The sequence below is a fragment of the Sinorhizobium sp. FG01 genome, assembly GCF_002531875.1.
Taxonomy (GTDB): Bacteria; Pseudomonadota; Alphaproteobacteria; order Rhizobiales; family Rhizobiaceae; genus Sinorhizobium; species Sinorhizobium fredii_C.
The window spans coordinates 1-83801 of record NZ_NWTB01000019.1; the positions used below are offsets into that span (position 1 = coordinate 1).

The window sequence follows — 83801 nt, forward strand, 5'->3', positions numbered from 1 at the left end:
CGAAGGGCCGCGTCAACAAAGCTGTGGTGCTGGGCGATGACTATCCAGCGCTTCTGCGCGCACGCCGCCGCCGAGAACGCTGGTCAGACGAGGATCGAGCTTTGTACCAGCGTCACCGCTGGCGGTCAGAGGGATATCACGGTGAAGCGAAGACTTGGCACGGGCTATCGAGAGCGATCCGGCGCGGCCTCATAAATATGAAAATCCAAGCCTATCTCACTGCCGCCTCTGTGAACCTAAAGCGGCTAGCCGCCGCATTCTTCGCGTTCCTGCTGGCGTGCTGGGTAAGCGTTTCGGGAAGAATCCAAGATCTCCAAGGCGACAATAATTTCCTTTCCACACGAACGTCGCGATAATGTTGAAGACGCATTACCGCATTCTTCAACAGCCCCACCCGGCAGCGCTGCCAGGTTGCGTTGAGCACCTTAGTGACGGCGACCTTCAGGCCTTCGTGGGCGTCGGAGACAACCAGCTTGACGCCTCTGAGGCCACGGCGGGTCAGCTTGCGTAGGAACTCCGTCCAGATCGGCTCGGCTTCGGAGGTGCCGACCTCCATGCCCAGCACCTCGCGGCGACCGTCGCTGTTGACACCAACGGCGATGATCACGGCAACGGAGACGATGCGGCCGCCGCGGCGGACCTTCAGGTAGGTGGCATCGATCCACAGATATGGCCAGTCGCCCTCGATCGGCCGCTCGAGGAAGGCCTTGACCTTGCCGTCGATCTCCTCGCACAGCCGGCTGACCTGGCTCTTGGAGATGCCGCTCATACCCATGGCCTTGACCAGATCGTCGACCGAGCGGGTCGATATTCCCTGCACATAGGCCTCTTGAATGACCGCCGTCAGCGCCTTCTCGGCCATGCGCCGCGGCTCCAGGAAGCCCGGAAAGTAAGAGCCCTTCCTGAGCTTCGGAATGCGCAGCTCGACGGTTCCGGCGCGCGTCTCCCAATCCCGCTCGCGGTAGCCGTTGCGCTGGGCCGTCCGCAGCGGGTTCTTCTCGCCATAGCCGGCACCGGTGGCAGCGCCCACCTCCAGCTCCATCAGCCGCTGGGCGGCAAAGCCGATCATCTCGCGCAAAAGATCGGCGTCGGGGGACTTCTCCACGAGCGCACGCAGGTTCATCATGTCGTCGGTCATCGGTGGTTCCTTCGAATCAGGTTGGTGTCAGCAACCCGACCCTACCGAAGAACATCGATGACCACCGCTTCGCCGCCCGCTCACTACGGCGCTGTTGAGGGCGCGCTCGCGAGCGGCTTCGCTACCGCCGAGCTACACCACCTGTAGGGACACGACCCAGCAGAGCCTCGCGAACCGCGCGAGCGAGCCCTTCCGCACGCGGTGTCGGTATAAATTCGCGGCCAACCATCACAAACAGATCATCGCGAAAATAGGTGCGTAACCGAGCGACGGCCGCGCTCATCGCCGGCTGGCTCAGGTTGATACTGCGTGCTGCCGCCGTGAGGTTACGCTCGGTCATGAGAGCGTCCAGCACAACCAGGAGATTCAGATCAAGACCATTGAACCGCATATCTTTACCCATTTATAGCGTGTAGCCGCCCAAAAACAGCTATCCACTATATTAGAAAAATATAATTTGCTCCAAATCAAGTAGACGGCTGGCAAATCTGCGTGGGTTCAGCCACGCCGTCGGATGACCGTCGCATCGCGGCTGGACTCCAGCAGGCAGCACACGAGAATGAGTCTGTTGTGGGACACGTTCCTCTCACAGCTCCGGGCCGAGATACCGCTGCGAGGTCGTCTTGTGTCCAGCCGTTAACCGCTTTCGCGTTGGACACGTTCGACGACGGCGGTGGTTTCGAAGTCGTGCGCTACCATCGCGGTGCACGCTTCGGGGATGGGCCGCGCCAGCGGCAAGGACAGCACTGGTCATTGGGCCCGCACCAGAACGAGTTTCTTCATGATGATCTCCGAGACGTGGTGGTGGGTTAGCGGCCGTACACGGCTGTAAAGGATGCCTTGCCCAGTACTTTGTCGCCCAGCCCCTTGTTCAGCACAAAGCCATGCAGTGCTGCCGTGCCCGTCTTGGGAACGCCGGCCGCCGCGTCGATGTCTTCAACCGCCAGTGCGTAGAGTGAGAATTGGTAATGATGCGGCTTGTCGCCCACCGGCGGGCAAGGGCCGCCATAGTTGCCGTTAACGCCGGTCGCACCGGTGTCCTGGTAGTCGTTGCCGCCGCCATAGGCGCCACTCGGCAGATTTGCCGGGGCATTGCCGGCTCCTTCGGCCAGCTGCGTGACGGTGGCTGGGATGTTATAGACGGTCCAGTGCCAGAAACCGCTGCCGGTCGGTGCATCCGGGTCGTACAATTGCAGGACGAATGACTTCGTGCCTGCCGGCGCGTTATTCCATTGCAGGGCGGGCGAGATATTCTTGCCCTTGCAGCCAAAGCCGTTCAGGACGAACTTGTCGCCGATCTTGCTGCCGGGAGCGATGTCGGGACTGGAGAGTGTGAACTTTTCGGACGGACCCGCAGCTGCCGGCACCGACGCCAGGCTTGTGACGCCGACTAGGACCGCCGCAAGCACGGTTGGTACATTCAGGCTCATGACATTCACTCCTTCACGTTAGGGTCGAGGGGTATGACTTGCCCTCACACGATGGTCAGTTTTCGGTTGACTCGTTCTTCAGTCCCAACACTTGGATCTGCTCAATGGCCGGCGGCACAGAAAACAGATCCGGTGCTTTCGCTATCAAGGCTTGAGCAATTGGACCAGACAAGTGCTCTTGCCGTGCCCTATCGTCGTGGAACGCGTCGAATATGCCAAACGTCGTGTTCGACAGTCGCAGTGCGAACCAGATTGGGGTGGAGCGCTCTTCATGCGCCATTTCGAGTGCAGATCGCAGAAATTTCTCAACATCAGCCTCTTTGCCGGGCTTGGCTTCGAGGCGGGCAAACAGGGCATACTGGATCATGGGACAATGCTCCTTCGAGGGGCGCCGAACATCCGACGAAGGCCATTTCTAAATCCGGCTTATTTCATGAGGTATTGCCGCAAATGACATTTTCGGTATCATATACGCCATGAGGCTCGTCGTACTCGCCATCAACGATGTGTTCGACACCGGCTTGGCGGCCGTGCTCGACACGCTTGCCACCGCCAACGAACTCGCCGCCCTGGAATCCTTTCCCGTGCCGCGGTTCGAGTGCGTGGTGGTCGGTGTAAGGGAGGCGGTGCGCACCTCGCTTGGACTAAGCGTGCCGGTGCAGCCAGTCGGTACAATGAGGCAACCCGACTGGGTGATTGTTCCCGCACTAGGCACTAAAATGCCGGAACCATTATCTCAAGTGCTTAATGGGCGCGAGTCGCAGGACGCGGCAGGCCACTTGCGCGCTTGGCACGCCGATGGCGCACGGATCGCGGCGGCATGCATCGGCACTTTCCTGTTGGCCGAGTCGGGTCTGTTGCACGGTCGTGAGGCTACCACTGCGTGGTGGTTGGGACCGATGTTTCGGCAGCGCTATCCTGAAGTTCGGCTCGACGAAACGCGCATGCTGGTTCCATCAGGCGACGTAGTTACCGCCGGCGCAGCAATGGGCCATCTGGAACTGGGCCTATGGCTGGTGCGCCAAACCAGCCCTGCGTTGGCCGACATGGTGGCGCGCTACCTGCTCGTTGACCCCCGGCCTTCCCAGGCCCCCTACATGATCCCGACGCATCTGGCGAACGCCGATCCGCTGGTTCAGCGCTTCGAACGCTGGGCGCGCAACCGCTTACATCTCGGTTTTTCGCTGGATGATGCGGCGGATGCCTTGCACGTCAGCAAACGTACGCTTCAACGCCGCATGGAAGCGGTGTTAGGAAAGTCGCCGCTGTCGTATTTTCAGGACCTGCGTGTGGAACGCGCGGTGCACCTCTTGCGCACCAGCCGCACGGACATCGAGACCATTGCCGCAGAGGTTGGATACACCGACGGGGTAACCTTGCGCGTTCTGCTGCGGAAGCGGCTCGGTCGCGGCGTGCGCGAGTTGCGGGACCTTCCCGGCCGCTGAACGCGCAGGGCTGCCCGACGACGCCGCCCGAGACGCGCAAGCCGATCCATTTGCGAAGTCTTCGTGGCAAATCCAAACCTCCGCGTTGCACTTTCATTCGTCGCGCCATCGTCGTGCCTCGCGTACGCCAGCAGACAAACCCGTTTATCGTCGCTCGTGTACGCCGGGATCCTCCGCTGATTATCGAGGCGAAGGCGTTCTTTGATACCCCGAAGGACGCAACCTGGCGCAAAGGTCTTGTTCGGAATGTTCGGTTTACGACTGTCCGGTTCAAAACAAAGTAGGACGCGACGGATAGGCAGCGGCATACTCCCGCCGCTGAATCTGAAGGGCGTTTCCCTTGCAAAACGAGCCTGGTTCGTTTTGGCACACTTGTTGCGTGCGTGCCCGTAGATCGGCACGCGGGGCATCGGGGCAAATTAGGACGGCCCAAAGGAAGTACTTGGCCTGACGATCCTGTCCTAGGGAGAAGATGATGGGTACAGGAATGGATTCGCAGATCAGTACGTTTGCGCTGCAAGCTTTCAGGACCCCGGAAGTGACAACGGCCGCCGGGGACTGGCGAGGCGGCCCCGAGATCGCAAATTTTCTTCTAGATAACGGTATGGAGGTGGTCGTCACACCTGACCACCGGATGCCAACCGTCACGCAGATGGTCTGGTACAAAGCCGGCGGAGCCGATGCGCCTCCGGGGAAATCCGGCATCGCCCATTTTCTAGAGCATCTGATGTTCAAGGGCACGAGAAATCACCCGGCCGGCGAGTTTGACGCGAGGGTCGCGGAAATCGGTGGCAAGCAAAACGCCTTCACGGGGTTTGACTACACCGCGTACCATCAGACGGTCACGCCGGAAGCTCTCGGAACAATAATGGAATTCGAAGCCGACCGAATGAGGCATCTTGTTCTAACCGACGCGGTGATTGCACCGGAGCGCGATGTCGTTCTCGAAGAGCGGCGCATGCGCTATGAGAACAACCCAAGTGCTCGTCGCTATTGGGCGCTGCAAGCGACCCTCTATCAGAACCATCCGTACCGCATTCCGAGGATCGGCTGGATGCACGAGATTGAACAGCTCAATCGTGAGGACGCCGAAGCGTTCTACGATCGCTACTATGCTCCGAACAACGCAGTACTGGTGGTGGCGGGCGACGTGGATGCAACAACGGTGCGCAAGCTGGCGGAGAAGACCTATGGGGCCGCACCGCGTGGCCGGGACCTGCCGCCGCGGGTCAGGCCGCAGGAGCCGGAGCAGAACACCAAACGAACGGTCGTGCTCACCGACCCGCGCGTGACCGTGCCGAGCTTCCGAAAGTCCTGGGTAACCACCTCCTACGGGAGCTCCGAAGCCGGCGAGGCGGAAGCCCTCGATCTTCTGTCGGAAATTCTGGGCGGAGGAACGCGCAGCCGGATCTATCAGGAATTAATCGTGAAACAGGGGATAGTCTCCTCGGGTGGCGCCTATTTCAACGGAACATCGCTCGATCCATCGAGCTTCAGTGTTTATGGCGCACCGCGGGGCGATGCGACGATCGAGGACGTGGAAAACGCAATCGACGCTGAAGTCCAGAAAATCATCGACACCGGTGTTACCGATGTCGAACTGGAGAAGGCCAAGAACCGTTTAGTGCGCTCGATGATATTCGCAGGCGACCGCCAGCGAGGATTAGCCGAGATATACGGGAGGGCGCTTGCGATCGGCCGCACCGTAGACGATTTACACGCCTGGCCCTTGAGGATCCGCGCGGTGACGCCGGCCGAGGCACAGTCGGTTGCCTGGAAGTACCTTAATCCTGACCGTTCCGTGACGGGATACCTGCTGCCACATGAAACTGCCATCTCGGGAGCTAAATGCCAATGACAACGCTCAACCGCATGCTGATCGAAAGCTCCAAGCCACTGCTCGCCGCGCGCATCCTAGACGTTGCGGCGTCGGGCCGAGCCGCCCCGGCGATACAGAAAATCGAGACAACGGGGGGGATCAAGGCTTGGCTGGTGGAAGATTATTCGCTGCCGATCATCACCATTGGGTTCGCGTTCGAGGGCGGCACCACGCAGGATTCTTCCGGTAAGGAAGGCGAGGTCAGGCTTATGACCTGGCTATTGGGCGAAGGGGCCGGCGACCTTGACAGCGAAGCCTTCCAGGAGCGGCTCGACGATGCTGGCGCTGAGATGCGGTTCCGGGCTCGGCGCGATGCGGTCTACGGCTCCATGCGAGTGCTCGCCGATCAGAAGGATGATGCGTTCGATCTACTCCGGCTGCCCGTCGAGCAGCCGCGCTTCGACCAAGCGCCGTTGGACCGCGTCCGCGCTCAGATCGTCACCTCCATCATCGCGGGCGCCAAGAATCCAAACGTTGCCGCAGAGCTCGCTTGGAAGAAGACGCTCTACGGCGATCATCCCTATTCGAGGCGGGCCGACGGCACCGAACAAACTCTCGCGGCAATCACGGCCACCGACCTAAAGGCACTGCATAAGCGGCTTTTCGCACGGGGCAAGCTCACCATCGCCGTGGCGGGAGCGATCGACGCCAGCGCCCTGAAGCGTGATCTAGATCGGATATTCGGCGGGTTGCCTACCGAACCCCGCTTGCTGCCGGTGGCGGAAACCGCCCCTAAGCTCGGTCAGGAAATACACATTCCGTATGACCTCCCTAAGACTGGGCTGCACCTGGCCTATCCGGGAGTTAGCTGCAAAGACCCGCAGTTCTTTGCAGCGCATCTGATGAATCATATTCTCGGCGGAGGAGCGTTCACCTCGAGGCTCCGGAAAGAGGTGCGCGAGAAGCGAGGGCTTACTTACAACATCAGATCTCAGCTCGTGAACAGCGGCCACAGCTCTATGCTCTTGATCGATACGGGGACCCGCCCGGATCGGGCTGCTGAGACGCTTTCAATCATTCGTGCGGAAGTCCGGCAGATGGCAGAGCAAGGCGTAAGTCAGGAGGAGCTTGAAGCGGCGAAGAAAAAGCTCATCGGTGGTTACGCGATTGACAATCTAAACTCCTCCAGCGCGATCGTGAAAACCCTCGTCGAAATTCAGGAGCGAGATGATGACACCGACCATATCGAGCGCCGAAAGCAGTTGATCGACGCCGTAACCGTTGAGGACGTCGGAAGGGTCGCAAAACGGCTTCTCTGTGCCGACCCTACCGTGATGATCGTGGGAGCGCCGCTCTAAAGAAGGAACTGATCGCGTCCAAAAGGGATGAACGAGTGATTTCCAAGATCGGCTTCGGCGTCGGGAGGAGCGGCGGACTTCCGCACATTGTTGCGGTTGCTCTCGGTATGCACGACATGCGTGTTCCGGCGTGCAAAAATTGATGCCGATATCGAGTGCGCCCCTGGGGTGGACAGATCGGGAATGAGGAATTGACCGGCTTACCGGGTTTTCGGAAAGAAGACCCGTACATAGCGCCGTACTCCTGCTCGCAGGCGCGTCCGCGCTATGTGGCGAAAGTCTGTGAAACGATGGCGGCTTACGCGCACCAGGTCTTCCAGCTTTTGAACGATAAGTGAGCCATTTCAGCTGGAATACTTCGACGAGTGCTTAGAATCGAGAGGAGAGCAGGGGGTGAGCTTTCTTGAAATGAGTTTGGAGCTGTTTCATCAACGATATTCGCCAGACCGGCTTCAAGGCACCTTCTCGAGCACGTGAATGTCTGAGCCGGCATTATCCGAGATCACATCGATCGACGCGAGCCCTGCCAAGTGCGCACATTGTTCAAAAAATGCCTTAGAAAAAGAAAACGAGTTCTTTAGGTGCAATCGATCACCGCGTAATAACCTGATATGGCTGCCCTTGAGGCAAAATGATGAATTTCTTTTTACGACGGCGGTGTGCGAAGTTGCCGTCGACAGGCAACTCTGCTTTCATTCTGTAGAAAACATTTAGCTGAAACTCTGGATGCGCTTCATAGTATGACTTTCTAGCATCCCTCCTCAGATCTGAGCCAATCGAGATTGCAACCCAGCAACGCTTAGCGCAGTTCGATATTTTCTTCAGCGCCTGCACGACCACTTCCGCCGGGGGTGCATCGCATATGTACGCAGCAAGATTCCCGAATGTCCGGCCAAAACATGACAACAAAAGCCGTTTCATCATCGAAAAAATAGCGTCGTCCAGAGAATATATCATCGCGTATAAAGTCGATTTTTAACCCAAAGCTGCCGCTGATTCAGCGATGTCCCCAAGGAACTCGTTCGACCGATCGACCAGCACGCAACGTGAGGCCTCGCCGCGCAAGTCTGTCACAAGGGGAAGCGTCTTTTGCTGGAATGCTCGCACTGTTCCGGGGCCATATTCCAGAACCGACACGCCTTTACGGGAGCGCTTGTCTCGATGATACCATTGTACATAATCTCGCACTCTCTGCTTTAGTTCTTGCGCCAACTTGATCTCAGCTTCCACCATATTGGTGGTCCCGGTGTCGAGCGCATTCCTGATCCTCTGAGATTTAGCCTTAGCCCATAGCAACGCGCCACTCATCGAATTACCGTTTCGATCAACTCCGGTGTGTTTAGCGACATGTCCGATTCCCGACAATGTCAGGTATGCGACATATGGGTTTTGACCAACCGCGTTGTATTTATAAGACGTTCTTCTTTGGCACGAATAATGCTTGGGGTATGCAGAAACCCCGCAAACCCGTTAATGACGCCGAGTCAAAGTGATAGCTCAATCTTCCCCACTGATCATCGTGATGCCGATTCAGGGGGTCGGTCTATGACAATGCTCGGTCAGGCTGCGGCTGGGGCGGGAAGTCCATGCCAACTTTGCAATCGACTCGTCAGGTTCTGGAGTGTCCGGAGACTTGTCTAGGCAGCAGGTCCGGATGCGGCGGTTGCGCAACAAAGCGGCCGCAGGCTCCCCGGGGCCCGAACGCTGCTGCAAACCCGCTTTTGAGAGGCGTCGATCAAAGCAAGCGGTAAACGACAAAACTGAAGGAAGTGAAGGGAGGCAAATGGCCATGTTGAAGATCTGGGCTTTAACGCTCGTGCTGATCGTTGAGACCGGAGCAGCCGGCGCGCAGGCACTGCCGAACGGTCCGGCTCCTGGGGATCCGCCGCTGGCGGTGACCGACTTCGAGCGGGCGCTCACGATCAACGACCGCTATCGCCGACTCACCGTCGATCTCCCCGAGGTGCCTTTCTGGGCGAGCGAGGACAGCTTCGTCTACCGCCGCAGCGGCCATGGCGAGCACCAGTTCATATTGGTCAACGCCGCCACCGGCGAGAAGCGGCCGGCCTTCGATCAGGTCCGCCTCGCGGCGGCGCTGACCGAGGCGACCCAGCAGAGCTTTAAGCCCGAAAACCTTCCGTTTGACCGCTTCGAACTGACCGACAATGGTGGCAGGCTCAACTTCGCCAGCGGGAATGAACTGTGGAGCTGTGACCTTGCGAATGATGCTTGCACGCGCACCGCATTGCATCCGAGCGACACGGACTATCAGGGAGTAAGTTACGACTACACGCCGCCAGCAACGAATGATCCCGAGAAGTGGAGCGTGTCGCCGGACGGCAAATGGAGCGCCTATATCAAAAACTACAATGTCTTCCTGCGCAGCAAGGACGGCGCCCAGGATGTCGCGCTGAGCTGGGACGGATCAGAAGGCAATTACTACGCCTTCTCGACGCTGAGCTGGTCCCCGGACTCGCGCCACCTCGCGGCCTACCGCATCCGCCCCGGCTACGAGCGCAAGGTGCACTATCTCAAATCGTCGCCGAAGGAGCAGCTTCAACCCGAATTTTCTTCCATCGATTATCTCAAGGCGGGCGACGTGCTTCCGCTTCCCCAGCCCGTGCTGTTCGACGTTGCCGGCCGGCGCGCGATAGCAATCGACAACACCCTGTTTTCGAACCCATTCCAGTTATCGCCCATCCAATGGTGGAAGGACGCGCGCGGCTTCACCTTCGAATACAACCAACGCGGCCATCAGCTCTATCGTCTGGTGGAGGTGGATGCCGCCACCGGCCGCACGCGCGCGCTGATCGATGAGGCCAGTAGGACCTTCGTCGATTACCTACCGCTGGCGAGGGACCAGAGCTGGACAGGGAAAACCTACCGTTACGATGTCGATGACGGCAAGGAGATTATCTGGGCATCGGAACGCGACGGGCACGAGCATCTGTATCTGTTCGACGGGCGGACCGGCGCGCTCAAGAACCAGATCACTCGCGGCGATTGGGTGGTGCGGGCGGTCGACTATGTCGATCCGATCCAGCGTCAGATCTGGTTCGAGGCAAGCGGTATGAACCCGGAGGAGGATCCCTACTTTGTCCACGCCTACCGCATTGGCTTCGACGGCAAGGGGCTGACCGCGCTCACGCCCAAGCCGGCCAACCACCACATCGAGTTTTCGCCCGACGGCCGCTACTATGTCGATCTGTGGTCGCGCGTCGATCTGCCGCCCCGCATGGTGCTCTACCGCACCTAGACAATGCCAAACTGAGGGATGTCGAGACCGCGGATATCTCCCAGCTCACCGCCGCCGGCTGGCGACCGCCGCAAAGCTTTCGTGCCAAGGGGCGGGACGGCAGGACCGATATCTGGGGCGTCATTCATCTGCCCGCCAATTTTGATCCGAAGAAGAGATACCCCGTGGTGGAGGACATCTATGCCGGGCCGCAAGGCTCGTTCGTCCCGAAATCGTTCTCGACCGTCACTGAGCCGCTTACGCAATTAGGTTTCATCGTCGTGCAGATCGATGGCATGGGCACTAACAACCGCTCGCGCGCCTTTCATGACGTTATCTGGAAAAACTTGAAGGACGCGGGCTTTGCCGATCGCATCCTTTGGCACAAGGCGGCTGCCGCGGAGTTTCCCTGGTACGACATCTCCAATGTCGGGATTTTCGGCGGGTCCGCCGGCGGCCAAAATGCGGTAGGCGCGTTGCTCTTTCATCCCGAATTCTACAAGGTCGCGGCCGCCAACAGCGGTTGCTACGACAACCGCATGGACAAGATCTGGTGGAACGAACAGTGGATGGGGTGGCCGGTCGGCGTCGAATATTCGCAGTCCTCCGACATCGACAATGCCTATCGGCTGCAGGGCAAGCTGATGCTCATCGTCGGCGAAATGGACAGCAATGTCGATCCGTCCTCCACTTTTCAACTTGCCGATCGGCTCATCAAGGCGGGAAAAGATTTCGAAATGGTCTATGTGCCCGGTGCGGATCATGGTGCACCCGGTACGTTCACCGACCGCAAAGTCCTGGACTTCTTCGTTCGCAACATTCTCGGGCAGAACCCGCCGAACTGGAACGCCATTCCGTTAGCGTTGCCGAAGGACAAAGCGAGGTGACGGGGCCGAGGAGAGCGTTTGTCACGGCGGAGATGCAATAATTGCGGTGCTTTCCACCCGGGGCAGGAGGAACACGCGCCGTCGGCGCATGCCTGAAACAGCTTTGTAAAATGTCCACCGCACTAACTGTTTGCTCTTTCGCTAAGGACGGCAGCAATTTTCGGCTGCCTCCTCCAATCCCACACACTATTAGACGTCCGTCCATTCACGCAGATGGCATGAGGCCGGTGAGCTTCAGGACATCCCTGGAATTTTGCAAAGCGCTTCCCCTTCAAATCGGGCGTGATACTCATTCCCTGGATGCGGTGTCGACGGCGAAACGCAGCCGGTGCAATTGCTCACTCGTCCGCGTCACCACCGTTGCCTGACGCCGAGGCCAATGGAACCTGTTGTGACCTGATCGTTGCAACCGTCAAAAAAACAGTAGACTAATCCGATCGCGCGACGATTGTAGAAGAAAAGACCGCCTGGCTGCCGATTCCGAAGTTTCTAAGGTAACCACATTCATGCATGATGCTGTCGTTATCCGTTCCGGTTCTGCACAGGCAGTTATCAACCGCAAAGGAGCAGAGCTAATTAGGTGGCAGGTCGGTGCAAACGACCTCCTTTGGCCGCGAGGCTCCCCAGGTTGGAACCGAACTTGTCCGCTGATGTTCCCTTCATGCGGATGGAGTGAGTCTTCGCTTGTCGAAATTGAAGGGCAATATTATCCGATGCCTGTTCACGGCTTTATCGGGATGCAGGAATTTGACGTGGTTTCCAACTCAGAAAGTGAGGTGATATTAGAAGCATCTGACGATGAATTTACGAAAACAATGTTTCCATTTCGATTCCGGTGCACGATTAAGTTCAAAATTGTGGACAGCCAACTGAGCATTGATATCTCCGTAAAAAACAAGTCATATAGCGCGTTCCTGCCTTATTCCATCGGAATACATCCCGGGTTTAGATGGCCACTACTGTCGTCGCGCAAAGATGGCTGGCGGCTGCAGTTCGAGAAATCAGAATCTCCACTTGTTCCTTGCATCTCTTCTCAAGGGCTAATTCGAGGTAACCAACGGAGAATTTCATTCCACGGAAGGTCTCTCCAGCTAAATGAGACCCTTTTCGAAAATGATGCCCTTTGTTTTTTGAATGCGAACAGCAAAAGGCTGTCGCTTGTTGGACAGAAGGCCACAATCAGAGTTGACGCGCCAGATGCACGTCATTGGGTTGTATGGTCTCTTCCACAGCAGGACTTTCTGGCGTTGGAACCATGTACGGGGCACGGTGACATGGAGGGCAGACGCATTCCATTTGACGAGCGAGAACACAATGTCAATCTCGCCCCAGGAGAAGAGCAACAATTCCGAGTACGATTTGAGTTCTTGCAGCATGAACATTAGTCCTGCACCACCGGGCATGTCAGAGGTCCAGCTGACGGGCCTTGTGATTGTGCAATCGTTATGTACGGCAGACAAATTCCTGCCCGGCAAGACCGTTTTCGCCAAAAACGCCGATATTCCCATTGTTGAGGGCCCCGCCACAGCGAACGATGGCGCCGACAATACCGAAGTGACAACGGCCTTGAAGATGGCGCGCCTTGCAGGCTCACTGGCTTTTTCATTCAGCGGAACAGTGGAGACTTAATCCGCCTCTGACGATGGCTGCCGGTCGGCTGGCTCGCGCCTGCCACGGGCGCTGACATCGGACGCTTTTAAGGATGCGGGTGCACCCGCGGGCTCGCCCGCAGATCCGACAGTCCGAGATGCGACAATCTTGAACATGTTGAATGCCGGTTCGCTCGATCGTGTTGTGTTGGAAGAGTTTCTTCTTTGGCATGCATATTGCTCTCAGGCATTTGCAGAAGTCTGGCCCGGTTCGTCTCGATGTTTGGCACGCTGATGCGTCCGCAAAACACTGCCCCGCGCAAACGTGCGCGGCTCGTCGATCTCCCGAGGTTGTTATGGCCGAGCCACGTCATCTCTGACCATGTCTCTGAGTGACAGCTTGAAGGAGTTCGGCTCGCAACTGTTGAACGCATCCGTTTCCTGCTCATATGTTTCGTTGCATAGCCCGGTACGGCGTGCGAGCCGCTTCAGTGTCTCAAGTAGGTCATCGAAATACGTGAAGATGATGGGGACAACGATAAGGCACAGTAGCGTTGACGTTATCACACCGCCGATCACCACAATGGCCATGGGCCGCCGGAAACTTGAATCGCCTCCCGTCAGGCTAAGAGCAACCGGAAGCATGCCCGATGCCATGGCGATGGTCGTCATGACAATGGGACGCCCGCGCTTATGGCAGGCATCCACGAGAGCATCGAACCGCTCCATTCCCTGGCGGCGCGACACGATCGCGTATTCAACGAGGAGGATCGAGTTCTTCGTAACGACTCCCATGAGCATCAGCAGACCGATGACGACTGGCGCCGAGAAGCTGGTCCCGGTCGCTACCAGTGGCAGCAGCGCGCCTCCGAGCGATAGAGGCAAGGCCATCAGAATAGTGAACGGTTGCAGGAAGTCGTGAAAAAGCAGAACGAGCACGGCATATATGCAGACTACCCCGATTGCCATCGCAATAGCGAAGCTTTGGAACAGTTCCGCGCTGCGCTGAAGTTCGCCTTGCTTCACGAGCGTGACGCCCGCCGGCAGGTGCTCAAGAGCTGGCAGCGCCTTTGCCTCCCGATAGACGTCGCCCAGAATGCGGCCGTTGAGCTCGACGGAAAGAGTTGTATTGCGCATCCGATCGAACCGATTGATCTCGGACGGACTTCCGCCAATACGAATGTCGGCGATTGATCCGAGATCGACACTGCCATGGGCCCCTGCCACCCTTATGTTGCGGATGTCGTCGAGATTTGTGCGCGCCTCGGGTTTGAACCGGACGACGATGGGGATTTGGCGCTGAGGCAGATCGAGCTTTGGCAGGGCGGAAGTGTAATCGCCATGTGTGGCAACCCGCACCGCTTCGGCGATGGCGCTCGAGGTTACGCCCAGTGCGGCTGCGCGTGAAAAGTCCGGCGTGATCTGAACCTCAGGCGCCTGCCTCGAGGCGGTCGAAGTCACCGCTCCAATACCGTTGAGCGTACGGAGTTGCTCCTCAAGCGCTTCGCTTGCCTTGTCGAGAACATCGGAGTCATCGCTGGCAAGGGTGAGGACGAGCTGCGTACCGTTGCCACCATTCCCGACCGCAACCCGCACTCCGGGGAGCACGGAGAGGGCCGAGCGGATATTGTTTTCGATCTCCGACTGCCTACGGTCTCGCTCGTTCAGCGGCGTCAGCAGGACGTCAAGCGTAGCCGTCTCGATATCACCCGACGATGCCGAACCGACGGACGAGAAGACATGCGTCACATCGCGAAGCTTGCTCACGATGTCTGCCGCCTTCCTGGTCGTGTTGTCCATTTGGTCGATGGTCGCGCCGGGCTGCTGGACCAGCGTCACCTGGGTCCGCGCATCGTCGGCAGCCGGCAGAAAGCCCGCTTTCAGGAAGGGGACGGTGGAAAGCGAGAGCGCGACAAAGATTGCGGTCACGAAGAGCGTTTTGTTTCTGTGGTACAAGGACGTCTTCACAATCGCCATGTAGGCGCCCATGATTCGTCCATCCTTTACCTCGGTGGAATGCGGCTTCATGAAGTAGGCAGCCATCATGGGTGTCAGCAGGCGGGCAACGACCAGGGAGGCGAGTACGGCGACTGCGGCGGTGATACCGAACTGGCGGAAGAGCAGCCCTGGTATGCCGCCCATGAATGCCGTCGGCAGGAAGACCGCTACGAGCGCGAGCGTAGTCGCAATAACTGCTAACCAGATCTCATTGGCCGCTTCGAGGGCGGCATCAATCGGCCGTTTGCCCATTTGGAGATGGCGAGCAATGTTCTCGATCTCGACGATGGCATCGTCTACAAGAATGCCGACCACCAGCGACAGCGCAAGCAGAGTAATGATGTTGAGACTGAAGTCGGCGAGGTACATCGCGAGGAAAGTCGGTATGACGGACAATGGCAGTGCCACGGCCGACAAGACAGTCGCGCGCCAATCCCGGAGGAAGAACCAGACGACCACGACGGCCAGGATCCCCCCCTCAAACAACATGTGCATCGAACCCTGGTAGCTCTCGAGGATCGCTACGTCTCTACTGTAGATTTCATCGATCTGTACGCCGGGGTGCTCGGCGGCAAACTGTGCAACCGCCTTGTCCACGTCGGAGGCGACACCGGTGTCCGAGAACCCGTTTGAGCGCTTGACCGCGACAGCGATCACGGGCTGTCCGTCGAGATAGGCCAGCGAGGATCGGTCCGCGAAGCTGTCAGTGACGGATGCGACGTCGTCGAGCCGGACCCGTTGGCCGTTGGCTAGTGGAATTTGCAATCCCCTGAGGCTTTCGACGGACGCGACGGCGCCGAGCGTGCGCAAGGTCTGGCGTGTGCCGCCAATTTCGCCAACCCCACCCGACGTATCGGCCTGGACCGACTTCAACTGTTCTGAAACAGCCGCTGCTGTGACTCCCAGGGGGGCCATCGTTCCTGGATCGAGGTCGACATGAACCTCGCGGTCGACACCGCCGAATCGGCTCACCTGTCCCACCCCCGGTACCGACAGAAGTGCCTTCGTCATATTGTTGTCGACGAACCAGGAAAGCTCAGTTTCGTTAAGGCTGGACGAACGGACCGCGTAGGTGGCAAGCGCGGCGCTCTGCATGGTGATTTTGGTAACGCTCGGTGTCTGCATCTGCGCCGGCAGATCTGGCTTTACACTGTCGACGGCATTGCGGACTTCGTTCAAAACCTCGTCGCTGTTCCTCTCCAGCTCGAAAGTGACGTCGATCGATACGGTACCGTCGGCGATCGTGGTTGCGATGTGGTCCAGATTGCTCAGCGACGCGAGTCGGTCCTCGATAACGCGGGCAACCTCCGTCTCGAGCTGCGTCGGCGCCGCGCCCTCGAGTGTTGCGCTGATGCTGATCCTTGGAAGATCCATGTCAGGGAAGTATTGGACCGGCAACCGCTCGAAGGCTAACAGCCCACCGACAGTGAGCATTGCGAAGAGCAGTATCGCCGGTATCGGATTGAGAATCGACAAAGCAGAGAAATTCATTACCTTACTCGGCGACATTCACGAGGTCGTTGTCCGACAGAAATGCGCCGCCCGATGCAACGATCCTCGAGGTCTGATCTATGCCGGAGACAATCTCGACCTCGCCATCCTTGCGCCGGCCAGTCTCCGCTCGGACCCGTTGCACCCGTTGGTCGTTGCCGACCGTGAAGACGTAGCTTATCCCGTCGCGGAATACGATCGCCGTCTCCGGAACCGTAAGCGCCGAAGTCGTCTTCAGTTCAATGCTGCCGGTGACATAAAGGCCGACACGCGGATGAACATCGCTAGGAAGCGTGACATAGACTATCGCTCGGCCGGTGTCGGTGCTGACAGACGGTCCGACAAGCCTAACCTTGCCCTGGATGGGGCGCTCATCCGGGTTGTTGACCTCAACGCTCAGTCCCTCCGAAATGCGCGGAAGGTAGCGCGCCGAAACTTCTGCCTGCCACTCGACGCGCTGCTGACGGATCAGGCGGAATAGCTCGGTACCAGTCGAAACGACTGCACCTAGATCGGCCGTGCGTGACGTTATCAGCCCGTCGTCAACGGCGGTGACGGTCGTCTGAGCAAACTTTATCTTTTGGCTGTCTAGCGCGGCCTTTTGCGATTCAAGGCTTGCTACAGCCATCTGCTCGTCGGTTAAGCGCTCGGCGATCTTCTCGTCTGAAATTGCTCCCGAGGGGCGAAGCTGCCGGGCTCGGTCCGCGTTCGCTTCGGCCTTTGTTAAATTTGCCTTGGCAGTCTCGACGGCCGCCGCTTGCTTTCGGAGGTCGGCCAGCACGCTCTCCTGGGAAAGCCGTGCCAGTGTCTGCCCCTTGGTAACAACCGATCCGACATCGACCAGAACGTCGGTTACGCGCAGGCCGCTCGTCTCGGAGGCGATAACAGCTTCCTGCCATGGTTTGAGCCATCCGCTTGCAGGAACTGTTTCCGGCCAGTCCCGTTGCGCCGGCGCGACCACTGAAACCGTGAGGGCGGGTGCTGCGGGCTGATCCGCCATGGAACTCCCGAAGGGAAGGAGTGCTGTGCAAAAGGCGATGATGGTGAGTGGGATAGACGGCTTTCTCAACTATAAATCCTCGTAGGTCACGGCATCAGCACATTCCCAAATCCGCCTCAGCGCAATGGAGTTGTTCTTTCGCTCGGTCGCGGTCACGTGTCGGCAGGGCCTCCAGGCGATGAATGTCGCCGTGTTCAGGAGCTGCCGGCCAAACACATCAAAGCGCTGCAGGACGTTCCCGGGCAGGCTGGTCAGCTGGATGTATCTGACTTCCGCGGAAGAGCGGGCGTTGGGCAGTCCGGACTGGCGGCGGGATCTGCGGTAGAGCGTCTGCAGCTCTACCGGGAGACTGGCTGGCAGGTTAGATAACGAGTCATTGGCAGCGTCGTCGTGCCACTGAAGCCTGGCCGGGTCAGTCTCGGACAGGTGCGTCTGTCGGTCCAGGGCGGCATCGAGCCACCGAAGCGAAATGTTACCTTCACCCGACCAGGCCTGACCTGTATTCACCGTTGCCGTCTCTTCGGTTGCGAAATCAAGAGAGTGCATGCTAGTGCCCGTTTGCCCGCTCCCCCCATGCATGCCGCTCCGCCTGCGGATCACATCAATCTTCATGCAAGACGCCGCAGCATAATTACAATCGATTGTTTGGATGGCAGGCATCGATGGCACGGATAGAAGGGTGAGATGAAGTCGCGTTAGCCTGCCAAGGAGGAGGCACCCCTGCTGCGTTCGCGGCTCGCGGCGCCTATGTCGAACCGTTGCCACTCCGCACCACCCGTCCCTGGTGGAACGAGTACATACCGAATATTCAGCTACTGCTCTATCGTCTTGGGGATACCGAAAATGCAGATCGATCCACCCTCTTCCTAGTGTCAGATGGCTTCTCCCCGTAAGTCGCTTTGTACGAGGCTGAGAACCTTCCAAAATGAAAGAAACCCCATTTCAGGCAAATTTCCCTCACAGCCTGATTATTGGCGGGATTGAGCAGGTCCTGCCGCGCTGCCCGCATACGAAGCATCATCAGGTAAGCAGCAGGTGTTGTTTCCCTGAAGGCGCGAAAGCCCAGTTGTAGCGCTCGACTGGTCACACCAGCTGCTTCTGCTACCATCGGCATTGTGATCGGCTGATTGATATTGGCCTGCATGTATTCGATCGCGCGACGGACATGCCGAGGGGCGATCGAGCAAGGCTTCTTGTCGAGCAAGTGCGATAATCTGTGAGGAATTTGGCGCACCACCAGATCGGCCAGTGCCTGCGTCAGATGTGTCATTGCTATTGGAGAGCGCAGCAGTGCGCCGTTGTCCCGTAGGCCGTTAATCATCGTTGATGCGAGATTGCCGATCGTCTGGCCAGTCGGTGTGGCCAACTCCAACTCCGGTAATAGATCCAGAGAGTCGTTGAGCGGCACCTCAAATGTTTGGCCGACAGCATGCAGAATAACGGACCAATCAAGCAACAGCTCGTCTATTATATTTGATTGGCCATGCATAATAACTCCGTCGGGTTCAAAATTATTATAGAGCAGCAGCTTCCCCCTTCCGGCCCCGGCCGAGCGGCCCCCATACGTCACCTCCATGCCGCCACTTCGTGGAATGACAACCGACAAATACTCTGCTGTTTCGGAGGTCGGGGCGATACTGAACTGGAACTCGTTCTGGTGATAACCGCTGATCAAAACTGCATTGTCGCACGCAACAAGATTTATTCCCCAACGAAAGTCGCCAATTTTCCCAATAGGCTCGGCCTTAAATGTACCGAAAGCTCCACCGAGAGCTTCGATCATGCCGTCGAAGGAGGAACCACGAAATGAAAACTTTGGAGAGCCATTGTCTGGCATTGTCAATTCCCCAATTCTGAAGTACTTTTTGCGTTCACCTGGATCGGGAGGCCGTGTTCATTTTTTTCTGTGGTTTGCTTACGACGAACCATCGGATGGCCACCCCACTCGGGTCGGATCCAGTGCAGGGGGCTAAGGCTGCCTCTCGTTTCGCCCCTTAGCTTTGTGCGCCTATGACCAGCAGCTCCTTGATCGGCGGTACGCCGTGCCTGAAGTGTGCCGAGCCCTCGACGAGCAGCGGATCTTCACCTCCGCCCGTCGCAAACGGCACGCTGGCCCGCCGGGGAGCTGGAAGCATACCTCGCTGAGTGGCGGGCAAACCTCCGCCGCCTGGCTCAGCTAACGGTTGGCTTAAAGGGTTCCCGGCCTTGAGTCTGGTCGAAGCTGGATAGAGCCGATTGAATGGAGCCATACCATTTTGGTATTTGCGAAATTTGCGTACTGGAGCGCTGGGAGTTTTCCCGCGCGGTTCTCGCCATATCCCTGAAATTATCGTAATCAGCCACAAGGCGATGCATCATTTCTGCAGCTTTGATCTCGATGTCCGGGGTATCGACGACAACTCCATTCGACCCATTTATGACCTGCCTTTTCAGGCCAAAGGCGGAAGACACTATGACGGGTTTGCCACGGAATAGAGCCTCAGTTACTGTCAGGCCGAAGCCCTCTTCGCGAGAGAGCTGAAATATCGCATGTGCGTTCTGTTGCAGGCGCCCGACAATTTCGGCATTTGCGTCACTGTCCTTCATCGAGATACAGGTGAGATATACGCGCCTCCGCACTTCCTTGGGCAATTGAGAGCATAGTACTACGCATTTCTCGAAATACTCGCGTCCTTCAGGGTCGTCTGCCACACCCAAAGGATCCGGTCCCGCGATCACCAGGCGTGTTTCGGAAATCTCGTCGCGGGCCGTTCCTACAAAGCGATCGAACGCAGCGATGATGCGGTCAATGCCCTTCAGTCCATCCCACCTGGATACATGCAGGAAATACTGGGAGCCGAGAATGTCCTGAAGGGTCGCTTTGGACTCTAATTCATGACCGTTGAACGAAACCAAATTCTCCAGTGCCTGGCTCGGCGGCCCTTCATGGTTGCGGTTCTTGGTCGAGAAGGGGCTGATCGATGGCTGGATGAAATCGATGGGGTGACCGGCATCAAAGGCATATGCCTCGTCACTCAGAACAACGCGCTGGAAGGGACGGAGGTATTCCTTCAGGAGGCCCCAGGTTTTCTCGACTGTCGGAGTGCGCTTCGGATAGCCAATATGGCATCGCCAGATCGCCGGGTGTGGGTGAGAATCCAGGAACTGTGCGGCTGCACAGAGTGGCTGCGGATCATGAATAACAAGGAAGTCATCCAGTCCGATAATCCTTTCCAGCTCCGAGGCGCCCTGCTGCGATGTCTGAAGATAATACGGCAGCAGCTCATTCACACCTGCTGCGATGGTGTCGTGAAGAGAATTGTGGAGCCCTTTGGTGAACTGAAAAAAATGCTCGTCCTTCGGCTTGAAAATAAGCCAGCGAACATCAAAACCAAGTTCCCGAAGGAGGCAAATGTGGTGGGGAAGCATTTCAGCCACCCCACCGCCGAACGCGGTGGAATTTATATGCCAAATACAACGGGCGCCAATCTTGTCACGAGTTGCGTTGGACGAACGAAAGAGTTCATCGAGAAGTTCCCCGTAGTCCGCCCGTTCCTCGGCGTAGCGCTCAAGGACCGACCCTTTTACCAGCACCTCGTCAAATAGAGATGTGCACTGTTTTGTTGTTACCTTCAAATTCTAGTCCTCCTTTTGGTCTGGGAAGCAGGTTCAGCCCGGCCGGTAAGCAAGGAGCTCGCGAAAATTCTCAATCCAGCCCTTGGTGTCAGCGTGACCTTTGGCATCAGGGCCGACACCCACGCAGTCGCAGCCTGCAGCGGTTGCCGCTTCAATTCCGGTTTGGGTATCTTCAAACACCAAGCATCTTTCGGGGGCCATGCGCAGCATCCGCAACAGCCTTTGATAGGGTTGCGGATGCGGTTTTCCCTGACTGACGTCCTCAGCTGCAATCATGATCCTCGGGCAGGAGATTCCGGCCGCCTCGAGTCTGGCGAGGGCCGAAGCCCTTGTCGAAGAGGTGACGATGGATTTCCTTTCATCAGGGATAGAGCTATAGAACTCCGCGGCCCCCTGGATTGGCCGCAACAGGCTCATTGCTTGGATCTCGTAATCCGCGATGCGAGCTGCTTCGTGTTCCGGCGAGAGGCCCGGCGCAATCGCCTTCACCAGCTCGATATCCCTGCGAGCGGCCGACATCCGCATTGCGTGATCCGGACAAATCCGTTCCTCCAGCGCCCACCGGCGGAGTGCGCTTTCGACGACAGCCTGGGAATCTACAAGGGTTCCGTCCAGATCGAAGGCTACGTGATCATAACCTGCAAGCTGAACTTCGATCGTCACTCCGTCTAGAGGATTCGAGCCATTGTGCGAATGGATTGTAGCTCTCGTTTGATCGTTCACGGGTTCCCTCCGTGCATCAGGCCCAATGATGCTTGTTGGAAAGACATGCTTTCTCGGTGGCGTGAAAGGCCTCGGCGCAGTAGTTGACCATCGATGCGTCGGTAACCTGAGCATTCATGTCCTCGTCCTTGCGATAGTCTGCGAGAGCGAGCTCCAATGCTGTTTGCAGAGCTTTGAAAAATGCGCCATTCATGGACGCATTGCTCATGTATGTTCCCGGATAGCCTGTGTAGATGCCGTGTTGCAGACACCTCTGAGCGAAGGCCCTTCCATGCTTTTGCGAGGGCAGAAGGATATCGAACATCGTATCGCTTCCGAGAACGCGCGCAGGTATTTCGCTGCGCTTGAAGGAGGTTTGGAATTGCCTCTTGAGCGCTGAGCCCCTTTCGACGAGGCGATCAACAATTTTTGCTTCCTCAAATATTTCCTGTGTCAGGTTGCCGGCCACGAAGGCCCGGTTCTCGCGCAGATACGTGTTGCCGAGATAAGCCCTATCGGCTCCCGCCATGGCATCCGCGGTGCCGGCGACCGCGGAAAGGCCGACGCCTTGCGCGATCCCCTTGGCCAATGTGATGATGTCGGGTTTCACACCGTGCTTTCGGCAATAGCCACCCTTTGCATAACGAAGTCCGCACAGGACCTCATCCACAATCAGTAGGGCTCCATGCAGTCCTGCCAACGTGGAGATTTCTTGGAGCAATCCCGAAGGAAAGACTGAGGGCTCAGGCGTGAAGAAAATGCCTGCGACTCTGCCCTGGTTCCGGGCCAGTTGCTGTTCCAGAATACTGAGATCGTATTGATAATCCTGGATGTGTTGATCCTTAGCCGGCGGATTGTCCGACCAAGGATGCTGTTGAAAGATGTCGTGCCAGCCGTGGAAGCCAGCCGTCAGGATAACCGGCCGACCAGTTCGGTAGCGAGCGATACGAACGGCCGCTTCCGTTGCACAAGATCCGGTTCTCAGAAAGAACACTCTAGGAGTGTCTGGGAACATATCCGATATTTTTCCGGCAAGTAGCTGGCGTTGCTCGCTCACTGGCGATGGCAGAACGTCAGTTTCTTGCTCCATCGCCTGCGCAAGCCGGGTCGTGAATACCGTGTTATTGCTGCCCAACGGGGAAGCCCCGCTGCATGATGTCATATCCAGGTAGGTCTTGCCATGGATGTCCTCCGCTATTGCGCCATTGGCGGAGCGGAAGACGATGGGCGCCGGAGTGTCAGCCTCCCATTCAGCTAAATGTCCAGTAACTCCAGGATTGAGCATCCAAATTACCCCTCTACTTCAGTGACAGGGCCATTCTCCTCGCGTTGGCCATGATTGTGTGTGTCGGATTGCTGTTCCCCGCGAAATTCATAACGGAGCCGTCCATGACATAGATGTTGGTGAACCCATGGACCTTGCCGCAACTGTCTACGACGGAGCTCCTGGGATCACATCCGGCGCGCATGGTTCCGTGCAGGTGGGAACTGCCTCTTGCATGCGAGGAAGGTTCTCGTTCGATGCGGAATGCGCCCAAGTGGAGCAGAATGTCATCTGCGCGGTCGGCGAGAAAGCCTATTCGGGCTTTGTCATTTTCCGAGTTCCTGTATTCGAAACGGATATAGGGGATACCATACCGGTCAGCGGCGTCATCAAGCACTAGGCGATTGTGCGACCATGGCTCGTCCCCGGCTATATAGTGCAGGCGCACGCGGCCAATGTTCTCACTCGGCAAGAGGAAATTCGCTTCATAAATGAGGCCACCGAATCTGCATGGTACGTCAGTATGTTCGTAGAACTCGTCTGTATAAACGGTTGCATGCGGTCCCCAGTGCGAAGCCATTGCCTCGGAGCCGCAATTAGCCGCATCCACGTAGCCGACGGAGTAGCCGCTGATCTTGAAGGAGAGGCCTCGCCCAACAAGGTCAGATTCATTTCCTATTCCGTGCGGGGCATGCCCGCTCTTCGACCGAAGCATTAATGCCGCCGACTGTATCGCGTTTGCGCAGACAACGATCCTTTCAACTGGGATCCGGATCAGTTCCGATGAGAGCGCCACATAGCACTCCAGGGCTTCGGCCCGGCCGCCGCGGCCAATCTCGACGCGGTTGACGAAACAGCCGTAGAAAACCGAAATTGCTCCTGGCAGTTCGGAGTCATCCAATATGTTTCTTGCAAGCACTGATGCTCTCGCATTCGTAGGGCATACCAGCTCATCGCAAGCTGAACACTTGATACATCCTCTGCTGTCGCCAGGCGCCCGGATTGCCAGGGGGATCTGCTTCGGCCTTATGCCGAGTTCCTGCATCGCATCGGATAACATCACTCCACGGGGGCTGGCTGGGTACGATGCGTGCCCGTTCGTGCCACCGATCTCCAGGAGATGCTCGATCTGAGAATAGCAGGGTTCGAGATCCTGAAGGGTAATGGGCCAATCGACCTCCATGTCGGTCCCAAGATATTGGGAAGCTGACAGATCCGATTGGCGATATCTGAACGTGATTGCGTTGTAGAATTGCATTCCGCCGCCGACGCAACACGCCGTCCACGGGTTACCGTCAGTGGCGCCAGTGGACGTGAATGCCTTGCTGTATGCCGCTTGATGGGGCTCGTGCATGGCACCAGGAGAAACCAGGCCTCCATATTCCAGGACGGCCACGCGGCAGCCTTTTTCCGCAAGCGTTCGCGCTACTATCGATCCAGAGGGCCCGGAGCCCACGATAACCGCGTCGAAGGTTGTGTAATCACAAGAGGTCGCTGCAATGTGTCTGATGTCCGTCATTGGCAACGGTCTCCTGTCCGATGTGAAGTGGCGGGCCAGCAAGCGGTGCTCGCGACGGAGGCCAGGATGTGCTTTGTGCGGGCCACATAGTCGGGAACCGCGATGCCTGCGGGGCCGGTGGCCGGGTGGCGGTAGTTGGCGACGAGGCCGTCGAAGGTCCGCACGAACCAGAGGCATACCTCGTACGGATCGGTGCTGCGGCTACGCAGGGTGACAGCGTGCCAACTGTTCCAGTCCCGGGCGCCGGGGGTACGGCGAAGGTCCATGTACGAGACCATGAAGGGATCGCGGAGCGGCTGGCCGAGGAGATCCGCCACTCGGGGAATAGGTATCCTGGCCAGGTTCTTCGACCACGCCAGGTTGGTGGCCGCCCGACGCACCGCGTCGCAAAAGGAGTCGGTTGCGCCGAGCGGGAAAACAAACGGGCCCATTCCTACGTACCAGCCAATGGAGGACCGGAAGGGAGCTGTCCGGGTATGAAAGGGGACCATGGTTCGAAATTCACCCGAACCGGTGATTTCATGGCCGACTTTGGCGAGGCAGGCGAGCAGACCGGAGAACGAGTCTCCCCCGGCCTTACGGCAGACGGTGTCGAAGGCGCGCGCCGTGGATGTGTCGAGAAGCTCGGTGTATCCGCTTGGCTGGGCCGCGGAGCTGCTTCTCACGTCACTAACTGGTACAGGGAACTCCGGTAGTCGGCCGCCTGCCTCCGCGAGGAACTGCCGCCAATGGGCGATGGATTCGTCGTCCGGGGTCAGCGTGTCGGCCTCGGTTCGTTCGCCCTCCGCGAAATCGAGATAGCTGGATGTGGGGGGAAGAGGAGTCGGGACGGTCTTGCCGTCACGAACGGCAAGTGCTGCGGCGTACAGAGTGCGAATCTCATGCGCCGTTGCGAGAATGGAGTAACCGTCCATCAGGATGTGGTCGGCGACGAGACAGACCGTTATGGCCTCGGGGCGACTGATGGTGGCACAAATATATGCGGGCCACTCGAGTGGGCCGACTTCGGCGTCGAAGAGTTCCTCCAGGTACCGCGCCAGCTGCTGCCCCTCGGTGAAGTCCCCCGCCGCACTGTGGTGGATACTCACGGCTCCGGCCGGTAGCGTCCTGCGTTGGAGACGACCGCCTGGCGTGGAGCGAGGGGGTAGGCTGAGATGGCTCCGCAGGGTTTCGTGGCGGTCTGTCCACCCGCAAAGCGCCGTAGCGAAGGCATTCGTATCAAGTTCGGCGGGCAGATCGAAGACGCAGCCCAGCCAGGACGGTGGCAGGGAGGCCTCATCGGCCGCCTCGAGTGCATATGCGATGTGTGCTTCCTGAACGTGAGACGCCCGACGCTTATCTTCCGCCCAAATGGCCTCGGACATGCAGGGGGCGCAAGCCCGCCAGACGGTGAGGCGGCCCGGGGACAGATCGAGGGATGACATGTCAGTGAGCATGAAATGGGGTACCTGTCTGCGAGGAATGGTAGAAGCTTCGGGGCAGGCGGCGGCGGGGCGCTTCGGGTTCCTCCCGCGTCACCCTGCGCTCCCCGGATCCGGCATCGACAAGTCATAGCCCAGGTGTTGCAGCTCCTTCCCGGCGATCCGCTCGAACTCCTCGATTTCCGCGGGCGTGAGGTCCTGTCGGTACCGTCCCCGACGCCCGGTATCCAGCGGTTTACCCGCGGCTTCCGCTGCGGGATGCCCCCAGGGTTTGTCGAACAGCGCGTGCTTGTGCTCCGCGTGGTGCAGGACTGCCTCGTCCCATGGCAAGCCGAGGTGTTCCAGCATCCGACCGACGGTCTGGCGGGGGTGGGTCACCAGATCTTCATACCTCACTTCCAGATAACGACCGTCAGGAGCAGTCTGGCGGGGCCGGGTGACGATCTCCAGCCAGCCGGTCGCGGCCTGCGCAATAGTCCGGTAGCCCCAACCTGGGACGGTCTTAAGGTGTGAGGCAGCCAGGTCGCGGCCGTCGCGGATTATGTGAATGAAATGAGCTTTAGGCCATATCGCCGCGTACATGCCGATGTCCTGGATTCTCCGCTGAAGCTTCAGGCCCCATCGTCCGGCTCCCGTCTGTTCACGTCGGAATTCGCCAATGGCGTCGATGAGCCGGCAGCGATCGTCGAGGGACGACAGATCGGTACCACGCTCCGCCATTAGGCTGGTCACCAGGCTCCGCACGTCGTCACGGTCGAGACCGAAACGCTCGCACTGCACGACAAAGTGCGCGCTGTCGAACCACTCAGGATCAACGGTGTCCTTCGTGGCACCTGCCAGCCGTGGATCGCGGCGGTCGATCATGTCGCATACCGCGAGAATGTGCGGGCCGAGGTCGACGGGATCGGTGAAATCGATCTCCGGGCCGACGACCAAACCGGGGTAGGAGTCGAGCACGACACTCAGCAGAGTGGTGCCGGAGCGGTTCTCGCCGCCGAGCAGGACAGGGTTAGAAGGCAGAACGAGAGGAGAAGAACCGAGACCGGACATGACTTTCCTGCGGGCATGTGGCGTTCGGTCAATGCTGTACCGGCAAAAATCAATTGCTGCTATTAACACAAATGTAATTGTCCAGTTTATTTCCAAACATGGATAGGTTTTTCGTCAAACGTACAGTCTATTGTTTCTTTGCCGACGCAGTTGTTCGATAGCGGCGACGGTTTGGTCGGGGAAGATCATTGAATTGTCGGACGGAGCGCCCTTTTTGCGACAATTTGTTCGCGGAGATGTCGCGTTCCTGATTCGCCCAAACATGGCCGCGCTTGGGCACACTCTTCACTGGCGGTTCGACAGTGCCGCTGCAGCTTACCAGTACGAGACCTGGGGGGCTGCCAGAACATTCCGCTTCACGCCAAACGCCGGCGCCTGAACAGCATTTGCGACGGGGCAGTCCAGGTTTCGGAGCATCCCGGGCGAGCAACACCTCAAATGTATATCGGAATTGTCCGATGTACGACGATCCAGGGAACATGCCTCATTGTCGGGTCGCCTGGCCGCGTTGCTTTTACAAGAGTTTCCCCTTTGGCACGCTTAGTGCTTCATGTTTGTGGATGTGGCCACAGGCGTGAAGCGGCCGATCTTCGATCAGGGCCCACCTGGCTGCGGTGCTAAACAAAACAATTCAAACCAGCTAACAGGCCGACGATTGTGCCTTTGAGGGGAGCAGATGATGTATGGTCGAATAGATCTGCGTATCCGTGCAATCGCCCTGAGCATGGTTGTGCTGCAGGCGTTTACAACCCCGGAAACGCTGGCCGCCGAGATCCCGCGAGGCAAACCCGAGATTGGATATTTTGTACTGAGCAACGGCATGGAGGTGGTCGTCATACCCGATCACCGGACGCCGACCGTCACGCAGATGGTCTGGTACAAGGCAGGGAACGCCGATGAGCCACCCGGCAAATCCGGCATCGCGCATTTCCTGGAGCATCTCATGTTCAAGGGCACGGAGAAGCACCCTGCCGGCGAGTTTGAAGCAAAGATCGCTGAGATCGGTGGGGAAGAGAACGCCTTCACGTCGTCCGACTACACTGCCTACTATCAGACGGTCACGTCGGAGGCGCTCGGCACGATGATGGAATTCGAAGCTGATCGGATGCGCCATCTCGAACTTACCGACGCGGTCATCGTGCCGGAGCGCGATGTCATTCTCCAGGAGCGGCGCTCGCGCGTCGAGAGGGACCCCGAGGAGCTTCTCGAGGAGGAGATGCGGGCGACCCTCTATCAGAACCATCCTTACCGCATCCCGGTCATCGGCTGGATGCACGAGATGAAAGAGCTCAATCGTTCTGACGCCATAGCGTTCTACAATCGCCACTATGCCCCGAACAACGCCATACTGGTCGTGGCAGGAGACGTGGACGTCGGGGAGGTGTGGTGGCTAGCGAACAAGACCTATGGGGCCGTACCGCGTGGCCCGGATTTGCCGCAGCGCGTAAGGCCCCAGGAGCCGGAGCAGAACACCAAACGAACCGTGGCGCTCACCGACGCGCGCGTGACCGTGCCGAGTGTGCGAAAAGCGTGGGTCACGCCGTCCTACAGTACGGCCGAGCCGAATGAAGCGGAAGCCCTCGAAATTCTTTCGGAAATTCTCGGTGGAGGATCGCGCAGCCGGATCCATCAGGAATTGGTCGTGAAACAGGGGATAGCCTCTCGGGCCGGCGCCTATTTCCATGGAAGATCGCTCGATCCGTCCAGCTTCACGATTTATGGCTCGCCGCGCGGCGCGGCGACAATCGAGGCGGTGGAACGCGCGCTCGACGCTGAAGTCCGGAAAATCATCGAGACCGGTGTTCCCGATTTCGAGCTGGAGGGGGCCAAAAACCGCTTGGTGCGTTCGATGGTCTTCGCACGCGACAGCCAGGCGGGAATGGCCAACATCTACGGGAAGGCGCTTGTGACCGGCAGCACTGCCTACGACTTGGAGGTATGGCCGTTGAGGGTCGGCGCGGTAACCGCGGCGGAGGTGCAGGCGGTTGCCAGGAAATACCTTAATTCTGACCGCTCGGTGGCAGGATACCTGCTGCCGCGGGAGCACGCGGTCTCAGGAGATAAAACCCCATGACATGGTACAACCGACTGCCGACCGGAGCCGCCAAGCCACTGCTGATCGTAATTGTATTGCTGGGTCTTGCAGCGACGTCGGCTAGGGCGGCCATGGCCATACAGGAAGTGGAGACATCGAGTGCGATCAAGGCTTGGCTGGTAGAAGACTATTCGGTACCGATCGTCACCATTCGGTTCGCGTTCCGGGGCGGCACCACGCAGGATCCCTCCGGCAAGGAAGGTCTTGCCCATCTCATGACCGCATTGCTCGATGAAGGGGCCGGCGACCTTGACAGCGAAGCCTTCCAGGAGCGGCTGGACGATACCGGCGCCGAGATGCGGTTCGAGGCCGGTCGTGATGCGGTCTACGGCTTCATGCGAGTGCTCGCCAATCAGAAGGATGATGCGTTCTATCTCCTCCGGCTGGCCATCGAGCAGCCGCGCTTCGATCAAGCGCCCATGGATCGCATCCGCGCCCAGATCGTTTCGGGCATCATCGCGGAAGCCAAGGATCCGGAGACGGCCGCGCAGGGCGCATGGAGGAAGGCGCTCTATGGCGATCATCCTTATTCCTGGCGGAACGAAGGGAGCGAGCAAACCCTTGCCACTGCCACGACCTTCGATCTCAAGGCGCTCCATAAGCGGCTCTTCGCGAGGGGCAAGCTTGCCATAGCCGTAGCAGGAGCGATCGACGCCGGTGCACTCAAGCACGATCTGGATCGGATATTCGGCGGGTTGCCTGCCGAGCCCTCCTTGGCGCCGGTTGCGGACACTGCCCCTAAGCTGGCGCAGGAAATTCGCATCCCGTATAATTTACCCCAGACTGGTCTGCGCCTGGTCTATCCGGGAGTTAGCCTCAAAGACCCGCAGTTCTTTGCAGCCTATCTGATGAATGACATTCTAGGCGGAGGCGCGTTCACGTCCAGGCTCTGGAACGAAGTACGCGAGAAGCGAGGGCTCGCTTACCACATTCGATCTGCCCTCGTGAACAATGACCATGCCTCGGCTCTCGTTATCGCCACGGGGACCCGCCCGGATCGGGCAGCAGAGACACTCGCCCTCATTCGCGCCGAGGTGAGGCGGATCGCGGAGGAGGGCGTCAGCGAGGAGGAGCTCGGAGCGGCGAAGAGAAAGGCGATTGCCGGTTACGCAATCCGCAATCTCAACTCGTTCCGCACCGTCGCCGACACTCTGGTCGATATCCAAATGAAAGATCTCGGCATCGATTATATCGAGCGGCGGAAACAGTTGATTGAGGCTGTGAACGCGGAGGACGTCCGGTCGGCCGCAAAACGGCTTCTCTCCCAAGACCCCGCCGTGATGATTGTCGGACCACCCCTTGAGGATAGGAAAGGGTAAAACGGGTCGGCGGCAGACGGGACCCATCTTCCCTACCGCCCTGAACCGGTTGTTGCAGGACAGGCGTTCTCTGGCTGATCCGGTGGCGGTCGATTATATCCACAGATGCGACAAACATCCCATTCGTCGACTTCCGCTCCTCTGCTGATTTTGATTGGAAACCGACCTCGCGGCAGCTTTGCGCGAACCTCCTCCATATCCCCACGAGCGAAGCTCGAGCGTTGGCACTCTGCTGACATCGTTGATGCGTTCACCCGTCAGGCGAAGATTTTGCCCGCCGCGATTCTAAAGTGGAGGTCAGGCGAAGCCTATCAGCACGCCGCCGACGGCTGAGACGACCACCACGATCCAGGGCGGGGACTTCCAGGACATGAGAAGGACAAAGCAAATCAGAGCGAGCGCCAACTCGTGCGGGCCAACGATCGCGCTGGTCCAAACGGGCTGGTAGAGCGCGGCTCCGAGGACGCCCACGACCGCCGCGTTGGCCCCGCGCATCAGCGCCTGCGCCGCAGGCCTCGTGCGAAATGCATCCCAGAACGGAATGGTGCCGATCAGCAGCAGAAAGCCGGGCAGGAAGATCGCGATAACCCCGATGCCGGCTCCGATCAGGCCGTTGGGCTCGGGGCCAAGCGCCGCACCGAGGTAGGCGGCAAAGGTGAACAGCGGCCCCGGCACCGCCTGTGCCGCGCCGTATCCGGCGAGGAACTGGTCGGCCATCACCCAACCGGGCTGCACGACCTCCGCCTGCAGGAGCGGCAGGACGACGTGCCCTCCGCCGAAGACAAGCGCGCCGGCGCGGTAGAAGGCGCCGAAGACTGCCAAGCCTTGCGACGAAGTTGTCGCGGCCGCAATCGGCAAGCCGAAGAGCATGCCGAAGAACAGGACGAGCGCGATCCAGCCGACGGAATGCGATACCGGAAAGCTGACATGCCCGGTGATTGCCTCACCCTTTCTCCGGCATAACAACAGCCCGGCGACACCGCCGACGACAATGGCCGCGAGCTGACCGACGGAGCCGGGAACGAGAACGACGATCAGCACGGCGGCGAGCGCGATGCTCGCGCGTTCCCTGTCCGGGCACAGCTTACTGGCCATGCCCCAAACCGCCTGCGCGACAATGGCGACGGCGACAACCTTCAGTCCGTGGATGACGCCGGAGCCGAGAGGCCCGCCGAAGGAGGCCGCCCCGAACGCGAAGAGGACGAGCAGGATCGCCGAAGGCAGCGTGAAGGCGGCCCAGGCTGCCGCTGCTCCCAGCGGGCCGCCGCGAAGGAGGCCGAGCGCGAATCCTGTCTGGCTGGAGGCGGGGCCGGGGAGAAATTGGCAGAGCGCCACGAGGTCCGCGTACCCCTTTTCGTCAATCCAGCGCCGCCGGACGACCAGTTCGTCACGAAAGTAGCCGAGGTGCGCGATCGGACCGCCAAAGGAGGTCAGTCCGAGCTTCAGAAAGGTCGCAAAGACCTCGCCGGCGCTGCCCCTCCGGTGATCCGTACGTTGGGCCGCCTTGGTAGCAGTGTCATTCATGGACCGTTCTTCTCTCGTGCTTCTCCGCTTCCATTGCGAGTGTCGCAGCGGGATTGGCAGCTAAGCCAAAGCCCTTCTTTATCCTTGAAATACAAAACTCTGAAGAAGGAGCAAGTGTATAGCTCATCAGCACGACGCGGCCCCACGGCGCTAGTACCGGGAGCGGTCGAGATAAGCGTCGAATGCGGCAGCGACAGATCTAAGCACAAAGCCATGCTCCTGCCGCACGCTGACGAAACCATTGTCAATATCTACGATCCCGTCCTCGACCAACGGAGTCAGACGCTCGGCTCGATCCAGAAGGGGGATCGGATCAAATCCGTGAGCTGCGCAGACTGCGGGCACGTCCACCTCTAAATTGCACATGAGCCGTTCGATGATATCGGCTCGCACGCGATCTTCGACGCTGAGTCGGTAGCCACGCGCTGTCGCCAAGTGGCCAGCTGCGATGCGTCGGCTATACGAACTCTGTGAGATCTCGTTCTGGACATATCCTTTGCCGAGACGACCAATGGCCGACGGGCCGAAGCCGATCAGGGTTTGGCATGTGTCGGCCGAGTAGCCCAAGGAATTGCGCCGCAGACGACCGGCCCTTTGCGCGAGCTCGTCATCCGGCAAGGCGAAATGGTCGAGCCCGATCTGGCGATACCCCGCGGCAATCAGCGTATCGGCAATGGCCGCTGCCTGTTCAGCGCGGGCAGCAACGTCGGGCAGTGCTGTCTCAGCGATCAGGCGCTGATTCTTTCTATAAGAAGGAACGTGCCCGTAACCGAATACCGCAAGCCGGTCGGGGCGCATGTCGACCGCTGTCGTTGCGCTCTGGACACAGGACTGCACTGTTTGATGCGGGAGACCGTACATGAGATCGAAATTGATGCGACTTACTTTATGCCGGCGCAAGTTTTCGACGGCAGCCGCCACTATTGCCTCACACTGGACCCGATTGATTTTCGTTTGAACAGTTAGATCGAAGCTCTGCACGCCGAGGCTCGCGCGGGTCACCTCGGCAACTTCCAAAGCTTCGGCCATTTCCGGCGTGAAAGTGCGAGGATCGATCTCGATAGCAACGGTAGCCGCTTTCTCAAAGGCGAAGCGGCGGCGCAGAATCTGCATTAGGGCGAGAAACTCAGCGGGCGGCATGATGGTTGGCGTTCCACCGCCGAAATGCACGTCGCTTACCGGTAGCGCCTGCGGCGCTTGCTCCGCAACCAAACGGATTTCCTCACTTAACACCGAAAGGTACTCGACAATCGAGGCCTGCCTACGAGTAATTCGCGTAGGGAATCCGCAATACCAGCACATTGACCGACAAAATGGAATGTGGAGATAGAGCGACACCGCCTCGTCAGCTGGCAGCCCCTTCAGCCATTCCTCGCAATCCTCCGCGGCGACCGCCGGGGAAAATTCCGACACTGTCGGATAGATCGTGTACCATGGCAGGCGCGCATCATAATGCTTTGTATGCAGGGAAGTTGGCGGCGCGATGGTTTGTTTCCAGTCGGACCGCGAGGATGTCCAGATCCCACGCGTCTTCTTCCGTTGGATCGAATGCGATTCCGCCGTCCGGATGCTTTCATCAAGGTCAGCCATTGGTTCCCGCCACTGAATGCCAGTCGTCAGTGCCTGTCGCGTCAATAAGGGTTTCAAAACTCATGCCGACTCCGGTGCGGCATCGGGAGAGGAAGATTTTCCGAGACTTATCAGGTGTAATCTTCGACTAAATAAAAACGACAAAACAAACTCGTGTCGCGCATTCGACAAACACGACAGTATCGTGCGCAATCGCCTTCATCTTGCGTGAATGGCGACTAGCCCCTCGACAGTGGGCTTACACAGCCGACGGGTGACGGCGCGGCGGAAAGCATAATTTCCGGTTCGCTCGGAACAATGTTGAGGAAGATCGCTCGAAGGGCTTGAAGACGGGCCCACTTGATAGATTACTCAATCGATGCTCCGCCATACTCTCGCATGCCGATTGAGGACGACGATCACCCATCGTTGGCACGCCACCCCTTCGTTTTCTCCTCTGAACAAAGCCTTGACGAAGACGTGGTCGGCCAACGGGAACCGGTCCGCTTCTTGCACGATGCCCCTGTGACAAAGCGGTTGCCAATCGGGACGTGGTTTAGAACGGATTGCTGGAGGAGCACGATGGCAACTGCTGAGACATTCTACGATGTCATTCGCCGCCAGGGAATCACCCGACGCAGCTTCACCAAGTTCTGCAGTCTGACGGCCGCGAGCCTTGGCTTCGGTCCGGGTGCGGCGACCGCCATGGCCGAGGCGCTTCAGACCAAGGAACGTGTGCCTGTCATCTGGATGCATGGGCTCGAATGCACCTGCTGTTCGGAGAGCTTCATCCGTTCGGCCCATCCTTTGGTAAAGGATGTCGTGCTGTCGATGATCTCGCTCGACTACGATGAAATGATTATGGCCGCTGCCGGCCATCAGGCCGAAGCCATTCTCGAGGAAACCAGGGCGAAATATAAGGGCAAGTACATCCTAGCCGTCGAGGGCAACCCGCCGCTCAACGAGGACGGCATGTACTGCATCACCGGTGGCCGGCCTTTCGTCGACAAGCTGAGGTGGATGGCAGAGGATGCGATGGCGGTCATCGCCTGGGGCTCCTGTGCCGCCTGGGGCTGCGTACAGGCGGCTAAGCCGAATCCGACCCGGGCAACGCCGGTTGACAAAGTGATCCACGGCAAGCCGATCATCAAAGTTCCGGGCTGCCCCCCGATTGCCGAGGTGATGACCGGCGTGGTCACCTTCATCATCACTTTCGACAAGCTGCCCGAGCTCGACCGTCAGGGGCGGCCGAAGATGTTCTATTCGCAGCGGATTCACGACAAGTGCTATCGCCGCCCGCACTTCGACGCCGGCCAGTTCGTCGAGCAGTGGGACGACGAGGGCGCGCGCAAGGGCTATTGTCTCTATAAGACGGGCTGCAAGGGCCCGACGACCTACAACGCCTGTTCCACAGTGCGTTGGAACAGCGGCGTTTCATTCCCGATCCAGTCGGGCCACGGTTGCATCGGCTGTTCCGAAGAAAGCTTCTGGGATCAGGGCAGCTTCTATGACCGGCTGACCAACTTTGAACAGTTCGGCATCGAGGCCGATGCCGACAAGATCGGCTTGACCGCGGCTGGCGTCGTCGGTGGCGCGATCGCCGCGCATGCCGCTGTGACCGTCATTAAGCGCGTAACCACGAAGCGCGGAAGGACCAAAGCATCGCACGGGCAGGAAACACCGCCATGACGATCGATACTCCGACAGGCTACACGCTGGACAATTCCGGCAAACGCATCGTCGTCGATCCCGTCACCCGCATCGAGGGCCATATGCGGATCGAGGTCAATGTCGATGAGAACAATGTCATTCGCAACGCCGTGTCAACCGGAACCATGTGGCGGGGCATCGAGGTGATCCTCAAGAATCGCGATCCGAGAGACGCCTGGGCCTTCACGGAGCGCATCTGTGGCGTCTGCACCGGCACGCATGCCTTGACCTCGGTGCGAGCAGTGGAAAACGCGCTCGGCATCACGATTCCCGAAAACGCCAATTCCATCCGCAACCTCATGCAGCTTGCCTTGCTGGTTCATGACCACGTCGTGCACTTCTATCACCTGCACGCGCTTGACTGGGTTGACGTGATCTCGTCGCTGTCGGCCGATCCGAGGGCGACCTCGGCGCTGGCACAGTCGGTATCCGACTGGCCGCTTTCCTCGCCCGGTTATTTCAAGGACGTCCAGGCACGGCTCAAGAAATTCATCGAGTCGGGCCAGCCCGGTCCGTTCAAGAATGGCTATTGGGGCAATGCCTCCTACAAGCTGCCGCCCGAGGCAAACCTGATGGTGTTGACGCACTATCTGGAGGCGCTCGATTTCCAGAAGGAGATCGTCAAGATCCACGCGATCTTCGGTGGGAAAAACCCGCATCCGAACTGGCTGGTCGGGGGCGTGCCATGTCCGATCAATATCGACGGAACCGGCGGTGTCGGCGCTATCAACATGGAACGGCTGAACATGGTCGGGTCCGTCATCGATCAGCTGATCGAGTTCAACGACAAAGTCTACATTCCCGACATCATGGCGATCGGGACCTTCTACAAGGACTGGCTCTATGGCGGCGGTCTCTCCGGCAAAAATGTGCTCGCCTATGGCGACGTGCCGGAGCATGCCAACGACTATTCGGAAGCGAACCTAAAGCTGCCGCGGGGCGCGATTATCAACGGCAAACTCGCGGAAGTGCATCCCGTCGACCATGCCGATCCCGAGCAGATCCAGGAATTCGTGACACACTCCTGGTACAGATATCCCGACGAGACCAAGGGCCTGCATCCCTGGGACGGCGTCACCGAGCCTCATTACGAGCTCGGGCCAAACGCCAAGGGCAGCAAGACCAATATTGAACAGCTCGACGAGAACGCGAAATATTCCTGGATCAAGGCGCCACGCTGGCGGGGTCATGCCATGGAGGTCGGGCCGCTGGCGCGTTGGGTCCTCGGCTACGCCCAGGACAAGGCCGAGTTCAAGGAGCCGGTCGATAAGGTCCTCAAGGATCTCGGCCTGCCGTTATCGGCGCTCTACTCGACGTTCGGCCGCACCGCCGCCCGCGCCCTTGAATCTACCTGGGCCGGCCACCAGATGCGCCACTTTCACAACAAGCTGATCGCCAGCATCAGAAGCGGCGATTCCTACACTGCCCATGTCGACAAGTGGAAGCCGGAGACGTGGCCCAGGGTGGTCAAGGGCGTCGGCTTTACGGAGGCGCCGCGCGGTGCGCTCGCGCACTGGATCAAGATCAAGGACGGGAGAATCGATAACTACCAGTGCGTCGTTCCCACGACGTGGAACGGCAGTCCACGTGATCCCGCTGGAGACATCGGCGCCTTCGAGGCGGCGCTTATGGATATGCCGATGTCCGACCCTGCTCAGCCACTTGAAATCCTGAGAACCATCCATTCCTTCGATCCCTGCCTGGCATGCTCGACCCATATCATGGGCCCGAACGGGCAGGAAAGGACGAGGGTTCAGATCCGGTAAGGAGGTTTGCTGATGGCTCTCCATGAAAAAAAGGAAGTCGGGCGCCTGAGCGTCCATGTTTACGATGCACCGGTGCGCATCTGGCATTGGGTCAATGCCTCCTCGATCATGATCCTCGCTCTGACCGGCTACCTCATCGCCTCGCCGCTGACGTCCGTGTCCGGGGAGGCGAGCGCCAACTATCTGATGGGCCGTATCCGCTTCATCCACTTCGCGGCGGCACAGATCCTCACAGTGCTCCTGATCCTGCGGGTCTATTGGGTCTTTGTGGGTGGCGTGCATGCCCGGCAAATCTTCTACATACCCATCTGGAGCGACCGCTTCTGGAAGGAGTGGTCGCATGAAGTTCGCTGGTACATGTTCATGGCACCCCAGCCAAGGAAGTATCTAGGCCACAATCCGTTGGCGCGGTTCACCATGTTCCTCATGTTCACCATGCCGCTGTTCTTCATGGTGATCACCGGCTTTGCGCTCTACAGCGACGGTGCGGGCCGAGACAGTTGGGAATATATGCTTTTTGGCTGGGTATTCTCGATCTGGCCGAATAGTCAGGATATCCACACCAACCATCATCTCGGAATGTGGGTCATTCTCATTTTTGCGATCGTCCACATTTATGTAGCGGTCCGCGAGGACATCATGAGTTCGCAAAGCATCATCTCGTCGATGATCTCGGGCGAGCGGCTGTCCAAGGACATGGAGGACTAGACGGTTGCTCCATCATCAAACCCCCATTCGCGCCGCGCCCCGCATTCTCGTGCTCGGAATCGGCAATATTCTCTGGGCCGACGAAGGATTTGGCGTGCGTGCGGTCGAAGCCTTCCACAGGGCCTATGAAGTGCCTGCCAACGTCACCGTCCTCGACGGCGGCACGCAGGGCCTCTACCTGGTGCAGTTCGTCAACGAGCACGACCGGCTCATCGTCTTCGACGCGATCGACTACGGCCTCGCACCGGGGACGATGAAGGTGGTCGAGGACGATGAAGTGCCGAAGTTCACCAGTGCCAAGAAAATGAGTCTGCACCAGACCGGCTTCCAGGAAGTGCTGAGCGCGGCAGATCTCATGGGACAATACCCCGAGCGCCTGACCCTGATCGGTTGCCAGCCGCTTGATCTTGAAAACTGGGGCGGTTCGTTGACAGCTCCGGTCAAGGCCGTCATTCCGGCGGCCGTCGACACCGCCTTCCGGACACTGCGGGACTGGGGCGTCGCCGTTGCCGCGAGGCCTGAAGGGGCAGTGGTTCCGCCGCTTCTCGAAAACGATATCGACATGGAAAACTATGAGCGCCGTGCCGAACGGGTGGCGTCGAACTGGTGAGAAGAGTCCTAAAAACCTCTTCCATGGCTATGCACATGGCGCCAAGCTGCCGGAAAGGACGCGTGGGCGATATGGCAGGCTCCACTGCCGCCATAATTTATCCTGCGTCCCCTCGGCATCGAGCTGGGTTTATCGGGTTCCCCAACGGCAGGTCGCCGCCGCAGACGGCCATCGCCTGTGCGGACGCGGTTCTGCTCGCCTGCGCATCTCACAAGCTGGCGCTATTGGGCTTCGTACGGCAGCGCTGTTCCCGCGCCTGCGGATTCTGCAGCATCGGAAAGGTAGAGGAGGAGCACCATGTGCATAGCGATTCCCATGCGGATCGTCACTGCCAATGAGTTCGTCGCGCAGTGCGAGCGTCATGGCGCAATAGCTACAATCTCCCTCTTGCTTGTCGGCCCACAGCCGACCGGAACCCACCTCCTCACTCATCTCGGCTCCGCCATTCGCGTGCTCGACGCCGATGAGGCCCGCGCGATCGACGACGCGCTCGCCGGCCTCGTTGAAGCCAGCGAAGGCCGGGCCTTCGAACCGCTCTTTGCCGATCTTATTTCCCGCGAGCCCGAATTGCCGCCGCATCTTCGCACCGAGTGAAAGCAACATGTCCAGACTGCCGATGGTGGTTTTCCCCTTCCAGATCACCGCAGCTCGATTTCTTCAGTTTGGCACGGCGCTTGCAAACTACCCCGGAACGTTCGGAGTGCTGATTTGTGGAGGAGACGATGCCATCTATCTTGGTCCGCCCCGCGAGGGAGCGGGCGCTATCCGTCATCGATGAGACGAATATCGATGCGTGTGTCGTACGATCGAAGGGCGAACCCGACAACCCCGCGCTGGTCTTCACCGGTACTCCCGCGCAGCGGCTAGAGGTCGAAGGAGTCGCGGTCGTTCGTCCCCATCTACCGCAGGTCTTTTGCGGCCAGCGCGGTGCTGTGGTCTGCCGAACGGCCAATGGCAAGCTCAAGGGCCGCTTGAACGTGGTTGAGCCGAGCTTGGCCGCTATCGGACGTGAGCGAACGGCAGGCGTGGTCGGCAAGGCCAGCGACCGGTCGGTGAACGTCGAGAAATTCGGCGCCCGGTTTTCTTCCGTCGTGTCAATCAAGGTGCGCACCGGCGGGCCGAACCTCGCGATCACCCGTGCCGCCAAGGCGATCGTGCGATGAAGCCTGGTTTCTGGGCCGCCCCAAAGGGTGAGGCAAGCGTGATCACCTTTGACGCCGAACCTCTCCACGCTCGCAGGCTCAATTTGCTCTCGACCAATAGGGCAGATGAGCTGATCCGCCGATGTTGGAGGACGGCGCTGCTCCTGCCGGCGCTCGCGGATGCGCTGGCGGTTTATAAGTCCGACCGGCCGAGCCGGATGTTCGACATCACCGACTATCCAGAGGACGACAGAGAGCTGATCACCCAGATCCTCGGCGAGGGCGAGGTTGCCGGTGTCGCTGTGCTGGAGAACGGCATCATCGCCCAGGTGCAGGAGGCTGTCATGGCCGGCGTCTGGCGGATCCGCTTCACCGTCGGTGACGGTCGGATCGTTGCCGACTATATCGAGGTGGGCAGCATTCCCGCTGCTGTCAGGCTGGCCTGTTCCCGACTACCGGCATCGATCAGCCACGGCGCTGCGCCGGCTGGCGCCATGAATGTCATGCCCTTGCTCACCGAAATCGGTGATCGGATCACCCGCCATCGCGACAGCGACCCAGCTCATGTCATCACCTTCTCGCTCTTCCCTATGAGTCCGCAAGACATGACCTTCCTGCAAGATTCACTAGGGGTTGGGCCGGTGCGGCTCACCTCTCGCGGATATAGAACTTGCCGAATTGTCGCGACCGGGGCTCGCAAGGTCTGGTCGGTGCAGTTCTATGACGTCATGGACACGATCATTCTCGATACGCTGGAGATCTGCGACATACCCTCGATCGCCATTGCCGCCGAGGAGGATTTCCAGGACTCAAGGATGCGGCTTCGGGAGATGGAGGAGGCCCACTTCAAATGAGCGGCTCCTCAGACAAGTGCGAGGCCGTATCCGGCACGGCGCTGGCGCTCGGCGAACGGGTTGTGGCCTGCTATCGACACATTCACGAAACCGCCATGACTGACGTGCCGATCTGCAATCCGGCGCTTAAGGTCGCGGCTACAGGCTTCCGGACCTATCGCGGCCGCGCCTTCGGCATTGTGACCACACCTTGGTTCATGAATCTGGTGGGCGTCGATCTGCCTGAAGGGACACCTGTCGCGCCTGCCGCCATTGGCACCATCGTTCGAATCGGCCTTCCTGCCGGGAGAGGCGAATTCATTGCCGGCGAGCTCCACGGGATCGGCCGGGTCGATTCCTGCGCGCTGCTCTCGCCGGTCTTCGAATTCGCCACGATGGAAGCGGCAATCGAAACGGCGGAGGAGGCCGCCCGTGCCCTCTTAGGTCCCGCTACGCCCGAGCCTGCGCGGGCACCAGCCGCGGTCTTCAACCGGCGGGAACTGTTGCGCGGGCGGTTCCTCAGGTGCGAGGAGGTGTCGAAATGACGTTTCTTCGCCGGCAGGGCACGATCAGTATTGCGGTGACGGTGTCAGGCGGAGTTGCATCTTCCGTCGCAGTGAAGACGAACCGGCCGCAAGGCCTAACCCGCATCTTCGTCGGCCGCCGGGCAGAGGAGGCGCCCACACTCGCACGGCAGCTGTTTTCGCTATGCGGCTTCTCGCAATCGGTCGCCTCAAGGCTCGCTGTCCTGAATGCGGCAGATCTGCCCATGGGTGAAGGGGAGCGCGTCGCGGCCGCCGCAGGTCTGCACGCCGAACGGATCTTCGAAACTCTGCGGGCGCTGATTCTCCATTGGCTGTCTCCATTGCCGAGCGAGCTTGCGAGGGTCGCCGGCAGATGTCTGCGACAGGCACAGGCTGCCTCACAGGAGATAATTGCGCAGGCGAGTAGCGGCAAGACGAACCCCCAACATCTCGCTTTGGCGGTCGCTCGCCTCTGCTCAGTGGCCAGGGCGATCGGAGTTTCCGACCCGGGCGACATGCCCTTGCCGGGCTCGGCCTGTGCAGCAATGCTGCAGGACATAGTCGACGATCGAGTTTTTGCTGACCGGCGGCTTGATGCGCTGACCGTCGAAGATGACCCGGAGGTCATCGCCCGCCTCCGTGATGAACCCGATTACACCAACCTGCCGGATCTTCCCGGCCGGGTTGTCGAGACGGGGGCCTACGCCCGCCGCCCCGCATGGGGAGCTGCCGCGGGCTCCCATCTCGTGCAGCGCTTCCTGGCCCGGATCAGCGATGTCAGCTACTGCCTCGGGCAATTGAAAACTCTCGCCGGCGCAGGCGAAGCTGACTGGGCAACTCTCGCCTGCGGCGCACCGACGCCGGGCGCGGGCGGCTATGGAGCCGTGGAATGTGCACGCGGCCGGCTTTATCATCAGGCAGAGATAGCCGACAACGGCAGGCTCTCGGCCTATCGAATCCTTGCCCCGACCGCATGGAACTTTCATCCGGCCGGCCCTTTCGTCGAAACACTTCTGTGGTCGCGGATCGGCTCAGACGATTGCGCCCCCCGCTCCGTCTCCCGGCTCGCCGTTCTGTTCGACCCTTGCGTCGCTTTCGATGTCGGCCTCCATGAGGCCGACGATGCATGAGATGTCGCTGATGGAAAGCGTGATTGAGATTGTGTGCGAGACCGCGCGGCTGAATGGCGCAAGACAGGTCCAGTCAATCCGTCTCGATGTCGGCGTGCTGAGCCACGTCGATCCTGACGCGTTGCTCTTCTGTTACGAAGCGGTGCGGCACGGCACGCTCGCTGGACGGGCGAAGCTCGAGATCAATCGCATCGCCGGCGAGGGCTGGTGCCTCGATTGCGGCAAGAAAGTAGCTTTGCAGAAGCGATTCGGTCCCTGCCCCGGCTGCGGGCGGCATCGAATCCAGATAACCGCAGGCGACGAAATGAAGATCAGGGACATGGAGGTGATTTGATGTGCACGGTATGCGGTTGTGGAGCCTCACCCGTCGAAAGCTGCAATCACGAGGCGGGCAGCCATGGCCATAGCAAGGGCGAAGGGCTCGACCGTGACCATCATCACCATCACGGCCATGACCGTCATGCTCACGATCATCTCCACCGCGATGGCGCCCGTAATCACCGCAGCGACGGCCTGGGCGGCGTGCATGTTCCCGGCATGAGCCAGGAACGGATCATCCAGGTCGAGAGGGAGATACTCTCCAAGAACGACGCTTATGCGGCCGAAAATCGGAGGTTTTTCGTAAACCAGGGGATTTTCGCGCTCAACTTTGTCTCCAGCCCGGGCTCGGGCAAGACCAGCCTGCTTGTGCAGGCGATCGGCGAGCTTAAGGATCGTATGACGATCAATGTCATCGAGGGCGATCAGCAGACTTCGAATGACGCGGCTCGCATTCGCGAGGCAGGCGCACGCGCGATCCAGATCAACACCGGCAAGGGCTGCCATCTCGACGCCCATATGGTCGGTCATGCGGTCGAGGACCTTGCGCCTGAGCCGGGCTCTGCGCTCTTCATCGAGAATGTTGGCAATCTTGTCTGTCCCGCCGCTTTCGATCTCGGCGAGGCTTACAAGATCGTGGTGCTCTCGGTCACCGAGGGCGAGGACAAGCCGCTCAAATATCCCGACATGTTCGCCGCCGCCGACCTGATGATCCTCAACAAGGCGGACCTGCTGCCCTATCTGGATTTCAACATCGAGCTTTGCATCACCAACGCGCTCTGCGTGAATCCGCGGCTGCACAGCCTGATTGTCTCCGCGCGCTCGGGCGAGGGGATGGAAGCCTTCTATGGCTGGCTCGAAGCGTCCGCTGCGCGCTCGAGGGTGGTGTGAACAATGGCGCGGGTGCACGCACAACCGGCCGAACGCCAGGTCCGCCGGCGGATTAGGCTGCGGGTGCGCGGCACTGTGCAAGGCGTCGGCTTTCGGCCTTTCATCTACAGGCTCGCGCGCAAGATGCGGCTCTCCGGATACGTCCTTAATGACAGTGCGGGCGTGCTGATCGAGATCGAGGGCCTGGGCGCAGACGACTTCTCCAGGGAGATCCGAACTCAGGCGCCGCCCCTTGCCCGTATCGACGCCGTCGATGTACTGGAACTGGCGCCTGTCGGCGACAAACGATTCGAAATTCTCGACAGCCTCTGCGGCAGGAGTGCGGCTCGTATCGGCGCCGACGCCGCGACTTGCGAGGAATGCCGGCGGGAGCTCAAGGATCCGGGAAGCCGGTTTTTTGGCTATCCCTTCGTCAACTGTACCCAGTGCGGCCCGCGCTTCACTATCACCGGCTCGCTTCCCTATGATCGCGCCCAGACCTCGATGGCCTCGTTTTCGATGTGCGGTGCCTGCGCGGCTGAATATGACGACCCGGAGAACCGGCGGTTCCATGCCGAGCCCATTGCCTGTCCGGATTGCGGTCCGAGGCTCAGCCATCCGGTCGCCGAGTTGGCGGCGCGGCTAGAAGGCGGCGCGATCATCGCACTTAAGGGGGTCGGCGGGTTCCACCTGCACTGCGATGCCCGCAACGACGTGGCGATCGATCTCCTTAGGATGCGCAAGGGTCGGGACCAGAAGCCTTTCGCCGTCATGGTGCGGGATATCCCGGCGGCACGGCAACTCGCGCAGCTGACCGACGCCGAAGAGGAATTGCTGACCTCCGCCGCGAGCCCGATCGTTCTGGTCGAGGCCGTTGCCGGCGAACTCTCCAATCTCATTGCTCCCGGGCTCCGCCGGATAGGTCTCATTCTGGCCTACGCACCCACGCACTTCCTCCTGTTCGATGAGCTCGATCGTTTATCGCCGTTCTGTCCCCCTGCGCTGGTTGCGACCAGTGCCAATCCCGGTGGTGAGCCGCTCGTCGCAGACAATATGGATGTTGAGCTCCGCCTATCCGCGGTCGCCGATCTTATCGTCACCCATGATCGCGATATCATCATGCGTGCCGACGACTCAGTTATGCAGGTGATCGACGGCGCTCCCGCCTTCATCCGCCGCGCCCGCGGTTTTGTGCCAGAGCCCATCGACCTCGGCGAGGACGGACCTTCCGTGATTGCCACCGGTGCAGACCTCAAGAACACCCTATGCGTCACAAGGGGGGACGAGGCCTTCCTGTCGCAACATGTGGGCGGCCTCGACAATAGGGAGGCGATACGCTTCCAGCTTGAGGCGGCTGCCCATCTCTGTTCGATCCTTGATGTGAAGTTGGAATTCGCGGCCTGCGACCTGCATCCAGATTTCCGCTCGGTGCGGATGGCGGAGAGCTTCGGTCTGCCGGTCGTGCGAGTCCAGCACCATCTCGCTCATATCGCCGCCGTCGTTGCGGAGCATCGGCTTGCCGGGTCGGTTCTAGGGCTCGCGCTTGACGGCTACGGCTTTGGCATCGACGGCAGCAGTTGGGGCGGCGAGATGCTTGCAGTCGAGCGACATGACTGGCGGCGCTTGGGATCCCTCATGCCGCTGCCGCTGCCGGGTGGCGACCGCGCGGCGCGTGAACCCTGGCGCATGGGGGTCGCGGCGCTTCAGGCCGCGGGCCGTATCGACCTGGCGCTGGCGCTCGCGCCGGCTCATTCCTGCATGGCGCAATTGACGGCGATGTTCAGCCACCGCATGCGGTCCCCGGTTACGAGCAGCCTCGGCAGGCTCTTCGATGCTGCCGCGGCGATATCGGGCACTCGCCTTGTTCAGACCTATGAGGGGCAGGCGGCGATGGAATTCGAGGCGCTGGTTCGGGCGCCGCGCTGCCTTCCTGGTGGGTATGCCATAAAGAACGGGGTGCTCGACTTTCGGCCGCTTATTCTGCGTCTGACTGAGACAGGCAACGGCGCCGCCGATGCCGCCGACCTCTTCCATGGTACGCTGATTGCCGGCCTTGCAGATTGGGCGGCCAAGGGTGCGGCAAGCCTCGGCACGCGGCAGGTTGCGCTCAGCGGTGGATGTATGACGAACCGCGTCCTTGCGGCGGGTCTAGCGCAGGCGCTGCGGCAGCGCGGCCTTCACCCATATCTACCACGTCTGACGCCGGCCAATGACGGGGGAGTTGCGCTTGGGCAAGCGGCCCATGCGCGCCAAGTCATCATGAACAAGCGTGCGTCGGCGCTGGAGAGCCCGACATGTGCCTAGCCATACCGGTCCAGGTCACCGAAGTCCTGTCCGGCGAGATGGCGAAAGTCACGCTTGACGGCGTCTTGAAGGTCATCTCGACGGCCCTAATAGACGATGTCCGGCCGGGCGACTACGTCATCCTCCATGTCGGCTATGCGCTGACGAAGATTAAACCTGAGGAGGCGCAACGGACGCTCACGCTGATCCAAGAGGCTTCGATCGGTGACGCGTCATGAAATATATCGACGAATATCGAGACGGAAGGCTCGCCAAGCTTATTGCGGATCGGATAGCGGCTCTTGCCGATGCGGCCCGCTCCTATTGCCTCATGGAGTTCTGCGGCGGGCACACTCACGCGATCTCCCGTTACGGGCTTGACGATTTGCTACCTGCCAATGTCCGGATGATCCACGGCCCGGGCTGTCCGGTCTGCGTGCTGCCGATCGGCCGCATCGACGCGGCGATCGCGCTTGCGACCCGTCCCGAGATTACGCTGTGCACTTACGGCGACCTGATGCGAGTCCCGGGCACAAATCGTTCGAGCCTGCTTGAGGCCAAGGCGGCCGGCGCCGATATCCGCATAGTCTATTCGACGCTCGACGCGCTGAGGATCGCCAAGACGGAGCCCGAGCGCGAGGTGGTGTTCTTCGCGATTGGCTTCGAGACCACGACGCCGCCAACCGCGCTTGCACTCAAGACGGCTATCGCCAAGGGCCTCGGCAATTTCTCGGTCTTCTGCAACCATGTAGTGACACCGGCGGCCATGCACCACATTGTCGAAAGCCCGCCTGTCCGCAAGCTCGGCACGATCAAAATCGATGGGTTCATCGGCCCAGCTCATGTCAGCGCCGTGATCGGCACAAAGCCCTACGAATTGTTCGCCGAGAAATTTTGCAAGCCGGTCGTAGTGGCAGGCTTCGAGCCACTCGATGTCATCCAGGCAATCCTGATGCTGGTGCGGCAGATCAACGACGGGAGGCATGTGGTCGAAAACCAGTACATCCGCGCGGTGACCAGACTCGGCAACGAGAAGGCGCAGGCGGAGGTGGCGAATTTTTTCGAGCTGCGCGAGAGCTTCGAATGGAGAGGTCTTGGCGAACTGCCTTTGAGCGGGCTGCAGCTGCGTCCGCAATATGCGGCCTACGATGCCGAGAAGCGTTTTTCGATGGTGACATCCAGGGCCAAGGACAATCCCGCCTGTGAATGCGGCGCCATTCTGCGCGGAGCCAAGCAACCTGCCGAATGCAAGCTGTTTGGCGCGGTCTGTACGCCCGATACGCCGATGGGGTCCTGCATGGTGTCTTCGGAAGGTGCCTGCGCCGCACACTGGACCTATGGCCGCTTGCGCGAGAAGGCAGGGCAGGTGAACGCCCGGAGGGTGATCACATGAACATGATGACCGACGGCTACAATCGAAAGCTCGATCTTGCGGAAGGCCGGGTCGATCTATCGCATGGCGCCGGCGGACGTGCCATGAGACAACTCATCGGGGGTATCTTCCACGAGGCCTTCGACAACGAATGGCTGCGTGCCGGGAATGACCAGTCAGCCTTCGCCGTTTCGGACGGCCGCATGGTGATGAGCACCGACGGCTATGTCGTCTCGCCGCTGTTTTTTCCCGGCGGGAATATCGGCTCACTCGCCGTGCACGGCACGATCAACGACATCGCCATGGCCGCTGCTCGGCCGCTATATCTCTCAGCGAGCTTTATCATCGAGGAGGGCTTTCCGCTCGCCGATCTCAAACGCATCGCCGACAGCATGGGCGTGGCTTCGCGCGAGGCCGGTGTGCCGATTATCACCGGCGATACCAAGGTGGTCGAGCGAGGTAAAGCCGACGGTGTCTTCATCTCGACGGCTGGTGTCGGCAGGGTCCTGGACGGGCTCGATCTGCGCGCCGATGCCGCCCGGCCGCGCGATGCGGTTATCCTCTCCGGCTCGATTGGTGATCATGGCGTCGCCGTGTTGTCGAACCGCGAGAACTTAGAATTCGATGCGGCGATCGTCTCCGATAGCGCTCCCCTGCACACGCTAGTGGCCATGATGGTAGAAGCCGGTGGGAGGCACATCCGGCTGATGCGCGATCCCACGCGAGGCGGCCTCGCCGCCACTCTCAACGAGGTCGCGAGCCAGTCGAAGGTCGGCTTCCATATCGATGAGGAAGCGATCCCGATCAAGCCGCAGGTGGCTGCGGTTTGCGAGTTTCTGGGGCTCGATCCGCTCAATGTCGCCAATGAGGGCAAGCTTGTCGCTGTCGCCGCACCGGAAGGCGCCGAAGCAATTCTGGATGCGATGCGTGCACATCCCCTCGGGCGCGAGGCGGCCCTCATCGGACATGTCGTCGCTGACGACGACTGCTTCGTGCAGATGTCGACCTCCTTCGGCGGCCGCCGGATCGTCGACTGGCTTACGGGCGAGCAATTGCCGAGAATCTGCTGAGAGCAGATAACATCAGCTTCAATTCTCTGTTCCACCGGCTGCATGTCGACTTGCGAGATGCTCTGTCATCCGCGCGTCGAGCACAGCGAGCACTTTGCGGCCAGAGCCCTTGAAGCGCATCAGCGTAATGCATCCGTAACGCAAATGCCTGTTATCCAAACAATCAATTTTCCCGATCCATCGAGCGCCATTAGAAAGTGCTGAAACTAACGAAAATCAAGTCCAGCAGACTTACCTGCCGGCATTTTCGCTCGGCCGATTGACAACAGCAGGTGACGCGCAGCGAAGGCACGATCGCCCGTGCGAGGCAACCGGGAAGCTATCGGCATTGCCCGCTCAGACGGGGTATTTGAGTACGCCGTATCGGCGGGAAGGAACGCGAAGAGGGGATATGTGCGGGATTGTGGGTATCGTCGGGCAGCAGCCGGTCTCGGAGCGGTTGGTCGATGCGTTGAAGCGCCTGGAATATCGCGGCTACGATTCGGCCGGGGTTGCGACCATCGATGGCGGAGCGCTCGATCGCCGGCGCGCCGAGGGAAAGATTTTCAATCTCGAGGCAAGGTTGAGAGAACAGCCTCTGGCCGGCGCAATCGGCATAGGCCATACGCGCTGGGCGACCCACGGGGCGCCGACCGAGCGCAATGCCCATCCGCATTTCACCGACGGCGTCGCTGTCGTGCACAACGGCATCATCGAGAATTTTGCCGAGCTGAAGGACGAGTTGTCCGAAGCGGGTGCCGAATTCCAGACCGAGACCGACACGGAAGTCGTCGCGCAGTTGCTGGCAAGATTTCGCCGTGACGGCTTTGGGCGGCGCGAGGCGATGTTTGCGACGCTGAGGCGGTTGAAGGGCGCCTATGCACTTGCCGTTCTTTTCCAGGACGATCCGTTGACGATCATGGCGGCCCGTAATGGCCCGCCGCTGGCGATTGGTCACGGCGAGGGCGAAATGTTCCTTGGATCCGACGCCATCGCACTCGGGCCCTTCACCAATGAAATCACCTATCTTATCGATGGCGATTGGGCGATCATCGACAAGACCGGTGCCCAGATCTTTGATATCGACGGCAATGTAGCCGCCCGGCCGCGGGAGGTCTGCTTAAACGTCGCCTTTCCGGTCGACAAGGGCAACCATCGCCATTTCATGGAGAAGGAAATCTACGAGCAGCCGGAGGTCATCTCCCACGCGCTCAGCCATTATATCAACTTCATTGACCATCGGGTGCTGCCGGTTTCGGACGCGATCGACTTCGCCAAGGTGCCGAGCCTGGCGATCTCCGCCTGCGGCACCGCGTATCTGGCAGGGCTAATCGGCAAATATTGGTTCGAGCGCTATGCACGACTGCCGGTCGAAATCGATGTCGCTTCGGAGTTCCGCTACCGCGAAATTCCGCTTTCGCCGCAGTCGGCCGCTCTCTTCATCTCGCAATCGGGCGAGACAGCCGACACGCTTGCTTCCCTGCGCTACTGCAAGGAACACGGCCTGAAGATCGGCGCGGTCGTCAATACGCGCGAATCGACGATCGCGCGCGAGTCCGACGCCGTCTTCCCGATTCTCGCGGGGCCGGAGATCGGCGTGGCGTCGACCAAGGCCTTCACCTGCCAGCTTGCGGTCCTGGCCGCGCTCGCCGTCGCTGCCGGCAGGGCGCGCGGCACTGTCAGCGAGCAGGAGGAGCAGGCGCTGGTGAGGAGCCTTGCCGAGATGCCGCGCCTCATGGGGCAGGTGCTCAACAGCATCCAGCCGAAGATCGAGTTCCTGTCGCGCGAATTGTCGAAGTGCCGCGATGTGCTTTATCTCGGTCGCGGCACAAGCTTCCCGCTCGCGATGGAAGGTGCCCTGAAGCTCAAGGAAATTTCCTATATCCACGCGGAAGGCTATGCTGCCGGCGAGCTGAAACATGGTCCGATCGCTCTGATCGACGAAAACATGCCGGTGATCGTGATCGCGCCGCATGACCGCTTTTTCGACAAGACCGTTTCCAACATGCAGGAAGTGGCGGCGCGTGGCGGACGGATCATTCTGATTACCGACGGGAAGGGCGCTGCCGCTTCGAAGCTCGACACGATGCATACGATCGTACTTCCAAACGTCGACGAAATCATCGCGCCGATGATCTTCTCGCTGCCGGTCCAACTGCTCGCCTATCACACGGCGGTCTTCATGGGCACCGACGTCGATCAGCCGCGCAACCTCGCAAAGTCGGTCACCGTCGAATGATGATCCGCCGGAGACGCGAGGGGTTGCGAATTCGTAGTTTCCTAGCGCCAGAAACGATGACGTCCCTGGTCGTTCCGATGTATCCCGACTTTTGGCCGGTCACCTCCTCCATAACAGCGCTCCTTTGGGCGTATAATTGAATCACGCAGGGACGATGTCTGCCTCTGTTCAAATCTCCGTCACGCGGATTGCAATTTTCACGTCGGACGGCCGCGCCTCAGCCGCCCGCTCGAAAAACAGAATTGGTGAGAGGGGCGCAGAGGTGGAACAGAACTCGCAGGTCAGCCCAACCAGACCCGGTATCAAGCCGCATTGTGATGAACGGAGGCGCTGGAGGTAGGGCGAGCAGGCGCGATAGTTGACAATCACGCCGCTTTGTTTAGCCTGAAACAGCGGGGGCGAGACATCAGCTTGCCTTGCTGGTCAAGACTAGACAGCGGGTTGCCTACAAACGGCGCTCGTCCGGTTCAAAGACTGCGGAGTGGCGCATTCAGATGCGTCGTCTTGTGCGAGGATTCTCCTCCCGACTGAGGGGCGGCCCTTCAAAGGTTCGCTGCACGTCCGCTTCAGAATGAAGCAAAGGACGTGGACTCATGAGAAACAGTCGCAAGCTAAGAATGCTCAGGAACAAAGCCGCGCAACGCCAGCGAGGGCGTTGCCACTACTGCTTGGAACCCATGTGGGACGAAGACCAAACCGCCTTCGGCAAGCGCTTCTCGCTGTCATTGAGGGAAACGCTGCGATACCGCTGCACCGCGGAGCATCTCCTCGAAAGAGGCAAGGGCGGGGCCGATGACGAGCGCAACATCGTCGCCGCTTGTCATCACTGCAACAGGACTCGCCATCGCGCGAAACGGCCGAAAGACCCGGTATCCTACGCGAAGTATGTCCAGTCCCGAATCGGAAAAGGGCGATGGCATCCTGACAGGCTGGATCGTCAGCCCGACCCTTGATGCGGTCACGACCCATTCCCTTACCTGAGGGCCGTCCGAACGGACGATGATCGCGGGCGGATTTCGCTCGAAAGCGGAAGCCACAGGCCGTCGCGTGAAGAGCACTCAATATGATCGCCACACTGGTTGTGCCCACGGGGGGTGGAAGGGGGGCCGAATGCCAAGCGCATCCGCATTGCGCGACACTTGGCGAATGCTCTCGCGGACGCGAAAAGTCGTTGTTTCCGGCGAGGTAACCGATGCCATGGGCGCGGAGCCACTGGGATTCCTCCTTATCAGGCAGACGGCCGCATGATGGCATTGGTGGTCAGCCGTGGTCGGCCTGTACCCAAGGCGCCAGGCTTACGAATGACGAGAAAGCTGCTCTTTCGAACTCGTCCGGCCGTATTCGATCAGCGGCGACAGGGCTTTCAATATGACCCGCGTCTCAGCCATAGCTAAAGCAGAAGCCTATTTCGGTTCCGGTAACTTCCGCAGCGATCTCGCGCCACGGGTTGATATGCCTACCCGCGAGCCGAGATGCCGCCTGGACTTCAAAACCTCGGCGAGGAGGTGCCCACATGAGCCTTGTAACAAGCGGGCTCCCATGAGGGAAATGGTACGATTCTGTGCGTTTGCCGGCGTCCTTTTCTGCGCCGCTTTACCTGCCGCCGGATTGTCTCCTTGCGTGGACGTGGCTCTTGTGTTGGCCGTCGACGCCTCGGAAAGCATCGACGACGCGGAATCCTGCAACTTGCGCGCCGGGTGCAACAGCTGTCTCGGACAGAGTTCAACGACACCTCATGCGATGTCTTGCCGGTCGGAGCTGCGGGTCTACTCGCGTACCTCCCGTCTCTTGCCAAAGCCGGCTGCACGCGCGAGCGCGGAGCGTTGTCGAGCATAGTTTGGAGCAACCATCGGGTAGTCAGCCGGAAGGTTCCACCTTGCACGATATTCCTCAGGTGTAAGCCCGTACTTTGCCATCAGGTGCCGCCTCAGCGATTTGAACTTTTGGCCATCCTCGAGGCAAATGATGAATTCGGATGTCACCGACTTCTTGATCGGAATGGCGGGGCGACGTTCTTCAACGGCAACGTCGGCCTTGTCTGACTGAGATGTGCTGCTCAGCGAGGAATACGTCTGCTCGATAAGATCAGGCAGATCTGCGGCTGGAACAACATTGCGGCTCAGATAAGCGGCCACAATTCGGCTCGTCAGCTCGAGCCTCCGTTCCTCATTGCCCGAACTCCATTCGCTCAACGGTCTTCTCCTTTGTTTGCAAGTCGCTCAGATTCGCTCAGCGTGCAGGTATTTCGGTCGGAAGGAAGGCGGGGACAGGCCTAAGATGTCTTTTTTAACAGCTTTGGTGTCGTTGACTCGTCTTGAGCTGACGATTTCATTTTGCCGGGTCCGACGCTCCTCTCACCCTGGTGTACCCGGAGCACGGGAGCCCACGAGGATGGCATTACAGCTTGACATGCTTCATGCGTTGCGTGAGGCGAGCGAACCTGTTCATGAAGCTTCAGCCGTCTTTAAAGCAGACGCGAAACGACCACATGGCGCGACATCAGAGGAGAGCGGAAACTATAACGTATCATCTGTCAGGCTATCGAACACTTCCAACAACGCGTCACTTATGGCCTTGCCTAGCATCACTGCAGTATCCGTCACCGCTTCCTCGTTCATGTCATGAGCCGCCATGGCAAACGCCGCGCCCTCCGAGGTCACAATTTCCTGCGCGCGCTGTATCGCCCACAGAACAAACTCGCTACGGCTGCTGATTTCCACGGTTTCCATGATTTCTCCTGATTGCTGGGGCGGTTGCTGTATAGCGAACCGACGGGGATAACGCGGTCCCGAAAATCGATTCTTGGCCGGTCACTATATTCATCCTAACTTTGCCTTGGAATGGGCCAACTCTCGCGAGATCGAATGCGGGTATCACGTCGCCTTCCCTAGTAAGGCCGCACGGTCGCACAGAGGTTTTCGCGTAAGTCACTGGGCCGCTTGCATCCGGGGCGAGACTAATTTGTTCAGCACGACGATTGCGATGCCGGTGCGAGGGCATCCTCGCGTTATGCCGGTTTCCTCAGCGAGGCATTGCAGCCGATCTTGTTGCTTACGAACTGTAATCCGAGTTGACGGGCATCGGCTGACCGCATGCCGCGCCGTTGCACAGACGCGGGGATGAGTTTCAGCTTGGGTTGCCGGCTCCCGATCCGCGCGTGGTACTAAGGCCATCCCCCTGCAGATAGGTAATTTCGCGTCGATGCGATGAAGATGAGACACGAGGTTCCAATTGCGAAGGCGGAAGTCCTTCTTGCGACATCACTCGACAGCACAGACCCAAGATTAAGTATGCAAAAACTAGGAGTTTGACGGTCTGTTGACTCTGTAGTTCACTCAGATCAAAACAGGTGATGACTTAAGGAGAGTTTAGGATGGCTGACGAGAGTAACACAGGACCGATTTCTGCAGTTGCAGAGACGAATGCTGAAGTGAAAACACCAACGGGTAAGAAGCAGAAGTCGCCAAGACGCCAGAAGGCGGCTGCCGAACCAGCTCGCACCCAATCGACGGCGCCGGCCGCAAAGCCCAGAAGGTATGGCGAACAAGAGAAAGCCGAGAAGCTCAAGCTCATCGAGTCGCAAGTCAATGAAGGCAAAGGCACACTCAAAGACGCCATAAAGAGCGCCGGCATATCGGAGCAGACCTACTATCAGTGGAAACGGACCGCAAAGCCCGCTGAACAAAAGCCCGAGAAGGCTGTTCTGGCCGGTGACGACGAGTTGGCTGATTTCGTTCGACTGGAAGAGGAAAACCAGCGGCTCCGCAAGCTTCTGGCGGAAAAGTTGCGAGCGGAGAATGCCGACCTGCGCAAAAGACTCGGACTAGACTAAGCCAGCTAGGCCCGCGCCGGCCCGTAACCGCTGGCATGATATTGTCCATGATGGGCAATCAGTCACGCGAATGTTCCCGCGGCTCGCGCGCTAGTGAGTTGAAGCGCGAGGTGAGGAGATATATGCGTCCGCAGCCAGGGGCTCACCGGCGCTGGCTAGGAGTGGTTTTTTAAAATGCTTAAGGTTCAGGGTATATGAAAGTACCACAACGGAGCTTCATCGTTGAATTCAAGTCGGGGCGTCGACAGACTAAGGCGAGGACAAACTCCATTTGGGGGGACACAGACCTCAAGGCTTTGGCCCGCGCAGTAGAAGAGGAGTCGTCCCACCTGTTCAATTCGACTGAAGTACCTGTCACGCCTGACGCAAGTGGAGACATGGTATCTCAGCAGATCGATGTTGGTTCTGCAAGCGAACCTTCGGGCGATATCGACGTTGCAGCAGAAGCCGTGCCGTTGGACCTTGCCGCAGGAACTGAAGAACAAAAGCAGCGTGAGGCCGAGCGTCTGCCCGACGAGCGTGTTGCAGTGGTAGAAGAAACCCAGCCGACGTCGGGGCCGCAAGCAACACCAAGGGGCCGTTCTCGAAAGCGTGCCAGGTATGCGCCGGCCCGGGCAATTGGGTCAACTTCAACGCGTCCAAACGAGCGCAAAAACGGGCCATCCGCGACCGCTGACAATGCGAGCTCCCTAGAGGAAGTTGCGGCCCTTGAGGCAGAAAACAAGCGGCTAAAGAGACTGCTGGCTGAACAGCTTTATGCACAGAACTTGCAGCTTAAGAGGATGCTTGCGCGGTTCCACGTGACATGAGGAGGCTGCACCGCCACCGCCGCTAGGCTCCGTGAAAACTACCTGCAATAGGAGCGAGCCAGCTTACTGTCCACCTATCAAAGCGACGTCTCAAAGGACCCGGCGTCCTCCTGAGTGCGCTAAGGAAGGTAAGTCGAAGCCGGCCAGGGTATAAAGGTTGCGACCCTGCCCATTCGCAATGCCTTTTTGGGTACGGCTTTTCTCGCGTTCCTTTCGAAACCTCTCCCGGCGACCAGGCGCAGGCGAGCAGCGCACGGCTTTCGTCCGTTGTTTCACAACTTCTGCTTTGCGCGCTTTGGCATGAAGTAGCTTCGGATATTGACGAGCGCTTCGTCGACGGCAGCAGCATCCTCGTGGGTGGTGGGCCCTTTAGTCTCGCTAAGTTTTCGGGGCACGCACTTTCTCGTTCGGGGCCGCGAGCCTCGCTGGGCCTCCGCTTTTGTACAACGGCTTCGCCCCCGCGACGATCGGTCTCATGCTCATGGCAGCCTTCTGCCTGCGCCGGGGTCGCGGGTCGACTATCGAGCGAGGAGATCTTTCTGGCCGTTATTCGAGCGGCCAGCGGCGACGCAGATTGGGAATCTCGAGGAATGTCCGGTTAGAAATACGATCGTGCGAGTGGCCCTATATATTCGATTCTAAAGCCATCCATTCGCGCCTTTCGGATAAAGGCGTTCGCCCCGGCAAGACCAGTCTCGAACACGTGCCCGTCTCGAGTGCTCCTTGAAAAGTTAGTCTCGAACCAGGGACTTGCCCTTAGCGAAAGAAGGCTGATGCGCCATTTTCGCGCTTCCTTTCTTTCAATGCGGAAATCCGCGGCCGGAGAGCCCTGGTCACTCAGCTCCGCCGTGTCCGTCTTGCCAGGTATAAAACCTCCATCTGCGTGGGCCATAATCACGCTCCTCCTCGTGTTAGCGTTGGAAACAAGCCAGATGCTTACCTTGCCGCGGGTAATCCCAGAAACGCGGCTAGGCCTGCCCTCCCTTGCGCTATGTCACAAAATTACTTTCCGGCTGTGACAAAAGCCTCGACTTTAAAAAGCACCTTAATTGATGCATGCTTCGTCGCCGGTCTTTGAGCGAGATCAAACGCTCCCAAGAAAATATGGGTCGCCGCAAGCGGTGACTGTCACTACCAGGGGATACCCGAATAACAGATCCGCAAGAGCCATTCTGACAGGTGTGAGCGTTTGCAGGTTGAGCTCTCTCGCGATACTTCTAGCCTGTCGAACGAGATCGTCCAGTGGACGTCTGCCAAATGTCCGACTGAAGTCGGTTGACGTTATATGCTGAACAACCTCTCGGTTCACGCCATGCCGTCTTCGTCATCGAAAATAGCTTCAAGCCGCCTTGATGCAGCTTCGCGTCGATACGTTCAGATAGGCATCGAAAGCTGCAGCGACTGCACGGATCAGGAAACGCCCTTCCTCCCGCAACCGTATGACCCCGCCCTCGTTTTCTAGGATTCCGTCGCTTTCCAGCATGGCGAGCCTGTCATTCCCGTCTAAAAGGGCACTATGCTCGAATCCATGGGCGGCGGCGAGTGCCGGAATGTCAACCCGCAAGTCGCACATCAGGCGCTCGATGATGTTTGCCCGCAACCGGTCCTCGGCCGACAAGCGGTAGCCTTTCACTATGGCAAGACGACCAGATGCAATCCGTTTCGCGTAGTCACCAGGGGATACCTCATTCTGAACATAACCGCCTGCCAAGCGGCCAATGGCCGATGCTCCGAAGCCGATGAGCGTCTCGCAGGCGTCGGTGGTGTAACCCTGAAAGTTTCGGTGCAATTGCCCGTTTGCCTGTGCAATTGCCAGATTGTCGCCTGGCCGGGCGAAATGGTCGAGCCCTATGCTGCAATACCCGGCCGAAAGGAGATTTTCCGCAATCGCCTGTGCCTGAGCAAGACGGTCTCCAGCACTGGCGAGCATGGCTTCATTAATCATTCGCTGATGCCTCTTGAGAGTAGGCACGTGGGCATAGCCGAAAACGGCGAAACGATCTGGCTGCATTTCGAGCGCCATCTTGATCGTGTCGATGCAGGATTCGACCGTCTGGTGTGGCAGGCCATAGATTAAATCAAAATTAATGCTGTCTACGCCCGCGCGGCGCAGGTGGGAAACCGCATTTATTGTCTGTTTGAGGCTCTGGTTTCGGTTTATCGCCTTCTGTACCACCGGATCGAAGCTCTGCACCCCGAGGCTTGCACGGCGGACCCCTGCTATGCCAAGAACCGCCGCCATCTCCTGCTCTAGCGTCCTAGGATCAATCTCAATGGCGATTTGGGTGGTACTTGCGAGATCGAAGTGCTCGTTTAGAAGCTCGATAAATGCCAGCATTTCCTTCGGTCGCATGATTGTTGGAGTTCCTCCGCCGAAATGTACATGGTCGATGTTGAGGGGCGCTTTTGTCGTTGCCGATACGAGGCATATCTCCTTACGCAGCATATGAAGGTAGTTGCCGATCGGTAGGTCGCGTCGCGTGATCGTCGTGTGACAGGCGCAGTACAAACACCTCGAGCGACAGAAGGGGATGTGCACGTATAGCGACGCCGGTTTCTCCCGGGGTATCTCGGCGAGCCAGTCATGATAGGCGCTTGCGTCCACGTCGGGTGAGAATTGTAGCGACGTCGGGTAACTCGTGTAGCGGGGCAGGCGCGCATCGCCGTATTTTGCAGCAAGAGCTGATTGCATAGGGAGATCCTTCTCTAGAGGGCGGTGCAAGTACCGCACTCTAGGGCCTCATCTCGCGAGCTCTTTGATCGAAAGCAAGGATTGCTTCCAAATTCACGTAATTATGCGGGGCGATCGAAGTGCGGCAACATAGCCGCGGGATGGCTGATGACTGCGGCATAGCCTATGGAATAGGCGGCGTGCGCTTGACTAAGGCGTTTCCTCGGCGAAAGACTGGACACAGCAACAGTAAACTAGTCCTCTGATGGATCAGGCAAATGCATTCACAAAACGTCTGTGGAACGATCCGCCTTGGCAGATGCTTGCCAGATGGCGAGGGGAGGGGATGAGATCCTATGTAATCGTAACTGCGGTTCCAGTAGCCATTCTCGCACTGAGACTAGCGCTGTCACCGTTCATCGGCGACAGCCTTGTTCTGTCCTCGTTTATTCCCGGTATGCTGATCGCCGCGTTCGTCGGCGGGCAAAAGCCAGTCGTACTTGCAGCCGCAATGTCGATATTGGCAGCTATCTTTCTTCACTGGCTCGAAGATGCTCCTTACCCGGAGCTTGTCGAGTTGATTGTTTTTGGTTTGGCAATGCTTCTCATCGCATGCCTGGGAGAGGTGCTGGAGGCAGGGAGACGCGCCATGGACAAGATAAAGGCTGCCGTCAAAGCCCGTGATGCACATCTTAGGTCCATACTGGACACAGTACCAGATGCAACCGTGGTCAGCGCAGCCAATGGTACGATTGTTTCCTTCAACGCCGCCGCCGTGCGGCAGTTCGGCTATGCAGAAGAGGAGGTCATCGGCGAGAACCTTCGCATCCTGATGCCAGAACCCTATCGCCATGAACACGACGGATATATGCAGCGATACATGAGGACCGGGGAAAAGCGCATCATTGGTATTGACCGCGTCATCGTAGGGCGGAGGAAAGACGGATCAACATTTCCAATGAAGCTGGCTGTAGGCGAGATGCGGTCTGGAGGCGAGCGGTTCTTCACCGGCTTCATTAGAGACCTGACCGAGCGGGAGGAGTCGGCCGCAAGGCTTGAACAGATCCAGGCGGAATTGGCCAGGCTCGCCCGTCTCAAAGAGATGGGCGAGATGGCCACGACGCTTGCGCATGAGCTCAATCAACCCCTATCTGCGATCGCGAACTATGCTCATGGTTGTACGAGGCTGTTGCGCGATATGGACGCCTCAATGGCAATGAGGATGCGCGACGCGCTGGAGGAGGTGGCGAGCCAATCCCTGCGCGCAGGACAGATCATCAAGCATCTCCGGGAGTTCGTTACGAAAGGTGAGAAGGAAAGGGCACCCGAGGACATCCGTAAATTGGTGGAGGAAGCTGGCGCGCTGGCTCTTGTCGGTTCCCGTGAGAATAACGTTCGAACGGTATTCGAGTATTTGCCGGGTGCCGACATGGTGATGGTCGATCGGATCCAGGTCCAACAAGTGCTGATCAACCTCATGCGCAATGCGGTCGAGGCGATGCGCGAGGTAGAGCACCGCGAGCTTATCGTTCGCACCATGCCGGCTGGTGCGGGGGAAATCGCTGTGACGGTAAGAGACACGGGTGGTGGAATCCCAGAGGAGGTCACCGGAGAGCTTTTCAAGCCATTCTTTACGACGAAGCCGAGCGGAATGGGGGTCGGTCTTTCGATTTCCAAGCGCATCGTCGAAGCGCATGGCGGCGAGATGACCTTTTCGAAGAATGAAGCGGGAGGGGTAACCTTCCGGTTCACGCTTCCCGCCTATGTGGAGCGGATTGATGGAAATGACTGACTATACAGTTCACATTGTCGATGACGAAGAGCCCGTTCGCAAGTCGCTTGCCTTCATGCTGACGATGAATGGTTATGCCGTAAAGGTGCACGAGTCGGCTGCCTCCTTCCTGGACTTCGCTCCGAATATCCGCGACGGAATTCTAGTAACAGACCTCAGGATGCCTGATATTTCAGGGGTGGGTCTCATCCGCCAGCTCGGCTTAAAGAAAATAAAGATACCCGCCATCGTGATCACGGGACATGGCGATGTGCCAATGGCAGTCGAGGCGATGAGAGCGGGAGCACTGGACTTTATTGAGAAGCCGTTTGAGGACTCGCTGATCGTGGAAGCTATTGAACGGGCATCAGGACATTTGACTGTTCCCGCGGTGGCCGATGAGATCACAGACATCCAGGCGCGCCTTGACACACTCAGTCCCAGAGAACGGCAGGTGCTCTCAGCGGTGGTCTCTGGCCTCGCCAATAAAACGATTGCATACGATCTCGATATCAGTCCCCGAACCGTGGAGGTGCACCGCGCGAACGTAATGTCCAAAATGAGAGCCAAGAGCCTCCCGCATCTTGTTGGGATGGCTATCGCGGCCGGGTTCGCGCCTTCGTAATTTTTGCCCTCTTGATCTCGCGCAATGCGTCGGCTTGTCGCAAGCGTTCAAATGGCGCTTAGCGGGCGGGCATATGCACGCCAGAACAAGCGGAACACTAAGTTGTCAGTTGCCAGGATCATCGTTCTCGTTGTACCGGACCGGGGCCTCCGGCGATCCCTTGCGTTCGCGCTAGAGGTTGAAGGTTACTTGACGGAGTCCTACGACGCGTTATGGAAGGCGGAGGCTTCCACCGGGCGGGCGCTCTGCACCATCGTCGACGAAGAGATTTTGAAGTCCGAGCAGCAAACGCCAAGGTCCCTAGAGACACCCGATGGTCGTGTAGTCCTCCTAGTTGATGGAATGACGGCGGTCAAAGAACAAGGCGACACGATCGTCTTGACGAAACCGATCAACGGCTCCGATCTCGTGAGCGTGGTGAACGACCTAGAAACGATGGCGGTTCGGAGAGACCGAGCATGACGCGACTGGCGGGCTCTAAGTATTTTTACTTAGTGATATAACCGAGTTTATCGCCGAGGCGCGACTTGGCAACCTTGCCCTGAAACATCAGGGGATATGAGATGAACGCCGCCTCCAGACCTTTAGAGCGGAGCCATGTAGCGCCCAACAACATTGGAAGAGTAAAGATCCCGGGGCCGCACCTTGTTGCGACATACAAGGCTGGCCGGGAAATCTATGCACAAGGTGATACCGTAGCCAAGTACTACCAGGTCAAAACCGGGACTGTCCGCGTATACCGCCTCCTCGCGGAGGGGCGACGGCAGATTGTATCCTTTCACTTTGCAGGGGAGGTGTTCGGCGTCGAAGCGGGCTCGACCCATCGGTTCTTTGCCGCGGCCATTACCGAGACAACGCTGGCTGTCTTCAGGCAACATACGGTGAAGGAGCATTCACGGGAACTCTTGGGGTTTGCCCTGGACGGTATGGCGCGGGCTCAGGAGCACCTTCTGGCCGTTGGCCGACAATGTGCGGTGGAGCGTATGGCCGCATTCCTACTGGATCTCTCAAACCGGCTGGGACGCCTTCGGCAGCTAAGATTGCCGATGTCACGGCAGGACATTGCGGACTATCTCGGCCTGACAATCGAGACGGTATCCCGTGTCCTGACCAAGCTAAAGGAACGAAGCATAATCGCACTGCCAGACACAAGGGCGATAGACATCATGAAACCGGGAGCTCTCCGTTCGCTCTGCCAATAAGCGTCTATCGCGGTGGCGGCACGCGGTGCCGACCCTTTGGTATTGTTGATTGTGAATCGCGTTGAGCGACACTGCAGGCGCTTCAGATTGGGCGCGGGTCTGTCAAACCGGCGAATATCATTGGCGCGATCCTGCCGCAGATGGACCCTTTAATGCTGGAAAGCGCTTCTTTCGCTCGTTCGCCTCGTTAACAACCGCCGAGAGTTCACGGGCCGGCCCGACCCGATCTTGATTTGAATCAAGGTACGCAAGCCCCGCCTCTGACAAATTCTCCACGAGACTTCGGCAGATCTGTGTGTGGAGCCCGCGGCAGCGCTCCGACAAGTTGGAGGTTCAACCATGACATACACAGTCGAGACGATCGCGCTCGCCATCGGCGCCTTTCTGGCACTGGTCGGCGCGGGCTTCGCGCAGGATCGTCTGTTTGAAGCACATATGTGGGTATTATTCTTCGTGCTTCTCGGCGCCACCTTAGTGCTCATGCACCGCACGGATTTTCGTCCGGCGGTTGCCGCGCGTGTCACTCGTAAAACGGAATACTTCGACGAAGTTGTAAAATACGCCGTCGTCGCCACCATGTTCTGGGGCGTGGTCGGATTCCTCGTCGGCGTCGTCGTGGCGCTGCAACTCGCCTTTCCCGATCTCAACGTCGAACCATGGTTCAATTTCGGGCGCATGCGGCCACTGCACACCTCAGCGGTCATTTTCGCGTTCGGCGGCAATGCCCTGATCGCGACGTCCTTCTATGTCGTGCAGCGCACCAGCCGCGCCCGGCTTTTCGGCGGCAATCTCGGCTGGTTCGTCTTCTGGGGCTACCAGCTTTTCATCGTGCTCGCCGCCACCGGCTACCTGCTCGGGATTACCCAGAGCCGCGAATATGCCGAGCCGGAATGGTATGTCGACCTCTGGCTGACGATCGTCTGGGTGGCCTACCTCGTCGTCTTCCTGGGCACGATCCTGGGGCGCAAGGAGCCGCACATTTACGTGGCGAACTGGTTCTATCTCGCCTTCATCGTCACGATCGCCATGCTGCATGTCGTCAATAACCTGGCGATACCGGTCTCCTTCCTCGGGTCCAAAAGCTACTCGGCTTTCGCAGGCGTTCAGGACGCATTGACGCAATGGTGGTACGGGCACAATGCCGTCGGCTTCTTCCTGACTGCCGGCTTCCTGGCGATGATGTACTATTTCATCCCCAAGCAGGTGAACCGCCCCGTCTATTCCTACCGCCTGTCGATCATCCATTTCTGGGCGTTGATCTTCATGTATATCTGGGCGGGTCCCCATCACCTTCATTACACGGCGCTGCCCGACTGGGCTCAGACGCTCGGCATGGTCTTCTCAATCATGCTCTGGATGCCCTCCTGGGGCGGCATGATCAACGGACTGATGACCCTCTCTGGAGCCTGGGACAAGATCCGCACCGATCCGGTGGTCCGGATGATGGTCATGGCCGTTGCATTTTACGGCATGGCGACCTTCGAAGGACCGACGATGTCGATCAAGACGGTCAATTCGCTTAGCCACTATACCGACTGGACCATCGGCCACGTGCATTCCGGCGCGCTCGGCTGGAATGGCCTGATCACCTTCGGCGCCATCTACTATCTCGTGCCGAAGCTGTGGAATCGTAAGCGGCTTTACAGCCTGGGCATGGTCAACTGGCATTTCTGGCTCGCCACTCTCGGCATCATTGTGTACGCCGCAACCATGTGGGTTGCCGGCATCCAGGAAGGTTTGATGTGGCGCGAATACGACGATCAGGGCTTCCTCGTCTATTCCTTCTCGGAAACTGTGGCTGCGATGTTCCCGTACTATGTCATGCGGGCCGTCGGTGGCGCCCTCTATCTCTCCGGCGCTGTGCTCATGGCCTTCAATGTGGCGATGACGATCCTGGGACGCGTCCGCGATGATGGTCCGGTCCTCGGTTCTGCGCTCCTAGCCGTGGCGGACATAAGAGGGCATAGCCGATGACCATTTTCAATAAGCACGCGATACTAGAGCGCAACGCCACACTGCTGCTGCTCGGTTCGCTGCTCGTCATCTCGATCGGCGGCATCGTCGAAATCGCGCCGCTCTTCTATCTCGAGAACACCATCGAGAAGGTCGAAGGAATGCGGCCTTATTCGCCGCTGGAGCTTGCGGGCCGCGACATCTATGTCCGCGAGGGCTGTTATGTCTGCCACAGCCAGATGATCCGGCCGTTTCGCGATGAGGTCGAGCGCTACGGGCATTATTCGCTGGCGGCGGAGTCGATGTACGACCATCCCTTCCAGTGGGGTTCGAAGCGCACCGGTCCGGACCTCGCCCGCGTCGGCGAGCGCTATTCCAACGAGTGGCACGTCCAGCACATGATCGAGCCGCGCTCGGTCGTGCCGGAATCGGTCATGCCGAGCTATGCCTTCCTCAAGGAGATGCCGCTCGAGGTGAAGAACGTTGCCATGAGCCTCGAGGCGAACCGGGCCGTCGGCGTTCCCTATACGGACGAGATGATCGACGCGGCGCTGGCGGACGTCAAGGCGCAGGCCGATCCGAATGCCGACACCTCCGGTATCGAGGCGCGATATCCCAAGGCCAAGTTGGGGGACTTCGATGGCGATCCGCAAAAGCTGACGGAGATGGACGCGCTTGTCGCCTATCTGCAGATGCTCGGCACACTCGTCGACTTCTCCATCTATGACGACGCTGCGGGCTATCGCTGAGGAGGAAAAAGGCATGAAAACATACACGGCCCTGCGCCATTTCGCCGACACCTGGGGCCTTCTTGCGATGGTGCTCTTTTTCCTCGGCGTTACTACGTTCACTTTCCGGTCAGGCCGCAAGAAGTCTGCCCAAACGGCCGCCTCCATCCCGCTTAAGGAGGACTGATTATGGCGGACAAGCACAAGCATGTGGACGAGGTTAGCGGGATTGAAACCACCGGGCACGAATGGGACGGCATTCGCGAACTGGACAACCCTATGCCGCGCTGGTGGGTCTACACCTTCTATACGACAATCATCTGGGCGATCGGTTACGCGATAGCCTACCCCTCCTGGCCACTGCTGACGGACACGACCAAAGGTGTACTCGGTTATTCGAGCCGCGCTCAGGTCGCCACTGATCTGGCTGACGCCAAAGCGGCGAAGGCCGGTTACAACGAGCGGATCGCCGCGAGCACGGTCGAGGAAATCATTGCGGATCCGCAATTGCAGCAGTTTGCGATTTCGGCCGGGGCGTCAGCATTCAAGGTGAACTGTGCGCAATGTCATGGTTCGGGTGCGGCCGGGGCAAAGGGCTTCCCGAACCTTAACGACGACGACTGGCTATGGGGTGGCAAACCTGAAGAGATTTATCAGACGATCGCCCACGGTATCCGCTATTCTCGCGACGCGGAGACGCGAGTTTCCGAGATGCCAGCATTCGCCGACATGTTGACGCCGGAGCAACTGCGCCAAACCGCGGCGTTTGTCGTGAGCCTTAGCGCGACGCCGTCGCAACTGGAGCTCGCCGACAAAGGCAAGCAGATTTTTACGGAAAACTGCGCCTCCTGTCACGGCGCTGATGCGAAGGGAAACCGGGAAATGGGGGCGCCGAATCTCGCCGACTCCATATGGTTGAAGGGCAAGGGTGAGCAAGCGGTCATCAATCAGATGAAGGCGCCGAAGAATGGCATCATGCCTGCGTGGTCGCCGCGCATTGGCGACACGACGGTCAAAGAGCTCGCGGTCTTCGTCCACTCGCTCGGTGGTGGCGAGTAGCAGGTTAGTCTCGATAAGGCTGAACGCCGGCGATCGCGCACATGGCCGGGCCAGACATGCCTTCCCGCCGCGTTCAATCCGGCTCAAAGGCTATGCAGGTACATCGCGTCGCGCCATACCTCTGCGAGAATTGACGCGAAGTTGACTCAGATCAAGGATTGGGGCTTGCGCATCGGGCAAAGGTCGGCTGACAGGCGAAATTGCCGGGACTTGCCTAGATGCTCCAACCGCCCATGATAAAGGCCTTGGTCGAAAGGCTCGATCTCGAACCGGTGAATGCTGCGCGCGTTCGAAAGCCACTTTACCAGAAGCGACGGAAGATTTTTCCGAAGCGGGCGGAGGGGCGCTTCCGCCGGTTTAAGTGGCTCGTGATGCTGCTGACGCTCGGCATCTACTATTTGACACCGTCGATCCGCTGGGACCGCGGGGCGCATGCGCCTGATCAGGCGGTGCTCGTCGACCTTGCGGCGCGACGCTTCTATTTCTTTTTCGTCGAGATCTGGCCGCAGGAGTTCTTCTTCGTCGCGGGGCTGCTCGTCATGGCGGGTCTCGGTCTCTTCCTGGTGACCTCGGCGGTCGGGCGGGCCTGGTGCGGCTATGCCTGTGCGCAGACCGTCTGGGTCGATCTCTTTCTCGTGGTCGAGCGCTTCATCGAAGGCGACCGCAACGCGCGCATGCGCCTCGATGCCAGTCCCTGGACTGTCGAGAAGATCCGTAAGCGTGTAGCCAAGCACGCGATCTGGCTCGCGATAGGGCTTGCGACGGGGGGTGCGTGGATCTTCTATTTCGCCGACGCGCCATCGCTTCTTCGAAGTTTGCTCACGCTCGATGCGCCGCCTGTCGCCTACACCACGATCGCCGTTCTGACGGCCACGACCTACGTCTTCGGCGGGCTGATGCGTGAGCAGGTCTGTACCTATATGTGCCCCTGGCCGCGCATCCAGGCGACGATGCTGGACGAGAATTCGCTCGTCGTCACCTATAACGACTGGCGTGGCGAGCCGCGCTCGCGCCACGCCAAGATGGCGGCGGCAGCGGGCGAGACCGTCGGCGATTGCGTCGATTGCAATGCCTGCGTCGCGGTCTGTCCGATGGGCATCGACATACGAGACGGCCAGCAGCTCGAATGCATCACCTGCGCGCTCTGCATCGATGCCTGCGACGGCGTGATGGACAAGCTCGGCCGCGAGCGCGGGCTGATCTCCTATGCGACGCTCAGCGACTATGCCGCCAATATGGCGCTTGCGACCAGTAACGGAACGGCGGCGATCGATCCGAGGCGGGTGCGCCGCCCGAACGGCTCCTTCGTGGACAAGGTCAGGCATTTCGACTGGCGCATCATCTTCCGGACCCGCGTTATCGTCTATTTCGCCGTCTGGGCACTGATGGGGCTCGGCCTGGTCGTCGCGCTTGCGTCGCGCGACCGGCTTGAGCTCAACGTGCTGCATGACCGAAACCCGCAATATGTCGTCGAGTCCGATGGTTCGGTGCGCAACGGATACATGGTCAAGCTGCTTAACATGATCCCCGAGCCGCGCACCATCAGGTTGACGATGGAGGGCATGCCCGCTGCGACGATGCGCGTGGCAGGACGCGCTGCCCGAAGCGGCCGTAGCTTTGCGATCGCCGTCGGGCCGGACAAGGTCACGTCGCTCAAGCTCTTCGTCACTCAGCCAATGGGCAAAACTGCCGAGGTGGCGCAGGGCTTCGCTCTAGTAGCCGAGGATCCGCTCAGTCACGAGCGCGACGTCTATCACGCCAATTTCAACCTCCCGGGAGCAGCACAATGAGCGGCATGATCAGGAAACCGCGTAGCCCGTCGCGCGGGTTCACCGGCTGGCACATGGTAGCCGTGATGTCCCTGTCTTTCGGAACAATCATCTCCATCAACGTGGTGATGGCGTGGAACGCAAGCCGGAGCTGGAGCGGCCTTGTCGTTCAGAACGCCTATGTCGCCAGCCAACAGTTCAACGGCAAAATGGCCGAGGCCCGGCATTTCGCCGAAAGCGGGATCGTAGGCAGGTTCAGCGCGACGGCCGGCGGACTCCGCTACATCCTGGTCAGGGACGGCAAACCGCTGTCGGTAGCAGAGCGCGTTCTCGCCGTGCTCAGGCGGCCCGTCGAAGAGCATGAGGACCTGGAGATGGAGCTCGCTCGCGAGGCTGATGGCGTATTCCTTGCGAGCCGCCAGCTTAAACCGGGTCAATGGATTGCGGACCTCAAGGTTATCGCCGGGGAGGCGACAATCTATCGCCAGGCCGTCCGGTTCGTCGTGGCGGGAGAGGGAAAATGAGCTGCTGCGCTGTGGGCGCGGAAGCGGCGCCGAACGTAGACCGCGCGGGTTGCGCACTGCCGAGCGCCGAAGAGCTCTGGCTTGCGAGCCGAAGCCTCGGAGGCGGGTTGCGTCAGACAGATCTCAGCGTGCCCGGCGTCCAGTGCGGCGCCTGCATCACCACGATTGAACGTGCGCTGCGCGCCAGATCCGAGGTCGAGCGCGCCCGTGTCAATCTCTCCTCGCGCCGTGTATCGATCGTCTGGAAGGAGGAGGCCGGCGGTCGCCGGAGCGATCCCGCCGAGTTCATGCAGGCGATCACGGCCTTCGGTTACCAGGCGCATCTCCTTTCGCCCGGCGAGGAGGAGGGCGATGAGCTCCTAAAACAGTTGATCCGCGCCGTTGCCGTTTCGGGTTTCGCGGCAACGAACATCATGCTGCTCTCCGTTTCCGTCTGGTCGGGCGCCGACGCGGCGACACGTGACCTCTTCCACTGGATCTCGGCGATGATCGCGGCGCCGACGCTGGTCTATGCCGGCCGCTTCTTCTACCAGTCGGCCTGGAACGCGCTTCGCCATGGACGCACCAACATGGATGTGCCGATCGCGCTCGCCGTGACGCTGTCCTATGGCATGTCGCTCTATGAAACGATCGGCCACCGTGAGCATGCCTGGTTCGATGCGTCTGTCACCCTGCTTTTCTTCCTGCTGATCGGTCGCACCCTGGATCGCATGATGCGAGGGCGCGCAAGGTCGGCGATCAACGGCCTGGCGCGACTGTCGCCGCGCGGCGCGACGATCGTCCATGCCGATGGCTCGCGCGAGTATCGCGCCGTGGACGAGATCAAGCCGGCCGAACGCCTGATGATCGCTGCCGGCGAGCGAATCCCGGTCGACGGGCGGGTGCTTTCCGGCAGCAGCGATCTCGACCGCTCCGTCGTCAACGGCGAGAGCGTGCCAATTACGGTCGGAACTGGCGATCTCGTGCAGGCCGGGACGCTCAACCTCACGGGCCCCCTCACCTTGGAGACGACCGCAACGGCGCGCGATTCGTTTCTGGCCGAGATCATGGGGCTGATGGAGGCGGCCGAAGGGGGAAGGGCCCGCTATCGTCGCATCGCCGACCGGGCGGCTCGCTACTATTCGCCGGCCGTCCATCTGCTCGCGTTCCTGACCTTCATCGGCTGGATGCTGGTGGAGGGCGACGTCCGCCATGCCATGCTGATCGCGGTTGCCGTTCTGATCATCACCTGCCCCTGTGCGCTTGGATTGGCGGTGCCGGTCGTGCAGGTCATTGCCGCCGGGCGCCTCTTCCAGGGCGGGGTCATGGTCAAGGACGGCTCGGCCATGGAACGCCTCGCCGAGATCGACACGGTGCTTCTCGACAAGACCGGAACCCTCACGCTCGGCGAGCCGCGGCTCGTCAATGCGGATGAGATTGCGCCCGGCCTATTGGCGGCCGCCGCGGCACTCGCCGCGCATTCGCGCCACCCGATCTCGGTCGCCTTGCAGCATGCGGCCCGCAATGCTCATCTCGAAGGAGAAATCAGGGAAATTCCGGGCGCAGGCATCGAAGCGAGGACGACCGAAGGCATCTATCGGCTTGGCAGCCGCCGCTTTGCCTGTGGGGAGAGCGGCGTCGCGAGTGGATTGCCCGAAGCGATCCTTTCGCTCGACGGCCGCGAGCTTGCCTGCTTTCGCTTCGAGGACCGCCTGCGCCCCGCCGCACGCGAGAGCATCGCAGCGCTCGACAAGCTGGGGCTCGCGACCGGCATCCTTTCCGGCGACCGCGAGCCGGTTGTGGCGGAGATCGGCCGCAGGGTCGGAATTGCAAACTGGCGGGCCGAGCTCTCGCCGCGCGGCAAGGTCGAGGCTTCCGTCGCTGCGGCCGGTGGCCATCGCGTCCTGATGGTCGGCGACGGCATCAACGATGCGCCGGCACTTCGGGCTGCCCATGTCTCGATGGCGCCGGCGACTGCTGCCGATGTCGGCCGACAGGCCGCGGACATTGTCTTCATGCATCGAGGACTGTCGGCCGTACCCTTCGCAATCGAGACGTCGCGGCGCGCGAGCCGGCTCATCCGCCAGAACTTCGCCCTGGCGATCGCCTACAACGTGATCGCGGTGCCGTTTGCCATCGTCGGTTACGCGACGCCGCTCGTCGCTGCAATCGCGATGTCCACGTCGTCTCTGATCGTCGTAGCAAATGCGTTGAGAGTGAAGGGCGCTGTTGGCGAGGCAAAAGTTCTTTATCCGTTGCTGGATCCGCCCGGAGCGACTTTATGACCACGCTGATCTATCTCATTCCAACTGCGCTTTTCCTGGAAGGACTCGGTCTCGCCGCGTTTCTGTGGGCGCTGAAGAACGGGCAGTACGACGATATAGACGGTGCATCTTGGCGCGTGTTCGACGAAGGCCAGGGATTCTCCGATGGCGACAGTGGCGTTGCTGAACGGTTGGAGAAGGCAAGCAATGCGAAGTGAATCGGGCCCCGTCACACTGGCGTGGCTCGGAGCGACGCCACGATTGACTGCGAACGACAGGACCATGCTCTTGGGTTCTCGGTTCTTTGTGCGGCTGCCGCGTTCCACGGGCGAGGCTATCTTGGAGGACGTGACCGTCTCTACTCATGAGGAGCACGATCTTGTGTTCCACCAGGGTGAGAACATCGATGAGGTTTTTTGGGTTCTTTCGGGTTTGATCCGCCTTTATAGGGTGGGCAAGGACGGCCGGGAGGCCGATCTGGCCATCCTGCCGATGGGGGAAATGTTCGCCGAAAGTGCCATGTTTCTTGGTAGCAGGGCTACTGCCAATGCGCAGGCCGCCGAAGCATCAATCATCGCGAGGCTGGACAGCCGCATGCTTCGCAACCTTGCCGTCTCGGATCCGGATGTGGCGCAAGCGTTTATAACCCTCCTCTGTCACCGCGCTGAGATAACGGAAGACATTCTTGCGCAGGATCGCTTGCTTACCGGAATAGAACGCGTAGCAAGTTACATACTCAGTCAGTGCCCGGAGGGTTCGACTAACTTTTCCTTTCGCCTGCCATTTCAAAAGAACGTGCTCGCAGGCAAGCTCGGCCTCGCCCCGGCAGGCTTATCGCGCGCGTTTTCGGCTCTGCGCCAAGCTGGCGTCACCGTAAGTGGCAGGACAATTGAAATCCGCGACCGGCACGTGCTCGAACAGTTTCAATGTGGCGGCTGACTGTACGAGCATGAGGACCGAGCGATGGCGCCTAAACCTAGCCGATTGGCAACCCGACGCGGATCTACAAGAAGAGCGTCCTCGGACCTTACCACTGAGCTAAGGCAAATAGGCGGGAATGCCACCAATCTCTGCAACCAAGACAGAGTAGGCTCACCTTCTGTGGCGCAATCAGTTCAAAGCGCTTCCAAGCAAACCTGCCGCAGGCCTGACAGTTCGCCGAGTTTGCCTCGCCGAAGCGATTATGGCTGACGGACGCCTTAGGTCCTCGGCCACCTGTGTGCCGGAACCTGTTGTTTCGCGACCGTTCACGTCCCCGAAGCTAGTAAGCGCGCATCATCCTGGCCACCGGCTCTTCCTGCAACATTGTGAAATACGGGCGCTGCCGCCCAGTCCGCCAATGCCGCATGTGACTATCTGCGCCTGATCTTGCTGGCCCATCAAAGGAAGACCTGCGGGCCTGTGTAGTTCGCTGCATGCAGGGCTGCCACTAGATTCGTTAGCGCCCCCTTTGGCAGCGGGTTAGATTCGAGGAAAACCAGGCACCCAGAGCCCAGCTCAGCGAACAATTTATCGGGCAGGCTGATCAAAAGGTTGCACCTGGCGTTGAGCCTCCGGAGCCCTACGGGAAGGTCTTTGGGCAGACCGGTCAGCCGATTGGCGGCGGCGCCGAGCGTCTGCAGTCCGGCCGGGAGTTTGGCGGGAAGGTTGGTGAGTTGATTGCCGCTGGCGTTGAGGGTCTGAAGCCCGTCCGGGAGGTTGTCGGGAAGGCTGGTCAGCCGATTGCCGTCGGCGTTGAGCGTCTGGAGCCCGGCCGGAAGGCTGGCGGGAATGTTGGTGAGTTGATTGGCGTCTGCGTTGAGGGTTTGAAGCCCGGCGGGGAGATTGTCTGGAAGGCTGGTCAATTGGTTTTCGCCGACGCCGAGCCAACGAAGCGTATTCGAGAGGACATCGGGCAGCCTGGTGAGTCGGTTGTAGCTGGCCTCGATGGTCTGGAGTCCGGCCGGCAGCGTCTCGGGAAGGCTGGTCAATCGGTTGTACCTCACGTTGAGCGTCTGAAGCTCCACGGGGAACTCACCCGGCAGTTTGGTCAGCTGATTGCAGTCGACGTTGAGCCGCTGGAGCCCGGCCGGAAACTCCGCGGGAAGGGTACTCAGGCCCAGGCATGACAGATTCAGCGCTGCACTGAGATCGCCGGCATTCACCCAAGCGCTGATTCGTCTCACCGCCTCTTGCCGTCCCTCATTTGCCCCTTGACCCTCTTCGGTAGCCCAGGCGTCCAGGACCAGGCCCAGCGACGTTGCCCGGAGAACGGGGCCGAGATTTGGATGGGCGGCAGGGCCCGACGAAGGTTTCCTCAAGTTATCGGTGGCTACTGTGCTGAGATCACCGTGGGTGGACGGATATTGCCGGGGGTCTGCTCTGGAAGTATTTCCTTGGTATGGCTGAGCCTGTCGCGTTTTCATAATCGGCGCCTTTCTCCAGTGCTGACCAAGGAAGTGTCGGGATGTTGGTCACCGACGACCGTTCCGCTGGAGACGGCGGCGGCATAACCGCTGATCGGTTCAAGCTCGATAAGCGCCGGAGCGGCAGCCAAGGGCTTCAGGCACGAGCTCATTCCGTATGGAGAACTTATTGACTGCCCCGGAGCCTTAGTACTCTAGGATATTCACCAGGGACGCCCAAACCACTGTTGTCACCTCCAGTCTCGTCTGATCGTCTTCATGCAACATTACCTCGGATTGGCAAAATTCATTGTTTAGATGAAACGTATCGGCGCGATTGATAGCAGAAGACATGCCTTTCAGGGTTTTGGGGAAGAGTCGAACTGCAAATTGGGTCCCAGAGAAGAATTTTACTGACGTTCGCGCAAATACGCCTCAACAATGCGGCCACGGTAGCCAAGGGGCCACCGCAAATCCTTCAACTCTGGGCCTTCTGAAGAGCAGAGTCCATTTAAGGGCTTGCCCTGGCCATGACATGGCGGCGCGTGTAGGCTTGGGGACTAATGCCCATTTCGATGCGAAACGCATACACAAAAGCCGATGTCGAGCCGTATCCAAGCTCCATGGCGACCTGTGTCACGCCCAGACCACCGCCGAGAAGCTCTATTGACCGGAAGAGCCGCAGGCGGCGTTTCCATGAGCGCAGGCTCATGCCAACCTCCGTGTTGAAGCGGCGCGCCAAAGTGCGAGGCGAGATATTCAGTGCCAACCCCCATTCCTCCGGGCTCCGGTCATCCGCGGGGTCCAGATAGAGTGCCTCGCAGAGCACGGTCAGCGGCGCATTACGCGGCCATGGCAAAGCCGATCGCAGCGGCTGGACCCGCACAAGCTGATCAAGGATGAGGGCGGTCACACGGCCTGGATAGCCGTCCCTTCCGGCTTGCCCTCGAGCTCTGTGGCCTCGACGATCAAGGCCTGCAGCAATGGCGACATCATAAAGAGCGTCGGTACCTTCGGCAGGTTTGCTCCGGCTTCATCCGCAATCCAGAGGCTTCGGAATGCCGCGCCGAGAAGCGAACCGACCCGGTGCACGACGCTGGTAGGTAGCCACACCGCCTGATCCGGCGTGATTACAAAGGATTCGGCTTCCGTGTAAACCGTCAGCACTCCGGAGATCGCATAGACCAACTGGTGCCAGGTATGGGAGTGCTCCGGAAAGTAATGGCGCGCCGGAATGGACTGCGCGCGCACCGTAATCGGCTGAGGAGGACGAAGACCGGGTGGTGCTGTGATCGGCTGCCAGAGCATGCCAATTCTCCATTTTGGCAGATATGCTACATAGATTTCGTTCCATTGAAATACAGCCGAATAGAAAAGCTCTAATATCGTCAAATCAACGCCAAGTGATCCCACCGCCGGACTCGACCACACCTCGCGCCCAATCGATCGTCTCATGCCTTGTGGAGGCGGATGTCAGAAATCATCGCAAAACAATGTGCTCGAACCCAGTGCCTGCGCGAAGGGCAACGTTGCGCGGTTGACCATCGCGCAGTCGCTGGAAAATCGACCTGCTGGTCAAAAAAGGCAACGCGATCTGGTATCCGTTTTTGCGTGCAGCCACGCCGATGGAGGAATCAGCGGGCTGGGGTCGAAGCTTCAGGATCGGCGGACGCCTTTCGGGCCCGAATCCGGTCGCAGCGTGGACATCAGTATTTGACATCGCAACTTCAGGCGCCGAGCAGACCGTGCCAGTGCATGTCGCGGAGCGACGGGCGGCGGTGCAGACGGCGGTCTAGCAGCGCGCGGGCCTTTACGGCCTCGCCGCTCCGCATAAAGGCGAGGAGGAGCATGTCCTCGATCATCTCGCGCTGGGCGCCACTGCCGCCGATGCGCACGACCTCGGCCGCAAGAGGTTCCAGGACATGGGCGCAGCCTGCGTAATCCTCCTCCGCAAAAGACAAGGCGGCGCGGCAGATCGCCGGGACGACTGGCCCGGCGGCGAGGGTTCCGGCGTCGATCAAGCCTGTCAATGCGCTCACCCGCTGTTCGACTGCGGCCCTGTCGCCCGTTGCTGCCGCGATAACGGCCATGTGGACATCCGCGAAGGCGAAGCCGGCCTTCGGGAAGTATTCTTCGGAATAGGTCGCCGCCGCCGCCCACAGCCCCGCCGGCACCGTGTGGCCATAGGCCTGGAGTCGCCACAGGAAAGAGGCGGTGTCGCTGACCACGTTGACCGGCATTCCGGCCGTGACCGATGGCTGAATGTAATCCTCGTAGATCGCAAGTGCTCGCTCCGGATCACCCCGCTCCAGTGCGCCCAATGCTGAGTGCCAGGCGATGTGACCGTGGAGGATGCCGGTGCGGTCGTAGCGAGGCAGCCAGTCTGCGATCATCCTCTCGGCATCTTCGCCCGCGCCGCCCTCGTACATGGCGTGCGATAGTGCATGGGCCGCGTTCGCATTGTTGGACCTGAGGTCGTAACCACGCTGCGTGAGAGCTCGGCCAAGTGGCAGGTTGCCGTTCTCGGCATGGGCCCAGCCCCGGTAGGTGACGAACCACCAATCGTCAGTGTCGAAGTGCCTGGCGTGGCGCTCACACAGATCCACGCGTGCCTGGTCGTGATCCGCCATCCCCGAGAAGGCGAAGAGCCCGAAGGCGCCGAGAGGCAACGAAAGGATCAGGATATCCCGCGGCCAGACGTCGGCGTGGGCGAGCGCCCGCGCCAGCGCCTTTGCCGACTGGCCGTCGATGGCAAGCGACAGGACCTCGACATGGCTCCACTCCCGCTCATTTCCGCGCCGGACGACGATCTCTTCTGCTGTAGTGATGCGCGCCTTTGCCTTAGCCGGCTCAGCGCGGATGGCATGCAGGCGCGCGCGTGCCGCATGGGCGAGAGCGAAATCCGGGTCGGCTGCAAGAGCCGCCTCCAAGGTTTCCGCAGCGCCTGGCCAGCTCGAGAGGAGCAGATCAACTCCATCGCGGTAGCGTTCGGCCGCGAGGTCGGACGTCGTCGAAAGTGGCAGGCCGCGGCTGTCGAGATGGGTCATGGCAGATTCCTCATTTCAGGATCGGGCACGTCAGCACTCATTCGGCTGTTGTACGAGATTGCCCTCTGGCTGAATGGCGACCTGCCAAGGGTAGAATTACCGTCAAACTGGGGTTCCGGACAAGACATGGGATTCCGGGAGAAGCTCCCATGGCGACACCCCGACCGGCGATCGTGGGCACCCAGTCGATCCGGCTCGCTGGACACTTTCGTTGAAATGGTAGCGCAGTAGAGCGCGATCAGAACGCCCATGGCAAGTCCCATCAGGCCGCAGCCAGAACCGAACGTTGACCGCCTCACAGCGACGTCCTTCAGCCGTACGCTTACGTCTGAGCGCTCAGGGGACTCGCAAGCCCTGATCACACCAGACGCATTCTTGCCCAGGATCGCCGGTGCATGACACACCATCGAGATCGACCCGCCTTGCGGAAGCCACTGATCAGCTCGACGGCGAAGGAGTCGGAGGCCAAGTCCCGAGCAGGGGTCGACCACCGGGGGAAGAAGAAAGCGTCGAACGTGCAGTAGTCGATGTTGCGAAGCTTGCGGTATTTCGCTTCGCAAACATTTTACAAGCGAAACGGCCAGCAAGTGGTAGGTGTGGTCGGGGGTGGGCGGCGCTTCATGCTGGGAAGTCGTGTGCTTCGCCGCCGTGGAGAGAAGCGAACCTACCTCATGACCCGCAGTCATCAGGAATAAACGGGCCGCGCTCGGTACTTGGCCTCTCAGATAGCCAAATCTTCATCGATCCCGTCCGCAACAGCCTTTAAGAGGCCAATGGCCCGGCTTCTAACGTTCGCATCACTGATACGGGAGAAGGCCCTAATCAGCGCAAGTCCCTCCTTGCTAGACGCGAAGTCAATAATTTCAGGCTGAAGTCCAGATTTTACGGCGCCGCTGTCGACGCCGGTCGAGCCGGCGCCAGGCATATCTTCGAAGAAGTAGGATATCGGTACCTCCAGCGCCTCGGCGATCTGTTGCAGGCGACTCGCTCCGACCCGATTAGTGCCCTTCTCGTACTTTTGTACCTGCTGAAACGTCACGCCGACCTGCTTGGCGAGACTCGTCTGCGACATTTCCATCCAAACTCGCCGCATGCGAATTCGACGGCCGACATGAATGTCAACAGGCTCTGGCTTCGCTTTTTTCTGTTCAGGGTTCGGGCTAAGCATGCATTTCTCCATGTTTTACTTCGCGATGGGTATCTCCCCCGACCTATCGCGCTCTGCTGTTGCTTCTGCCTTGATGCCGATGTTGGCGTCGGCACTTCTTATTAGATAGACTCTTTCTGTGCACGGTCCATTGGACCATAGGAGTGGCTATTGCCGAGAAGCCAGTTTGTGTAGCTGGAAAAGATCCAGTCTCGAAACCCCAAACTTGGATTGCATAATCAGCATGTCCCGACAGCCACGCTATTAACTACCGAACAACTGGCTCACCGTGATAGCGTCGCTTCGACGGTTTCGAGACCCCAAATCCGACCTCCATCATCAGACGCGGCTTCTCCTTTGCCAAGGTGCCCATATGGAAGCCGAATGGATCTTCGACGAAGCCCGAGCCCGCCTTCCCAGTCAGAGTGATGGCATTTTCTTCGCCGTAGAAGGCCAGGACTTCATCGGCGGCATGGCCGACGAGGAGCGTCAGTTGATGCTTCAAACGCCTGCGATTGTGGCTGCCGCGCACGTAGACATGAGGACCGGAAGTGGCATCCACATCCGAAAGATAGAAGAAAAACTTCAGCATTCGCCAGTCATCGAGGTCGAAATGGAACTTGAAGGAAGCACGGCTAAGATCCGCTTCTGAGGCATTTCGAGTCGGGAAGCTCCACCACGTCCTCGTGGTGATCAACCTCGCTTCGCCGCCGAGATAGTGCCTTGCCACGTTGAGAAGCAGGGGGTCTCGCTGCACGGCTAAGGCGGCGCCGCATTGCAGAATCCGCTCATAATGATGGCCGCTCAAAATAGTTCGGCCGAAACGCCGCTCGGCTTCGGCATGATCGCCGGCCAGGAACTCGAGCCTGCGTTCGAAATTGCCGAAGCAGGGTGTCTCGTGCCCAAAGCGCGCAATTTCCTCTTGAATCGGGCGTGGCAGGGTCAGGCCCGTAAAAATACCTGTTCTTCTCAGTTCCGCCGCGATCGCTTCTGCTTGGAGGTCGCCAAAAATGGAAGGCGTGGCACTCTTGTCCTGCACTACGCGTCTTGCGGTCAGCCAATGCGCCTTGCGGAGCGGCATCAAGCGCGCCAATAGGAACATCGGCAGCCAAGCTGGATTCTCCCGCACATCGGTAAGATAGGTGGGAACTCGGGCAGCCATCCGGCGGATCGTCCCGCCGCTGCGGGCGATTGTTTCGAGGTCCTTTGGATCAGAGTGAGCGGGACTAATCATTCTATTGCCTTTCATTACATATTTGCCCGCGTACCGTCGCAAATGACGCACAGGAGATCCCGAAATCCGGGCGAGCCGCTCGTTCAAACATTCGACATCTGCGAAGTGACTGCGAAGATCGCGCATTCGTCGTCGCAGAGATCCCAATTGTCAGGCTTGAGCGTCTCAGCATCTTTTTCGCCTTGGCTTCACTCTGGGAGGATCGCACCCGTCGGCACATGGCCGACGGACACCTCAGAAATGTTCGACTCGCCTGTGCTCGCGGAGGGGTTGTTCTAATGCAACATACCATGCGGTCGGGAAAAATCGAATGTTTGGATCGCACGCATCCAGGCTATGGATAGTCGCAGGGTGCTTCTTTAGTGCGTGAGTTCATGCGAGCGGCGATTTTGCGCGTCGATAACCGACACTCCGCATCTGGTTGAAGAGCTTCTTGCATACAATCTCTTCGAGCGTCGGGCAACAAAGTTTTTGTGGGGCGAGTTAAGCCTGGCCGCCGATGCCTTTCAGTTCGCCGCCCCTATTTGCCAGCAAATTCAACATATGTCGCGGGATGTGGATGGTGTTGAACTGCGATGCCGTGCGGCTCAGTATCACGATTTGCTTGGGTTCCTTCGTTGAGGCCGGATCAAGGCCGTGCGGCAGGAGCTGGTGCAAGAGATCAACGCTGTGGGCCCATGTGCGTAGCGGCTTTTCGGACCCGCAGTCACGCTAGACGCTAGGCGGACAGGGTAAGACTGCCATCTGATAGCGCCGGAGGCCGCCTGCGTAGATGCGGCGACGGCTGCCATGATTTCGAACGATTTGTATTACTAATAAAGAATGCTGGCAATTTGGGATGGAAGCCATCCACGGTATGGATAGATGAACGCATGCGGTTCAAGGGTCTTGATCTAAATCTCCTCGTCGCGCTCGACGCTTTGATGAGCGAGCGCAACCTCACGGCGGCGGCGCGCCGCATCAACCTCAGCCAGTCGGCGATGAGCGCGGCCGTTGCCCGGCTGCGCAGCTATTTTCGTGATGAGCTGTTTACAATGGCGGGGCGCGAATTTATCCCGACGCCGCGTGCGGAAGGGCTCGCCTCCGCGGTGCGTGAGGCTCTGCTGCAGATCCAGCACTCCATTGTTTCCTGGGAGGCGTTCAAACCGGCCGACTCAAATCGCCGCTTTAAAATCGTGCTCTCCGATTACGTCACGCTCGTGTTTTTCGAAAAGATCATGGAGCGCGCGGCGCGTGAGGCCCCCAGCGTCAGCTTCGATTGTCTGCCTCCCGGCGATGACATTGAGGAGCTACTCCGACGGGGCGATGCCGATCTGCTAATTCTCCCGGAAATATACATGTCGAACGCTAATCATCGCGCGAAGTTGTTCAACGATGTGTTCGTGTGTGTGGGCTGCCGCTCGAACGAGCAGCTGTCGGAGCCACTTACATTCGAGCGATACGTGTCTCTGGGCCACGTTGCGGTGAAGTACGGCAATAGCCGAAGTCCGGGCCTCGAGGATTGGTATTTGCTCGAACACGGCCTCAAGAGACGTGTCGACGTGGTCGTACAGGGCTTCAGCATGATTCCCCCGATGCTGTTGGGAACCGAGCGAATAGGAACCATGCCGTTACGGCTGGCGCAGCTTTTCGCAAAGAAAATACCGCTGCAGATTGTCGAGCTTCCGCTGCCACTCCCGCCACTCACCGAGGCAGTTCAATGGCCTGCGCTTCACGATAGTGATCCGGCCAGTCTTTGGCTGCGCGAGATGTTAGTAGAGGAGGCGTCGCGTATGGCTTCGCCGCTTGCCACGACCGAGCCCCTCTTCGGCCAGACGAGCACGAGTATTGACCTGCTCACCTCCGATCTGCGAGCTTCATCAGGGCCAGCGCTCTAAAAGGCGGCATACCACCCTTGCTGGTTCACGCATCGGACGGCCCGAGCGCGTTCAGTTGATTCGGCGGCCAAGCACCGCTGGGAGCGATTGGAGTTCCGATCGCGTACCGTATTCAGATCACTCTCAAATTCGCACGCTATGGCGCTTCCGTTAACAATGCTCGCGCCACGCATATTCTGTTGACGCAGTTAGCCGCCCCCAACTGGTGTGGCGCAGCACTGTGTGGTGGCGCCTGTTCCGGCTGGCTTCTTCGGTTAATCGCGAGATGGTGGCGCCTTGGATCTGGTGCGTATTCCGATGAAGCCGGACGGCCATTCCAATCCGAAGCCGGACAGGTATTCCGATCTCATGCCGGACACGATTCCGATTTGAAGCCGGACAGTTGACCTGAACCCGTTTCGCGGTCAAGCCAGGGTTGTTTGGTCGGTGGTCACGGCCTTCTGTTTTCGCATGCTCTCGCCGCTGAGTTCGATGCGATAGGCATTGTGAACAAGGCGATCCAAGACGGCGTCGGCGATCGTTGGATTGCCGATCATGTCGTACCAGTGATCCACGGGCACCTGGCTGGTGACGATCGTCGATCGCCTCTCGTAGCGGTCCTCGATGATTTCCAGGAGATCGCGACGGTGCTCGTCGTTGAGCTTCTCCGGGCCCCAGTCGTCGAGAATGAGCAGGTCTGTTCTCGCGAGCGCCTTGAGGACCTTGGGATATCGGCCGTCGCCGCGCGAGAGCGCAAGGGTGGCGAACAGCCTGGGAAGGCGGTGATAGGCGACGGAGAAATCCTCGCGGCAGGCCTCGTGTCCGAGCGCGCAGGCAAGCCAGCTCTTTCCGACGCCGGCGGGTCCGATCAACAGCAGGCTGTGGCGCTGAGAGATCCAGTCGCAGCCGGCGAGCTTCATGAAGAGATTGCGATCCAGGCCGCGGGCGGCGCGGAAGTCGATGTTCTCGATCTGAGCGTCATGGCGCAGCTTTGCGGCGCGGGCACTCGCCTCGAAGCGCTTCTGGCGGCGCGTGGTCGCCTCGCGTTCGAGCAGCAGGGCAAGCCATTCGCCATGCTCCAGGTGTCTCGCCTCCGGTTGCGCCTCAAGCTCGTGATAGGCGCTTGCCATGCCGGAGAGGCCGAGTTCGCGCAGCATGTCGATGGTGGGATTGGTCAGCATCGTTCGTGTCTCCTCAATGGAAGTAGCCGGGGCCACGCAGATTGGCGTGCTCCATGACGGCCGCGGGTTCGGTGGAATGTCTGGTGGCCTTGTGGGTGGCGATGAGCGAGGCAATGGTTTTGCAGGTCAGGCCGCCGATCTCGACGGCCCGTGCCGAAACGGCCTCGGCGCGCTCGCGGCCGATGTCGCGATAGAGGCGCAGGATGCCGAGGCATGTTCTAAAGCCCTGCTCGGGATGCGGCCGGCTGGCGAGGATGGCGGTGATCAGCCCCTCGGTCTGCGGACCGATGGACGCGCCCCACCGCCGGAAGCGCTCCGGCGTCCATTCGGCGTAGCGGCGATGGGAGCTCGGCATGTGCGCGGGGTCTGTTCCATAGCGCGGCCCGCCATAGCGGCGCTGATGCACAGCGACGCGGTTGCCGCGATGGAAGATCTCGATCATCCGCGCGGTCGCCCGGACATCGACCTGCTGACGGATAAGGCCATGCGGGACGGAATAGAAGAAGCTCTGGACCTCGACATGATAGTCCGTCGACACCCGCGCAAACCGCCATTCGGCGAACTCGTAATCCTCGGCGGGCAGGCTTGCGAGCGCCGCGCGCTCCACCGTCTCGAAGAGATGCCGGCGGCTGACGCCCAGCCGGCGCATGACATGATTGTTGATGCGCTCCAGCACCTCGGCGATCGCGGCTTGGCCTCGGCGAGCGAGAAGAAAGTCTGCTTGCGCAAGCGACCGAGAAGGCAGCTCTGGGCGAAGCGCACGCCGTTCTCGACCTTGGCCTTGTCCTTCGGACGCCGCGGCCGCGCCGGCAGAACGCCGACGCCATAGTGGGACGCCATCATGCCGTAACTGCGGTTGATCTCGGGATCGTAGAAGCTGGCGCGGCTGACAGCGGACTTCAGATTGTCGGGCACGACCAGGCGGGGCACGCCGCCGAAGAAGGCGAACATGTGCACATGTGAGCCGATCCAGTCCGGCAAGGTCTGGGTCCAGGTGGCCTCAGCGAATGTGAAGCTCGACGCGCCGAGCACGCCGAGGAACAGCTCTGCCTCGCGGACTTCGCCGGTCTTGCGATCGACGATCGGCACCTTCTTGCCGGAATAGTCGACGAAGACCTTGTCGCCGGCCGCATGCTCCTGGCGCATCGTCGGCGACAGGCGCTGCTCGAAGCCGCGGAACAGCTCGCAGAAACGGCTATAGCCATAACCATCGGGATGGACGCTGCGATATTCCTCCCACAGGATCAGCAGCGTCACGCCGGGCTTCTTCAGCTCGATGGAAAGCTCCGCCCAGCACCGTACTTCGGGCGATCCCGAGCACCACCGCAATCTCGCGGACGCTTGTCCCGCCGGCAGAGAGCCGCAGCATCTGTCGTATGTGTCGCATGGTCAGCCTTCTCTTTGACGGCATGAAATCCCCCTCGTGGATACTGAGGAGATTCATGCCAAGGTTGCTGACCCAAAGGCATCGTCAGGACGGAAAAACCGTCCGGTAATTGATCGGAAAGCTGTCCGGCTTCAGATTGGAACGCTGTCCGGATTTTGATCGGAATCCCGTCCGCTTAATTCCCGGAATCCGCAGATCTGGCGTTAATTCCCTTGCGCGTATGATGTTGGAAGAATCCAGTTCAGGCGCAAAATAGACACCTTGGTGGTACGGCACCACCTTCATCTAAAGCGTTGTGAACACTCCCGCGGCGGTCAGCGGCCAGGGAGTTTTCAAGGGTTCTTCGATGACGCCATTGCAGTTCACCACAACCGTTTAACGACTGGGAGGGTATCGAACACCTCGTCCGCTGAGATCAACGGTGCTCCAAGATCCAACGTACTCGCCGCGAGCAGACGGTCAAATGGGTCGCGATGCTCCCACTCAAGAGTTGCCCCTTTCAAACAGATTTCTGGCGCCAGGGCGGCAATTCTACCACCCTGTTCCACCAGCAAGTTCGGCAGATCGTTGACGAATGGCTTCATCTCCGGCCACTTGCCGATACGAACCTTCTGCCCGATCTCAAAAAAACTAATAGGACTGACGAAAACGCTGGCGGCCTCTGTGATGAGAGCGGTTGCCTTAGCCGATAAACGTGCATCGCCGGTCAGCGACCATGCCCATGCATGGGTGTCGAGAAGGACAGTCGTCACGCTTCGCCTTCCCAAAGCGCCAACTCATCCTCACTCATTGGCTCGAAGAAATCCGGCCCGTCTCCTGTAACCTTGCCTTTAAGTAGCCCGATTGTGAACTTGCCCTGCGGGATAGCAACAATCCGGGCGACAGGGGTTTTGCCCTTGGCGATGACAACTTCTTCGCCAGCTTTAGCCGCCTCTATAAGTTTGGACAAGTTCGTCTTGGCGTTGTGAATTGTAACCTGCATAGAAACCCCGATTAGCTAACTTAGCTATATATAGTGCTTTTCCACCTTGAAATCCAGCCTCACTTTCCCGCCGGCAGAAACCTCGCCAGTGCGCGTAGCTTCTTCTTCGCTCTCGCTGCTTGGGGTCTCGCATCTCGACGCGTTCGGCTTCCATAAGGCGACTGAACGTTCGGCGGTGGAAAGGACGGCCATCCGGACCTGAAAACCCGTAGACCTAGTCCCCCGCAGTCTTCAGCTTTTCCAAGATCGTTAAAACATCGGCTTGGATATCGAGGCATGAATCCACGTATTCGACTATCAGGTCCTCACGGTGAGGAAAATCCCTCCGATGACGTTCAAGCGTCTCGGCCGCTACAGCATAAGCTTCGAATAGGTCGTCCAACTCGCGGCTCTTAGCGCGGTAAAGGAGTTCTCGATGCCGAGGCAGGGCAAGCGCCAAACGGGCCCTGCCACTTCGTAGTAGTGACATTTTTTCGATCCAATAGCATGGTCCTCGGCCCGATGGTGAAGTTCAAGTATCGGGCTAGAGAACCGTCTCGTGGTACCAGCCCACCAAGACAATCCTGCGACTACCAGAGTCCGGCCGGAAAGTTCCCGGGATCCACTCACGATGGGCGGAGATATGACGCCAGGTGCGGTGCGACGTTCCCTTTGGCGAAGCGCAAAGCTACGAAGAACAGGCTGATGCGCTCTTCGATCTCTCGTCTGGTCAGTTCGAAGTCGTGGCCATGGGTGGCCAGCGAACGACTGCCCGTCCGTCCGGCGGGAGCGCCGCTGTGCGCTCGTACGATGGGCGAAGCCCACTCTAAATACAACGTATCCTTCGCACATGTCCGCAGTGCCTCTGACCAGACGTCCAGTCCAGACTGTACGACAACATATCATTGCGGGCCAACAGTTAGGGAAGCGCCTTTGACTATCCATAGCGCGGATTTAGGCCATCCAAATAATCGATTTTTCGAATTTCGCCTATTCTGGTCTACGAGAATAACCGAAAACAAGGAGAAAACGATGGGATGCTTGACATTGGCGGTACTGGAGGAATGAAGTTTGCGACCGCGTTCCTGGCAATGTCACTATTTCTGATGCCAACGGCAGAGGCTCAAGAGCAGCTGGTCTGGCATCACGGGCTGTCGCTCGTGGACGAGCTCAAATATCGGCCGGGTTTTGCCCACTTCGACTATGTGAATCCGGACGCTCCCAAGGGCGGAGATATCAGACTCTCGCAGACCGGCACCTTCGACAGCTTCAATCCGCTCCTGGCGACAAAGGGGGAGCCGGCCGTGGGACTGTCGCTTGTCTTCGATACGCTGTTGAAGCCGGCCGATGATGAAATTTCAACAGCCTATGGCTTACTCGCCGAGAGCGTCTCCTT

The 83801-nt window shown here is 59.4% G+C and carries 71 protein-coding genes and 5 pseudogenes; 42 read left to right on the forward strand and 34 right to left on the reverse strand.

Translation table 11 applies throughout. From position 1 onward, the window contains the following. Positions 1-257, forward strand: a pseudogene (locus CO656_RS25030) (transposase); the annotation flags it as partial. Here the strand turns inward: CO656_RS25030 and CO656_RS25035 are convergent. From CO656_RS25035 to CO656_RS25050, 4 genes and pseudogenes are all read right to left on the reverse strand, one after another. Continuing rightward, positions 212-1138 (reverse strand): IS256 family transposase, encoded by a 927-nt coding sequence (locus CO656_RS25035; RefSeq protein WP_272938878.1) that lies wholly within the window; start codon positions 1136-1138, stop codon positions 212-214. The pseudogene CO656_RS25030 and the gene CO656_RS25035 overlap by 46 nt on opposite strands. A 157-nt stretch (positions 1139-1295) precedes the next feature. Further along, a pseudogene (locus CO656_RS25040) lies at positions 1296-1529 on the reverse strand (LysR family transcriptional regulator); the annotation flags it as partial. Between the two features lie 418 nt (positions 1530-1947). Further along, positions 1948-2568, reverse strand: coding sequence for a YbhB/YbcL family Raf kinase inhibitor-like protein (locus tag CO656_RS25045; protein ID WP_097527536.1), 621 nt, complete (start codon positions 2566-2568; stop codon positions 1948-1950). A 55-nt stretch (positions 2569-2623) separates the two neighbouring features. Then, positions 2624-2935, reverse strand: a complete 312-nt coding sequence (locus tag CO656_RS25050; RefSeq protein WP_097527537.1) for an antibiotic biosynthesis monooxygenase — start codon at positions 2933-2935, stop codon at positions 2624-2626. A gap of 109 nt (positions 2936-3044) precedes the next feature. Between CO656_RS25050 and CO656_RS25055 the strand changes: the two genes are divergently transcribed. From CO656_RS25055 to CO656_RS25065, 3 genes are all read left to right on the forward strand, one after another. After that, complete coding sequence (locus CO656_RS25055) at positions 3045-4013, forward strand: helix-turn-helix domain-containing protein (protein WP_097527538.1); 969 nt, start codon at positions 3045-3047, stop codon at positions 4011-4013. A 487-nt stretch (positions 4014-4500) separates the two neighbouring features. Beyond that, on the forward strand, positions 4501-5871 hold the full coding sequence (locus CO656_RS25060) for a pitrilysin family protein (RefSeq protein ID WP_097527539.1): 1371 nt from the start codon (positions 4501-4503) through the stop codon (positions 5869-5871). Further along, positions 5868-7190, forward strand: a complete 1323-nt coding sequence (locus CO656_RS25065; protein WP_097527540.1) for a pitrilysin family protein — start codon at positions 5868-5870, stop codon at positions 7188-7190. Before CO656_RS25060 ends, CO656_RS25065 begins: the two co-directional genes overlap by 4 nt. A gap of 591 nt (positions 7191-7781) precedes the next feature. Here the strand turns inward: CO656_RS25065 and CO656_RS31030 are convergent. Continuing rightward, entirely contained in the window at positions 7782-8024 is a 243-nt protein-coding gene (locus tag CO656_RS31030; protein ID WP_234819599.1) for a hypothetical protein, read from the reverse strand. A gap of 955 nt (positions 8025-8979) precedes the next feature. Here CO656_RS31030 and CO656_RS25075 point away from each other — a divergent pair. From CO656_RS25075 to CO656_RS25085, 3 genes and pseudogenes are all read left to right on the forward strand, one after another. Further along, positions 8980-11312, forward strand: a pseudogene (locus CO656_RS25075) (prolyl oligopeptidase family serine peptidase). Positions 11313-11818: 506 nt separating this feature from the next. After that, positions 11819-12697, forward strand: coding sequence for a hypothetical protein (locus CO656_RS25080; protein WP_097527541.1), 879 nt, complete (start codon positions 11819-11821; stop codon positions 12695-12697). Further along, entirely contained in the window at positions 12687-12941 is a 255-nt protein-coding gene (locus CO656_RS25085) for a hypothetical protein (protein ID WP_141471792.1), read from the forward strand. The genes CO656_RS25080 and CO656_RS25085 overlap by 11 nt, the downstream gene beginning before the upstream one ends. A 314-nt stretch (positions 12942-13255) precedes the next feature. On the opposite strand, the gene CO656_RS25090 is transcribed toward CO656_RS25085, so the two are convergent. From CO656_RS25090 to CO656_RS25135, 10 genes are all read right to left on the reverse strand, one after another. Continuing rightward, positions 13256-16390, reverse strand: coding sequence for an efflux RND transporter permease subunit (locus CO656_RS25090; protein ID WP_097527543.1), 3135 nt, complete (start codon positions 16388-16390; stop codon positions 13256-13258). A gap of 4 nt (positions 16391-16394) precedes the next feature. Continuing rightward, positions 16395-17459, reverse strand: coding sequence for an efflux RND transporter periplasmic adaptor subunit (locus CO656_RS25095; protein WP_097527544.1), 1065 nt, complete (start codon positions 17457-17459; stop codon positions 16395-16397). After that, the gene (locus tag CO656_RS25100) at positions 17460-18002 is read right to left on the reverse strand and encodes a hypothetical protein (RefSeq protein WP_097540442.1); all 543 of its coding nucleotides are present in this window, start codon (positions 18000-18002) and stop codon (positions 17460-17462) included. A 208-nt stretch (positions 18003-18210) separates the two neighbouring features. Further along, a complete protein-coding gene (locus CO656_RS25105) occupies positions 18211-19227 on the reverse strand; it encodes a helix-turn-helix transcriptional regulator (protein ID WP_097527546.1) in 1017 nt (338 codons plus the stop codon). Positions 19228-19562: 335 nt separating this feature from the next. After that, positions 19563-21005 carry a glycosyltransferase gene (locus CO656_RS25110; protein WP_097527547.1) on the reverse strand — a complete coding sequence of 481 codons (1443 nt, stop codon included), beginning with the start codon at positions 21003-21005 and terminating at the stop codon, positions 19563-19565. 33 nt (positions 21006-21038) lie between these two features. After that, positions 21039-21728 (reverse strand): HAD-IA family hydrolase, encoded by a 690-nt coding sequence (locus tag CO656_RS25115; protein WP_234819600.1) that lies wholly within the window; start codon positions 21726-21728, stop codon positions 21039-21041. A 16-nt stretch (positions 21729-21744) separates the two neighbouring features. Then, entirely contained in the window at positions 21745-22992 is a 1248-nt protein-coding gene (locus CO656_RS25120) for an aminotransferase class III-fold pyridoxal phosphate-dependent enzyme (RefSeq protein ID WP_097527548.1), read from the reverse strand. Positions 22993-23005: 13 nt separating this feature from the next. Beyond that, positions 23006-24490: a GMC family oxidoreductase gene (locus CO656_RS25125; protein ID WP_097527549.1), complete on the reverse strand. Its 1485-nt coding sequence runs from the start codon at positions 24488-24490 to the stop codon at positions 23006-23008. Beyond that, complete coding sequence (locus tag CO656_RS25130) at positions 24487-25926, reverse strand: condensation domain-containing protein (RefSeq protein ID WP_097527550.1); 1440 nt, start codon at positions 25924-25926, stop codon at positions 24487-24489. Before CO656_RS25130 ends, CO656_RS25125 begins: the two co-directional genes overlap by 4 nt. Before the next feature lie 78 nt (positions 25927-26004). Then, complete coding sequence (locus tag CO656_RS25135; RefSeq protein WP_097527551.1) at positions 26005-26961, reverse strand: sulfotransferase; 957 nt, start codon at positions 26959-26961, stop codon at positions 26005-26007. Positions 26962-27640: 679 nt separating this feature from the next. On the opposite strand from CO656_RS25135, the gene CO656_RS25140 reads away from it, so the two are divergent. Continuing rightward, on the forward strand, positions 27641-29035 hold the full coding sequence (locus CO656_RS25140; protein ID WP_097527552.1) for a pitrilysin family protein: 1395 nt from the start codon (positions 27641-27643) through the stop codon (positions 29033-29035). Further along, positions 29032-30375: a pitrilysin family protein gene (locus CO656_RS25145; protein ID WP_097527553.1), complete on the forward strand. Its 1344-nt coding sequence runs from the start codon at positions 29032-29034 to the stop codon at positions 30373-30375. Before CO656_RS25140 ends, CO656_RS25145 begins: the two co-directional genes overlap by 4 nt. A 297-nt stretch (positions 30376-30672) precedes the next feature. On the opposite strand, the gene chrA is transcribed toward CO656_RS25145, so the two are convergent. Both chrA and hemN (CO656_RS25155) read right to left on the reverse strand, forming a co-directional pair. After that, positions 30673-31899, reverse strand: a complete 1227-nt coding sequence (gene chrA, locus CO656_RS25150; RefSeq protein ID WP_097527554.1) for a chromate efflux transporter — start codon at positions 31897-31899, stop codon at positions 30673-30675. 150 nt (positions 31900-32049) lie between these two features. After that, positions 32050-33489, reverse strand: a complete 1440-nt coding sequence (hemN, locus tag CO656_RS25155; RefSeq protein WP_234819602.1) for an oxygen-independent coproporphyrinogen III oxidase — start codon at positions 33487-33489, stop codon at positions 32050-32052. A gap of 561 nt (positions 33490-34050) precedes the next feature. Here hemN (CO656_RS25155) and CO656_RS25160 point away from each other — a divergent pair. From CO656_RS25160 to glmS, 16 genes are all read left to right on the forward strand, one after another. Further along, positions 34051-35157, forward strand: coding sequence for a hydrogenase small subunit (locus tag CO656_RS25160; RefSeq protein ID WP_097527555.1), 1107 nt, complete (start codon positions 34051-34053; stop codon positions 35155-35157). Then, positions 35154-36944 carry a nickel-dependent hydrogenase large subunit gene (locus CO656_RS25165; RefSeq protein WP_097527556.1) on the forward strand — a complete coding sequence of 597 codons (1791 nt, stop codon included), beginning with the start codon at positions 35154-35156 and terminating at the stop codon, positions 36942-36944. The genes CO656_RS25160 and CO656_RS25165 overlap by 4 nt, the downstream gene beginning before the upstream one ends. 12 nt (positions 36945-36956) lie before the next feature. Beyond that, positions 36957-37652, forward strand: a complete 696-nt coding sequence (gene cybH / locus CO656_RS25170; RefSeq protein ID WP_097527557.1) for a Ni/Fe-hydrogenase, b-type cytochrome subunit — start codon at positions 36957-36959, stop codon at positions 37650-37652. A gap of 4 nt (positions 37653-37656) precedes the next feature. Further along, positions 37657-38262 carry a HyaD/HybD family hydrogenase maturation endopeptidase gene (locus CO656_RS25175; protein WP_176536684.1) on the forward strand — a complete coding sequence of 202 codons (606 nt, stop codon included), beginning with the start codon at positions 37657-37659 and terminating at the stop codon, positions 38260-38262. A gap of 297 nt (positions 38263-38559) precedes the next feature. After that, positions 38560-38856, forward strand: coding sequence for a HypC/HybG/HupF family hydrogenase formation chaperone (locus CO656_RS25180; protein WP_028004120.1), 297 nt, complete (start codon positions 38560-38562; stop codon positions 38854-38856). A 128-nt stretch (positions 38857-38984) separates the two neighbouring features. Further along, positions 38985-39425 (forward strand): hydrogenase accessory protein, encoded by a 441-nt coding sequence (locus CO656_RS25185; protein WP_097527558.1) that lies wholly within the window; start codon positions 38985-38987, stop codon positions 39423-39425. Next, positions 39422-40258 carry a hydrogenase expression/formation protein gene (locus CO656_RS25190; protein WP_097527559.1) on the forward strand — a complete coding sequence of 279 codons (837 nt, stop codon included), beginning with the start codon at positions 39422-39424 and terminating at the stop codon, positions 40256-40258. The genes CO656_RS25185 and CO656_RS25190 overlap by 4 nt, the downstream gene beginning before the upstream one ends. Next, positions 40255-40782, forward strand: coding sequence for a [NiFe]-hydrogenase assembly chaperone HybE (gene hybE / locus CO656_RS25195; protein WP_097527560.1), 528 nt, complete (start codon positions 40255-40257; stop codon positions 40780-40782). The genes CO656_RS25190 and hybE overlap by 4 nt, the downstream gene beginning before the upstream one ends. After that, positions 40779-41891, forward strand: coding sequence for a nickel-dependent hydrogenase large subunit (locus CO656_RS25200; protein ID WP_097527561.1), 1113 nt, complete (start codon positions 40779-40781; stop codon positions 41889-41891). Before hybE ends, CO656_RS25200 begins: the two co-directional genes overlap by 4 nt. Beyond that, entirely contained in the window at positions 41884-42225 is a 342-nt protein-coding gene (gene hypA, locus CO656_RS25205; protein WP_097527562.1) for a hydrogenase maturation nickel metallochaperone HypA, read from the forward strand. The genes CO656_RS25200 and hypA overlap by 8 nt, the downstream gene beginning before the upstream one ends. Next, positions 42225-43100 carry a hydrogenase nickel incorporation protein HypB gene (gene hypB / locus CO656_RS25210; protein WP_097527563.1) on the forward strand — a complete coding sequence of 292 codons (876 nt, stop codon included), beginning with the start codon at positions 42225-42227 and terminating at the stop codon, positions 43098-43100. The genes hypA and hypB overlap by 1 nt, the downstream gene beginning before the upstream one ends. A 3-nt stretch (positions 43101-43103) precedes the next feature. Further along, entirely contained in the window at positions 43104-45383 is a 2280-nt protein-coding gene (hypF, locus tag CO656_RS25215; protein WP_097527564.1) for a carbamoyltransferase HypF, read from the forward strand. After that, the gene (locus tag CO656_RS25220) at positions 45374-45601 is read left to right on the forward strand and encodes a HypC/HybG/HupF family hydrogenase formation chaperone (RefSeq protein ID WP_097527565.1); all 228 of its coding nucleotides are present in this window, start codon (positions 45374-45376) and stop codon (positions 45599-45601) included. The genes hypF and CO656_RS25220 overlap by 10 nt, the downstream gene beginning before the upstream one ends. Then, complete coding sequence (hypD, locus tag CO656_RS25225; RefSeq protein ID WP_097527566.1) at positions 45598-46755, forward strand: hydrogenase formation protein HypD; 1158 nt, start codon at positions 45598-45600, stop codon at positions 46753-46755. Before CO656_RS25220 ends, hypD begins: the two co-directional genes overlap by 4 nt. After that, positions 46752-47804 (forward strand): hydrogenase expression/formation protein HypE, encoded by a 1053-nt coding sequence (gene hypE / locus CO656_RS25230; RefSeq protein ID WP_097527567.1) that lies wholly within the window; start codon positions 46752-46754, stop codon positions 47802-47804. Before hypD ends, hypE begins: the two co-directional genes overlap by 4 nt. A gap of 391 nt (positions 47805-48195) precedes the next feature. Then, positions 48196-50022 (forward strand): glutamine--fructose-6-phosphate transaminase (isomerizing), encoded by a 1827-nt coding sequence (gene glmS / locus CO656_RS25235; RefSeq protein ID WP_097527568.1) that lies wholly within the window; start codon positions 48196-48198, stop codon positions 50020-50022. A 1766-nt stretch (positions 50023-51788) separates the two neighbouring features. On the opposite strand, the gene CO656_RS25245 is transcribed toward glmS, so the two are convergent. Further along, positions 51789-52214 (reverse strand): MucR family transcriptional regulator, encoded by a 426-nt coding sequence (locus CO656_RS25245; RefSeq protein WP_097527570.1) that lies wholly within the window; start codon positions 52212-52214, stop codon positions 51789-51791. A 324-nt stretch (positions 52215-52538) separates the two neighbouring features. After that, positions 52539-52751, reverse strand: a complete 213-nt coding sequence (locus tag CO656_RS25250; protein WP_018098952.1) for a hypothetical protein — start codon at positions 52749-52751, stop codon at positions 52539-52541. A 644-nt stretch (positions 52752-53395) separates the two neighbouring features. Between CO656_RS25250 and CO656_RS25255 the strand changes: the two genes are divergently transcribed. Together CO656_RS25255 and CO656_RS25260 are read left to right on the forward strand one after the other, a co-directional pair. Beyond that, positions 53396-53854 carry a transposase gene (locus CO656_RS25255; protein ID WP_097527571.1) on the forward strand — a complete coding sequence of 153 codons (459 nt, stop codon included), beginning with the start codon at positions 53396-53398 and terminating at the stop codon, positions 53852-53854. A 194-nt stretch (positions 53855-54048) separates the two neighbouring features. Further along, on the forward strand, positions 54049-54663 hold the full coding sequence (locus tag CO656_RS25260; RefSeq protein WP_028004109.1) for a hypothetical protein: 615 nt from the start codon (positions 54049-54051) through the stop codon (positions 54661-54663). A gap of 272 nt (positions 54664-54935) precedes the next feature. On the opposite strand, the pseudogene CO656_RS25265 reads toward CO656_RS25260, so the two are convergent. The 3 genes and pseudogenes from CO656_RS25265 to hemN (CO656_RS25275) form a co-directional block, all read right to left on the reverse strand. Continuing rightward, positions 54936-55052 (reverse strand): annotated as a pseudogene (locus CO656_RS25265) (YecA family protein); the annotation flags it as partial. A 209-nt stretch (positions 55053-55261) separates the two neighbouring features. Beyond that, complete coding sequence (locus tag CO656_RS31035; RefSeq protein WP_097527572.1) at positions 55262-55555, reverse strand: hypothetical protein; 294 nt, start codon at positions 55553-55555, stop codon at positions 55262-55264. Positions 55556-56002: 447 nt separating this feature from the next. Beyond that, entirely contained in the window at positions 56003-57355 is a 1353-nt protein-coding gene (gene hemN / locus CO656_RS25275) for an oxygen-independent coproporphyrinogen III oxidase (protein WP_097527573.1), read from the reverse strand. A 244-nt stretch (positions 57356-57599) separates the two neighbouring features. Between hemN (CO656_RS25275) and fixL the strand changes: the two genes are divergently transcribed. The 13 genes from fixL to CO656_RS25340 all read left to right on the forward strand — a co-directional run bounded on the left by fixL (position 57600) and on the right by CO656_RS25340 (position 70147). Continuing rightward, a complete protein-coding gene (gene fixL, locus CO656_RS25280) occupies positions 57600-59126 on the forward strand; it encodes a PAS domain S-box protein (RefSeq protein ID WP_097527574.1) in 1527 nt (508 codons plus the stop codon). Further along, on the forward strand, positions 59119-59730 hold the full coding sequence (gene fixJ / locus CO656_RS25285) for a response regulator FixJ (RefSeq protein WP_026169037.1): 612 nt from the start codon (positions 59119-59121) through the stop codon (positions 59728-59730). The genes fixL and fixJ overlap by 8 nt, the downstream gene beginning before the upstream one ends. A gap of 102 nt (positions 59731-59832) precedes the next feature. Then, entirely contained in the window at positions 59833-60192 is a 360-nt protein-coding gene (locus CO656_RS25290) for a hypothetical protein (protein ID WP_018098959.1), read from the forward strand. 101 nt (positions 60193-60293) lie between these two features. Then, positions 60294-60932, forward strand: a complete 639-nt coding sequence (locus tag CO656_RS25295; protein WP_018098960.1) for a helix-turn-helix domain-containing protein — start codon at positions 60294-60296, stop codon at positions 60930-60932. Positions 60933-61271: 339 nt separating this feature from the next. After that, on the forward strand, positions 61272-62906 hold the full coding sequence (gene ccoN / locus CO656_RS25300) for a cytochrome-c oxidase, cbb3-type subunit I (RefSeq protein ID WP_097527575.1): 1635 nt from the start codon (positions 61272-61274) through the stop codon (positions 62904-62906). Further along, positions 62903-63634, forward strand: coding sequence for a cytochrome-c oxidase, cbb3-type subunit II (gene ccoO, locus CO656_RS25305; RefSeq protein ID WP_018098962.1), 732 nt, complete (start codon positions 62903-62905; stop codon positions 63632-63634). The genes ccoN and ccoO overlap by 4 nt, the downstream gene beginning before the upstream one ends. Before the next feature lie 13 nt (positions 63635-63647). Next, positions 63648-63800 (forward strand): cbb3-type cytochrome c oxidase subunit 3, encoded by a 153-nt coding sequence (locus tag CO656_RS25310; RefSeq protein WP_097527576.1) that lies wholly within the window; start codon positions 63648-63650, stop codon positions 63798-63800. 2 nt (positions 63801-63802) lie between these two features. Then, positions 63803-64672 (forward strand): cytochrome-c oxidase, cbb3-type subunit III, encoded by an 870-nt coding sequence (gene ccoP, locus CO656_RS25315; RefSeq protein WP_018098964.1) that lies wholly within the window; start codon positions 63803-63805, stop codon positions 64670-64672. A gap of 218 nt (positions 64673-64890) precedes the next feature. Beyond that, on the forward strand, positions 64891-66462 hold the full coding sequence (ccoG, locus tag CO656_RS25320; protein ID WP_097527577.1) for a cytochrome c oxidase accessory protein CcoG: 1572 nt from the start codon (positions 64891-64893) through the stop codon (positions 66460-66462). After that, entirely contained in the window at positions 66459-66965 is a 507-nt protein-coding gene (locus CO656_RS25325) for a FixH family protein (RefSeq protein ID WP_097527578.1), read from the forward strand. Before ccoG ends, CO656_RS25325 begins: the two co-directional genes overlap by 4 nt. Then, entirely contained in the window at positions 66962-69229 is a 2268-nt protein-coding gene (locus tag CO656_RS25330; protein ID WP_097527579.1) for a cation-translocating P-type ATPase, read from the forward strand. The genes CO656_RS25325 and CO656_RS25330 overlap by 4 nt, the downstream gene beginning before the upstream one ends. Continuing rightward, a complete protein-coding gene (gene ccoS, locus CO656_RS25335; RefSeq protein ID WP_097527580.1) occupies positions 69226-69426 on the forward strand; it encodes a cbb3-type cytochrome oxidase assembly protein CcoS in 201 nt (66 codons plus the stop codon). Before CO656_RS25330 ends, ccoS begins: the two co-directional genes overlap by 4 nt. Beyond that, entirely contained in the window at positions 69416-70147 is a 732-nt protein-coding gene (locus CO656_RS25340) for a Crp/Fnr family transcriptional regulator (protein WP_176536685.1), read from the forward strand. Before ccoS ends, CO656_RS25340 begins: the two co-directional genes overlap by 11 nt. 440 nt (positions 70148-70587) lie before the next feature. Here CO656_RS25340 and CO656_RS25345 read toward each other — a convergent pair whose 3' ends face one another. The 6 genes from CO656_RS25345 to CO656_RS25365 form a co-directional block, all read right to left on the reverse strand. Then, entirely contained in the window at positions 70588-71373 is a 786-nt protein-coding gene (locus CO656_RS25345) for a hypothetical protein (protein ID WP_245426467.1), read from the reverse strand. 730 nt (positions 71374-72103) lie between these two features. After that, complete coding sequence (locus tag CO656_RS31040) at positions 72104-72361, reverse strand: helix-turn-helix domain-containing protein (RefSeq protein WP_234819604.1); 258 nt, start codon at positions 72359-72361, stop codon at positions 72104-72106. Between the two features lie 140 nt (positions 72362-72501). After that, the gene (locus CO656_RS31045; RefSeq protein ID WP_234819605.1) at positions 72502-72900 is read right to left on the reverse strand and encodes a cupin domain-containing protein; all 399 of its coding nucleotides are present in this window, start codon (positions 72898-72900) and stop codon (positions 72502-72504) included. Positions 72901-73319: 419 nt separating this feature from the next. Next, the gene (locus CO656_RS25355; protein WP_097527582.1) at positions 73320-74639 is read right to left on the reverse strand and encodes a tetratricopeptide repeat protein; all 1320 of its coding nucleotides are present in this window, start codon (positions 74637-74639) and stop codon (positions 73320-73322) included. Positions 74640-75360: 721 nt separating this feature from the next. Continuing rightward, positions 75361-75807, reverse strand: a complete 447-nt coding sequence (locus tag CO656_RS25360; RefSeq protein ID WP_097527583.1) for a helix-turn-helix transcriptional regulator — start codon at positions 75805-75807, stop codon at positions 75361-75363. Between the two features lie 247 nt (positions 75808-76054). Beyond that, complete coding sequence (locus tag CO656_RS25365) at positions 76055-77020, reverse strand: hypothetical protein (protein WP_097527584.1); 966 nt, start codon at positions 77018-77020, stop codon at positions 76055-76057. An 872-nt stretch (positions 77021-77892) separates the two neighbouring features. On the opposite strand from CO656_RS25365, the gene CO656_RS25370 reads away from it, so the two are divergent. Then, positions 77893-78897 carry a LysR family transcriptional regulator gene (locus tag CO656_RS25370; protein WP_097527585.1) on the forward strand — a complete coding sequence of 335 codons (1005 nt, stop codon included), beginning with the start codon at positions 77893-77895 and terminating at the stop codon, positions 78895-78897. Positions 78898-79301: 404 nt separating this feature from the next. Here the strand turns inward: CO656_RS25370 and istB are convergent, their stop codons facing one another. The 6 genes from istB to CO656_RS25390 form a co-directional block, all read right to left on the reverse strand. After that, positions 79302-80057, reverse strand: coding sequence for an IS21-like element helper ATPase IstB (gene istB, locus CO656_RS25375; protein WP_097527586.1), 756 nt, complete (start codon positions 80055-80057; stop codon positions 79302-79304). Positions 80058-80070: 13 nt separating this feature from the next. After that, positions 80071-80499, reverse strand: coding sequence for a hypothetical protein (locus CO656_RS31050; protein WP_234819606.1), 429 nt, complete (start codon positions 80497-80499; stop codon positions 80071-80073). Next, on the reverse strand, positions 80496-81314 hold the full coding sequence (istA, locus tag CO656_RS31055) for an IS21 family transposase (RefSeq protein ID WP_234819607.1): 819 nt from the start codon (positions 81312-81314) through the stop codon (positions 80496-80498). Before istA ends, CO656_RS31050 begins: the two co-directional genes overlap by 4 nt. After that, positions 81253-81501: a helix-turn-helix domain-containing protein gene (locus tag CO656_RS31470; protein ID WP_337441770.1), complete on the reverse strand. Its 249-nt coding sequence runs from the start codon at positions 81499-81501 to the stop codon at positions 81253-81255. The genes istA and CO656_RS31470 overlap by 62 nt, the downstream gene beginning before the upstream one ends. Positions 81502-81806: 305 nt before the next feature. Then, complete coding sequence (locus CO656_RS25385) at positions 81807-82196, reverse strand: type II toxin-antitoxin system VapC family toxin (protein WP_097527587.1); 390 nt, start codon at positions 82194-82196, stop codon at positions 81807-81809. Beyond that, positions 82193-82426, reverse strand: a complete 234-nt coding sequence (locus tag CO656_RS25390) for a type II toxin-antitoxin system prevent-host-death family antitoxin (RefSeq protein ID WP_097527588.1) — start codon at positions 82424-82426, stop codon at positions 82193-82195. Before CO656_RS25390 ends, CO656_RS25385 begins: the two co-directional genes overlap by 4 nt. Positions 82427-83442: 1016 nt before the next feature. Here CO656_RS25390 and CO656_RS25400 point away from each other — a divergent pair. After that, positions 83443-83801 (forward strand): annotated as a pseudogene (locus CO656_RS25400) (ABC transporter substrate-binding protein); the annotation flags it as partial.

What these genes read in the sequence shown, in the direction of transcription:
- CO656_RS25035 (WP_272938878.1), bottom strand. Translation starts at nt 1,138, where the DNA reads ATGACCGACGACATGATGAACCTGCGTGCGCTCGTGGAGAAGTCCCCC.
- CO656_RS25045 (WP_097527536.1), bottom strand. Translation starts at nt 2,568, where the DNA reads ATGAGCCTGAATGTACCAACCGTGCTTGCGGCGGTCCTAGTCGGCGTC.
- CO656_RS25050 (WP_097527537.1), bottom strand. Translation starts at nt 2,935, where the DNA reads ATGATCCAGTATGCCCTGTTTGCCCGCCTCGAAGCCAAGCCCGGCAAA.
- CO656_RS25055 (WP_097527538.1), top strand. Translation starts at nt 3,045, where the DNA reads ATGAGGCTCGTCGTACTCGCCATCAACGATGTGTTCGACACCGGCTTG.
- CO656_RS25060 (WP_097527539.1), top strand. Translation starts at nt 4,501, where the DNA reads ATGGATTCGCAGATCAGTACGTTTGCGCTGCAAGCTTTCAGGACCCCG.
- CO656_RS25065 (WP_097527540.1), top strand. Translation starts at nt 5,868, where the DNA reads ATGACAACGCTCAACCGCATGCTGATCGAAAGCTCCAAGCCACTGCTC.
- CO656_RS25080 (WP_097527541.1), top strand. Translation starts at nt 11,819, where the DNA reads ATGCATGATGCTGTCGTTATCCGTTCCGGTTCTGCACAGGCAGTTATC.
- CO656_RS25085 (WP_141471792.1), top strand. Translation starts at nt 12,687, where the DNA reads ATGAACATTAGTCCTGCACCACCGGGCATGTCAGAGGTCCAGCTGACG.
- CO656_RS25090 (WP_097527543.1), bottom strand. Translation starts at nt 16,390, where the DNA reads ATGAATTTCTCTGCTTTGTCGATTCTCAATCCGATACCGGCGATACTG.
- CO656_RS25100 (WP_097540442.1), bottom strand. Translation starts at nt 18,002, where the DNA reads ATGAAGATTGATGTGATCCGCAGGCGGAGCGGCATGCATGGGGGGAGC.
- CO656_RS25105 (WP_097527546.1), bottom strand. Translation starts at nt 19,227, where the DNA reads ATGCCAGACAATGGCTCTCCAAAGTTTTCATTTCGTGGTTCCTCCTTC.
- CO656_RS25120 (WP_097527548.1), bottom strand. Translation starts at nt 22,992, where the DNA reads ATGCTCAATCCTGGAGTTACTGGACATTTAGCTGAATGGGAGGCTGAC.
- CO656_RS25125 (WP_097527549.1), bottom strand. Translation starts at nt 24,490, where the DNA reads ATGACGGACATCAGACACATTGCAGCGACCTCTTGTGATTACACAACC.
- CO656_RS25130 (WP_097527550.1), bottom strand. Translation starts at nt 25,926, where the DNA reads ATGCTCACTGACATGTCATCCCTCGATCTGTCCCCGGGCCGCCTCACC.
- CO656_RS25135 (WP_097527551.1), bottom strand. Translation starts at nt 26,961, where the DNA reads ATGTCCGGTCTCGGTTCTTCTCCTCTCGTTCTGCCTTCTAACCCTGTC.
- CO656_RS25140 (WP_097527552.1), top strand. Translation starts at nt 27,641, where the DNA reads ATGTATGGTCGAATAGATCTGCGTATCCGTGCAATCGCCCTGAGCATG.
- CO656_RS25145 (WP_097527553.1), top strand. Translation starts at nt 29,032, where the DNA reads ATGACATGGTACAACCGACTGCCGACCGGAGCCGCCAAGCCACTGCTG.
- chrA (WP_097527554.1), bottom strand. Translation starts at nt 31,899, where the DNA reads ATGAATGACACTGCTACCAAGGCGGCCCAACGTACGGATCACCGGAGG.
- hemN (WP_234819602.1), bottom strand. Translation starts at nt 33,489, where the DNA reads ATGGCTGACCTTGATGAAAGCATCCGGACGGCGGAATCGCATTCGATC.
- CO656_RS25160 (WP_097527555.1), top strand. Translation starts at nt 34,051, where the DNA reads ATGGCAACTGCTGAGACATTCTACGATGTCATTCGCCGCCAGGGAATC.
- CO656_RS25165 (WP_097527556.1), top strand. Translation starts at nt 35,154, where the DNA reads ATGACGATCGATACTCCGACAGGCTACACGCTGGACAATTCCGGCAAA.
- cybH (WP_097527557.1), top strand. Translation starts at nt 36,957, where the DNA reads ATGGCTCTCCATGAAAAAAAGGAAGTCGGGCGCCTGAGCGTCCATGTT.
- CO656_RS25180 (WP_028004120.1), top strand. Translation starts at nt 38,560, where the DNA reads ATGTGCATAGCGATTCCCATGCGGATCGTCACTGCCAATGAGTTCGTC.
- CO656_RS25185 (WP_097527558.1), top strand. Translation starts at nt 38,985, where the DNA reads ATGCCATCTATCTTGGTCCGCCCCGCGAGGGAGCGGGCGCTATCCGTC.
- CO656_RS25190 (WP_097527559.1), top strand. Translation starts at nt 39,422, where the DNA reads ATGAAGCCTGGTTTCTGGGCCGCCCCAAAGGGTGAGGCAAGCGTGATC.
- hybE (WP_097527560.1), top strand. Translation starts at nt 40,255, where the DNA reads ATGAGCGGCTCCTCAGACAAGTGCGAGGCCGTATCCGGCACGGCGCTG.
- CO656_RS25200 (WP_097527561.1), top strand. Translation starts at nt 40,779, where the DNA reads ATGACGTTTCTTCGCCGGCAGGGCACGATCAGTATTGCGGTGACGGTG.
- hypA (WP_097527562.1), top strand. Translation starts at nt 41,884, where the DNA reads ATGCATGAGATGTCGCTGATGGAAAGCGTGATTGAGATTGTGTGCGAG.
- hypB (WP_097527563.1), top strand. Translation starts at nt 42,225, where the DNA reads ATGTGCACGGTATGCGGTTGTGGAGCCTCACCCGTCGAAAGCTGCAAT.
- hypF (WP_097527564.1), top strand. Translation starts at nt 43,104, where the DNA reads ATGGCGCGGGTGCACGCACAACCGGCCGAACGCCAGGTCCGCCGGCGG.
- CO656_RS25220 (WP_097527565.1), top strand. Translation starts at nt 45,374, where the DNA reads ATGTGCCTAGCCATACCGGTCCAGGTCACCGAAGTCCTGTCCGGCGAG.
- hypD (WP_097527566.1), top strand. Translation starts at nt 45,598, where the DNA reads ATGAAATATATCGACGAATATCGAGACGGAAGGCTCGCCAAGCTTATT.
- hypE (WP_097527567.1), top strand. Translation starts at nt 46,752, where the DNA reads ATGAACATGATGACCGACGGCTACAATCGAAAGCTCGATCTTGCGGAA.
- glmS (WP_097527568.1), top strand. Translation starts at nt 48,196, where the DNA reads ATGTGCGGGATTGTGGGTATCGTCGGGCAGCAGCCGGTCTCGGAGCGG.
- CO656_RS25250 (WP_018098952.1), bottom strand. Translation starts at nt 52,751, where the DNA reads ATGGAAACCGTGGAAATCAGCAGCCGTAGCGAGTTTGTTCTGTGGGCG.
- CO656_RS25255 (WP_097527571.1), top strand. Translation starts at nt 53,396, where the DNA reads ATGGCTGACGAGAGTAACACAGGACCGATTTCTGCAGTTGCAGAGACG.
- CO656_RS25260 (WP_028004109.1), top strand. Translation starts at nt 54,049, where the DNA reads ATGAAAGTACCACAACGGAGCTTCATCGTTGAATTCAAGTCGGGGCGT.
- CO656_RS31035 (WP_097527572.1), bottom strand. Translation starts at nt 55,555, where the DNA reads ATGGCCCACGCAGATGGAGGTTTTATACCTGGCAAGACGGACACGGCG.
- hemN (WP_097527573.1), bottom strand. Translation starts at nt 57,355, where the DNA reads ATGCAATCAGCTCTTGCTGCAAAATACGGCGATGCGCGCCTGCCCCGC.
- fixL (WP_097527574.1), top strand. Translation starts at nt 57,600, where the DNA reads ATGGATCAGGCAAATGCATTCACAAAACGTCTGTGGAACGATCCGCCT.
- fixJ (WP_026169037.1), top strand. Translation starts at nt 59,119, where the DNA reads ATGACTGACTATACAGTTCACATTGTCGATGACGAAGAGCCCGTTCGC.
- CO656_RS25295 (WP_018098960.1), top strand. Translation starts at nt 60,294, where the DNA reads ATGAACGCCGCCTCCAGACCTTTAGAGCGGAGCCATGTAGCGCCCAAC.
- ccoN (WP_097527575.1), top strand. Translation starts at nt 61,272, where the DNA reads ATGACATACACAGTCGAGACGATCGCGCTCGCCATCGGCGCCTTTCTG.
- ccoO (WP_018098962.1), top strand. Translation starts at nt 62,903, where the DNA reads ATGACCATTTTCAATAAGCACGCGATACTAGAGCGCAACGCCACACTG.
- CO656_RS25310 (WP_097527576.1), top strand. Translation starts at nt 63,648, where the DNA reads ATGAAAACATACACGGCCCTGCGCCATTTCGCCGACACCTGGGGCCTT.
- ccoP (WP_018098964.1), top strand. Translation starts at nt 63,803, where the DNA reads ATGGCGGACAAGCACAAGCATGTGGACGAGGTTAGCGGGATTGAAACC.
- ccoG (WP_097527577.1), top strand. Translation starts at nt 64,891, where the DNA reads ATGCTCCAACCGCCCATGATAAAGGCCTTGGTCGAAAGGCTCGATCTC.
- CO656_RS25325 (WP_097527578.1), top strand. Translation starts at nt 66,459, where the DNA reads ATGAGCGGCATGATCAGGAAACCGCGTAGCCCGTCGCGCGGGTTCACC.
- CO656_RS25330 (WP_097527579.1), top strand. Translation starts at nt 66,962, where the DNA reads ATGAGCTGCTGCGCTGTGGGCGCGGAAGCGGCGCCGAACGTAGACCGC.
- ccoS (WP_097527580.1), top strand. Translation starts at nt 69,226, where the DNA reads ATGACCACGCTGATCTATCTCATTCCAACTGCGCTTTTCCTGGAAGGA.
- CO656_RS25340 (WP_176536685.1), top strand. Translation starts at nt 69,416, where the DNA reads ATGCGAAGTGAATCGGGCCCCGTCACACTGGCGTGGCTCGGAGCGACG.
- CO656_RS31045 (WP_234819605.1), bottom strand. Translation starts at nt 72,900, where the DNA reads ATGCTCTGGCAGCCGATCACAGCACCACCCGGTCTTCGTCCTCCTCAG.
- CO656_RS25355 (WP_097527582.1), bottom strand. Translation starts at nt 74,639, where the DNA reads ATGACCCATCTCGACAGCCGCGGCCTGCCACTTTCGACGACGTCCGAC.
- CO656_RS25360 (WP_097527583.1), bottom strand. Translation starts at nt 75,807, where the DNA reads ATGCTTAGCCCGAACCCTGAACAGAAAAAAGCGAAGCCAGAGCCTGTT.
- CO656_RS25365 (WP_097527584.1), bottom strand. Translation starts at nt 77,020, where the DNA reads ATGATTAGTCCCGCTCACTCTGATCCAAAGGACCTCGAAACAATCGCC.
- CO656_RS25370 (WP_097527585.1), top strand. Translation starts at nt 77,893, where the DNA reads ATGCGGTTCAAGGGTCTTGATCTAAATCTCCTCGTCGCGCTCGACGCT.
- istB (WP_097527586.1), bottom strand. Translation starts at nt 80,057, where the DNA reads ATGCTGACCAATCCCACCATCGACATGCTGCGCGAACTCGGCCTCTCC.
- CO656_RS31050 (WP_234819606.1), bottom strand. Translation starts at nt 80,499, where the DNA reads ATGATCGAGATCTTCCATCGCGGCAACCGCGTCGCTGTGCATCAGCGC.
- CO656_RS31470 (WP_337441770.1), bottom strand. Translation starts at nt 81,501, where the DNA reads ATGAATCTCCTCAGTATCCACGAGGGGGATTTCATGCCGTCAAAGAGA.
- CO656_RS25390 (WP_097527588.1), bottom strand. Translation starts at nt 82,426, where the DNA reads ATGCAGGTTACAATTCACAACGCCAAGACGAACTTGTCCAAACTTATA.